Raw genomic sequence first — 115,343 nt, forward strand, 5'->3', positions numbered from 1 at the left:
AAGGAATGTCTTTCATGAATTTGGCTACTACTCTGATGCCTGTAAAGTTGCTCGAAAGGCTCAAAGCAAAATATGGCGAAAATCACGGCTTAGTTAAACTAGTGATTAACGAACAAAAAAGATTCAGTCAAGATGAAGAGTAGCTAGCTTTTATCTTACATCTAAAGTCACTAGTATTGGTGACTCCACGGAGAATACTAGGGTATATTGCGCCTTAGCAAAGTAAACTTTGCCGGGCAATAGCGAACTCTCGTCGGAGCTCGGAGTTTCTGCGAAACCAACCAAGCAAAAAGCCCACCTTAGGTGAGCTTCTTCCTTGGTGACTCCACGGAGAATCGAACTCCGATTGCAAGATTGAGAATCTTGTGTCCTAACCGTTAGACGATGGAGCCATATTTGGCTTAGACTTAAAATGTACGCTAGTTTAATAAACCGTGCAAGATATCTAACGGTTAAGATGTCCTACCCATGGTCAGATTGACAAATTGTTGTCAATCAGCCGTCGGCACACCTCGTATCGGGCAATAATTTGCACCGGTACTCCGGTCTTGCAAAAAGCCACTGGCTTTTCTCACATCAGACGATGGAGCCATATTTGGTTGCGGCCTATTATAACTTAATGTCTGGCAAAAAACACCTAACGCCTTCGATATATCTGCAAATGGATTAGTACCCTGCACTACCCAACTTGCTAAAAAGCTCATGTCGCATACTTGGATCGGGGTCTTTAGATTTATGTCTTTCAGATATACAAATTTACCAAGCATAATATTTTTGTTAGGTCTTGACATGGCTTGTCAACAATGCTACCTTGTAAAGCAAGGTAGTAATTTATGAAAGATACTGAAACTAATCTTCAAAAATATATTCAACAGAATTCGCTCTCGATGCGTAAAGGCTTGATTGAATATTGTGTGATGCAAATTTGTAGTGGTAAGCCCGTTTATGTTGGTGAGATTGTCACAAAACTAAAAGATACGGATCTGATTGTGGTTGAGGGTACGCTGTATCCCCTACTCTCTCGCCTAGCCAGCGAAAAATTGGTCAGTTACGAATGGAAAGAGTCGAAAACAGGACCACCCCGCAAATATTATAAGTTGACTGTTGATGGCCATGGCGTGCTCGAAGCTTACAACAGCCAATGGAAAGAGCTAAAAAAAGCCGTCGATGGAATAATTAAAGGAGTTAAGAAATGAAAAAGGCGCAAATAATTGAGTTAGCTAAACAGTCGTTTTATATCAATGAAAGCGCCTATAAAAAGCTAGATACATATCTGGCTAGTCTGAGCAAACACTATCAGGACAAAGAGGTTATCAAAGACATTGAGCTGAGCTTAGCCGATAAGTTTAAAGCGCGCCTCAAAGATGCAAATTCGGTGCTTGACGAAACTGACGTGAGCGCTGTGATCACCGAGCTAGGCACTGTCGAAGATATTACGGGCGAAGTCGAGACCGAGGCAAAACCGACTGGCTCTAAAAAACAGTTCTACAGGTCAAAACAAAATGCGATTGTCGGTGGAGTTGCCAGTGGGTTGGCGGGTTATTTTGGGATTGATCCGTTGTATGTCCGAATCGGCTTGGTGATATCGGTTCTAGTTTCATTCGGGACTACCTTAGTGCTCTACTTGGTATTATGGATGGTATTGCCAGAGGCCGAGACCGGTGCCGACGAGCGTTTAATGCTTGGTAAAACAGCTACACTAAAAGATATCGAGCAGACGCTAAAAACGAAAGTAAAAGAGGTTAAACAATCAGGAGCGAACGGATTTTTACGAACAACTTTCGAAACTACGTTTAAAGTTTTCGGAATTATCTACAAGCTAGTACTTAAGCTTGTAGGAGCTGGGGTATTTTTGGCTTCTCTCGCAGCAATCGCCGGCCTAACTGCCGGTATGGCTAGTCTGGTGGCTGGAGATGTTAATGTCTATTATGCCGGCGCTTTGGTGGACTTCCCGTCTAGATTTGTAGATTATGGCTTGCTGGTATCGGTCTGGCTGCTAGCCGCAGTTGTAATCTGCTTAATGGCTTACATGGGCATGTCATTGCTTCGTTCGAAACAAGTGCTTCGTGGCGGTATGGCGGCAATTTTGGTTGGGTTGTTCGTAATTGGCCTGTCGGCAGCGATTGCGTTTGGTAGCAACACCTATGATCGCTACCAGCGAGCCGTTGACACTTCGCCAACTATGCGCGAGGTGGCTTTAGATGAATTTGAGCATGTGTCAATCGCCAATCAAGTTGATGCTACCTTTATCGAGTCTGATGAGTATAAGGTTGTACTGACGGCCAACAACTTCGTACTCGATAACCTAGATCTCAACATTCGGAATGGGTATTTATATCTGCATAATAATTCGAATAATTACTTGTGCTTGCTAGATTGTAACGATCAGCTACAGGCAACTGTTTATGTTCCCAAACTAGAGACACTGACGTTATCTGATCAGTCGTCGGCGTTGTTTAAGTCATATCTAACCGTTAAGAATCTCGTGATATCCGATCAGTCGCGAGTTGATGCTGCATTGGCCGATATCGACCAGATAGTTATCCAGGATCAATCTGTTCTGAATGCTACAGTCAAAGCTAGCGGCGTCAGTTTAACTCTAACCGACCAAAGCAAAGCTATCTTGAAGTGTGCCGATCTGCAGTGGCTCAAGCTTGTCGAGCGCGATCAAGCAAATGTTAATGCTGGTGAATGTCTGGCCGAAGAAATCCATCTAGATTTAGATAATCAATCGCACGCTGTCCTGAGTCCAACAGATAAACTTGAGGTTATAAACACCGACAAAGATTCTACGTATAGCTTTGTACGTTAACCCTACAGTAGTTTACGCCAGAAGAACACGCTACTTCCCCAGCGGCTCGGGATACTAGCTAAATTGTGTTCGAACACCGGTCCTGGTCCAAAGCGTGAGCGCACCCGACTCTCACCCAAGACAAAACCGAACTGGAGCGTTGCTTCGTGGCCATAAATTGGGTGTTCGCCGGTGTAAGCGACGATATCACCAGGAACAACTTTTGCAGGATCAACCAAGGTGAAACCCTTAGAGCGCAAGAAGTCGCGGGTATCGTTGTAAAGGTATTGACTGGCAGGGTAAGCTTGTCTGGGCACACACCAAGGTTCGCCTAAAATCCGCCCGAACACATATTCGCCGCAACGATCGAATAGATTATTGTCGTCGAGGCTGTGTGGCTCAAATATGGCGTATCCGGGTAACTCTACCAGACCCTCGAAAGCTTGGTCGGCGCGACGCATATCTGACATTAGTCTATGCGCTAGGGCTTCTTCCTGATGAACTTGGTCGAGCACTGCTTGGGCTGCTTGGCGTTCAGGGCTATCTGGTAACGCAAGTTGCAGGGCATTGTGGTTATCGAAACCGATCACGGTCGATTGCCTACATGGACAGTTTGAGGTGTAAGGTCTTCTGTTCTAGAGGCTCGAATAGCTTTGGCTAGAGCCTTTGCGGTACTTAGATTGAGTCTAACAGCTTGCCATTGGCCGCGCTCATAGTTGGTTAGGCCTGCAACAATGCCTTCCGCTTGGCCATTAGCCTGGCTACCGACAAAATAGTCGATGCAATCAGCTAGGTTTGGGCACTTGCCACATACCAATCGGCCAAGACCTTTGGCTTTACCATCGGATCGGGTTGTTTCTAGCATAATCTGACCACTGTTGTGACTGCGGCATGTACTCCGACTTCTTGCGAGCGGTGTAATTTGTTCGGACATAAAAGTACAATAAGCTCTAGACGCCTACGAAGCAAGCACAGGCTTAATCGATCTTGATTTTGTCGATTATTTCGACTAACTGTTTGGGGGTAATCTCGGCTTTAATAATGTAACCATCGGCTTGTTGCTCGACTCGCTCGCGGTTGGCGTCGTCTTGGTCGAGGTTAGTCGTAATAATTATCTTGCTGTGGAGTGCCGGGCTGTGAGCTTTAATCTTATCGAGTACTTCAAAGCCGGTGATACCCGGAATCATTAAATCTAACAGAATAATATCGTAGTGATCGGTCAAAGCAGCGTTTAGACCATCGTCGCCACTCATCATAAGAGTCACATCATATCCAGCTCGACGTAGTGCTCGAGCATACAACTCGCTTATAAAATATTCATCCTCGATACAGAGAATGGTTTTTGATCCAGCCATGTGCCTCCCTTACAATTTCATTATCCTCCGAACCTAGCTTATCGGCAACCGAAGTAAATGTCGGTACATTAAACCCGAAGGTACTACCCACCCCTTCTTTACTTTTAGCCCAGATTTCTCCGCCTTGGGCGTTAACCAAAGATTTGCTGATATACAAGCCCAAGCCTGTGCCAATTGCCCCGGTTTTACTACGATACGATCTATAGAACTTCTTAAACAAGTACTTCATTACGTTTTCTGGAATACCTACACCTTGGTCAGTAACGGTAGTCTGGACCCAGTTTTCGTCGAGCACACTCACCTCGATGTTTATCGGTTTGTCGTCGTGAGTATATTTGATCGCGTTGTCGATTAAGTTGTTCAAGACTTCATACATGCTAACCTTATCGACTGCCACAAGCGGCAAATTATCGGGTAGGCTGTAGTTAATTTTGATACCTCTAACTCGTGCGCGCAACTCTAGTTCGGTAACGGTCTTGCGGATAATTTCTGCCCAGTCTTCCTTATGCATTTTGAGGTGGAGTTGGTTTTCTTCGACTCTGGCAACATTAAGGATATTGTTCACGAAATCTGCAAGTTGTTGTGCTTGGGCGTTCATGTTGGTTAGAAACTCTTGTTGCTCAGGGTTCAAGACCGCACCTAATTCATCATCGAATACTTCTAAATAACCACGCATGGCTGTAAGCGGAGTTCGAAGTTCGTGGACTGCCATGGCCACAAAACTGACATCGTTATACTCTTGCATGTAGCGATCTGTATGATCAATTACAACCAATAGAATTTCATAGCCGTTGGGGTTGTCTTTGCTATAGTGAGCAACCATATCGAACTGCCGGTTGCTGTCGTCACTGAGGGTGTGTTTGACGTGGTCCCAACTCTGACTAGCTGTGGCCTTATTGACTTTACAATAGTTAATCCAATCGTCTAAGGTTTGCTCACTGCCGGAAAAAGATAGATTAAAGATTGTATCAATATGGTTACCGATAACTTGCGTTTGATCAAAGTTAAAATAGGCACCAGCGGCTGCGTTGGCATAGACTATCTTGTCTTCGGCCGAAATAGCTACCGCCGGAACAGCGAGCTGGGCTAAACTGGGGATTGATCCCGATGCCGGTGTATCGTGATTCTGTTGACTGCTCGCCATGGCATAGACTTGGTGCGCGAGATCACCTAAAAACTCGAATTCTTTACGCAAGCCATTTGTATCTGGAGGGTTAATCTGACTAGTCTGACCACTTGCCGAAAGGATTGCTCTTGCTAAGAAATCTAGGCCAAAAATTGCCCGTTTCATTAGCCAGCTGGCGATAAAGATCGCCAAAGCGATTGTTACCAATAAAGACAGTTCGAGACTCCATAACTCCGACCAGTTAAAGACTAAGATCATCAAGTAGAAGCATCCAAGCCCGACGATCAAAACCAGACATAAACTGATAACTGTCCTTAGCCAGAGTTTTGACTGAATTTTGCGGATGTATTCAATCATTGCCATGCCACTTTACTAACGGCAGTTATCCAAGTTTGACCGCGATTAAAGACAATCTCTGCCCCGTTACTGTCATTAAATAGGATTTGCTCAGACTCACTAGATTTTGACCAGCGTCCCTCAATAACTTGACCATCTTGGAAAACCCAAACCTTACCGCTATCGACAGTAGTGTAATCAGTTCTTGGCCCATCTTTGGCGTTATAATATTGCTTGTCAACCTGCATGGCGATAACTACCTTGGGGTTTATTTGATCGCCCGTGCGCTCATCACTATGAGGCGTGTTACCGTAAAAGCGTAAGTAGCTGTTAGTTTTTTTGTCGTAAGTGTAGCTCGGGTTATAAGATGGTGAGGAGATTGTCATATCTATACTGCTAGCAGTTGACGTTTCGACAGGTTCTTCGTCTTTGCGAGGCCAAGGCTCAAAGTCGCTGGTTGCCTTGCCCTCGAGTTTGTCTAGGCGCGTAAAGTCTGTGTAAACATTGTGCGGAGCTATACGACTAGAGATACGGGAAAACGAGCTGCCATAAACATATTGGTCTAGATTACGCCCAGACTGGATATACTTAGATATGGCAGCCTTACCAGCGATATCTCCACCGACGTGCACGTAGAAGGCATCAAATGGGGCTAACCACTCAACATAGTATGGCCGAGCACTACGAACTGGCCCAATATAGTCTGGTTGGCCTTCCTGATAAAGTGCCAGCAATCGTGTTATTCCGCCCTCTGCGTCGGCTTCGAAGACTACACCGGCTTCGAGCAATCCACTCTGGGGTCGAACGCCAACTGAGTTCTCGATCATAATACCGGTAATCGGGCGCTTAGTGTCTGACTCGTTTTCGACGAGCATGCCGGTAAGTGGCGATTCGTAAAAAATTGGTTCTGGCTCGGGTTCGGCCTTGCTGACAACTTCTTGTTTAGCTTGAACTGGCTCTGGTGACTTTTTATGCAAAAACACGTAGTAACCACCCAAGCCAACCGCCAGAATTAAGCCTAATCCACCTGGCAAGAGATACTTTTTTGGGATATTAATAAACGTCGTTAATAAACGCTTAAATTTTCGAGGTTGCTTTTGGGTGCTCTGCTCAAGACTAAAAGCTTCAAGATCGTCATTGATAGACGTAGGCGGCCGATTATCCATTACCAGTATATTTTAAAACGCTTAAGCTTTGGTATCAAGTTTTTAGACGCTCTAGGACTTCGGCTTTGCCAAGAGTGTTGAGAGTTTCAAAAAGCCCTGGGCTAAATCTACTACCGGTTATCATTAGCCGTATCAGCATAAAATATTTGCCAACCTTAAGGTCGTTTTCTTTTGCATAGCCATAAAGACGATGTTCGAGATCAGTTTCCGTGAAATCGGATGCTTGCAGCAAATCGATTGTGGCGACTAGCAGATTGGCTTGCTCTTCGGGCGTAAATTTGGTTTCTTGCTCAATTTCCTGAACATCGACAGCCATAGCCCTGGCAAAGAAAAAGCGACTGTACTCGGCTAAATCAGCAAATTTCTTTAGTCTTTCGTAGACCAGATCGAGGACTCTTTGCTTATAGGCCTTGTCTGACTGGACGGCTTCTTTAGGCCACCAGCTTTCAGCCAACTCTAGTCTTTTTGACGGATCCATATTACGTATGTGCATGCCGTTCATCCAGTCTAGTCGAACTGGGTCAAATTTGGCGCCAGATTTCTGGATACGGCTAAGCTCGAAAACGCTCACAAGTTGATCGGGGCTAAATATTTCTTGGTCTGTGCCTGGGTTCCAGCCGAGCAAAGCCAAATAATTCATGACTGCCTCTGGCAGATAGCCTTCAGTGGCGTAGACGGCGGCGTCTTTCGCCCCATCACGCTTACTGAGTTTCTTTTTACCATCAGGCCCTAGGATTGGTGGCACATGAGCAAATTCTGGTCGTTGCCAACCAAAAGCGTCGTATAAGAATAAGTGCTTTGGTGTGCTGCTAAGCCACTCATCGGCGCGTATCACATGGGTAATTTCCATGAGGTGATCGTCGACAACATTGGCAAACTGGTATGTCGGGAAACCATCGCTTTTGATAGCTACAAAGTCGCCTATATCTTTGCCCCGCCAACTTTGCAGGCCTTTTACGTGATCGGTCCAGGTTATCACTGTCTGGTCGGGAATCGCTATCCGAATTACTGCTTTGCCTGTCTCACCTTCTAGCGTTGCCATGTTTTTTCGGAAAACAAACGGTTGTTTATTTGCCTGTGCTTGGGCACGCAAACTTTCTAGCTGTTCTGGGCTTGTCCAGTCGTAGTAGGCTACGCCGCTATCTAGAAGGGCTTGGATGTAGCGTGTATAGTCGTCGTTACGCTCACTTTGGATGCAAGACCCAAATTCTGGGCTCGGTTTATCTGGGCCGTAGTCCCAATCCATGCCTAACCAACCCATGCTAGATAAAATCTGCTCAGCTGCCCCTTCGACGATCCGAGCTTGGTCGGTGTCTTCGAGACGTACAATAAACTCACCATTATTTTTGCGAGCCCATAAATAGCTAAAAAGGGCAGTTCGGAGACTACCAATATGCAGCATACCAGTCGGGCTGGGCGCAAACCTTGTTCGAATTCTCTGATTCATTGCTGTCATTATACCAAGGAGTAGTTAGAAACTGTTCATAATATCTCGAGTCTCGAGTGCGGTTGCGAGAGTGCAGGCTTGCTGTTCTTGACCTAGGCATGGGATAACTATTCGACAAACACTACCACCTAGTCCGAAATATAGGGCAACAAGATCGGTACGATTAGCACTGCGGTCGATGAGACGATCGTAGATATCTGAAGGTACTTGATCGGCGGCGGTCATAGCCACGGGAATAATTTGTTGACCATGAGTTAGTGCGTCGTGAAAAGTTCCTTCGACACCGAGATGGGGGTGTATGAGTTTGAAATTTATGCGAAAACGCTCATCACCAAGCATATCAGGGATGGTCGTGTCAGTATTAGTGGCTATTAAGAAGGCGGCCCGAGCAATTTTTGCGACCGGCTCCTGGCTATTTGGTAACTCAAAGTCGATGCCCTCAAAAGTCTTGGCTGCAATAATTATGTTTTTCATAAGTTAATCATCAATCAGAATATCAGCTAAAGCCTAGCTATCAAACTATAAGCTTTTAGCGATTTCGACAATCTGATCACTACTCAGACCAGATTCGCCTTCGAGTTGATAGCGGATACCCTGACTTACCCAAATTGCACTATTACCATTATAGATATAGATGGTCTTCCCATTGACCTCGACAGTTTGATATGGGATATCTTTATTCGAGAAGTATCCACTTGCCAGACTGGCCGAATCTAAACTTGTTGGCTGCTGAACAATCTGTAGGTTGCGAGAGTCTGTATTTGAAGCCATCGAGATCGACACCTTGCCGGTTTCGTAGCGAATCGGACCATCAATACTAAACCCAGCAGGCGTGTCGGGCATATGTGCTGAAAAACCGGCTTGCCTGCTTGCGATACTCAGTGAAATCCGGGGCAGATTTAAATAGCCGATTACTCCGAGTCCGATCGCTAAAGCAGTTAGAGCGACAGCTAACTTTGGTGACTTCTTGGATTTCTTTGCAGTTTGCAGATTATTTGGCGTAGTTTCCAGTGCTCGATCAATTATGCTAGCTGGTAAACGAACGGCTTCGTCTGGGACGTAGATTGGCGGCTCATGCACCAAAGAATCTTCTGGGGCTGGTCTTGGTTGCATGGCTGTTGGAGTCGCCCCAACCTTCTTGCTGGCCTGAAACTTGCCTATATATTCACTCTGTTGTGTGCTGGCAGCTCTTTCGAGTCTGGCCTTGCCCGGGTTAAAAGTAGGTTTAACGATTCGACTTTCGGACTGAGGACGTGGCTGGATGAGTGGTTTTGCCACGGCTTTTCGATGCAGAGTCTGCGAACGCATATTCGTATGTTTTTTTGTTCTGGCTGTTCGTTCAATGCGGACATTTTTTGGATGTCGCTGAGGCTCGCTACTTTGATGATGAACAGCCGGCGCAAGTCCATCAACACGCTTTGTTTGCGACCCAAGATCTGCCCCTAAGAGAGGGTATATCTTGCCGTTAATTACCACTTGCCCAGAGCTCATCGCTACCCCTTAATATCTGTATTTTCTATGTTAGAATATTGTATAGCAATCTACAGTTTAAGCAAACTAAATTGCTGTTGTTTTTTATGGAATTTTTAGATCCAAACTATCGCAAACGCCACGACCGAATGCTAATCGTTGGTTACCTACTCCTAGGTTTCCTATTAGCCGGTTTAACGATTATCCTCGTTCTGGTTACTAGTGGGTATGACATTAGCCGTCGTGGTGAGGTAATCGTCAATTCGATTGCGTTTGTAAACTCAACTCCAAGCAATAGCCAGATATATTTAGACAAAACTCTACTCGGTAACAAAACGGACGCTCGACTAGTGGTTGAGTCGGGCGAATATCTGCTCGAGTTAAAGCAGGCAGGTTATTTCCCTTGGAGTAAAAACGTCTGGCTAAAACCGCAAAAGGTTGGTTTTTATCAATACCCTTTCCTTTTTCCCGAAAAACTCGATTTTGGACAGATAGCAATCTATAAATCTCGACAGCTAAGTAGTCAAAGTCCTGATAAAAAATGGCTGATTACCTACGATCCAAGTTCTGCTCAAGCCAATCTATTTGATATTAGCCAACCAGACAATGCACCACTAGATCTAAGCCTAGAAGCCAGTAATCAGTCAACACCGGCTTCCGAGGAAACAAACCAACCTAGCCAGTACCGTATAGTAAGCTGGGCAGACGACAATCGGACTATGTTGGTTAAGAAAACATTAACCGATAAAACGACTAGTTATTCACTCGTCGACTCACGTGGTGAAAAACCTTCGATACCAATTAGCGTAGGCGAAGATCGACCGGTAAAAAGATTAAGTTTGGTAAACGATAAAACCGATAATCTATTAATTCTGTACGCTAATGGCGAGCTGATTAAGCAGAACATCGATACTGGCGATGAAGTTGTGATAGCGCTTGAGGTGCTTGCCTACAATAGTTTTGGTAAAGACGTGGTTGTATATATTGCGGCTAATCATGCCAGTAATAAAGCCGATGTAATTATTAACGAGAATTTCGAAGAGTACAAACTAACCGAGCTTAATTACTCCGATACAGCCAGTTACTCGCTTGCTTTGAGCCGATTTAATGGCAAAAATATTTACGCGGTTGGCTCTAATCTAGACGAACGATTTTACGTTTACAAAAATCCGCTCGAAGATCTTAAGAGTGGTCGCCCGCTAATCTTGCTAAGTTCACCGGTTGTCAATCAGCTTAAAGAACTAAAATTTAGCCAGAACTCTAGGTTTGTCGCCGCTTTGACGCCAGAAGATATCGTAGTCTACGATGCCGAACAAGCCGCTCCGTATCGGTTTCAGGTAGACAACTTAGCCGATGACTACCATCTGTCGTGGATGGATGGGCATCGGTTGATGGCCAACATCAACCATGGTCTCAATATTTTTGAATTTGATGGAAAAAACATGGTTACATACCAAGATGTTGACCCTACCAATATCTATTTCAACAAAGACTACGATACTATCTACATAACCGACAATCAGACTGGGAAGACAATCCTCGAAAGCGCAAGTCTAAGGGTTAATTAGTCGCCGCTTACCCAGCCCCAGAATCGCTCCCACATAGTTTTTGGATTACTTGGAACGATTAGATTTTCTGGTGTTTCGGTTTGTTTATTGGTTAGGGTATTCTTTTTTGGACTTGGGCTAATTTGCTCACCAATAATCACCATCCGATTGATATTGAAGCCTGGTGGATCACAGGTAATTAATGTCGCCGAGTTGGGCCGGCTGGCCGGACCGAGCACGGTAACGTCTGTTGGTTTGACAACCTTCTTCTCGTACACCTTGTATACATATTGTTTCGAGTTGTAATTAAGCATGAAAGTATCACCCGGCTCGAGCTGACCAATCTGCATGAAGGCAAACTTATATTTTCCGCTGCTGAATAAGTTATTGCTGCTGTGGCCAACGATCGCTACATTACTGTTAAAACCCTTGCCTGTTTCCCCCGGTTTCTGGCTGGTTGGGTAATAGACTACGCCGTTTTCTAAGGCTTTTTGAACCCGAGATTCAAAGTCGGCTTCGGTTTCGCCGGTTTCGATAAAAGGTACGTTATAAACGACCGGTGCTTCTACGTTGAGCTTCGGAATTATCACTTTCGGATCACTACTGACTGCTGCTCCAGGCACGGTTATGATTGGTGTAGAGGCCGAAATCTGGTTGGGTTTAACGAACGGTATGATGTAGCGCTCATTAAAAAACGTAAACATCAACAAAAACAACACAACTAAGCCGGCACCCAGGCCGAACATCAGCGATTTAATGTGTTGTTTTAAGGTGAGCTTGCGTTTGTTTCGAGTTTTAAGCTTATCCCAAGACGTAGCCTCATTTTGAACAAAATTATCGGCTTGGGAGCTCGGTTTAGGGCTCTGCCGTTTTTTTCGACCACGTTTAACTTCTGGCAAGTTGATCGCTGGTGTCTCTGAGGCTAAACTGGCGAGACGTTGATTGTGCCGATTTTGATTACTGTAAAATTCTTGCCAGACTTCGTGTTTTTGATGGTCGGGTAATCCTTGGTAGTATTCATGCCATTTTACCTGGATATCCTCCATACTTAGGCCACTATTATGAAGTTCTAGTAAATACTGTTGGTGTTGACTGTGCGTACCTGGTTCCTCGGCTTCACTTATCTCGCTATTCGCATTTGGTTCTTTTGAGTAAATATTGCTGATTTTTCCGCGGATTAATTCGGCGGCTTCGTTTCGACCGACTTCTTTGTTGCTCCCAGCCAACATAATCGTAGCACCGTTATCGTCGGGCTTTCCGGGTAATGGCAGAGCTGGAGTTGGACTACTCATATTTGTCAATATATTAACATAAACATAATCTGTTTACGATTGCCAGAACAGCTTAAAATGTGTATATTTCTATGGCGTTGAGAATTTGTTGAGCCGCAGTAGTGGAATTGCACAGAGTTTGAAAATTAACAAAATATCTAGTTTATTTGGAGCCGTGGTGGCGGAATTGGTATACGCGCACGACTCAAAATCGTGTTCCTTTCAGGATTGAGGGTTCAAGTCCCTCCCGCGGCACCAAATGCACTAGATCTAGAGCAACCCACAAAGCTACCTTGGTTAATAATATCTAGAACGGGTGTTAAATTTTTTAGAAATGGACTTACCAGTTTATATAATTGATTATATAAACTGAGACCTTAGTACCAATATAAATTTATCTCCAAGCTCTATTGCGTTTCTAGCAAAAATACAGAGCTGGTTATTGCTTTGAATGGTTCGTCAGGGTGCTGCAGCAAGAATGTAGATGTTCTGGCGGCTTGTTCGGCTTGCCAGAGTGTTTCGTTCTGAATATCGGGCCGACTTGTGGCGCTGATTTCATCGGCACATTTAACCCATAGATGACCACTATGCAAGACAACCATAGCGCACTCAAACTCTAGCTTATGGAATAGTTCGGCAAATGCATCGAGTGGCAAGGAACTCTTATAGGCAACGATCGAGTTGGTTGCGCTAACTAGTTTTTGGAATTGCCCGGGATTGAGCACTACACATGTTTGGTGGTTATTTAAAAGCTCTAGGTTGTTTAACATTGCATCTACCCCATCTCCAGATAAGGTAATTTGACCATGTTGTTGTACAAATATTTCATCTATCAGTTGAGTCGTTTGGCTGCTTCTGCCAAAATCACCGATTAACAACAACCCACCTGTATCATTGCTAGCTACAATAATCTCATTCAAACCAACTTTACTCAGACTGCCACTCGATGTGCTTGGTAAGAAAGTTATCCCGGGTTGATTACCAAGGTCGTGTTTTAATATATCAGGTACACAGAGTTGGATTTGTCCGACACCGGCGGCTTGAGCTGCCGTGTAGGCTTGCATCGGTGCCTTTAAGCTATCGCGATTACCGCCGACAATCAGGAGTTTGCCAGCCAAATCGGTCCGTTCTGGCCGGCTCCAAAAAATGTCGTCGAAAAGCGGTTTGGTTGTTTGCCTCTGGTAGCTCATAAAAATAGTATATACCTCTAGTCAAACTTATTATCGGGGGTAGTAGCATTAGCGGGCATAAAAAAACGAGAAAACCCCGAGCCCTGCGAGAGGGCGCGGGGCTCTCGATCGCAGAAGCTCGGGGTTCAGGTGGTGGCCAACGATTCTGGAAACGTCTTGAGGCCACCGAGCGCAATTACGCTGCACGACCGGCGTCGGTAAACACCGGCGGACTCGCTACTTCCGGCCATGATGAAAACCATGAATTCGGGCACGTCATCGATTGCCACTCCCGTCTGTTCGAGGCAGGACGCGACCAACCCTTCCATCATCGGCAACGTGCTGAGCGCCCAGCGCTGATCACGCAACTCCTTGCCGAAGTCGAACCGAACGCACAAGGGTGTGTGTTCGGGGTCCGGCAACTGCCACTCGAGCAGGGCGATACTGACTTGTTCACCCGGCGACACGTGCGTGCTGTTCGCCAACATGCCCGGGAGCTTCTCGAAAAGCTTTGCGAGCACGCCTTCATCCATCACGGCCGGCGTCATCGAAATGTACACTTCCATGTTGTCCTCTTTCGGGTCGCAGGCATTTGCCCACACCTCCCACCATGAGAGATAACCATATTATACAATAATTGCTACAGTTATTGCAACTTGTTATTTCACTGTTTCGATCTTTAAAAATTGTTTGTGGTTATAAGTAGATGATTTCGAGGTAACGCATAGGCTGGGCTATTTTAGTTTAAAGACTCCAGCTTCGGGTGTCAGCTCGTAAATAACATCTTTGCGTTCGATAACAATTTTCCAGCCGCGTTTACGGGCTTCGTCGTATAGTTCTTGGCTGGGGTTAAAACAGATTGGCTGCTCGACCATTTCGAGCATCTTAATATCACTCTTTGTATCGCCGACTGCAAGCGACTTTTCGGTACTTAGACCATGCTTGTCGATTAACTTAGTTAAGTAAATATGCTTGTTATGAACAATGTCGGTGGCGCTGCCTGTAAAGTAAAAACCGTCTTTATGAAAATCGGTGCCGATCCAATCGTCAAATCCATATTCTTTACAGAAGCGGCCGAGTAACTTCTCTTCGCTACCGGAAACAGCTAAGATTAAATATCCATTAGTTTTGAGCTGCTTGATTAGGTTTTTGGTGTACAGATAGCTACGCTCGCCAAATTTGCGCATTACTTCGTCGATTATCGCTTCGTAAGCGCTCACCTTGGTGTTGGCGAGTTCTCGAAACAAAACTTCGATGGCCGTCGCCTCGTATTCGGCAAACGCCTGAGTGTGTTTACGTTTAAGCCAGGCCTCGAGCAGTCGATGGATTTCATCAGTATCGGCTTTAGGTATCATGCTCCGGCGCATCATTTCGTGGACGGTGGCCAAAAAAAGGCTTGTCCGCGCCAATGTCCCATCGATATCAAAAACCGCAAAAGGTTTAGTCATAAGACCTAGTATAAAACAATATTCTTTATCAACCACAAAACTTTAGATACTAAAATGCTCTGGTTAATCCCGGGGTCTTGCGACCCCGGGGTATGACTGCACTAGGCGGTCTTTTGCTCGACGTGCCAGATGCCCGGGCCACCTTGAGGAACGATTTCGACCAGCATTGTGTGCTGACGGACCGAAGCGTAGGGGTCGACGTTGGCCATGACAACGCAGCTCCTTTCGATGACAGCTGCCTTTCCGACGACAACGCTTTCGGCAAGATAGACAACCTCGCCGATCTCAACATCGTCGTCCACTTTGACCCAGCGTCCAATCCGAGCATCTGCACGAATCACAACGGCGCAACCGACAGCTGCTTCATCACCAATGACTGTCGACACATCAATCTTGGTCTTTTTGCCAATCTCGACTTCGCGACCAAGCTTGGTGTCTGAGCCAATTTGGGCGAAGTCGCCTATCACGCAATTAGGTTCGATTTCGACATATCGATCAATCTCGACATTTGAGCCGATGAAGGAATCTTGGCCAATCTCAGCTGATTCACCAATCTCGGTGTTGTTCCCAATCACGCCATTTTCTCCAATGCCAGCATGATTCCCAACATTGGTATGGTGGTCGATCTTGACAAGACTCCCAATCTCGACATCATGCTCGAGAACACAGAACATCCCAATTTGGGCAGTACGCCCGATTCCGACTCGTTCGCCAATCTCGACATAACCGCCAATCGAGGCACTTTCGCCAATAGTGGTACGGTTGCCAATTGTGGCTCCACTGCCGATCAAAACTTGCGCTTCCAGCCGGACGCCTACACCAATCTGAACTCCTTCTTCGATGTATGTCGACTTCGGCACCTGAACCTTGGTCCCGTCGGGGTTGACATGCCACTTGTTGCCTGCTTTCAGCCGCACTCGCGGCTTATTGGCATTGTCCACCATTACGATCACCTTCCCTTCTCTAGAAACGTGGTGATTAGTCAGATAATACAATAAAATAGGCTATAACTCAATACTGACTGGACAGTGGTCACTACCCAAGACGTCTGGGTGGATTTGGGCATCAACCAGTTTTGGCATCAGTTGGTTACTAACAAGCCAATAATCAATCCGCCAACCAACATTATTAGCACGAGCGTTGCCCCAAGCAGTCCACCAAGTATATGCTTCGGTAGTATCGGGATAAAGAGTTCGAAAACTATCGCACAGACCGATTTCGAGTAACTTGGTAAAATCCTGGCGTTCTTCGTCGGTAAAGCCATGCTTGCCGACATTCTGTTTCGGCCTGGCAAGATCGATCTCGTTATGGGCTACATTAAAGTCGCCGCTAACCAGAACTGGTTTTTTGGCTTCCAAACTAGCCATATACTCTGTAAAGGCTGGACCCCAGGCGTCGGCGCGTAGCTTTAATCTGGTTAGGTCGTCTTTGCTGTTGGGGGTATAGACAGTGGCCACGTAATAGTCGTCGAACTCTGCCACCAATACTCTGCCCTCTTGGTTGGTGTTGCCATACTTGTCGGCCAAAGCGTACTTACTGGCGATGTCTTCTGGTATATTGTCGAAAGTTCTGAGGGGTGAAATTTTAGAAAAGATGGCTGTTCCAAAATGTCCTCGGCGTTCTGCGCTATTGTATATTTCTTGATAGCCTTCAATATCGACTGGCGACTGATCTGGTTGAGCCTTGGTCTCTTGTAAGCATAAAATGTCGGGCTGGTGGGTCTCGGCAAACTCCTGGAACTTACCTTTGTTCCAGACCGCACGTATCCCGTTTACATTCCACGAATATAACTTCATAACCTACATATTATCACTTACCAGTAGACTGTTGTTAAAAATATTAACGCTCATGCTATAATGTTGCCCAAGATGGATGGAGATATCAAGCGGGGTGTCAAGCCTATTCAGCGGCCAAAACAGCGCTCAGAGACGCTTGTTCGTAGAGCCGCTCAGGTGCAGAAGACCCGTCAAGCCATCGATGCCCTTCCCGCCCCAAAAAAGATTGCATCCAATAAGACTACGCGTGGTTTTCGAAACAAGATCAACCCATTCGAGCCGCCGGCAGGATTCCGTAAACCCAGAAGACACCACATGTGGCGGGCTATCAGTGGGCTAGCGGCCCTGTTTACCTTCGGTGCGTTAACCTTTATGCTTGGCTATACCTTTGACCACGACCATAATTCGATGATAGATGCCGACAACACCGAGACTACAAGTCAGAGTGGTTTACCCGAGTGTGAGGTCGTCTGGGACAAAACAAGCGCGAGCAACAGCCCTAACTTTGAGCTAACTTTCGACCGCGAGTTGCCAGTTAGCTTTAGCGTGCAATTTACTGTCGAAGATGTTGATACAGGTATCCGCTCAATAATTAGGCCGATCAACGGCAAATATACTTTAACTGCAACACATCCAAGTGCTTACATGATAACGGTCAAACAAGAAAGCGATGTTGCTACCAGGGCGGTGCTTTGCTCGTACGGACCAGTGCTACTGGGGTTTGGCAGCGCTTCTAGCCAGAAACCCTAAAAGGCGCGCTTAATACTTTTGGCAGCTTCTCGGTTTTGCTGGCGAGCCTTGATGATTGCGCGTTTATCGTATTGTTTTTTACCTTTAGCAACGGCGATCTGAATCTTAATGTATCGCCCGGGTATGAGTTTTGTCGGCACGATTGACAGATTGTTTTGTTTGGCGGCAATCAGTTCTTCAAGCTGGTTGCGTTTTAAAAGAAGTTTTCGTGGAGCTGAACGCTGATTTTCTGGTAAATATTTTGCATTACTTGGCATCGGACTAAGCTGGAGATTGTTTAACCAAGCTTCGCCGTCTCTAATTGTCACAAACGAGCCACGCATACTTAGCCTACCCGCCCGGATACTAGCTACTTCAGCGCCCAACAAAACAATGCCTGCTTCGTAGGTTTGTTGGAGTTCGTAATCAAAACGGGCTTTAGTATTTACAAGTTTACTGTGTTTGGCGGCCATGGGTGATATTTTACATGTTTTATTGAGCGTCCTGAAGTTTGTTGACACCTCTTTCAAAAATCGCAATTTTGTCGGCATCGGTTTCGTGGCTCTTTAAACTAAAAATTAGTAATGTATTCTTGTCGTAAAGCACTGTGTAAACAGTCTCTTTACCAGTCTCTTCGGCCTGTTGATTATAATTTTCGATATCGACTACTAGTTTATAGGCAGGTAAATTATCGATAGTCTGTCGTTCGGACGTACGTACTGTATATATCTCGCGCGTGGAGTCGTTGCTGGTCGAGTCTTGGCTATATGTTTTAACAAGCTCGTCGAGACGGTCGTAGAACATTGTTTCGTCAATGTCTTGATTGGTCTTTTCTACCAAGTATTCAATTTTAGCCGCGTATTGTCCGACATCTGCTCCAGTTTCACTAAAAGTCGTTTTGTTGCTAGAGACTTGATCGACCTGCCAGTTCTCTGGGTAGCCAAAGCTGACAGCTGGGTCGCTAGCTTGGAAGGTCTGCAAACCTCCTAGATTACTCAGCAGCCGAAATGCCAAATAGCCAACCAGACATATAACAACAAAGATTCCGGCAAACAGTCCAAAGATTTTTTTACGGTTCGACTGTTTGGGCGCCGACTGGATAGCTTGTGGCAAATTAGACTCTGGCCCCGGCAAGGCCCCAGTATTCATAGTATTGGTATCTGTCTGTCGGATAAAATCTTGGGGGTTTAGCGGTGCCGGCTGAGGCTTGATTTCTGGCTCGGCTTCTGGGATTAAGGGTGGCGCAGGGCTAACCGCCGGTTGGCTTAAATCTACGATCCCAGTCGTGGTAGCTGGGTTCTCTGGCTGGGCTGTCATTTGAGCTGGTGTAGAGCCATCGTTGATTACTGCCGCTAATGGTGGCGGACTAGATAGGGTTGTCTGGCCAGCCGGTAACGGCATGCCGACATCAACGTGTAGCTCGTCAGCTGACTGGCTGGGAGTATCGTTATTAGGTTGAATTTCGGGTGGATTCTGAGAATTTGAATCTAACTGATTGTCTTCCATATCTCTCCTTACTTATATTTAGGCAGCTCTTGCTGAATGGTTGTCCAGACAGACGAATCGTTCCAGTATGTTTTGCGCCAATAAAACCATTCTGCTCCCCATAAATCTATTGTACGCATTCCGGTTGCGTATGCATAAGATAATCTTTTTGAAAGCCGGTTTGCGTCCATCGATTGCTGTTGTTCTTGGTCGTTTAGGTCGGCTGTACTCACCGGCCCCCATGGCTCAACTTGAAGCTCGTGAATAAACGTGTCAACTCCCGTGGTTATTTTTGTGAGCCCGGCGATCCCTGCGTAAAACCAGACAGGATACGGATATTCGTAATAACCAACCGGATTATGAACACGCTTGTAAATAGAAAATGCTGTTCTGTCTGCTCGGGGTTGGCCAATTGGCCATGATGGTAAGAAATTGTTGCTCCGGGTGATAACTATTGGCTTGCTCGTCAAAGATTTTACGAGGCTATACTCGTTTTCTAGGCGCTCGCGATCATGATCTGGGCATTCGCCAAAGAAGCCAGTAAAAAACTCATTCTCGAGTTGATACTCAACTACATTTGGGCTGGAATCGTAACGTTCAACAGTTGCTTGAAGATAGTTTTGCAGTTCTTTACGCCAGTCGTCAGCTGGTAATTGTTTGGCCCAGTCGGGCATATGACATTCTGGCCACCTTGGCTGGCGCAGACCGATTGCTAGGGATACTTGTTTATCGTACTTTTCGGCAATTGCAATCTGTTCGTCGAGCTCCTGCCAGTTATATTGACCCCTGGTTGCTTCGTGTACATCCCAGTAGCTCATTAAACGGAGTCGGCTGATTGGCAGTTCACTGGCTACCGCCTCTAAGCCGGCTTGCGGATCAACTCCCAGTTCGCGAGCAAATTTATACGACCAACTCACACCCCATGTTAGAGGCGTGGTGCTTGCCTGTCGGCGATACCAAACACCAGCAAAATAGACCAAACTACACAGCAATAAGAATGTTATCAGCAAGCTGTTCATAACATACGCCAGTCGACTTTTTGGTCGAATCTTTTGCCAGATTGCTACCGCCCAAGCACGAAACTTCTCAAAATACATTAGTTTACCCATCGAATTCGCATATAATACTGAACTAGAGTTTATCATGAAAGATGCCAATCTTAGTCTCGTAATCCCCTGTTATAACGAGCAAGCCTACTTACCAGCTTGCCTGTCGGCGATTATCCCCCAACTGTTGCCGGGCGACGAACTAATTGTGGTTGACAATAACTCGACAGACAAAACCTCCCAGCTAGCCACTAAATATGGTGCCAAAGTAATTCAAGAGCAGCGTCAGGGTCAAGTGTTTGCCCAAGATACGGGCTTTAAAACTGCTATAAATCAATTTCTAGTAAGGCTTGATGCCGACACGATTCTACCAGGTGACTGGCTAGCAAGGGTTCGCCAGCACTTTGCACAGGGTGCACTGGCAGTAAGCGGGCCAGCAAGACCGCGCGATGTTCAATTTCAGCGCTTATCACAGTTTATGGTACATCTGTCTTTCTATAGTTTTAGGCTGATTATTGGTGGTTTTCCGATGTTTGGCTCGGCTTATGCAATCCGCAAAACTACCTGGCAGACTTGTCAGCCAGGTTTGCATCGTCTGCCAAACATTTGGGAGGACATGGAACTCGGGATAGTTTTGCATAAACTAGGGCTGCAAGTTGTATACGACAAGCAGTTAGTTGCCAGTGTATCGGCTCGTAATGTGGTTGGGGTATCATACTGGCGGGCGGTCGGCTACCAACTGTATGCGCCGCGAACCCTAGCTGTAAATCGGATGTACTTTCGGGCTTGTATGAGTTTTATTGAACGTCTGCTAGTAGTTATTGTTGCTACCCCGATCATCTTGATCGAGCATCTACTAAACAAGACCAAACCTAGTCACAAGCAGACCAAAGGCCGACTCTAGCCGCTTCGGCGCTTGCAGATGCATCCCTAAACTCTTGACTCCGACCATGCGGAAATACCAGGTACGCTTTGCTATAACCTTGGCGGATTAGCTCTAGATTGACATCTAGATCGTCGCTGGCTCGAACCACATAACGCAATAGTCGGCCATAAATGTCTCGGTTGCTACTACTGGCGTCAGCTAGCAAGCGGACTCTTTGCCCAGTCAGTAAGCTAGTTGTAAAGTCACTGGCTTCCGGGCCGTAGCATTGGACGGGAGTATTAGGTTTGTGGGTTTCGGGCGTATCGACACCAATAAATCGAACTTTCTCGGGGGTACCATCCATTAATACCTCGATAGTATCGCCGTCGTAGATGTTCAGCACAAGGTATGTATCGCTGCTGGCAATGTCTTGACCTAGCGTCGCGCGGGAGACATGATCGACAACATAAGTCAGGCAGATAACCAGCAAAGCCAAGAGTAATTTATAGATTAGCTTTTTTAGCTGCTTGGTTGTTTTCACCAAAGCATATTATCAACAACCGCGAGCTAAAGCACGCGGCTTGTTGGAAATTAGCCCTTGCATACTGTAGTCTGCAATGTCGCCGCTTGGCGACAAATGCCAACGACTTAGCGGTCGTTGGCGAGCGCGAATTATAAACGAAAAGACCGCCCAATAAAGGACGGTCGAATGTTGTTCGTAGGGAGCGAGGCTCAACCGTACGAACTGCTCTAACTCGAGCAAACGGAGATCTAATTTAGATCAATCAACGTTCGCGAGGAGCGTTGCTAGCAACATTTTCGGGTTTCCCCCGAGGGCGGCTGGCTGGTCCGCCGGAGCAGACCAGCCAGCCGCAGGCACCACCTCGCAGGAGAGAGGTAGGTGTTAAAACGACGCGTGATTGGCCCCCCAGGCCCACACCAAACATCGTTAGTTGTGCCGCCCGACACACTCAATTGGCTACCGCTATGGGTCGCCCGATACGGGTGGCAATTTGCCGGCACTTCTTGCGAAGTCCGGAGAGTTTGGGGAGCAAGTCGCCGGGCGGCATACTCCCCTCTAGAAAAATCTCTTGAGGGCTGTCGGTAAGTTTGTCCAGGCCGGCGATTATGCCAACCAACTGCGAATGGCGCAGGGTTCCTCCGATGCATTCTCCGTGAGCTTTTTTCCAGAAGGTCGTCGTAGCGCTTCCGCCGTTCAGTCTGCAGGACGTCTGCTAGGTTCCGAGCTGGGCTCGAATCCTAGGTCTTAGACCCCGCAACCAGTGAACCTTGGTTTGCCTATTAGTCGACGACCCAGATCTGTCGGTTCTCGTGAAAGAACCGACGCGGGTCATTTCTCCCCGTGAATCGATCGGCGCGACCCAGTGGCATTGGGTGCGGTTGACAGCCGCATGCCACTGGGTCGACTTCAGATGTACGCCATCTGTCTCCATGCCGAGTTGCCTCGGTACAACTCTTGCGAGCTGCAGCGTCAGAGCCGTACGCCCTGTGCTTACGTTTTGGGTGTCAATCCAACTATAAGCGATTCGACTGGTTCGGAGTGCGCGTTCCCTTGGCTTAACCTAGCCAGTCGAATTGTCACGTCGGTGCCGCAGGATCGTATGTGCTGCGGGCCGTGCGTCGACGTATCGGTACCAAGTTGCCTTGGCTACCGATCGTGGCCAACATTGCTGCTGGCCTTCTCGAGTTGCTACGTGTTGCCACGCAACCTCTCTATTGTGTGGAGCTTAGCCCCAGCGACCTTGCCCCCGAGCAGCCAACACGGCGTACTCGAGGGTTTGGGGAAGGTTCCCCGCGTCCGGCAGGATGCCGGTGAGCGGTTTGAGACGGGAATGTTTTGGTACCTTCCTTGCAGGCGGAGCTGGCGAGGGTCCAACGCCCTCCGCTCCTTGGTGATGCGGGTGAACGCATCGTTCACCTCCTTGCCTTTCGATCGTCGTCGGCTAGGAGGTGATGGTGGTGCCGCCGGCGGCGGCGTTCATCAGGGCCGGCTCGGTGTGCGTGGTGTCCGCACCACCGATGTCGACGTCGGTGCGACATGCGACGATGTTCTGGCCCTGGAGGGCGGCCGTCTGGCCGCTCTTGGTTCGCATCTGGTGTTTCCTCTCTCCCCCGGAGGGGGTTGGCGGAAGCCGGTGCTTCACCCATTGGGATGACCCGCAGGGTTCGACTTGGACTTACCTTTGCAGGTGTCCCCAAGTCTACCTCGACGTTTCTTACCTGAAGTGTACGCGTCGGGGTTGGGTTGCCTTTACGGCGGATACTACACACCAAGATGTGTACTATTCGCCGCAAAGACTTATTAGCCAAACGGCTAAAGATGTTGCTAGCTTGTTAAACAACATAAGTGTGGTCTGCTTAGTCTGCGTGATTAAATTTGAATTGTCTCGCAAGTTAAGTGATGTACTTCACACTTAAGTGGGTTAGAATTTACACAATCTTCAAATATTTGTCAACATTATTTTCATAAAATCAACATATGGTGTCATAAAACTGCTTGAAACGCTAGATGTGTTGATTTTTACAATCTTTTATTGACGCAAGAACTTTCAACAAAATTTAGCTTAGTTTAAACTGTCTCCAATTTGGAGGGTAGCAATGGCCGCACAAGAGGCTGATAATCAGGGTGTTCTTGATATTGAAGAGCGTTTAAGTCGCGAAGCTGCGCTCGAGCGGTTTATGACGCCTCAACCGCTCAGAAATCAGAATCGCCAAGTAAGATTAGTCAATGAACGCTTGATTAGCCTTGGCTCGGCAGGTTTAACTCTAGTCTACCGAGCTTCCTCGCCTTTTATGAACCGGCAGCTTCGCGAAGAGTACAGTGCAACTCATGCATTGCGGATAGGTAGAGAGATTGCCGAATTTGGACAACTTCAAGAGTGCGGGATCGCTGTGTTTACTGATCGCACTACGCTTGCGAGATACATCAGTGATTCGAACGAATTTTACGAAACAACAACCCATCAAAGAGATATTGCCGAGCACGCTCGCCTTGGTGGCTGGTTTGTGACTATCTATGGACATAACCGCCAGCTCGGGGTAGCTGGGGTGAACTTGGCAAACAATGGACACCCAGACAGAGGTATTGCCCTGCGTGGCCGAATACATCGCGATCCGTCTTTTCGTGATTTCTTGCGAATGCAAGCCATCGAGAATACTGGCCAAATGCCGCCTGCCTGGAATCGAGCTCGTTCGATGGCTAGAATGTATGAACTATCTGTTCGAGATCAGCAAACCTTATCACTCAAAGAGATTGCCGAGTTCTATGGGGTCGATGAGGATCAAGTCTGGCGTTCGTTTAACTATATGGAGCTACCAAGTGAGTTTCGAGAGCTCGTTGAGGCAAGTGGCACGTTAAGCTACTCGAGTGCCATTGAGTTTCGTAGACTGCTCGGGATATACGCCGAGCAAGACATTTTCGAGCTAGCTAAGCTTTCGATTAAAGATGGTTGGTCAACTAAGCGGACTGCCGAAGAAGTTGCCAAGCGAGTTAAAATCCGCAGCTTACCAGCCGAAATTCAGGTACTAGTAAATGGAGAAAATATTTCGGCTAAACAAACGGAACTTGTTTATGACATGCATCTGGCTGGCGCTAGTGAGTACGAGCTTAGAGAGTTTGTTATCTGGATTACAACTGCCGATCCAGCTCCCAGAATCGACGATATACGCGCAAAAGTTGCCGAACGTCGCCGAGGCTCACGCAGTGGTCAGCAGGATATATTCAGTGGTGGCTACGACGATGAAGAAATTGCCGAAAGAGAGCGTCGCAACATTGCACTCGCTAGCACACGGATGCACGTCGGTAGTACGGTTAGAAGAATTAATGATGGCTTAGGCACCTTGCGTAGTTTATTAGACAACGGTTTCTTGGCTGGTGTTGTTGGTAATAAGCCAATCGATTCCGCTAAAGAAGGCTTGAACGGTACGTTGCAACGAAACCTTGCCGCCCTACTCGAAGAAATCTCTTCGTCAGACCAGGCGGGAGATAACCTTAGACAAGCTCTGAAGCTCTTACAATCCGCAGAAGCCGGACTAGATCCTTCTCTCAAGTCAGAAATTAGCCGCATTATTATTGGTTTTGAGGAACTTTTGATGGCCGAAGCCGATACTAGCGATCAAGACCAGCGCGAAAGATTAGCGGCCGCCAGAGCAAGAATACAAGCGTCTATCCCCGAACGAACTATCGAGCAATCACTATTTTAAAGAATAAGGCTGTCTTGCGAATAAATGAGCTAGTCAGATATCTTTTAAGCGACCAGTAATTTACTAAGGTATTAGTAGTCGATACCCTTATTGGCTAAAAATTTGTCGTCGAAGTGGTGTTTGAGCTTGGTCATATTGGTGGCAATATCAACCTTGCTCAGAAGTTTTTCTGGAAAGTTACGACCAGTTAGGCACAAACTAACTGCTTTGCCGCGCTTCTCGATTAAATTTTGTAAATCTATTTCTTCTAGCAGACCATCGTGGACCGCATTGTTGATTTCGTCGCAAACTACTAAATCGAATTTGCCCGAGCAAGCAGCTTCTAGGGCAAATTCGTATGTATCGCGGGCAGCTTGCTTGTGTTCGGCCACCGAAACATTTTTGGCCGACATATCGCCAGCATTGTAAAAGCCTTTACCGCCTGTTTTGAAGACCAGCTTATCTTTAAAAACCGGAGTAATTTTCTCTAGAAAATCGTGCTCGCCTACCCGCCAGTGCTTAATAAATTGGACATAGGCGACTCGCCAATCACGGCCCAAGGCACGGGCGACTAAACCCAGGCTAGCGCTTGTTTTGCCCTTGCCTTCACCGGTGTAAACGACCACAACCGATTGTTTGGTCTGAAAATCTTCAAAACTCATTGTGTATACTATAACCCATGCAAATCGTGAATAAAATCGGTGTCATAGGTATGGGCAGCATGGGTAAGCTAATTGCCCGCTATGCATCGCGTTGGGGGCAAGTAGAATATTTTGACAACCAGGTGATCGAATCAGACCACGCTAGCCCGGTCGAGCTTCGACAAGTCTGTCTAGCAGATATAGTTTTTTTGGTAGTACCACTTGGAGCATATACCAAGCTATTGCCACAAATTGCCAAGCATTTAAATCCTGAAGCAATTTTTGTTGATGTGGCTTCGGTAAAGCTTGAACCCGAGAGATTGATCAAACAGCATCTAGGTAGACATCAACATATCTTGTTGTCGCATCCGTTATTTGGCCCCGAATCGGCCAGTGCTAGTTTAGAGAACCATAAATTTATCGTGACTTTAGCAACCGGCAGAGCCCAACAGCTTGTTGATTTTCTAGACAAGAACCTCAACTTAGATGTTATTCGAAAAACTGCTCTAGAACATGACCAAGCGATGGCTCAGGTACAGGGCTTGACTTTCTTTTTGTCACGAGCACTCGATGTTTATGGCTTGAATGGCCAGTCGACTGGCCTGGAAACACCTAGTTTCTCTTGGGTTAAGGGTTTAGCCGAGCTAGACAAACATCATAGCCAGGAACTACTCGAGACCATACAGGTTTACAATCCAGAAGCGGTTAAGGCTCGCCAACAACTCTTAGATATATTGATTAAACTCAATCAAGACTACGCCAATCAACATGGCTCAGACCGCCTCAGCTAAGGGCGGTTCCGGCGTTTCACTCAGTCGGAGATTTTCTTGATCGATAATTTGCTGGGCTACAACGAGAGTTCGGCGCAGTCGATAGGCGACGCGCTGTGTATCTTTGAGTTCACTTGGTTTACCGAATGCTTGAATTAGCTTGTCGGCGGCGATAGCTTCTTCGACACCGGCAATATCGTCGTAAAACTCTGTATTGCCAGCCATTGCGATTGAAGCTTCGCTAAAACCTGTAATACCTTCATTGTGTTCCAGCCTACCTGCCACGCCGACTAACTCTTCTAGCCCCATTGCTCCAAGTACCAGAGTTGCTTTTAGCCAACCAGACTCAATGTTCCGAAGATTGTCGGAAATATGTTGAAAACTAATCTCTTGGACCTCGAGTACCTTCATATCTAAAATTATCCAAGATTTTAATATTTAGTACAGTGATGTATATCAACTACGCTACATGTAGCGTACACGCTAGATATAGTGCCGTTTAGGCTAAGTTGTGTTCGCGAATCATAATATCGATCTGCGGTCGATCGAAACCATGAACAATGTCTTTACCATCGAACTGAATTACGGGTACACCGCGTAGGCCCTGATTCTCTAACCACATTGCTGCCGACTGATCTTCTTCGATGTTAATTTCTTCGTAAGCAATACCCTTGCTCTCGAAATATGCTTTGGCCATTTTACAAAAGCCACACCAGTTGGTGCTGAATATTTTAACTTTCGGCTTGCTAGCGTTTACGTTTGGTTTGGTTTGGTCGTCTGACATTATGCTTTGCTCCTTTTACTTCTTTGGTTTCGACTGCACTCAGGCCGAGCATTACCGTCCAGAGGGTGATTGCAAACCCGACGCTCAAGACCATTGCCCCGAAGCCAGGTGATTTATCGAACAAAAATATGCCATAAATAAAGTTTAATAATGCGAACCCAAAAAGTTTATTTGCTTTACTTAGTTTTTTGATAAATTTGGGGGCAATTACAAGCGCTACCACAGCAATCAGCACCCACACAAATAAAGCATTCCATGAGCTACTTAACCAGTGGTCAATCGAGTCTGATGTGGACGCATGAACGGCGTCTGAGTGCGCCAAATAAGCTTTATACATAAGTACATTATATTACAATATCTCCGACCATTGAAGTCGTGTATAGTTAGCCTATGGTTATAAACAAAAATCGTTTAATTTACTCAATCATTCTAGTAGTCGCGACAGCTTTCTGGCTGATTGGGATGAGATTACTACTGGTCGAGCCAGAATCGGTTCATTATCATGCAAATTTTGCGATTTATGTAGATGGCGTACGCGACCCGCTAGAGAGATTTAGTTTTTACGAAGAAATATCGGCTTGCAGCCCGGATAATTCTAATAATCCCCGTTCTCGAGTGCATCTGCACGACAATAATCCCTATACCGTGCACGTCCATGATTCGGCAGTTACCTGGGGACACCTTTTTGCCAATCTGGGCTATGCCCTCAGCGATACCAGCCTAACAACTGATGCAGGCTTGCTGGTACCAAAAAAGTCTAAGCAATTACGCTTTGTGCTTAACGGTAAGCCAACTTTTTCGGTTGCCAATACAGTTATCAACGATGAGGATGTTTTACTGGTTGACTTTAGTGATAGTAACGAAGCCACGGTGTTGCAACGCTACAGTGAAATACCAAGAGACGCCCATGAATTTGATATCAAGCAAGATCCAGCGGCTTGCGCCGGCAGCCAAGCTGAAACATTTATGCAGCGTTTAGAGCGGACAATCGGCTGGTAGTTATCCACAACCAATTTGAATATTTGGCTGGTTCATCTTATAGTAAGTCCTAGAACTTATAGGAGGGTTCAAGATGACAAATAAGCAAATCTCTGCATATGTTGTAGAGCTATTTGGCACATTTGTGCTAACTATGGTGGTGTTCATGGTTGGTGGGGTTTACGGTGTACTTGGCGCACTGTTGATCGGCCTAGTAATGGCTGTCTTGGTGGGGGCTTTTTTAGAAATGTCGGGGGCACATTTTAACCCGGCAATAACAGCTGGGATGTTGGCGCTTCGCAAGATCAAACTTGGCGATGCATTGGGCTATGTTGTGGCTCAAGGCCTTGGTGCTGTCGCTGCCTGGCAGCTAGTTGAGTATTTTTCTGGCACAGATGTAACCGCGGTTTCGGCCGATTACAGTGGCCGGTTACTAATCGCCGAATTGATCGGTACAGCAGTCTTTGCGATGGCCGTGGCATCTGTTAGCAAGCTGAAGCAGGCTGGCTGGCAAGTGCCCGTAACAATTGGACTTGGCTACATGATGGGTCTGATTGTCGCTTCGGTTTATTCGTTGGCCGATGGTGGTAGTGCAGCTCTTTCGGGGACAATTAACCCGGCAGTTGCCTTGGGTATGCGGACTTTTAGCATCGAAACAATGGTTGGTCCAATTGTGGGCGCCGTAGTTGGTATGGCGCTTTATGTGTGGCTAGCCGACATGCAAACAAAAAAATAATATATTTGTAAATACAAAAGCTCCCGTTTAAGCCAAGACGGGAGCTTTTTTGTGTATACTTTGGTCTACGATGACAAAGCGTAACCTGATAATCCTTGGACTGGCCATATCCTTGCTGATAGGTTCGATATGGGGGGCGTTTCATCTTGCCGGGTGGATACTGGCTAGACGTTCAGATCCTTTGCCGGCCGAAACCGTTACAGTGAATCCCTATGCAAAGATATCGGCCGAAGGCTATCCTTTGCCTAGCGAAGCCAAAGAGAGCTTGTATATCGAGCTAACTGATAGCTCGACTAACGCCGCATATTCGAAGGCGCGGATTTTGTACGACTATCAAACCGGAAATTACGAGATCGTAGCCAGTGATGTTTTTGGCGTCTTAGATATTATTCATCACGATAAGCAGTTTTTCGAAAACGATCCCGACACCAACGAATGGTACGAAATCGGTGCCGCCGAGGCACAAAAATTATTTGATGTTTCGGCAGTTTACTTTACGCAAGACATGGTTGATGCATTTTTAAAGACTGCTATTTATATGGGAGATTTCGAGTGCGACAAATATCGCTGCGCCTCTTGGCAAGGAATCTATGGCTACAACAGCGGAGTCGAAACACTGACCATACGAGTGAATAACACCACTCGAAAAATCTATGATATTAACGGTGTTGGCGAGGATATTACTTATACAGTCAAGTATCGTTATCAGCCGGTCGATATAAAGCCTCCAGACTCGTATATAAAAATTGACTAATATTTTGCCATAAGCATTATTTTGAGTTAGTCTTTTACCAGATAATCAGGAGATAATTATGAACCCGGATCAAGGTCCAGATAATCAGTCTAGTGGGTTAGGCCAACAACCAGCTCCGACAGCTATGCCGTCGCCAAATGTAGCCCAAACGACCCAGCCCAGCCAGTCCGCAACGGCCCCGAGTCCACAGCCGATGTCACCAGCCAATATGCCCCAACCTCCAACAGTTAATACTGGAGTTTCAATGGGAAGCAAGCTAAATAGAAAAGCGAAAATATATTTAATCTTTGCAGGTGTGATTGGCTTCATAGCTGCAGTTGGTGGCCTGAGCATCTTGATCCAAGGAATGGGTAACTTGGGCAAGCTCGAGAATCAAACGTTTGCTAGTGGTAAAGACTATGAATATAGCATGGATGTCTTTTCGAAAGCCGACCATCAAGAGGAATCTTCATTCCAGGAGTCATCGACTGTTCACGCCGATCTCCTGGCAACAACAAATACCAACGACGAAATAACTTCGGCTGTTATGGTGGTTGTCGAAGATGTTGAAAGTGTCATTAATACCGTCAAAGCTCAGGGTGTCGATATCACCGTCGACGACATATTCGATCTATATCTAAAGGGCGACACCAACACGACGATCGAGCTCGAAAAAGTACTTACTCAGGCGCTTTCGCTCAGCAATGTCAACATCAAGTCCGATTTTAAAGAAGTTAAAAATACCGATTTCTCTCGAGCAATTTCGTCTGAAGTAACGGGTAAATCTTCAACAGATGTTGGTTTAACCGGTAGGATTTATGTGTTCTATTCTGATAATGGCTACGCCTACACGGTCACAATGTTGGCTGTCGATAAAACCTGGACAAAGAATCTCGATTCATGGGATCAAATCGCCGCAAGCTTCGCAGTTAATTAGTAATAAACATACGTTTTCTCGGGATGTTTAGGAAGGTACAAGATACGCTAGGCGGTATCTATGGCCATAAACCAAACAATTAACATCCCGAAAATATGTTTGGTCTGTTTCCTTTAGGTTTGAATGTTTACGTTACCGATCCACGACATCTTTTGTCTTTGCTGGTATGGGTACGCTAGCACTAGGCTAGAACTCAAACATTTTGATCAGGCAAATAGCTGCTTATAGCTCGAGAACTGCCAACTCCCGCTATCCGGTTTAGTGGCTCCCCCAGGTTTCCCCAGGGGCTGCTTGAACCGTCAGGCTAAGAATCAACATTCTTACGAGATACGTTACCCTCCGCAGTACTCATTGAAATTTCAACCAATACTGGGCAACATCACAAATAAAAGCTTTATCACTCTATGCTCCCAGGTTTTGGTTATTGCCAGAAAGCATTCCTACTCTCGTAGATTATCTGCGGCTTTAGTCCTGCGTAGCAACTTATTAAGCTACTATAAACAGCTGTTTGCCTATCAAATATTTACTAATAAGAAAACGTTAGTATTTAGATACTAGCACAGTTATAACGAAATGTCAAGTTCATTTTGCAAATACTACATGTACATATATAATATTACACAATGAAAAACTACGAATTACCAGTTGGTATGGATAATCCGCGAGCTCGTCGGTTTGCACGTAGCTTGCGTAAGGTGACTAAAGGAAAATCGTTCGAAGATGTAGACAAAAACATTCATTATCACCAGGCAGACAGTGCTCAGCTTCGAGATACTCGGCGAAAAATACGCGAGAATGCGGCGCGGTCGTTTTTGGTTGACAATTACCATAGACACCCAGATGCGTTCACTTTAACTCATGGGCTCTTGCTCGGGTTAGAGGCTTCGCATCGCATACTACCTATGCTACTCCATCGAGATTATCTAAGAACAGTTAATCTCAGCCTATCGGGGGAACGTGGCTTACTTGTATTTAACGAACCGTCACAAAACATCGAAGCTTATGCAATGAACTTACCTAGGTTTGATTGGGTACCAGTCCCTAGGAATATTAGTGAGTTACGCTTACGCATGCTCTGGGGTGGCATTGGTGTAATGGCATTACTTTATGCAAACTACGTTGATTATTACAAAACATACGGAGTTCGCGAAGTCGTCCGGACCTCACCTGCCTATCCGCATCCGATTGCCGATATGAAACGACGATTTAGCCAATTTGCTGGCTCAAATGGCTTAGGGATTGATCGGCTAGACTCACGATCTCCAGATATGGCGATAGGTACTGCGAACATTCCAGCAACAACAGGTGATCTGCCGGAAGATATGCAGTTGCCTCCCCCAGAATCTCGCGATGAGCTTTAAGTCCGCTGATAGCAATCATTTAGCACAACAGCTTTTTTTACTACACTCAAACTGTATATTCACATTTATCCACAGGCAGTATTGACATATTTTTGTCTGTAGACTAATCTATGGCCTTGTGTCTTTTCGTGTGAGGGAGAGGTACAACTCGTAGCAGTTGGTAAGTGCACATCTCGAGCTGCATGCCGAACTAAAACGAGCAAACTGCGAGAATAACAACTAAAAAGTTATACATTCTCTTAAGTTTTGAGTATGTAAAAGGAGACAATTTATTTTTATGCGTAAAGCCGTAATTACGGGTCTTTTAGCATGCGCCCTTGCCTTCTATCTTAATGGACAGCAGGTTAAGGCAGCCCCAATCGATTTACTAACTAAACCTGTCGTTGGCGATACAGGCATCGAACTGGCGCTATCAACCACGACCACAGGTGTATTGTTACCAGATACCAATAAGCAGGCCGACCCAACAGATCAGCCGGCGCCAATCGTACATACAGTCCAAGCTGGCGAAAGCCTTTCTAAAATAGCCGCTGAATATCAGACTACTTGGGTGTTGCTTTACTACAAGAATACCCAAATCGATAATCCAGATGTAATAAATGTTGGCCAAGAAATCATGATTCCAGCACCAGACGAGGAGCTCGCTCCTCGGGAAATGCCAGCGGTTGCTGTAGAGGAGTCTACCGCCAATACTGCGGAGCGCAGTTACTACGCGAGTGGTGATAGCAGCGGTAACTTGTATGTTCCCGGACAATGTACTTGGTATGCTAAGAGTCGTCGTCCAGATTTACCCAACAACCTTGGCAACGCCTCGACATGGGTATCACGAGCAGCTGCTCAAGGAATTCCAACTGGCTCAAAGCCACAAGTCGGTGCAATAGGCGCTAGTGGCAACCATGTTGTTTACGTCGAAAGTGTCAATGCCGACGGAACGGTAACAGTTACTGATATGAACTGGAGCGGTCCATACCAGATTACCCGACGAACAGTTGTTGCAAGTTCGCTGTACTACATATATTAATAAGCAAAAAGCATGCAACTATGTAAACGTGCATGCTTTTTGTGTTTTTTAGTTCTGGTTACTTTTTGCTGTTTTTGTACATATCGTCGACAATTTTGCCGGCGACATCGCGTCCGCCTAAACCAAAAGCTAGCCCAAGAGCTAGCATAATCCCAGCCATAATAACGGTAAGATTATTGTTGATTATAGTTAAATCTAAGCCGAGCTGAGCGATTGCTAGAGTCAAACCAAATACCAAGATCACAGCCTTTGCTGCAGATGCCAATGTACTGTAGTTGGCGACCTTAGCTTTTTGGGCAGATTCGGTAACAATATCTTTAACCACGTTACCAGCAATAATTGACAATCCAGCAACTACTGCAAACGCAAAGATGTTTGGCAAGAAACCGATTAAGGAGTCGAACGTATCTGTTAGGGCGGTCAAATTAAGCACATCGACTGCAGCCCCAACAAAGATTAGTAAAATCGACCAACGCACAAAAAAAGCGGCTATCCCGCTTAAACTTATTATGCTTACCCCTAGTTTTTTCATGGCCATTTTTGTTAGTTTGTGTGTTTCTACGTAATTTACTAGTTTGTCGATGACCGTGCTGACTGCTTTGGCGACTACCAGCCCCACCAGTAACAGTAGCAGGGCTACTAATAATTTCGGCAGAAAATCAATCGCTTGATCCGCCAAGTCGTAAAACGACTCTCGTATCGTACTCACGAAATTCACATCGTTCATACTCACCTCCTTTTTGTAATATCAATAATAGCATATAAACTTTTATGCTTAGCAACTACCAATTGTTATAGATTCTATAACTGTGCAAAAATGGCTTACAGACTTTGGTGGTTACAGTGGTCGGTGCTATACTAAATTTAATAATTAAGAAGGTGGGAATCATTGAGCACTATTAATCAAGAAACTCTAAATCGTCTAGATGGCTATTGGCGAGCAGCAAATTATCTAGCAGTCGGCCAGATATATTTACGCGACAATCCCCTACTTCGCCAGCCATTGCTAGCGGAGCATGTCAAGCAAGTATTGCTCGGGCATTGGGGTACAACCCCAGGCCAAAACTTTATCTACACGCACCTTAACCGGATAATCAATGATCGCGATCTCGATATCTTGTATATTTCGGGGCCTGGTCATGGTGGACCTGCGCTTGTAGGCAATACGTACCTAGAGGGTACTTTTAGCGAGAACTACCCAGAAGTTAGCCAAGATGAGGCTGGTATGCGACAGTTATTTAAGATGTTTTCGTTTCCAGGCGGGCTACCAAGCCATGTGTCGCCGCATATTCCTGGGTCGATGCACGAAGGTGGCGAGCTAGGTTATTCGCTAAGTCACGCTTATGGGGCTGTTCTTGATAATCCAGACCTGGTAGTTGCCTGTGTTGTTGGTGACGGCGAAGCCGAGACAGGCCCGCTAGCTACATCTTGGCACTCAAACAAATTTATCAACCCAGTTACCGACGGAGCCGTTCTACCGATTTTGCATCTGAATGGCTACAAGATTAGCAACCCTACCCTACTAGCTAGAATCGAACACGATGAACTCGAGGAACTTTTGCGAGGCTATGGCTATACGCCACTGTTCGTGGAAGGCGATGATCCGATGGCGATGCATCAACTAATGGCTAGCCAGCTCGATCGAGCTTTCGATATGATTGCCGAGGCTCAGAATAACGCTCGTGAACATAACGACACGACTCGTCCGCGTTGGCCAATGATTGTACTTAATTCACCAAAAGGTTGGACTGGCCCAAAGATAGTCGATGGCCAACATATCGAGGGGAACTTCTTGTCGCACCAAGTGCCAATCTTGGTCGATCAAGATCACCCTCATAATCTCAAACTACTGGAAGACTGGCTGCGGAGTTATCGCCCAGAGGAACTGTTTGATGCAGATGGTAAGTTGATTGCCGACTTGCAGTCTATGGCTCCTGTTGGCGTAAAGCGGATGGGTGCCAACAAGCATAGCAACGGCGGCAGCCTACTGCGGGAATTGCATATGCCAGATTTTAGAAATTATGCCGTCAGCGTAGAATCTCCTGGGTCTACAATCACTAGCAACACACATATTACCGGCAACTTCTTGCGTGATATTATCGATCTAAACCGCGCTCAGCGTAATTTTCGGCTATTTGGCCCCGACGAGACGATATCTAATAAGCTTAACCCCGTGTTTGAGGTGACTAATCGTCAATGGGATGCGCGTATCTACCCGACCGACGACTTTTTATCGAATGATGGCTTTGTACTCGACTCGATGTTAAGTGAGCATCAGGTCCAGGGTTGGCTAGAAGGTTATCTACTCACAGGCCGACACGGCTTACTCCATAGCTACGAAGCGTTCATACGAATTGTCGACTCGATGGTTAATCAACATGCTAAGTGGATGAAAATGTCATCCGAAATATCTTGGCGCGATCCAATCGCTTCGCTTAACTATCTGCTAACATCGCATGTTTGGCGCCAAGATCATAATGGTTTTACTCATCAGGATCCTGGGTTTATAGATCACATTGTTAACAAAAAGGCCTCGATGGCTCGAGTTTACTTGCCGCCAGACGCGAACTGCCTACTGTCGGTTACCGATCATTGTTTACGCAGCCGTAACTACATAAATCTGATTATTTGCGATAAGCATGATAGTCGTCAATGGCTGTCAATCGAAAGTGCCATTACCCATTGTACTGCAGGAGTTGGTAAATGGGATTGGGCTTCCAATGATCTTACGGGTGAGCCAGACATTGTTTTAGTGAGTGCAGGTGACATACCAGCGCTAGAAACTTTAGCAGCTGTATCGATTTTGCGTGAGCGCCTACCTCAGCTAAAAGTTCGCTATATAAATGTGGTCGACCTTATGCGGCTCCAAGACGACAAAGACCACCCACATGGGCTTAGTCAGATGGAATATGATGAGCTGTTCACAAAAGATAGGCCAATCATATTCGCTTTCCACGGCTACCCTTGGCTTATTCACCGGCTAACCTACAAACGCACTAACCAGAACCTACATGTACGTGGCTATGTAGAAGAAGGCACGATTACAACCGCTTTTGACATGACAGTTTTAAATCGAATGGATCGCTTTAATCTGGTGATAGATATATTGCAGCGAGCACCCGATCAGGGCGAAGCCGGTCTCATCCTAAAAGCCGACATGGAAAAGAAACTGGTCGAACACCGTAACTATATTTATGAATACGGGATCGACATGCCCGAAGTCGAAAACTGGCAATGGACAAGTTAATTTTAGCCATAAACCCTGGCTCAACGTCTTACAAATATAGCTTTGGTTTGCCCGATCAAAACCTACTGCAATTACATTACGAAAGCCTTACCGACGGTAGCTATGTATGTACGACAAGAACACCGAGTGGGCAGACAGAACAATCAATCGATGCCGAAATATTTTCGAATAGCTTGAAGGATTGCCTAGACAGAGCCAAGCAGGCAGAAATTCCTCTTGATAACTTGGTAGTTGGTCTGAGATTGGTTGCCCCGGGGAGTTACTTTGCTCAGAATAAACTTATCGACTCAGAGTTTGAGCTGCAGCTCAAACAAAAAACAGATATGGCGCCACTACACATAACGGCGGCTCGGCATATGATAACTGACCTACGCCAGATACTTCCTGATACACCAATATACGCGGTTAGTGACAGTGCCATACACGCTAACTTACCGGCTGTTGCCCGTAGTTACGCCATCAACGCCCAAGATGCTGCCAATCAAGACATTTTTCGGTTTGGGTATCATGGTATTTCGGTTGGTTCGGCCTTACGTAAGCTGCAGGCGATCACCACAACTGCGCCTGAAAAAGTGATAGTTTGTCACCTTGGTGGAGGTTCGAGTGTTACGGCTATTAGGAATAATCAGAGCATTGATACGAGCATGGGTTTCTCGCCTCTTGAAGGCTTACCGATGACCACTCGAAGCGGTACGATTGATATCGGAGCGGCGCTTTACCTAGCTAAACGTAAGTATCTGACAGACGAACAGTTACTCGAATACCTCAATAAGCAGTCTGGCTTACTTGGCATAAGCGGAACTAGTGATGATATTAGAACTTTAATCGATCAAGCAGCTGCTGGTCAACAATCGGCTCAAGCTGCGCTTGACTATTTTGTTTATCATATAAAACACTACATAGGAGCTTATGTTGGACTTCTGAATGGATTAGACACGTTGGTGTTTACAGGTACGGTTGGTTATCGATCGGCGGTTATCCGCAACATGGTATGTAACCAACTCGATTATCTGGGCATTTCTCTCGACGAGCAAAAGAACAATAGTTTGAGCTCCGATGGCTACATCAACACACATGGCAAGTTAGGCGTAGCGGTGATTAAGACCGACGAGCAATCAGAAATAATTCTTAAGGTTCATGAACTTTTGTCTAGAATGGGAGCAAATTAGACACGCAGATCAATCTGCCATTGTGTTATTGCTTGGAGTTGTTTATGCTTAAAAAACAAAGGGAGAGTAATTATGAAAGAAACGTTTAGAAAGTTTTCGGCCCGTATTGCCGCAGCAGTTGGCTCACCTTTAGCGTTTTTGACTGCCCTAATTGTAGTGGTTATCTGGGCTTCGACTGGCTCGTTCTTTAATTATTCTGACACCTGGCAACTTGTGATTAATACCGGCACAACGATAATCACCTTCTTAATGGTTTTCGTGATTCAGAATACCCAAAATCGAGAAGGTAAAGCTATGCAACTCAAACTGGACGAACTGATTCGATCGCAGAAAGGTGCGCGCCATGCCTTTGTTGAGCTAGAAGACCTAAAAGACGAAGAACTAGCAGCTCTGGGTGAGGAGTTCAAACACATTCACACCCGTTATTCATCTAAGCTAACCAGCTTGTTGCAAGAGCAAATACAGGCCGAGAAAGAGCGTCGACATCACCGTTCTTTATTAGATAATTTTGGCGACGCAATCAACCGCGCAACTCACCCAGGTAAAAAAGATTAACTATTTGACTAGTTCGGCGCCGAGGTTTTGAATATCGCTTAGCCCACCTAAGTCGGTAATGTTAGTAAAGCCGGCTTGCTTTAATAGCGATGCAGCTTGAGCCGAACGATTGCCGCTCCGACAATACACATATATCTTCGTATTCTTGTCGATGTTTGGTAGCTGCCCAGCTTGCATTAATTGTAGGTCAAAATTGACCGCATCTGCAGCGTGGCCTTCAGCAAACTCCGCGGCAGTTCGGACATCATATAAGACAGCTTGATCCATTTTTACCTCCTCGGAAATTTGACTGTAGCTAAGTTTATCGACTGAGTCTGTTTGGGGATTCTCGGTCTCTTTTGTGCTAGAGTTGTAAATTACCGAGGCCACCACTAACAGAATTAAACCACCAAAAATATACATGATTACTTTCATGAGTCTAGTTTAACACGCGCTTAATGTTGGTGGTAGTGACTGAAATCAAGATTTTGCTACATGACATGTCCAAGACTCGAAATGCGTTGCCCAACGATTTGCTGATATAATTGCAAATTATGGCAAACTATCGAGGGCATGCTGCTGGTGGAGTTATGGCCGGTGGTCTAGTTTTGGCTGGGCACTATTTATCGACTTTTAAGGCAGTACCTGACGGTGGTGTTATAGTTGACGATTGGCAACTAATAATCGGTGTAATTGTGTTGGCAGTATTGTTTGGTCTTTGGCCCGATGTAGATACCAATTCGAAAGCCCAAGATTTGTTTGTTGGTATAGCCTTTATTGTTGATTTATTGTTGATTGCCAGTGCTCAGTATGTCGCTGCTTCACTACTGGGGCTGCTTGCGATGACACCGATTATCGGTCACCATCGTGGCTGGACTCACTCTAAGTTAGCTGTATTCATCGTACCGTTACCAATTATGATAATCCCCTATTTGGCTACCAATCAGGTTGGCGATACAGCAATACTGCTTTATATTGCTTCTGTTGCTGGCTACATGAGCCACTTACTCTTAGACGGCTTAATATTTAAATGGTTCCGAATAAAGGGTGGCTGGTAGAAATCCTAAGCTCGCTAGCGAGATTATTTAAGAAAAATTTACATGTTTTCGAAAAATGTTGTATAATTGACCTCTGTATTTATGGAAAGCACAATTCGAAACATTGCGATTATCGCACACGTCGACCATGGTAAGACTACACTTGTCGATGGCTTGTTAAAGCAATCGAATACTTTTCGCGACAATCAAGCCGAAATGAGCCAAGAGCTGATTATGGACAGTGGCGACCAAGAAAAAGAGCGCGGGATTACAATCACGGCCAAAATAACTGCTGTCGATTGGCAAGGACATCGAATTAACATCATTGACACTCCAGGGCACGCTGATTTTTCTGGCGAGGTTGAGCGGACGCTTCGGATGGCCGATGGTGTAATTTTGGTCGTCGACGCTCAGGAAGGTCCGATGCCTCAGACAAAATTTGTGCTTAGCAAAGCACTACAGCTCGAACTCAAGCCAATCGTTGTTATCAATAAAATCGATAAACCCGCCCGTCGCATAAAAGAAGTCGAAGACGAGCTTGCCGATCTATTCTTAGAGTTAGCGGTGCACGAAGATCAACTCCACTACCCTGTTTTTTATGCAGTTGGCCGGACAGCCAAAGCCTGGTTGCAAGTTCCAACAGACCCCGAATCAGAAGCCGATCTAGGTGTGATATTTCATGCGATAGTCGATCATGTGCCAGCTCCGCAAGTGTCTGCTCAAGGCTCGTTACAACTCTTGGTATCGTCACTCCGCTCAGACAATTATAATGGTAAGTATGCTGTTGGCCGTGTTGAACGTGGTCAAGTTAAGCGAGGCCAAACTGTTAGTTTGTGTCATGACGACAAAGTTACACCTGCAAAAATTGATCGAGTCTTCCGTTCGGTGGGGATTACTAATATCGAAATCGAGTCTGCCGAAGCTGGTGATATTGTGGCAGTAACTGGTGTGGCTGCCGCGAAAATTGGCGATACAATTGCCGATGCGGCTAACCCAGAAGCACTGCCACCAATTGAGGTCGAGTCGCCAACTCTGCAAGTTTACCTCGGGCCAAACACGAGTCCGCTCAAAGGTAAAGAAGGTCAGTTCACGACTAGTCGGCAAATTGGGGATCGTTTGCAAGCCGAGCTCGAGACCAATGTCGGCCTGAGGGTCGAAGATAATGGCATCGGCTTTCTAGTGGCTGGCCGTGGTGAGCTGCATTTAAGTGTGCTCATCGAAACCATGCGCCGCGAAGGCTACGAGTTTGAAGTTGGACGGCCTCAAGTTGTGACACATGTCGAAAACGGTGTCGAGGTTGAACCGATCGAAGAAGTGATTATCGAGGTTCCACTCGAGCATGTTGGAGCTGTCCAAATGGAACTTGGCAAACGCAAAGCACAGTTGATCGATCAGTTTAATAATCAAAGTGGTGTTAGTAAGTTGGTCTATAAACTACCGACGCGAAATTTACTTGGTGCGCGCAATATCTTGCTTACGGCCACCAAAGGCACGCTAATTATGAATAGCCTTCTAGATGGTTTTGCGCCCCTTGGCGCCGCGATTAATCAAATTCGGAATGGTGTTTTGGTGGCCTGGGAGGCCGGTACTAGCACTCCTTACGCCCTGCAAAATGCCGAAGACCGCGGCGAGCTGTTTGTCGGTCCGGCTGAGATTATCTACGCTGGCCAGATTGTTGGCCTCCATGTCCGCAGTGGAGATTTAGAGGTTAATGTATGTAAAGAAAAACACCTAACTAATATGCGGAGCAAGAGTTCCGACGGTGTAGTTCAGCTCACACCCCATACAAAGATGAGCCTCGAGGAATCACTCGATTTTATCGAAAACGACGAATTACTCGAAGTTACTCCAAAAAGTTTGCGCTTGCGCAAACGCGAGCTCGATCACAATGCTCGCAAGCGCGCCGCTAAACATGCTTCATAACAGGGGCGATATTATCACTATAACGATTTAGGTATTCACAAAGCGGTTGTTTGTAATGTATTCGGCTACTTCTTCGATGCTTTGGAGCATAACAAATCTGCCTGCGGCTCCGGATAAGCTCTCTATATCTAGTGCGCGTCGATCGGTTCTTTCTGGTATATAGCCCAGTGCAGATTTCATGGTTTCTTCGAACTTCATTGGGTCGGCGGTAGCTAAGCAAACCATCTTAACGCCATCGTTCTGTTCAGACAGGCATCTAGCTACAGTTACAGCGTCGGCAGTGTGTGGGTCGATCAAAAAGCCGCCTGTCTCGGCATGAACTGCACGAATTGTCGCGAGTCGGTCATCGGAGGTCGACATGGCAGCCCTAAAACCAAGTCTTAGTAAAGCATCGGCAGCAATGCCATGCTCAGTAAACTCGAGCCTATTACCCGGCCTAACTTGGTCCATGTAAGTTTTTGTACTAGCAGGGTTTCTGTCGAATAAGTCATAGACTAGACGTTCAAAATTCGACGACACCACGATATCCATCGACGGACTAGTGGTTTGCAACGATTCTTTAGGAATATCGTAGACACCGTTGTGCACGAGGTCTACTAAGACGTTGTTCTCGTTGGTAGCGATTACTAAGTTGCGGATTGGAATACCAATTTGCCGTGCGTAATAACCAGCGAGCACGTTACCAAAATTACCCGTAGGTACAACAAAGTCGACTGGGTCGCCGAGCCGACCACCATCGCGCACTGCCTGGAAATAGCCAGATGCATAGTAAGTAATTTGAGCTAAAATTCTAGCCCAGTTAATTGAATTTAGCGCCCCAAGATCTTCGAAACCTTCACGCTGTTTGAGTTGTTTAACAATTTCTTGGCAACCATCAAAATCGAAAGGCAGTTGAATATGGTGTACGTTGGAGTTTGGGTAACTCTGGATTCGCATCTGGGCTTGCTGAAAGCGTGAGCCTCTATCTCGAGGACTCAACATAAAAAGTGATAAGTATTCTCGACTTGCTAGGACAGCATCGCCCGCGGCCGAACCGGTATCACCAGAAGTTGCCCCCAAGATATCGAGTTTCTGGCCACGCAGTGCGAGAACTTTTGCCATCTGGCGGCAAACCACCTGCAAAGCTTGATCTTTAAATGCAAAAGTTGGTCCATCGGATAAGTCTTGGACGTAGATATCATCGGCTATCTTTGTAACCGGTGTGATGGTTTCGGTAGTGCCATTTGGGAAGTTTGCTTGTGAATAAGCCTCTCGGACAATCGCAACCTGCTCGGCCAGGCTGAGGCTAGAGCCAATAAACCTCGAAGTGATGTTCAAAAATAGTTCGTGATATGGCATGGTTGAGTATGCCTGTAGATCGTGAATTACCGGCACCTCAGTTGGCAAATACAGACCTTTGTCTGGAGCAAGACCTTGAAGTAATACATCGGCAAAAGACCACTTTTCTTCTTCGATATCGCGTGTACTCACATATTCCATGCCCTATACCCTACTCCTCTTCTATTCGAACACCAAGTTTAAGCACGAATAAGTTCCTTTATGTGTAGTTGATACTGTAAAGATGCATTAGTTTGTATGTTAAATATTTGATAAACAAACTTCATTTGATATCTTTAATTATCTATGGCATCGGAAAATTTTGTGCAGCGTCGACTAGCTTACGATAAGTGTCTAGCCGATTTAGAGTTCGTATTTTCTCATCCAGATTTTAGTGCCCCAGAACACCCCTATGTGCAGGCGTTGCGACTTATGGCCGAATATGCAGTTTTTGGTGTGATAGATCCGCACAACAGAATGCTCCATGTTCGAGGTCCGATTTATTATGATTCTGTTGTAGTTGCGCCAGTTATGAAAGGCGATCATAAAGGTGGCCCACTAACACTTCCTTGGCGACTGACACGTGCCGATTACGCCGACGAAGAAGATGAGTTCGAGTTTGATGCTTTCGAGCATGGAGCATCGGGTGTATGCCAGGCATTCGAAAATGTTTTGTTGCCGATAATTAGTGTAGCTCCGCATATGGTCAATAGGCACCCGATAGTTGTCGGTTGTACAGTTGCCCATGAGCTCGATCACGCCTACTGGTGGTTAAGACGTAAGAGTCGTTTTAAGCAATACGATCCCTATTCCGAGGAAAGTATTGCAGCCCAAGAGGTTTCCGCCAATCGGCTCGAGCAACAAATTCTTTTTGCACATTTACCAGTTTTATACGATGAAGAATACGGCCGTGTCTCTTTGCTCTATGCGGATAGAGACTTCGAGCGACCCTATAATCCGCGTCTACTAGACAAACTCAAGAAAACAGTTCGCGTAGTGGCATTTATTAATTTTATGTTCGACGAGTTAAAAGCAGATATTGGGGTTATGCCTACTGCAGATCTAATTACTGCCCTAAAGGCACAAGGTTTGATGTAAGGCCTTAGCCATTCAAGATTTCTTGGCGGCGGTATTCAACCATTTTTTGGATAAGTTTTAGGGGTAGATCTTGGTCGTGTGGAAATTGGATACTGCCTTTGCCTTGCTTGTATTGGGAAGTGCTCGCTACAAATTGGTGGTGTGAGTTTGGCGTGGCGTATACACCAATGTGCTTTGGGTAGGCCGCAAAGTAAACCAGTGGCTTACCGGCTAGCTTATAGGCAGGCATGCCATAGCTCATCGACTCGATTGCCTCAGGTGAAACTTGCCGAACTAACGTGCGTAGAGCGGCTAATCTAGCCAGTGCTTCACCCGAAAAGTTGGCAAAGTAAGCATCGACAGCTGTTTTTGACATACATAAATTCTATCAACTCCCAGAGCTCTAAGACAATTAAGTTTTTAACTTATGCTTGCAATACTACATGTAACTAGTATTAAATAACCATACATTTAATAAGGGTTTTGTATGTTTATAGACAGTATAAAGCGAGGTGGAGTATGGGTACCTCCTGAAGAGCTAGACACCCCTTTCTCGATTCCTGATCCTGAAACATTCAGAGATGATCTTACGAGTAAAGATAGATATAGGTTATGTGTGGCTGCCAACGAAGTAGTCAAGGCAGCTTTCACTCACTCACTCTTAGGGGGCGTGACTCCGGAAATACTTGCCGACCCAAGGGCGGTTGCTGTGTATCGATCTCTAAGCGATGATCTCCAGCCAAAAGAACAAGTTATTCCAACAAAATTACCGATTGCGGCTGAAGTTGACGGGTTAGTAATCTATGGGGCCGATTACCTACGCCAAATTGAGGGTTATGCTGGTATTAAAATAGAGTTTACAGATGCAGAAGGAGGCCAAAGAACTGCGCGTGTCCATACAGATTGGGCTATTGTCGACAACGAGCCGATGAGCCATGGAGAATATGATCGTTTGCTTGGGCAAATAGTCACTGAAGTCATTGATGATATAGATGACATTAGCTACGAACTGCTTGATTCGGCTGCAAGATTCGCAGCTCTCGGACGTTCAGCCATACAGTCCCGCAACGTTGGAATTGTCTTAGATGATGGTTACAGCACAGAAGTTATGGTAGATTCTTTTTTTGACCCTAATGCCCCCAAAAGTGAACTGCCAGATAAGTTTATGCACGTTATAGTTGTCACTAGGCGCGGCCTAGAAGACTCTCGCGAGTTTTATCGGAATTTGCAGATAGATGCCCAGCCCGTTCCGAGCGATGATAGTACGATTACGGAGATTCTTTATGTATTGCCTGGCTCGATGGTAGCACTCCGAGCTCCGTTAGCTGGCAGAAAAAGTGATTTTGAGTTTGTTGGTAACGATGATCCTGAACTAGTACGGATAGCCAGATTAATCGATGACCTCAGACAAACTCAAATGATAACCAATCTGCAAGCAATTAACCCGAGACCATTAGTCATCGACAGGCGTGGATCGGGAATTGGCATAGACTATAAATTATCGGCTAGTCTAAAGATGCTCGAGAGTCTTGCTGGTAGCGGTGTAAAGATGGTGTCTTTAAGCCCAGAAAAATATGCAAAAATACTCGGATAGATAATCTCCTTATCCAAAATAACTAGTAGTCTCGCCAGCATAACAAACTAGCGGTTCAGGTATTTTTTGCGTAAGCTTTGGTCTAGTCTTTCGATGGCGTAACGTAAAGCTGTACGTGGCATATCATGAGCATGGTTGTCCAAAAATGCAGTTAGGGTTGCTTGGCCATCGCGCTTGCCAACTTCTCGGAGCGTCCACCCGACGGCTTTATGAATGAGGTCGTGCTTGTCGTGCAAAAGAATCTCGGCTATCCGTAGACTATGGGCGACGTTACCCTGCCGAATAAATGCAAAAGTCGAGATAATCGCTGTGCGTCGTTCCCAAATATTTGGCGACTCGGCTAAATTGTAAAGAATCTCGACTGGTTTATCTAGCAAGTATGCGCCGACTATATGTGGGCAAGTAACATCTACAAAATCCCAGTTATTAATTTGGCCATGCTTGAGCGCTTGTAAGTATAATTCAAAGAGTTTTGTTTGGGTTGGCTGGTCGGCTTTTTTGAACACATCGACCATGATAATTAATGCTGCCATTCGGTGCTCGTGGATTGGGCTGGCCAGAAGCTTGGCAATTTCTTGATACTCTAGTTTGCGATATATTCGACACGCTAGACGGATTTGGGGCATGGTTACGCCAATAAACTGGTCGCCTTCACCGTATCCGCCTGGGTCTGCTTTAAAAAATCGATGCGCTCCAGCTGCCCGTTTGGCATCTCCGAGCGTTTCTAGTTCTTGTATCACTCTATCGGCTAGCATACCAACATTATAGCTCTAGGTATTTATTCATCAATCCATCATATTTTTCTAGACTCGGTTACCGATGCACCTAAGCATTTATATTAGACATATGTAGCTTAAATATGGTATAGTATATTCTAATGAGTAGCCCTAAAAAACCTGTCGCAGAAACAGATCGTCGTTTCGATGGATTAGATTTAGCTATGGAGGCTGCGCGCTCGGTTGTCGAAGACTGGCCAACGCAAGCACCAGTGATAGATGGTCTTGTGGGTCAAACACTTGTTCCGGAGTACACAGATATAATTAAAATTCACGAACGTGGCCAAGATGTAGAGTGGCGTGTCTCTAAAGGTTGTTTTGTCGATGGTGATGGCCATCATCTGCACATAGCCACGAGACTACCAGATCCTAAAATGAAACGTGCCGACGACCTGGCTTACATAGTCACTGGTGTAAATCTCATCATTGGCAAGAATGTAAAACATATAACTGCTAGCATCGAAAGTGGTTTTGTTATAAATAACGACGACGAGCTAACTGCCAAACTCCCTACCAACCCACTCGGCTTTACTGCACTTTTTAGAAAAATTTATGAAGAATCAAAACGGACCGGCGAAGAACAACTTGCCAACCAGAAAGCAGACAAGAAACGAGCACGAGAAAAGCGAGGCAAAAACTTCCGCAGGGTAATAGCAATTTTAGGGTTTAGCGCAGTCGGTGTGTTTGGCGTGCCGCCTGCAGTCGATAAAATCACCGAATATCTGAAAGATAAAGCCGAAAAAGAACAACAAGCCCAGTTGCAAGACGAGCAGGCACGAGCCCAAGCCGAGCTGCAAGCTGAGCAAGAACGACAATCTGCAGTAGATGCTTTCGATGCCGAGTTCCCAGCAATCGAACACGGAGCGGTTGTCGAGACTGACATTATGGTGATGGTTCCAGCTACGCGAGAATTTACAACTATAAGCGAGATTCCAGGGCTAGATGTAAGCTCATCGCCACAAGATATTGCCAAGGTGCGCTCTTTGCCTGCCCCCGATGTTGGTGGATCGGTTAGCTACAGCATACCAGTGCCCGAGGGAGCGTCGTTTACGATAGCTCACACTGGTGATGCTAATTTATTGGTCACCGCATACATAGACAGCGCAACTCAAATGCTAATAGTTACATCAATCGAGATTGATCAATCGGATGAGGTCGTAAGCGTAGCCAATGTTGGAGAAATAGTCATCATTCTCAACAAATAACCGTAAAACATCTCTCATGTCAGGCATTGTTAAAAGCGTTTGTTAACAAAAAAATATCTTTGTCTATAGCTAACCGCAATAAACTCACGGAAATACTACTGGCCAACTGCAAACTTGCATGCATCTAGCAATAAAAACATATCAGACACAAACAGACTATCTGGCAAGAGTAGGCCCCCTAAGTCTTGATCTTCTTCGGGGTCTTCGCTTAAGTATAGCCAATCGATGATTTCTAGCTCGACTTCGCCGATTGCGTTGATAGTTAGCTCGCCGATGCCACGCGACACATCGACTTTCCGATCATCCACGTCTATGCGATAAGATGTCATATGGCCGGCAGTACGCATCAGAATTAGACTTTCATCATCCGACTCGCTGGTAGGCATTCTATCGTCTGGCTCGAAGATTACCAGCTCGATTGTGCTATAAACTGCACCACTCGAGCGGACTACGCTTCGCCCGAGTTTGATGTACCGGAATTTGTTGTCGCAGATTTCCAAGACATCCCTGATCCGCTCTGTAGTTGCTATCGGACCAAACTTATCTTCTGTTAAAGCAATTGCTCGATCAATAAAATCAGACATTTCTGCCTCGGTTACTTCTCGGTCAATTGTATGGGGTAAATCAGACACCAGATTAGTTCTTTACCAAAGTATGGTTTTTCATGGTTATTCAGATTTTATCATATAATTAATATTATAATTTTGACAAAACCTACATTTAAAATTATTTTATGTTCAGAATAACTCTAAGACAGGATTATTATGGAAAAACGTAATGTTAGCAGATATTTATTGTCGATGATTCCATTTTTATTTATGGTAGCGGCATGCGGTGACGATGAACGAAGTGTTGATACTGCGGAACAAATAACCCAAAACGATGGTGAAACGCCACAAGTAAAGGCTACTTACTATCCTAACGGAATTCGAGTTTTAAGTTTTTTTAATGACCAGGAAAACTACGCAGATATTATTGAATTTTGCGACGGTAATGATTTAGTCGAGCAAACTGCGCTTTCGACATATGGTAGTGGTGCCGCAGGCAATGCAATCGCCAGAACCATTGATCACCCTGCCTGCCTTGACGGCATGCTTACACCAAGCGACTTTGAAGTTTAGTAGATATAACTCTACATCTCAAACAAAATTTTTATATTTTGAATCATAGCTGTATGCTTCTATTACGCACGCCCCCTGAGAGTTAGGAGAACAAGCGTGATCGCACTTAACCACAACTATTCCTTGACGGTCTTGGTCGGCAATTTAGTTCTATTGAGCATTGTCTTGGCTATGCTGGTTAGGCAGTTCAATCCAAGCAGCAGCACCCACAAACCGTATCCAGCAGGTAGCCGGGTTCGGGCAGTGTTGGCGCTGGTTGTCTTGTTGCTTCTGATCATTACATGATCATCATTCTGGCAGAAATTGTTGTGGTCCTCTGGTCCTCGACCTGGTAGTAGCCGCCCGCAAGGCAGAGCTCTCGAATGGTCGAGGGCTTTGTCTATAAAGAGACTATCCATGCATTGACTATATATTGTGTTTATGGTAATATCTTAATTAATCATATAAAAAGGAGTTATTACACCGATGATTTACCAGATCAACAGCTAATTCACACCAACAGTGTAGCTTTGCTATTGATCTATATCATCTAACCCCTTTTTCTTTAACCGAGCACGGTGTGAGTCGCTGACAAACATACAAGTGCTCGGTTTTTGCGTTGGAGGCAGTATGCTCGAACTTGCACATATCTATAAAACACTCGGAGACAAACTAATTCTTCAAGATATTAACCTCGGTATCGACCATGAGGTTGTTGCTCTAATTGGCAAAAATGGCGCCGGTAAATCTACATTATTGCAGATTATACTTGGCCAGATTGAGGCCGACGAAGGCACCGTAAAGTATCGTGGTGCAGTCGGCTATGTCCCCCAGCATCCACAGCTTGCCAATACTGTAGGAGGCTGTTTTGGCTCGGTCGAGTCTTGGCAAGCCGATATTGCTATGGCAGAAGTTGGCCTAGAAAAGTCGTTAACTTTCCCCACGTCTAAGCTAAGCGGTGGTCAAAAAACCAAGCTTGCGCTAGCTATGGTTTTGGCCCAAGCACCACGACCAAGTATTTTGTTGTTAGACGAACCAACCAACAATCTAGATGCAACCGCTTTACGATGGCTAGAAGACTATATAAAACATTTCAAAGGCCTGGTAATACTAGTGAGTCACGACCGGTCGTTTATCAACCGCACATGCACCAAAGTATTACTACTTGAGGCAACAAAGCTAACTATATATAAGGGCAATTACGATGATTACAAATCTCAAAAAGAGCTAGAGCTACAACATCAATTGCTCGAGTATCAATCAAACCTCGACGAAAAGAAAAGGCTCAATAGCTTACTCCAAGCCAAAAGTCAGCAGATGCAAGCAACCAGTAATCAGTGCTATAACAAGCTCATGGGCATACCCAAAATAAGTTTTAATACCAACAAGAATGCTTCGCAAACTAACACAGGCCGGCAAATCAAAGCCATAAATTCACGTATCGAGCAGCTTGCAAGTCTAGAAAAACCAGACATAGCCAAAGATTATCTGCTCGAACTAAATGGCGCCGTGCGCGGTGGTAAGTTGGTGGTTAAGCTCGACAATATTAACGTAGATTTCCTACCCAAAGTTAACAACTTTTGTCTCGAGATTCGTGGTCAGCAGCGAGTTGTAGTAGTTGGTCCAAATGGTTGTGGCAAGACAACTCTGCTGCGAATAGCCCATCGAAGCATCACTCCTAGCAGTGGTGTGGTTGTTGTCGGCGCAGGCATATCGATTGGTTATATCTCACAAGAAGTTAGCGGACTCGATTTTAGCTTATCGTCGTTCGAAAACTTGCTTCAGTCAAACTCAGACAGAACGGTTATCCATCGCCAGGCGCGTGCACTCGGTCTAGAAGCAGCTGCTCTTGGTCTAAAACCAAACGAGTTATCGCGTGGCCAGCAGAGTAAGCTTAGTTTTGCCAAACTGCTACTCGGCAACCACGATCTACTAATTCTAGACGAGCCAACTAACCACTTAGACATCGCTACTCGGGATAGCATCGAACATGCACTCGAGCTATATCGTGGGGCTATGCTAGTCGCCTCTCACGACGAATACTTCTTAGAGTCTATTGGTATTACTCAGACAATCAGCTTGATGTCTTAAGCTAAATTACCGGTGTGTCTGCCGTCGCACCGTTTGTAGATTCAAAATCGTATTTCTGACTTATTCTAACAACAAAGTTGGTTAATTCTTGTTTTAGTGTAGGCTCCGAAATAGGTGGTCTAAGCGATTCTGATACCGCTTTTGCAAGATGATAAGCTAGACGTAGTTGACTGCCTGGGGTGCGTCTTTGGTGAGTATCTCCACGAAATTCTAGGTCAATCATAGTTTAATCATACCATAAACTACTATAACAGTAGTTAGCATCTGAAAATATACACAAACCAGAGCTAGCAAAACAAGCAAAGTTAGTATATAATAAGTATATATGGATATTTATACTTCCCCATCTGTCAAACGTGACAGATTTGTCGATCCGCGTGCACTCGAGGCTATTGTAGACCCCGAAGTCGTGGCTCAATTTGGCAACGAAGCCTTAAAGGCATTTTTAAGCCAAAGTGCTGTTCATGGGCGGACTGTCGTAGACCTCGAGCATAATATCTTTACAGGAGTTACACCAGTAGACGAGTTTGGCGGCGAATATCCCGACCTAACCATTAAGGGTGCTTGTTCTTCTTCGCCTCTTATTAGTGTTTCGCGCAACGAACCAAACGGCGTAAGAGTGCACGGCATGCTAGATGCTAGTGTATTCCCGCGTGTAATCAAAGTTAGCAAAGCTTTGCGTGGATCTGGAGTTCTGACTGAGTGGCCAATTTTGGCTGCCCGTCCAAAGCGGATTAAACACGAGCTGTACCATAAAGATATGGGCCTGCAAGCATTCAGGGAGTGCATACATGATTACTTAGCTTGTTGTGCTCGGGTGAATGGAGCAATCGCATCAGAGTTACCAATGCCCGTTGGTGTAGTTGGTGATATTGGCCAAAAGCTAACCGAAATGCAGTTTGGTGTTATGTACCGTGGGATGATTACAAATCGACGCCTTTCAGAACTCCAGCTGTTTAGGTACGAGCGTGGCGAACTAGATGTATTGGTAGAAGACATCTTAAAACAACTCGACAAGCGTGCCGAAAACGACCCAGAGCTTGCAGAAGTTATGTCTAGGGCAAAAGGACACTACGGTACCGAGAATTATTTACTTAGTACTCTGCCAAAAATACTTGGACTTAATCTTGGCAGGCTGAGGCGACTAGGTGGTGCGCATAAGTATCTCAATAAAGGCAACCTAACCTTAGCTGGCGAAATCGTCGATTTAGACTCGTTGCTACTGCCAAGCGTCTTCCCAGAAGACAGCGACGATGTAAAGCCGGAACTATTTTCCAACGATTTCAGAATGCTTTTGAACGGACTAACTGAATCTATCTTTATGTTTCTAAACGGGCCAAATAATTACAAAGATGCTCCCGTATATGTCCGTGCAGCAATCGAAGCTGCATGTCGTTATTTTACGTCAGCCTATATCGATGCAATTGCCGGCGTTGATCTTAACCCAGTAGAGACTGCGATATTTAAGTACTATCTAACACATTTCTCCACTCATGAAATAGATGATCTTTCTGTAGTACGCAAAAGAAAGCCCTTAGCGTTAAACTCAGAGCAGATCCCGGTAGTTATTGAATATGCAAGAAGAGCTTTCGAAATATGTGAAACTGGTAGCTATAGCAGCGAAGAAGAATACTACGAACAAATCGGGCACGTGATTAGAAAAGTCTATAAATTTTCTTGTCTATTAGTTAACGTATTTTTTGAACAAAATGGGTACGATCCGGCCAGGTCAAAACAAGTCGCTGAACACATTGCTGAGCACGATGCCGAATATTGCATAAGCTTGCATTTTGCAGATAACATACCGACTTGGGCAGGCGATAATTCTAAAGCCGATATAGTTGGGCCCTAGACCCATCCATAAATACTTTGTATCTTGATTGTTTGTCTATTTGCCCGTAGTTATTGCCTTCCGGGTCGGTTATCACGAGCTTTATACCTAGAACTCCAAATAGAGTTTCTAGGTGGCCATAACCCGAAGCAAATAGGTCATTCTCAACTTTATGAGGAGGGCGCTCGATATGAACAACAAGCAACTCCCTCTGGCTCGAGTCTAAGCGGCCAATATTACCTAGCAAGTACTCATCGGCACCATGTTGTCCAAAAGAATCTCTAAATGATACCATCGCAGCTTCGCCAGTTTTTTCTATTTGTTGGACTGCTTCAAATAAGTATAGGTTGTCAAATACCCTTACGTTTAGCCCATTCGCAAAACCCGAGGCTCGACCAATAAAGCTTGGTTTTTGGTCTGCTTCTGGGAATCCGTCGAAGCCGCGTTGTTCTAACCAATTAGTTGGCAGAGCCCTGGCTTGGACTATGGCGATTACGTCACGGTCTTCTAGATAGTCTTCGACGGTTTCAATTTGGACTGGGCAACCCATAATCTTTTCACAAAGCACTGCCACTTGTGCTGCTTGGTGAGAGGCCAAAACAGGTATCTTGCGTATGTCTGGTGGGATATGAAAGCGCAAAGCAGCAGGATCGTGCGAATATTGGCTTGACCCAAACTCCGACACCATACCTTTTCGATTGAGGTCGATTAACGTAGTCTTCGTAACCCGAATGTTTTGAGCATCTGAAGAGTCGATTTCGTCTATCCTCGCCTGCGCGAGTGCTGGGTTGTGTAGTTTAACTGTGTCGATTGTCATGCGTTTTGTATAATCGGGAGGCATAACAAGATGCTGGAGTACTAAGCCCATGCGTTCTTGGGCCTGGTTAGTTTCGGTTAAAAAGGCGCTTGCACGATCAGATATTGCCGAGCTATAAACCAACTCTATCGCAGCAATGATTGCATCTCGGTTAGTGCTGCCGAGGATTGTGCTTTCAAAGATCCCAGGCGCCATATGCTCACCGTCTTCGGTGTTTATTCCGCTGCTCCGCAAGATATAACCATCTCCACTCGGGTTATTTGCAATCCAGTTCTCGATAGCTTCAACCAGTTCTGCAGGAACAACTCCAGTCTGTAGCCATGTATCATAGTGCTCGGCGCCAAAACCAGTAAAAATTGGCACAAAACACTCAGCTACGTCGAGCTCGGGTAGATGTTGGTGGAAATAATCAAGCCCATCACGCAGAATCAACAAGTTGGCGTATTTTCTACCTGCAAACCTGGCGGCTGTTTCGTATTGTTCTGATCTAGACTGGCGAAGCTCCGACCATTCACTTAAGGTCCGAGATTTTCTTTTATAATCTGCAATGGTTCGATCAAATTCGGCTTCTTCAACAAACTTTACGTTAATAAACGAGCGCCTGAGTTCTCTTGGGCTGGATTGCCTGAGCTGACTAACTCGGAGTAAGCATGCCTCAGCCTGCTCAATTATCGAGTCATCTAGGTATTCACCTTGCCCAAGTGCTTTTAAAACCCCTTCAACATAATAGTCGAGGTCATCTGCCTCCAGGCTTGCAGCAACATAATCTGGTAACTGGGCTAACTCGATTTCCCATAGTGCGTAGTCAATATAGCTGAATCCCCCACGCTCGTGAGTGATCCTTTGTTCGTAAGCGTGTGTTGTTCTCCAAATGGCACCCATAAATCTATCAAGATTATTCAACAAGCCATTGGCGTGCCTATCGTGCATGTCCGGAAAATCGATACAACCACGAAGGCTTTCAAGTAGTTGTTTGGCGTCAACCTCATATTCTCCGCCATCTACCAGAGCAAATTTGCTAGCCAGTTCTTGAGCAAGTTGTCTGGCTGCTGTATATAGTTCGTCGCCAGATAATCTGTTCAAGTTTTCAAAACTTTGGCTCAAAGTTTCGGCGTTTATGTCCATAGCCTCAACTGGCATTTTTGGGTACCCATGGCTGTATCCATAAGCCTGTCTGGGGTCGTCCGCAGATAGACGAGCCTGAGACTCGCTTAACGACCTAGATAAACCACTACGTATATGTGACATTTAGAATATATTACAATAAACGAGCATAAAAGGCAAAAGACCGGGTTGTTGGGTTCTGTTAGGGCTTGCCAGATTGCTTTTTGGCAAGCTGCTTATTGAGGTAAAGTCGGCGAGAGGCGCGGCGTTTTTTGCTTTGTTTGGTGCGAGCAATCATTCGGTCAATCAGTTCGACAATTTCGTCGATCTCTACACCGTGGTAAAAGCACTTTAGCTCGGGGTCGGCGTCTTTGTATAGCCAGCGCTTATAGTATGCTAGGGCATATTCGTGGGTTATCGCTTGGCCCTTGCCTTCGCATCTTAGCTTGGGCAACACAAAAGCCTCGACCTCACTTCCGTAGAGTCTCATGGCTTTATAATAGTGCCATTTTTCCATGCGGTTGGTGGGCTTGCCTTGGTGATCTTGCCAGACATGCATAATAAATCTTAGGTCTTCTTGCTTGCGTGTTTGTATATCGTACAAGTGCCGATATTGCCAGTAGTAGTAGTGGGGCTTGTGCAGTTTAGTCAAAATCCACCTTACGTAACGTAAAAAATCTATGTAAGTGGCAGAAACTTCGGCCGGGATGTATTCATACGCCATGGTATCGCCAACATGAAAAGCCATGTGCAACTGATCGGTATTAGTCTTTTTCTTACGAAACACCACTACACCATTATACTTTAATGGTCTAAATGTTATTCTACCCAGTCGGTGATCACTAGGTGGCTACCCTTGAGTTCGACAACAACTTTTTGGTGCTCTTTCCAGCCCAGCTTTTTTACAAAAGCTTTCGGCAACGTCAGCATATAGCTCTCGCCATCTTTACCAGTTTTTTGCAGTTTGCGAATGTTTACTTCACTAGATTTCTTATCGCCCATCTTGCCCCTCCTTAACGTTCAGATTATATAATCGATTATATAATCTGAACTACATTCAATAAACTATTTAGCCATAAAAAATATACGTACCATTCATATTAATTATAAATACTGTTATGCTGCCTTCATGAGTTTTGTAGTTAATCAGATTATTTCTTACCGTGATCTGTGCAATGAAGAAGAGCAAGAACAGCTTCAGAGAGGTATGAATTTTGAATTGCGACCAGGCTATTCTGTAGTGTTAATGTCGGTCAAGCCGAATGCGCCGTATGCAGACAGAATATCTGGCGATGGTCTTACTATCTACTATGAGGGCCATGATGTGCCGGGTGATAAGTTAAAAGAGTACGATCAGCCTTCAGCTAACCCTAGCGGCACACTCACTCAAAATGGTATGTTTTGCCACGCAATAGACCGGGCAAAGAAAACCGGTGACTACCCTCTCGTAAAAGTGTATGAAAAGTTACAAATGGGCATATGGACTTACCGTGGTTTGTTTGAGATACGTGATTATTCTTTCATCGAACGTGGACGCAGAAAAGTATTTGAATTTGTATTCACCGTCACCGAGCAAAAACTCGAAGAGGCAGAAAAACATCGTGCCAAAAAAGTCATCGACCTCGAACAAACGCGTCAAATTCCTGGCAAGATCAAGCTAGCTGTATTTAAGCGTGACAAAGGAATGTGTACACAGTGTGGCGCCAAAGATAATCTGCATTTTGACCACATACTGCCCTACTCAAAAGGTGGCACTAGCCTGAAAGAAGAAAACATCCAGCTCCTCTGCGCCCGCCACAACCTCCAAAAATCCGCAAAAGTCGACACCTACTAATTTTTATCAAGCTCGTTGAATTTTTGCTGCATTGTAGGATTACCTCGTGTAAGCTTTTTGATTGTAAGGTCTTGTGCTTTATCGTTGGCAAGACGCAAGTTATTCTCACTAGATAACAACGCAGCTTTAGTTTTCTCCAGTTGCTTGATAGTTTTATCGATACCATCAATTGCCTCAGTAAATCTTCGTCCGGCTAGTTCGTAGTTTTTACCAAAGGCAAGTTTGAATGCTTCCATATTTTCTTCAAAGTTAGTGATGTCGATATTTTGTTCCTGAATTGCAAGTAACTGTCGTTTTGCATCGACCGATTTGATGTTTGCGCTTTTAAGCATCGACACCAGTGGGAGGAAAAATTGTGGTCGAATAACATACATCTTTTCATATTTATACGACAGATCTACAATTCCCCTGTTGTATAGATCATTATCTGCTTCAAGCAAAGTAACAAGTACCGCGTACTCTAAGCCTTTTTTCTTGCGATCTTTGTCTAGCTTTTCTAGATGGCTATCTACTGTTCGTTTGTTTGCAGATACATCTTGTTCGTCTTTCATTTCAAACATTATTGAAATAATCTCGGTTCCATTGGGTGAATCGTAGTCGCGGTAAATATAGTCCCCTTTGGTCCCTTTGGTCTCATCTTCTTCTTTGATGGCTTCGTTATCTTTTTCGAAGTAAGCATATGGAAATTGACCGGCACGGACGGCGTTGAACTCATTTTGGCAATGTTGCTCTAGTGTTTCACCAACAAGCTTTACTGATAACTTTGCTTTCATATCTTTCAGCCGCTCGATAGTATCCTCACGATCCTTCAGCTGCGTTTCATATTTGTCTTTAAGTGATGATTCTAGTAGCTTCTGTTCAGTGTCCTTGCTTTCGAGCTTATTTGTGAGTTCATCTCGTTCTTTTTCTAGTTTATTGACCGCTTCAGTCAGTGCTAATTTGTTCTTAGTTTCGGACGATTCTATTAATGCCTTAAGGTCAGCAATCTCAGCGTCTTTTTCTACTTTGAGTTTTAGTAGCGATGCAGCCTTTTCTGCACGCAGTTCAGCAATCTCAGTTTCTTTTTTGGCAATATCTTGCTGCAGTGATATTTTTGTTTGCGATTCGACTAGCTTAACTTGATCTTCTTTTTCACGAAGTTGAGATTTTAGCTCGTCTCGCTCCTTCTCTATCTTATTTAGCGCTTCTGTGACAGCTAGTTGTTTTTCGGTATCTTTCGCTTCGAGTTTATGTTGTAAATCTGCTATTTCTGCATCTTTTTTAGCAGCTTCAGCTTGTAAGATGTTTTTTGTAGATTCTTCGGCAAGTTTTACCGCGCTGTCTTTTTCGGATTCGATCGTTTCTAGTTTTTGTAACAGTTTAGAAATCTCGGTGTTTTTGTCGGCTAGATCTTCCTGGAGCTGATTTTTAACTTTCTCTTCTGCTAATTCGATTGCGCTTTGCTTGTCCTTTTCTGCTGCAGCTAGGCGATCATGTAATTCTTTATCAAACTCGGTGTTGCGAACCTGCTTTAAGATATCAGCATAGCCTGCTTCATCGATTTTGAAAGCTTTTTTGCAGTGCGGACAAATTATTTCATTCATCTGAACCTCCAAAGTACTCATCAACCTGATCCATTATCAATACAAAGTTCTTGAATTCCTCTGACGCTTCTTTCTTATTGCCGTGCTCGTCAAAGCATCCCGTCTTGAATTGTATTTTGTTTTTGCACTTTTTTACATCTATTGCGCACATTTCACAATTCCCGCACGGACGGTATTTGTCTCGGATATCATTTGCCTTTAACTGCAAGAGCTTAAATGAGCTAAAATCTTCAGAATCTTTTTCCATACATTTTGATTCTGCCTCACCGTAATCGTAAATTGCTGCTACTTTTTCAAGGCCAGTATCTTGCGCCATTTGTAGATATGGTCTGAAATTTACATAACCCTGAACTCCATACCCAAATACATCGTAAGGTAGTAGTTTGTCACATTCATTGGCCCATTTTCTTACTAAGCCCACGTCTTCTTGACCTTCTAGCATAAGTACGCTGTTGGAGAATAAAATTTCTTTCGTAGCTTCATCAAGTATAAAAGGTTTTTGCCATTCCTTCTCTGAATTATCGATTAACTCGCTATATTTAGAAGTTGAGTCGAGCCAGTGTAATTTTGTTCCCTCTTTTTTACTAAATGTTGCTCTCCCAATCTTTGCTCCATTTACTAAATCAGTCCAGTTTGCAAAGTAAGGTGAATGGGTGACTAATATTATTTGTTCTCTTTGGGTAATTACACGCAGAGCATTTAAAAGCTTTTTTTGTCCCTGGGCGCTTAAGGAGAGTTCTGGCTCATCTATCGTAAGGTAAAATGGCTTTTTGTGTTCTGATTTTTCGAAAGATGCCGCATAAGCCTGTATCAATGCTATTATCACGGCGCGCTGTAAACCGGATCCTTTTGTATTGATTTCTGAATCGTGGCTCCCGTCTTTGACGATTGTCTTAACATTTTTTGTGAGTGCATTCAGGTCTGGTCTTTCAGGTACAAAATTTATTCCAACTTCACCATAAAATTCTTTAATATAACCCGATACTTTCTCGGATACATCCTTGCTCTTCTTCTCAAATATAGAGTTATCTTCGAAAAGATCTTTAAACGCATCCTTTAGGTCGTCATATCGCTTTTCTTCTTCTATTTCTTTAAAAATTTTTCCGAGCAAGTCACCTAAAATAGATGTGGTGCCATATTTTGTTGCTTCATCTGTTGTGTATTCAGGGTCTATAGTTCTCATTTTCATCCACGATCCGAAAGGCGCATCAATGCCTGAACTATTCTTATAGGTTCCATCAGATTGTTTTAGAAATATTTTACTAATGCTCTCTTCATCAGACCTCTTAGCATGCATAGACCCATCTAGCACTGCACTTTTGTACGCAGCCTGTTTGTTTTCTGTTACATAGGTCTCGATCGATTTTTCAAAATCAGAAGAAATAAATTCGACTTCAATTGATGTAGTGTCATCCGTCCCATGAGTTTTGTCATCCCCTGAAAATTTATTGAATAGTGCATCTATAGCACGACATGCATTAGATTTACCCACATTATTCGGTCCGACCACTATTGTGAGCCCACTGCCATGTTGTCCATTGGGAACTGCTAGGTCGAATTCTTCATTCTTTATAGAACGATAGTTACTAATTTTTACTTTTTTTATGTATACACTCATTTAGGAATTGCCCTTTTTGTTAAGATAATTCTTCAAAGAAGGACTAGTAGTGTATACATAACAACCCTTCATCCCTCTAGTCATAAGAACTTTATAGATGTTGCGAACGAGGCGATTTAGTTCTTTTGGATCGTCCTTTAGGCCTTTTTTGCCTTCACCATCTTTGTAATTTTCGTGACTAGTTACGAACGTCATAGTTTCTGGATCGTACTGCAAATCATTGCCAATAATTACACCTACATAGTCGAATTCTAGACCTTGAGAGGTGTGTATACACCCTACCTGATGAATGCCTTCGTCATCTTCTGCCCAGGTGGTGCCAACTTTCCTTGAGTTCCAAGGCATGCTGAAATCAAATTCAGGTATTGATACGTCTTCTACTTCGGCGTCGGGGTTGCCTTCTCTAGCGCTCGTCCATTTCCAGGCATAGCCTGCTAGCACTCGTGCTTTGAAGCCTGCATCATGCTTGGCCTTTATTGCCCTCCGCATCTCATTTGGGTCATCAAAAACTTTGAACTCAAAATCACCATCTTCCCAGCCGTCGTAGTTAGCCGTTTCTTTGAGCTGAAAAACATGGTTGAGCCAGTTGATATAGCCTTCTGCTCCTGAGCAGCGGAACTGTGCCGTTAATTCTATCTCATGTATTTCTGCGTCATATTCATCGGCAAGTCTTTTCAGCTCTTTTACTGAGCCAATATCATCTGGTCGGATGGCTTGATCGTCGTCAATGAAAAAGATCGATGTCTTGCCAGCCCGAATAACGTCTTCAACCTGGTTTATGCCCCTGTACATAAACGCACCTTTTCTTTTCAGTCGATGTGCCTCGTCAATAATAAGTGCATCAAACGTGTTCGGGTCGGCATCAACAAATCCAGCTGAGCCTTTAAATAGATTCTTTACCCTTACTTTTGAATGCTCTTTTGCTAATCTTTTGACCATCACATCACGAAACGAAGCGTTTGGTGCTACAAATACCGCGTTGAGCTGGTCTATGAGCAATTGACCGAGTAAATTCACGGATATAACTGACTTACCAGTACCTGGTCCGCCTTTTATAATTACCACTGACTTAGTTGACGTATTTCTTGCTACTGAACGAGCTTTTTCAAAAGCAACTTTTTGCTCGTCTAGTAGAACAAATTCTTGGTTTCCTTCAAATAACCCAGAGACGTGATCAATTAATTTTTTGCTTGGCTTAACTTTGCCAGACTCTATTTGATATAAAATTTCTGTGCCTTTGCCGTATTTTACAAATTTGGCTAAAAAGCTTTCTAATTTCTCCTGGTCGTCTCTGAAGTATATGGGTGATTGTTCGATTACATCTAAGTATATTTCCGCAAGAAGTGGCTCTGGATCTTTTTGCTCGTAGTTATGTAAATAAGCGCAAGAGTACGCTGAGATAGTTCCTTGAGAAATATTTTCGTTAAAATCAAACATAAACTGCCTATAAGATGTTGCCTGGTAGCTCGGATGGGTTGTTTCTCGCGTATTGCCACCAACGAACGTGCTTACGACACCTTCACCGTATGCAACCTCAGCTTTTTGCCATTGTTTAAGTTCTACAATTATGAAGTTGTTATTACCGTGTTCATCCTGGCCGGCGACGATAAAATCTATACGATTTGATGTAAGAGGAATCACGTATTCGATCAACACGCCGCAGTCATCAGCAATGCCTGAGCGCCTGACGACTCGCTCCATTTGTGGCAAAGAGTTGATGTATGCACTTCGTTCTGCTGGTGGTATGTTTCTGCCAAGTTTTGTTCGAAATGTACTTTCAATTGACTGAAGAATTTTACCCGAATCTACAGTTTCACAAAATTCTTTAACTGTAGATTGGTAAAGTATCATTCTTCAGCTAGCTCCGTGTATTTTTTATGGTTGCCTTTGGCTTTTTCGACGGAATATTTGGCTTCGTTTTTTTGCATCTTGGCTTCGAACACCTCGACGATGTCGATGTTTAGGTCGTGGGCCATGAGTAGTATCCAATACAAGGTGTCGGCCAGCTCTTCGCCTATGTCGGCTTTGTTATCACGCACGTGTTTTTCAATTTCTTCTGGGCTCTTCCACTGAAAGTGCTCTAGCACCTCCGCGGCTTCGAGCACTAGTGACATCGCCAGATCTTTGGGGTTATGAAATTGTTTCCAGTCGCGAGCGTCCCTGAAAGCAATCACTCTATCTTGTAGCTTTTTTAAATCACTCACAATAACTCTATTCTACCCTGTTTGGGGGATTTTTCCATCTTAGGGGCCCGGGATATCTCCATCGTAAACTAACATCTTTGGGAAAAGGGTAACTAAAAGAGATAAGACCGAGGACCAGTCGAAGAACAAACTGTTCAAGACCGCATCTGCGTTCCGCAGTGCTTATCTAATTTTAGTTAATTTTAACCCAAGGACCTGTTAGTTTATGGGAGCGGGTTTTTTGGTTACATTTTGACCTGTAGCAAAAAGTAACAAGAAGTCTGGCGAGCATCGCCTAAAACCTACCCCTGTACAGGTTTTCTACTCTGTTTTGATCTGTTTTCCATTTAGGTAGTTTATATATTCGATTATATAAACTAGGCCAGTAGGTCGTGGATGAATTTTTGGCTGCCGGTGGCTGATTGGTCGTAGCCCGAGATATCTGGCAGGTCTAAATTGACTATCTTTTGCCAGACGGCCTGGATGAGCTGCTTGATTTGAGCTTCTTCTTTTGGGTCGAAGGCTAGTTCGAGAGCTTGTAAGATATTGCCATCGGCATTGCCTGCTGGCTCGACAAATTCGAGCCGAGCCGACTCGACCCTATAGCCACGCCAACTTGCACTACCTTCGATAAGCAACTTGTACATGTACAGCTGCTGCTTGTAGGTTATAGATTTGATATCAGTCCCCCACTTTTTGAGCGGTTTGCCGGTTTTAAAATCGGCAATTCTAACCGTTTTGTTGGCTTCGTCGACTTCTAGTCGGTCGATCTTGCCGCTTAAATGGGCTTCGCCCAGGTGCACGCCTTCGGCATAAAAGTTAACCTCGGCTTTGGCCGACTTTTTGAACATGTCATGCCTGGCGCTTAGATACTTTTTGAGTGCGGCTTGGCCTTTGCCAAGAGCCCGCTGCTTGTCGGCTTGGCTTAGGTAGCGGCGATTGAGCTCGCGCTGGTAGTGATCGGCGACTTGTTGCTGACTTGGAGATTGCTTGGCCGCGACTTGGTTGGCATACCACTCGAGGGTGTTATGGATAGCTGTACCAAACTCGCCACTGGCGCTTGGCGCCTGCGGAAAGCGCAGTAAAGTTTGCACCAAAAAGGCCTCTGGGCCGGAATACTCGAGATTGATAAACGAGTTGAGATGGGTTGGGCTCATTTGGTATTTTTTGAGCCGATCTGCCAGCAAGCTTTTAAAATCGGCTGGCAAGTGTACTTGGCCGGCTTGCCAGAGAGTTTCGATGTCGACAGCGAGCTGGTCGGCCGATACTTCTGTAGTTTGGATCTGCTGCGCACTGGCCGGCAAATAACTAGATACACCATCGGCTTCGGCCAAATACTTGAGTGGGCTGGTGGCTTTGCCGTTATCTTTGGTAGCGTGCGAAGTAATGTAAAGGCCTTGTTTGGCGCGAGTGATAGCCACAAAGAACAACCGGCGGCGCTCGTCGTCGGACGAGCCGCTGTAGCGAATTTGTTTAAGGTTGGGCGGTAAGGCTAGTTTATTGTTGCTTTGGCTGGCACTGCCCCAGACATCGTCGTGAGCCTGCAATATAAAGACATGTTCGAACTCTAAGCCTTTGGCGCTGTAAACAGTCATTAACTGCACCGAGTTGGCGGCTTGGGCGATCGGGTGGGTGTTGGTTAGGCTGGCCTCGGCGGCTTCGTACATATCAAAAAAGTCTAGAAAATCTTGCAGATTGAGTAGCTTGTCGGTGCTGACCTGGTGCTCACGCAGTTTGGCCCGAATAACGCTAAGGTGCGCGATGGATTCGTAATATTTAAGGGCGTCGAGACTGCGCTCCTGGCTGGAAAAATAATAAGCTTTGAGTGGTGCAAAGTGTTCTTGACCATCGATAACCACTGGGCTTGTGCCGGCTAGCTGGTCTAGAGTTAGCTCGAGTGGTGCGCTAACAGCGTAGGTGCTAAGCACCTGATAGAACATGATTGCCGACTCTAGCACAGGATTTTCGGCGGCGATTTCGGGCCAAGATCTAACCTCTTTGCGCTTGGCATACTGCCAATTGACTTGCCAAATGTCGCGGGCTGGAATCTGCCAATAAGGCAAGCTAAGCACTAGCGGCATATAGTGATTTACTAGGGTTGCATCTTGATTGATAAGCGCCTGAACCAGCTGGGCTGCCAAACGCAGACCACTGACAATCTCGGTTTGCAAGATGTTTTCGCGTTTGTCGTAGGTAATCGGCACCTCGCGCTGTTTTAAGAATGGCACCATGCCTTCGAGAATCTTGTGCTTTGGGGCAAGTACGGCGATTTGGTCGGGCCGAGTACCTTGCTTGATTAACGAATCGATCTGGTTTGCAACCCATGCGTATTCGCTGGCCGAGGCGGCAAACTCGTGGCGGCCAACTTGGGCAGTTTTTGGCAAGCCCTCTGCCCTAGCCTCGAGAACCTTGGAGATGTCTGCAAACTGACGATGCAAACGATCTTCGATCTGTTCGGATATGTTATGAGCCACATGCAAAATATCGGCATGTGAGCGATAATTTTCGGTGAGGTTGATTACCTTTACGTCTACAAAAGTTTCGAAAAAATCTTTCATGTTGCCAACATGGGCACCCTGGAATGCAAAAATAGCTTGGTCGTCGTCGCCGACAGCCATGATGTTTGGCCGGCCTTCGTGCACTGGGTGATCGGCGATGCGCTTGACTAGGTCGAATTGCGACGGGTTGGTGTCTTGGAACTCGTCGAGCAAGATAAATTGGTAGCGTTCCTGCAAGTTGTAGCGGAGCTCGGGGTTAGATTTGAGCCCTTCGATGGCGCGCAGGATCATATCGTCGAAGTCGTAGCTAGCCGATTGTTTGAGTGCCTCTTGGTAGTCTTGGTAGATATTGGCTAGCTCGAGCATTTTTTGACTACGCAAGCGTTCGGTTAGACAGAAGTCATCTTGGTCGTCTTTGTGGAGCCAGTCGTTTTTCCAACTTGTAAGTGGCTTGCTAGAATTTGCGGCTTCGGCCTGTTGATAGGCTTGGTCGAGTTCGCTGGCGGCTAGCTCGACCAAACTGCCGCTAAGCTCCGACAAACCATCGCGGAGTTCGGCATATTGCCCGAATAGCTCGGCCTTTTTGCGTGACATGCCGCCTTTGGCATTGACTGCACTATCGATGATGTCTTGGGCTGCCTCGATCTGGGTGAGATTACTATTGGCTAGTGCACGCAGATCGTCTGGTGTGATCATATATTGTTTGAGGTCGCTGATGGTATCGACAAGGCTTTTGACATAGTAGCGGGCACCAAGCAGCAAGCTATCGAAAGGCAGCTTGGCCACGATTTTTTCGACGATTTGAATCTGGCTGAGCTCGTCGATTGGCCGCTCCATGCGAATGTCGTCGCTACGCTCAACAGCAATTGACTGAAAATGTTCGGCGTAGTTTTTGATAATGTCGCTACCAAAACTGTGATAAGTACTAATGGTGACGTTGTAAGCGGCGTCGCCTATTAGGCTGCGCAACCGCTGGCGCATATTGCTTGCACCGGATTCGGTAAAAGTAAGGCACAAGATGTTGCGGGCGTCGGTATCTGTTTGCTGCAAGATGTTGGCCACCCGAGCGCTGAGTAGCTGGGTTTTGCCAGTCCCTGGTCCGGCCAAAACCAATAGCGGGCCGTAAATATAATCGACCGCTTCGGCTTGAGCTTGGTTTAACTTAACCTCTGACACGACATAATTATACATGTAATAGCTTTCGATTCTGATTAGTGGTTGCAGATATTCGATAAAACACGCTAAGCTACCATAATGATAGACGCTGCCCTAGCCCATTTTGCCAAAGTCGATCCGCGCATGCACGAACTGGTGTTGATACACCGAGACACTACGCGAGAGCCAGAAGTGATTGCGCCAGATCTGTATTTTGAACGATTGTGCCGAACAATTGTTGGGCAGCAGTTGTCGGTTAAGGCAGCCGCAACCATTTGGCAGCGGACTTTGGCTAGCCTTGGTACAGATACGTCTAAACCTTTAGCTACAGAAGACTTTTCTCGAGTAGATGACGACAGTTTACGCGCAGCTGGGCTTAGCTATCAGAAAATTGGCTATATTCGTGCTTTGATTGAAAGCTTAGATAATCGAGCTGTAGACCTAACTAGTCTTGGCAAAATGGACGACAATCTAGTGATCGCCGAGCTAACCAAGCTCAAGGGTATTGGCACTTGGAGTGCCGAGATGTTTCTGATTTTTGCCATGGGTCGGCCAGATGTATTTAGCGCTGGCGATTTGGGATTGATGACAGCTGCTGCTCAGCTCTACCAGCTAGACCGCAAGGCAGATGCAGACAAGATAGTTGCCAATTTAGAGCGGCTCAGCCCCTACCGGACAGTTGCCAGCCTAACGCTTTGGCACAGCCTAGACAATCAACCTAAATAATTGAGCGCGATAATCTGAATAGTGTTCGTCTAACAGATATTTATATCGACTACAACGTGTTATTATTGTTTAGTATATTATGAGTCGAAAAATCAACGAAAAGCTTGCCGATAAGTTACGACAGAGAATTGTCGAGCTAGAAATAGAACTCAAAAAGTCTTATCTCGAGAACTCAAGACTTCGAGAGAACAATGCCGAATTATCGATAAAAGCGTACAGTGACCCATTAACTGGTGCCTGGAATCGTGAAGGCTGGGCTAGGCACCTAAGTTTGATGTTCGAGATGTCCAGAGAGCTTGGGGTTGGTGGCCAAATATTCGCTGTAATGATCGATCTAGACCATTTTAAAAAAATTAATGATACATATGGCCATCACACAGGTGATCATGTGTTAATAAAGGTAGTAGAAATCATAAAAGCGAACATGCGAGATTATGATGTAGTTGGACGGTTCGGCGGTGAAGAGTTTATAGTGGCTATGCTTGGTGCGAGTGCAGACGATGTAGCAAACAAAGCCGAAGCAGTGCGTCAAATTATCGAATCAACTAAAATTCAGCATAATAATAAAACTATAAAAGTAACCGTAAGTATTGGCGTAGGGACAGCGATCGAGGACAGTTTTGCAGACCCTGCGATTATTGCCGCTGATATAGCCCTTTATCAAGCTAAGCAATCGGGGCGCAATCAGGTTAGTGTGTATCCGGACGCTGCATGACTCATCGATATGGCATCGAGTTCGAAGTGCCTCCAGCACTGATTGCTCAGCAACCTGTTAGCCCACGCGATTCTGCCAAGTTGTTGGTTTATAGGCGTGCCGATAAAACGATAACCGACGATTACTTCTATAATTTAGATAAATATTTAGTTCCCGAAACAACTTTGGTGGTTAATAACTCTAAAGTGGAACAGTGTCGCTGGCTATTCCCCAAACAGTCTGCGCTAGTCAGCTTGCCTACGAGCAGAGCTAGTAGCACTGCTGACTTCTCGGGTATTTCCGCCTCAGGACCTTGCGAGTCACGCGGCGCCGTACCAAATGTACGGCTTACTAATAATTCGCGGTCCTTTGACGGAACTGCATCGAGCCCAAACAGTTCGGAAATAAATGATGTCGAAATATTCGTGCTCGAAAAACTCGACAACCGCCGAATTGTGGCGATGGTCAAGCCTGGGCGTAAGTTTAAACTTGGTAAAAAACTTGTTTTGGCCGACGGTATCGAGGCTACCGTTACAGCCATAAATGACGATGGCCACCGAACGCTGGAGTTTAATCTAGATCACGACAGCCCCATGCTAAAACAATACGAACATGTGCCTCTACCACCCTATATTGCCCAGAATGATTCACTTGAAGCCGAGTATCAAACGGTCTACGCTAAGCAGCTAGGTAGTAAGGCCGCACCGACTGCCGGTCTACATTTTACAGATAAACTTCTTGCCAAAATTCGCAACAGCCACGCCTATGCAGAAGTAGACCTGAAGGTGGGTTTGGGCACCTTTGCCCCATTGACAGAAGTTCAGTATAAAGCTGGGGCTTTACACGCGGAATCTTTTGAAGTTTCTGCCGAAAACAGCCACATAATTACCGGCGCAAAGCATATTACTGCGGTTGGTACGACAAGCTTGCGCACCCTAGAGTCCTTGCCCAATCGCCAGCCGGTCTCGGGCCAAGGCTTTAGCGGTAAGACAAATATATTCATTAAACCAGGTTACGAATTTATGAATGTTGATTCGCTTATTACCAACTTTCATTTGCCGGGTACCTCCCTGCTATTACTTGTCGAAGCATTTGTTGGCTCGGCAAACGAGCTCCTGCGGATATACCAACATGCCCTAAAGAAACAATATCGATTCTATTCTTTTGGTGACGCGATGCTGATTATTTAGAGCCAGCGTTGCTTTTTGAAGAACATCACGATGAGCACAATCATTAGGAGTGTACTGATCGAGATTAGCCAGAACGCGTTGGCATGTCCAGATAATGGTAAGTGCACATTCATGCCATAAATACCACTGATGATTGTCGGCACCATAAGAAAAATTGTGATACTTGTGAGGCGTTTGAAGATTTTGTTTAAGTTGTTTGTGGCAATCGTGGTATATGCTTCGCGAATATTTTGCATAGTTTTTAGGCGACTTTTTGAAAGCTCTATTAACTCGTTGGTTGATAACTCGAGATCTTCGAGTAAATCGTGGTCTTCTTCGCTGAGGTTGAATAAGCGACCTGTCGCCATGGCTTTTAAGACGAGTCCGTAGGGCATTAAAGCTGCCAAGAATTCGTTCAGGTCTTCTTCTGTATCGATAAAACCCAAGACGTCGTCATTACTGATAATTTTTTTCTCTAGCCGGTTTCTGGTTGCAAATATCTGGCGAGTTACACCATTGATATAGTTGCGATAGCCGCGGTTAATGCGTGTCAGTAATTGTAGGACAAATAAAGATTTATTAGCCGTATATGTGTCGTCGCTTTTGAGCATCTCCTCGACTGCATTAACTGCTTTTCGCGCAACTGTAACTAGGTTATCTTTACTGACAATTATCAGTAATGGCTCGGTACTAGTGAGGTTGCCGCTTGGTTCGCAGTACCTAACGTACAGGTAGGTGGCACCATCGTAATGTTCAATACGTGGTGATTCATACAAGTCGATACCATCTATCAGCGCATCTTCGTCTAGCTTAAGCTGTTTGGCATAACTTTCGACTTCGTCGATTGATTGGCTAACGATTCTAACCCAACTTCCCTTTTTTACCTTAGGTAGTTTTGTGGCTGGCGAACCTGGTCGTTTGTCGTAAGCAATTAGCATGGCTAAATTATACAGAGCTAGGGTTTGACTGACTAATTTATATAAATCGTTTCGGAACTACCAGAACTAGATAGACTACTTGGAGTTAGCCGCCATACACCTACACCTAGAAACGAAGTATCCCAGCTGTATTGGTATTCGCCGGTTTCGTCGACTTTTATTGCGGAAAATGTCTTTTTGGCATTTGTATTGAGGTTGCGGGCAGTCACACTAACCTGATCGCCTGGATTTGCAGTGATTATAAAATGGGTGGTCTGGCTGCTGGCTAGAGGGCTGGCTGGATTCTCGCCTGCGACGCTGCTAATCTGTAGAGCTCGGCTACTACGCCCCAAAGTGTCGGCGAGATCGGTATTTAGCAACTCTAATGCAGCTAAGATATCGATTTGTCCGTAGCCATAGTCGGGGCTAAAGTTGCCGGCTCGGCTAGCTGTCGAAGTCAACAAATAGCGGATGTCTTCTAGGTTTAAATTCGGTTGATAGCCTTTCAGTAAGCTTATCGCTCCTGCAGCCACTGGACTAGAAAAAGAAGTGCCACTTATCGCCCCCGAGTACAGACTGGTTTGGTTGGCTAAACTCCAGCTGGTGCTAGTAGTTATGCCCGATCCTGGCGCAACTAAATCTAGCTCTGGCCCGTAACTACTAAAAGATGCTCTAACTCCCGCAGAGTTAACTGCCCCGACGGCGATTAGATTGTCGTACTTTGCCGGGTATGTTAGATAACCCGGTGCTTCTAGTTGATTGCAAAAATCATAGGCTAGCGAAGCACAGTTACCAGAAGCGGCGACAACGACAACGTTTTGGCTGGCTGCGAAGTCGATGGCAGCTTCGAGGGCCGGGTCATCGGCGCTGCCACCAAGACTAAGATTAATTACGTCGGCACCGTTATCGACAGCATACTCGATCGCAGCAACAATGTCAGAGGTGTAGCCTGTGCCGTTATCGGACAATGCTTGGAGTGGCATAATTTTTGCTTGCCAATCAACCCCTGGCAAACCCAGTCCATTATCGGCAGTCGCGGCAATTAAGCCTGCCACGTTTGTGGCGTGGGTCACGCCGCTGCCGGTGGGGTTGAGGTCGCCCGCTTGAGGGTCGTTATCGATGTCATAAAAATCCCAGCCACGCCAATCATCGACATAGCCATTGTCGTCGTCATCGCAGTTATTTGTCTGTTTGTTCACCGGACTGCCAGTCCAGCATGTATCGCCTGCCTTTGTGGTGCCTTGCTCTGCCTGATTGATATACCAACTAGCATTTAAATCTTGATGGGCTAAGGCAAAACCGCTATCAACAACTGCAACCACAATCTGGCTATTGCCAGTAGTTATATCCCAGGCACTCGGGGCGTTGATATTGGTTAGATGCCAGAGTGGATAGTAGGTGTCGTTGGGTGTTAAGAACGCGATATATTGATGTTGCTCGAACTCCACTTGAGCCAAAATATCACTGCTATGGGTTGGCTTAAAAGGTTGCGCGTTCGAAGTTTTGGCAAGGCTTTGTACACTTGCAACTGGTGTGTCTGTAGCTGGATCGATAATTGTAGTAAAACCAAGTTTTTTTACCAATTCGGCCTGGCTTAGCTTAGGGGTTGTCGAGCTAGCTTTTTGACTAGAGTGTTGCTGCGCGTAAAGTAACCAAGACAGTAGCCCAATTACTGTCAGCGAAATAATTTGCAAGAAATGCGGAACACGCCGCCACATTAAAACAGCTCCTCGCTGTAGTAGACCAGACGTAATTGGAGTGTGACAGGTGTTTTTAAGCGGCGAGTTGCAAGTGATTTAATATCTTGAGCCAAGTCTGTGGTAACCGATTGACTGTCGGGCAATTTAATCTCGAGTAATAAATACGTATTACCACTGCGTTTTGTAACCTCAACACTGTTAACTACTGCGCCCGACACGTTGGCTTTAATCAAAGTTTGGAGTTCACTTTTCAATACGTCGACGGTTGATTGCTGATCTGTCTTGATTTGGATTAATGGCAGGTAGCTAATGTCGAGCTTAATAGATTTTTGTAGTTCTGCGCTCAGTACATCGTTCAACTGGTTGATGGCGCTTTCGTCTGGCAAACTATCGGCCGGGCCACTTAATTGAGCGCTAATTGTCCATGTCTCGGCATGTTGACTAACATCAAGTTCGATAATATTAAGGTCCGAAGAAAGCTCGTTGAGATGTTTGCTAAAGCTGTCGCGGATTGATCTGATTGTGTCTTGAGCTTTGATGTCCTCGAGGTTAGAAAGCAGTGAGATTGGCTGGATATGTAATCTTAAATCCACCAAACGGTTGATAGAGTTACTCAATTCTGAAGTGAGTTTATCTTTATCGTCGTAGGTTAAATTGACCGAAGGTGGCAAAAATACATCGGCATCGACCACTAAGACGTCCTGGCCCGAGCGAGACTCTAAACTTGTACTAATATTCTTGACCGAACCGTTTGGACTTATGGCGTTGATGTAGTCTTTTAGTTCGGTCTGCACGACTACATATGATGAGCTTTCGAGTGAGTAGGTTTTTAGGAGTTGATACAGCGGAATTGCCGTAATCGACAGAGACAGCAACATGATAATAAAAGCCTTTGGTGCCATTTGGAGTTTGCGTCGCCAAGAATAGTGCACAAGTATCATGGTGATCCCGGCTACTAAAGTTATCGACAAGGCGTTGGTTAATAATAACAATGAGCTACCTTTGACGATAGCAGTTTCGCCAAGAGCTAAGCTAATGCCGATAACGCACATCGGCGGAGTTAGCGAAAGTGCCACAGCCACACCGGCAACTGTGTCGCTAATATTCTTGCGGACAATTGCCATCGCCCCAATCGCACCAGCCATTATGGCCACAGCCGCATCGAGCAGCGTTGGCGTAGAACGAGTTATAATCTCCGAATTGATAACTTTTAACGGCGAAAAAATCGTTAGAATATATGCCAACAAAACACCATAAGCAACAGAAGCGATAATTATGTATAGATTATTTCTGATTCGTTTATGGTTACCGAGCGAAGCACCATCGGCGAGCCCAAACATTGGCCATGTCAGTGGCGAAATAATCATACTTCCAATAACAATTGCCGATGCGTTCATTAGTAAGCCTAGCGTAGCGATAACCGTCGATGCGGTTAATAGTAGATAATAAGATACGCTAAAACGTGAGTAAGAACGCATCTTCTCTTCTAGTAGTTCATCACTAATTAAGCTATCTTTGGCAAATAGCCAGTTTATTTGTCTTTCGAGCAGATTAAACTTCTTGGCCACTTTGCTTACTTTCCAGTTCGCCGCTTGATGTATGAATCACTCAACATTCCTAAGGCCGATATCGCGATAGCTACTCCGAATAAGATGAAGATTGCCGTAAACAGTCTTGTCGTATCGTTTGTTGGGTGGATATCACCGTAACCAACCGTTGTAAGCGTCACAACACTAAAGTAAAAGCACTCAATCCACGTCCACGATTCTAGCCAGTGATAGCTCAAGGTACCTATCAAAAGTAGGCCAACTAATGAGCCAATCGTAACTCTAGCGCGGACACTCCCAAACATAAGCATATTCTACCTTAAAGCAGCTATTCTTAAAAGTTTCGCACTCCAGTAAATTCTTGTCATTTTACTGAGACCGAAATGTGTATGGCTTTCTTTAATATCACCTATTCTGGCCTGACTAAAAGAAGGATTAATATGCAAAATATACCAGAAGTAGTATCACAAGGTTTTTACGAAGACGGAATTTCTAAGGTCGAAGCGCTTTCGGGCGGAATAGTTAATTTATCGCTACTGGTGACAGATAAGCTCGGACAAAGAAGCGTTCTACAGCGGCTTAGCCCAATATTTGATGAGCGGGTTGTCGGCGACACAGCAGTGGTTACGAATTATCTGAAACAGCGTGGTTGGGAGGTGCCGGTACCTTTACTGGCTTATGGCTCACAGTGCGTTGTGCAAGACGAAAGCGATAACTTATGGCGAAGTTCTAGTTACATTAGTTGTGATCGTTCAACTCCCAAGGGTGAGCCAGAGGTGGCGATTGCTTTGGCTAGTCTTTTAGGCAAATTTCACGCCGATCTGGCTGAGTTAGACTCTACGCCCTCTTTCCATATTCCGAATTTTCATGATATCGACTACCACATCGGGCGATTATCGCTTACAGTCGAGAATCCAGAGATTGACTGGCACACACGCGAACTGGCCGAATGGGCAATTAGGGCTAGTAACGAGCTGGGTCGAGTCGAAGGCGAAGCTCAAGTGATTCATGGCGATCCCAAAACTCAAAACGCATTATATCGAGCTGGCCAGCCATTCACATTTATCGACTTTGATACATTGATGATTGGGTCGCCAATGGTTGATCTGGGAGATTTGCTGCGCTCATTGATTGGAAGTCGTCGAAGCGACTCTAAACCTATGAGCAACGCAGAAATAATCGAGGTCATTACGGCATACTTTATATCGGCTGGCCGCCCAATCGACATCGAAAAGGCCTTGAAAGCAGCCAGGATTATTAGCTTAGAGCTGTGTGCACGTTTTATTAACGATATTGTCGATGATATATATTTTGAGTGGGACAGCACCAGATTTAAGTCGCGCGCTGAGCACAACGCCCACCGAGCTAGGAAGCAGCTAAAAACCTACAAATCCATAAGCAAACTTGCTGGCGAGGTTTGAAGATATGGACTTTTGGATAGTTCATACAGTGGTTAAGCGCCTTAAATTGGTACGACCAACTATATCGATATATGCCTGAACTAAAGCCGCCTCGGCCTCTTTAAGTTGCAACTTGTAGAGATGCTCTGCTTCGTGGTTTCTGGCTGGCAGACGGTTGATAGCTGCCCTAGCCCGTTGGCCGTGGGTGCGATTTAAACCAGGGTCGATTTGCTCAATGTGCAGTGGATTGCAACAACGAGGGTAGTTGCATAGATGATTACGCTCTAGCTCGGGAATCAGCGTGTGCCCAGTTAACTCCCAGATTAGAATATGGGCTAGCACACTCCCCCTTCGGTAGCCCTGAGTGATTTCGCCAGTATTCAGATTTATGGATCTTGACTTTTCCCTGGCGTACATAACGCCATAGCCATTTTTAGTATTCGCTAAACCTTGGGTGTTGGTCTCGTAAACCGCTGCTTGCCAGCAACCCGTTATCGGGTGAACTTTTATTTGCGACATAGGAGTTGAGCTTAACAGCGAATCTTCGTAATCGACAAACGGGTAATTAAGATATTGAAAATCTATAAAGTAGCGTAAAGAATCAATTACTGGCGGTAATGTATCTCCCCAGATTGTTTCGATGCTACCATCTGGCTGAAGTAGATACCAATCGGGATTGAGCTCAACAGGCTTTTGGGTGTACATCTTCTTACCGAAGTCAAAATTATAGTGCCGGGCATTATAGCAACGATCGTTACCACAAATCCGTACAGAATCGACTTCACCAACAGGAGTCATGCATGGCAGACCAGTTTCAAGCTCGGCAGTCAAAAGTGCATATTCGACTGGCTGTTGCTGGCCTCTTAAACCGTTTTCGATACATCCATCATTGTTTAAACTTGAGCGACCCAATACCAAAAACAGTTTGTTTAATCTGGCTTCGATATCTGGTGTATGGTTTTTGCCAAGCATAAAAGCTAAGCGTTGTATGTCTTTTTCAAGCTCTGTTTCGGCTACAAATGCGGGTAATAACCAGAGTGGACTAGCTTCGCTGACAACAAAAGAGCCTAGTACTGGTGCGACTTTCTCGACTATTAAACGTGAACCACTCGATTCGACTGATTTAGCATGATACAAACCCTTTCGCGTATGAGCTGGCAATAGACCCGGTAACATCCCTAGAGAATATCAGAAAGGTCTGCGCATAACACAAGCTTGTTAGACTATAGAACTTGCCAAAGGTTTTCGAATAATAATCGTTGCATATTGGCGACTCCCTCGTCTTCGGTAATAGTACCGTAACTGTGTTTAGTTGCGGTTAGGCCAATTATTGCTACCTTTGAGCCATAAATAATCGTGTAACTGCTTGGGCTCGAAGCTTTTGCTGGTAACCACTTTCGGTTGGCGATAACTGGGGTATCGCCACCTTCGCCAACCGCAATTACGTCTACATGGATACCCTTTTCGATTCGCTGCTTGGTAAAACTAGGAAACTTTTTATATAGATATTCGCGCATCGGCTTAGAAGATATTACTTGGTAGTTTTTATTGGATAACTTTTCGACGGTTGTAAGCACATCGCGCAGGATTACTGCTAATCCATCGGCACCTTCGTAAAAACGGACATTACTGGCGACAATTTTACTTGTGCGTTGCTTTAGTTTTGGCAGTAGAGCTATGGTATCTTTGGCTAGCCCGTTTAGTTCGTTACGTTTATGTTGGATGATCTCGATAATTTTTTCTGGCTCTTCGGCAAAGTAACGCTTTTGTTTGCCTTTCTGGGTAAAACTTATCAGACCTTCTTTCTCGAGAAGCTTGATTGATTCGTAGACCGAACCTCGGTTAATCTTGGTGAGTTCGGCGATTTGTCGAATCGAGCTTGGTCCTGCCGCAAGTAATCCTTCGTAGACACTTGTGTCTCGCCGGCTTAAGTTTATATCGCTTAAATCTAAAATATTTTTCATGGTAGTGAATATACTGACAATTATACCACAACACTAAAAAATATTGTCAAAATATATCAGCCACCTAGAAAGTAAAGCGAACATATAAGAGTATCCGACATAAGCAGTATTGTATTGCAAAAGCATGCATGTTATAATATAGTGTTGTTTCTGATGAATCCGATAAGTAATAGAGTAATTCGATTTTCATTGTAGACAATCGATGCACAAACTTACTAAAAGAAGGATTCATTTTTTTATGTCTAAAAAAATTGTTTATAGTTCAAGGCGCAATAGCGCGCGTGGCCGAAATAATCGGTCTAACGGCTATCGCCAGCCTCAACAACGAAGCCGACAACCTAAGAAGGCTTACATTCACCCATCCAAATTTATTGCCAAAGCCAAACCTCAGGCACATTTAGAGTACAACCCAAAGCATAACTTTGCCGACTTACCTATCAAGGAGCTTGTTAAGCAGAATCTTGAGGCTATGGGCTTTATCAAACCTAGCATTATTCAAGATCAGACTATTCCGGCCGCCTTGCAAGGTAAAGACGTAATCGGCATTGCCGACACCGGTACTGGTAAAACAGCTGCCTTTGCTGTGCCAATGCTCGAACGTTTACTTTCTAATAAAATGAGTAAAGCGATCATTTTGGCTCCTACTAGAGAGCTAGCCCAGCAGATTGAACACGAGTGCTACAAGATATCAAAGGGTAGTAATCTTAAATCTGCAGTTTTGATAGGTGGAGCATCGATGGGACTGCAACTTCGCCAGCTCAAACAAAACCCAAGAATTATTATTGGTACACCAGGCAGAACCAAGGATCACCTCGAACGCGGTACTCTAGATTTGTCTGACTTCGATATTACTGTTCTCGACGAGGTCGACCGTATGTTAGATATGGGTTTTGTGCACGATATCAGCCAGATCCTGAAGTTAACCAGCCCAAATCGGCAGAGTTTTTACTTCTCGGCAACTCTAGACGAGCGGGTGCGTTCGATTATTGAGAGTTTCTCGAAAGATCCAGTTTATGTATCTGTAAAATCAGGCGATACTAGCAGTAATGTCGAGCAAGACATTGTCAGCTATAGCTCTGACATGGAAAAGCTGGAGAAGTTGCACAACCTACTCTTACTAGAATCTGTAACTAAAACCGTCGTATTCGACGATACTAAACGGAGTGTCGATAGACTGTCTAGAGCACTAGAAGAACGCGGGATTGCTTCGAGTGCGATTCATGGTGGCAAGACCCAGTCTCAGCGCCAGCGGATCTTAAGAAGCTTTAAAAACAACGAAATCACCGTTCTGGTTGCGACCGATGTAGCTGCCCGTGGCTTAGACGTAGCCGACGTCTCGCACGTGATTAACTATTCAACCCCGCAGAGCTACGAAGACTACGTTCATCGGATTGGTCGTACCGGCCGAGCCAATAAAATTGGCTACGCACTGACTTTTATCGAAGCCTAGATGACAAGATTCTGAACCCAGCGTCGGGGCTAGATTTTGTCTAGAACAGACTAAATCCCCCTGAAGCCACAAAAGTCTCGGGGGATCAGGCTAGTGACTGTATTTAATTGCTTTGAATATATAACAGCCGCATAGCTACTAGATACTTAATTACATCTGTACAAGCAGCTAATATCCCATTCCTTCAAGTTGTTCTGGGCTCATACCGTTAGCCATAAAGTGAACGTAACCAAAATGGCCAAGTAACTCCAAGCTGGAGTCGTCGGTAATTACATGACCTGCTGATCTGCAATAAGCCGAAGCCATTGCAGTGCGCTCTCCATCATCAACGGCCCATTTAGTAATAATTCGTCCACATATTCTGAGAATCGCACCTTGACTTCCTTCTGTATCCAGAATACCAAGTCTGTCGGTGTATCGACGCTTTAAATACGGATCGATGTCAACAAGAACAGCTTTTGATGTCGTGGGATCAACTGCAAATGCATCAGTTAGGAATACTTGAGAGGCTGGCATGTAATCGGGATGTGATGTAAGTAATCTACCCATGCTGCCGGCAAGTTCGACTTTTGCTGCGAAAGGCAATGTCATTATATCCGTATCTATACCCAGGCTGCCCAAGTACTTAGCCACAATGACTCGCTGCTTACCAGATCGTAGTGTTGACTCAATTAATGCACAATCAACAATCTCTAACCCAGCTGCTTCAAACATATACGCGAATGCTTCGAAAGCTTCTTCAAATTTAACACCAACCTGTTCAATTTCTTTTACAGCATCGGGCATATATATTCGGCGCACAAATTCGACACCTTCATCTCTGACTAATTCGACCAGCTTTCCACCCCTATTACTAAATACTTCGACTGTCTCGGCATCCATTGCTCGTTCAAGTGTAAAATCTGCGAATTCTTCAGTACCGACTGCCATAGTTACCTCAAATTAAATTTGATACATTATCACTATTGTTTATGGCAATAGCAAGCACAAGCAAATTACAAATAAGTTTGTAGTAAAAGAAGATGCTAACGATTTTTTACTCGGGGACAGTATGAACGCACAATGGCATTCTAGCTAAAGCTATGATGCCATCTACTAACTTTTGTACAAATTATAAATTTGACAAAAGTCGAGCTGCCTAGGGGCTCGAATCCTCTCGCTGGGCGAGAAAACAAAAAGACCTAGGATAAACCTAGATCTTCTTGTTTCTGGCTCGGGGACAGGGATTCGAACCCCGGCTACTGGGACCAAAACCCAGCGTCCTACCACTAGACGATCCCCGACCGTCTGACTAATGTCGAATAGCGCCTGCGATTATACCATCTGTTGAACCGAATAGAAATAGTGGCTTAAGCTGCAAAGCCATGGTATTCGTGAAGATAGATCGAAGCAATCGTAATTCTTAGTACTATGTACTCACCTTTGTTGAGCTGAGCCACTGGTGGGATAACGCCTTCTGGCAATAGTTTTTCATTGCCAATAAATTCGCTTAGTTTTTGTTGAGCTAATGAATAGTCTGTTTCTCGATCGGCATGCCCGCGTATGTGCATTGTCGATAAGCTACTCTTTTCTGAAATCGTTATACTTACTTTGTTGTTGTTGGCCGTATTTTTCGCAGTCGGGGTTGAGTCTCTGGTTATCACATGCAAAATACTCGGGTCACCTGAATCGCAGAAGTAGAATACGGTAGCCCCATAAGGATAGCCGTCGCTCCCGAAAGATGAAATAACCGCCAAATTATTTCTATGAATAAAATTTAACTCGGGGTCGTTTGGGACTGCTGCCTCAATACTATCGGGATTACTTGGCTTAGCGACTGTTGTAGTTTTATTGTTTGTACCGCCGCGAGCTGCCAAAACTTGCCTTTCGAGTGAATTTACAAAGATTCTGGCGCATTTCTGGTTTACGTAACTAAAGTCGAATGTCTTTGGGCCAGCGAAGACTGTAACCTTGGCGTAGAGTAGACCAAAGTCGACGTGGATGTCTCCAATTAGGTGGTAAGGCATTTCGTCGGCTACGACATGAAACGGCTTGACATCTATAAACTGTAGTTTTAGATCCGTCACAAGTAACATTGCCGAGCTGCCATTATGTGTGCCGTATATTGCGCCTAAGATATGCTCGTTGTCGCCGATTATTTTTGGTAGATGATCAACCTCACTCTTTAGTCGACCGTACCTTGTTACGCCCGCCAAACGTAGTTCTGCTGATATTCTTTTGGTTTTGACTGGGTCGATTGATTTGTCGGCCATAGGATACCTCCTATTTATATTTAAATATATCCATTAAAGTATCTGCAGAAATATTATCGGGTTCTGAATCTATAAGCTCATCAAGTTCTTTCTTGATAGCAGACTGACTTAAATTCTTACCAATTACAACTAGTTGAGTTAAAGGGGTTTCGTGGCCTGCCCATTCATCCAGCTTGAGCTCGTAACGCGTGCCAACAGCCTGGAAAATATATTTTTGTCCAACGCCTTTCATTCCAAAGTAACATATACCTTTGGCTCTAAAAATATCATCACCTAACTTACCGGCCCATGCTTCGAATTTGTCGGGATTGAGCGGTTTAACAGTTGTAAAACTGACCGAGCTGAATGACTCATGTAAATGTTCGTGATCGTGGTCGTTCGAGCCATTGGTAAGTTTCAGTTGTCTTGTATTGTTGAGCGGCAAATCGCTATTTAACAGCAATCTAGGATCAACCTGTCCTTGCTCAGCCCGGACAACTTTTGCTTGCGGAGACGCAAAGTTGATTGTAGAAATTATCTCGTCTAATGCTTTTTGTGTTACAAGGTCGACTTTGTTAATGATTACGATATCTGCCAGATTTAGGTTTGCTAGTGCGCTTGTGTGGACTTTATTGTTTTTGGCAAAGTTTGCTGCATCGACAACAGTAATAACGCTATCAAAGTGCGCATAACGGTTGCGCATCAACCGTAGCATGTTTGCTAAATCTTTTGGCTCGGCTAGGCCGGAGGCCTCGATTACGATATAGTCGAGAGTACTCCCCTTGTAGGCCAGTTGGCTGATTGCATCATCCAATTCGCCGTCATCTACGCTACAACATATGCAACCGTTAGTTAGCTCGAGCTGAGTATCTGTTTGGGCACTGACTAATAGTGAGTCTATGTTTATGTCGCCGAAATCATTAACAATCACTCCGATTTTTAAGCCATGATTTTGCTTGAGTAGGTAGTTTAGGACCGATGTTTTACCTGCACCCAAAAACCCAGTCAATAAGACGATCGGAATCGAATGGGTGCGATTTATCATAAACCTATTGTACCCCTGTTTAGATAGGAACGAAAGTCGTCTTGGTGTATGATAATGTCAATGAATAAATCGAATAATAAGATTACAATCGAATTAGATATTCGTACGGTTGCTAAAGTCACTTTGCTCGTAATTGGTTTGTTATTGTTCCTAAAACTAATTGACTCTCTTCTACCCACGCTCACTCTAATTGGTGTGGCTGTATTCTTGTCGATCGCGCTGAATCCTGCTGTCCGAAAAATTGCCCATATGCTACCGAGCAAAAGCCGTAAAATCGCTACCGGTGTAGCCTTCTTCCTAGTAGTTGGATTTCTGAGTTTATTCTTTAGTATAACGATTCCACCAGTGGCCAAGCAAATTAGCTCGTTCGCAAGTGATTTGCCGCAGACAGTAGAGAATTTTAGGTCTCAAGATAATTTCTTGAGTAGGACTGTGGCTAGATACCAATTGGAAGACGATATCAGCCAGGCCGCAAAAGATATTGCTTCGCGAGTATCATCAAGCAACGATGTAGTCGGTGCTGTTAACAAACTGACCACAACCGTTGTTCGAACCGTAGCCGTTTTAATAATGACATTTATGATGCTAGTTGAAGGTCCTGAGTGGGTGCGCAAAGGCTGGGCTCTAACCGATAAAAAGAAACTTGGTCGCAGGCAGAAGTTGGTCAAATCTATGGAAGAAGTCGTTACTGGCTATGTTAACGGGCAACTACTAATCTCGGCCATCGCCGCGTCAATCGCTTTAATATTTATGTTGATAATTGGTACACCAGATGCTTTAGCCAAGGCTGGGATCGTAGCTGTTTTTGGGCTTATTCCACTAATTGGCTCGGCAATATCTGCAGCGATTATCGTCCTGTCGACTTTGCTTGTGAACGTTAAGATCGCGTTAATACTTGCTGTTTACTTTCTGGTGTATCAACAGATCGAGAATGCAACAATCCAACCCTATATTCAAGGCAGGCGTAGTTCACTAACAGCTTTAACAGTGTTCTTGGCAGCCTTAATCGGTGCTAGCCTCGCAGGTTTGTTTGGCGCATTAGTGGCTGTACCAGTAGCAGGTTGCAGCAAAGTGCTCTTGGACGATTATCTAGAACAACGCAAAACCAGTCGCGCCTGAGTTTTGTTGGACTAAATGTGAAATGCTGCAATAACTATGGCCATTTTTGGCAGACATCGTTTAAATAGTAGCCTTATTAAATACAGCTCACTGCTAGACGTGCTTAAACCAGAGCTGACCCTGGGGGGTATCTTTGATGCCGATACCCTCTTTCAACAAGTGATCACGTAGCTCGTCACTTTTTTGCCAGTCTTTGTTGTCGCGTGCTTTTCGACGTTGTTCGAGCATGAGTTTTTGAGCACTAGATATGTCTTCCGATGATAAATCTATGCCGAGCAAGTCGCTAATGCACGTTAGGCTGTCTTTTGCAGGTGCCCTACCGGCTTTTTCGACATCGTCAAAATAGACGTCGATGATAGCCAGGGCTTTTGGTGTGTCGAGGTCGTCGTCTAGGGCTGCCACAATATCTTCTGATATGTCTTTGTCGTATCCTGGTAATTGCCAAGATCTGTCGGCGACAGCTTGCCAGTTGTTTAGCCGATTTTGAGCAGCTTCTAAGATTGTCCAAGTAAAATTGCCCTCTGTCCGATAATGCTTGCTTAAGATGAGCAACTTGAAAGCTTGCAGACTAAAACTCTTATCTAATATGTCCTGCAAGCTGTAAACATTACCAAGCGACTTAGACATCTTAGAATCATTAACTCGTAAATGGTTGTTATGTAGCCAGATTTGAGCAAACTGCTTACCCGTTAACGATTCTGTCTGGGCAATCTCGTTGGTATGGTGAACCGGAATATGATCGACCCCACCAGCATGGATATCGATTTGATCGCCTAGGCCTTCGCGGGCAATTACCGAGCACTCTAAGTGCCAACCCGGGAAGCCTTTACCCCACGGGCTGTCCCACTCCATGTCGCGTTTTTGATCTTCTGGCGAAAACTTCCAGACTGCAAAATCAGTAATGTTCTTTTTGCCTTCGACCGATACCCTAGCACCTGCTTCTAGTCCCGCAATATCTAACTTGGCTAATTTGCCGTAGTCTTTAAGTTTGGCTGTGTCAAAGTACAAGCCATCGCCAGGAATTTCATAAGTAAAGCCGGCTTTTTCTAGTTGTTTTACAAATTCGATTTGCTGGTCGATTAGGTTAGTGGCACGAATAAGTTTTGGTTGTTTGAGTCCAAGCAGTTCATAACCTTCGTGGTCGGCAATTGCAATATATTTTTCGGCAACGTCCCAGGCGGTTAGACCCTCGCTGCGAGCGCCTTTTTCCATCTTATCTTCGCCGGCGTCATCGTCGCTAGTTAAGTGTCCAACATCCGTAATGTTTTGGACTCGATTGACCTGCAAGCCATGGTGCCCGAGTAGTCTAGTAAGCACATCCCAATAGATATAGCCAACCCAGTTACCAATGTGTGGTTGGCTATAAACGGTAAGACCACAGTTATAAAAACTCACTTGACCAGCTTTTAGCGGCTTGAGCTCGTCTTTTTGACGAGTAAGTGTGTTATATAGCTTAATCATTACAGTAATAATACCCTACCTTTAGACTCATCTCAATTAAGTCTACGGGTAGGGTGGCAGACGGAGTCCAGCGCACCCGTTTGGTTGGTCTCTTCGGTTGTCAGTCTGCTCCAAAGACGTTACGGCACCAGTAGCTACCTCTCAGTTTCATGAGCAGCGTTCTGCCGTATAAGACACCTTCGTATTTGAAACCCTTGGGTTTCTCCTTCCCTACGTGTGACGATGCCTCTAATATTGCACCACGTTCTGTGCTCTGGTAGTGCTTCGGGCCCTTGCGGTGGCGCCGGTAGCGATGCATTTCAGACTCCTGTCTGCCTCCGGAGCCTGCTAAAGTGCTCCAGACTAAAAGAGTATACCGCTAGAGGTAGTTGATTAAAAGCTCATGCGTTTTGCGGAGAACATCATTTTTAACCGTGTCGAAATCGAGTTCGGCGCCTTCGAATTTTATACCGCTGGCATAAGTATGACCACCGCCACCAAAAGCCTCGGCCAAGTCTTGGCCAACCGGCGCGCTGCGATCGCAACGGATGCGCACCGTAACTCTGACTAACCTGCCCTCCTGCATGTACTGCTTAAAACCTAGGGTTACTTTAACCCCCTCGACCATACGTAACTCGTCGAGAATAATCGTTGGGTTGAACTTCATACTGTGTTCTTTAATCTCGTCGTGCGGTATAACAATGCTCGCAATTGTACCTTCATTGCTAAACTCGACACGCTGTAATAACTCGCCTTTATAGGGGACAAGCGCGCGGTTATATTTGAGGCTTTCAAGTCGTTTCTGGTGTAATTCGGCAAGGTCGACACCGTAGTCTACGAGTTCTGCCAGATCGCGCAGGACTTGAGAGTTACCTTTCATGGCGTCAGTTGTAAGACCGAGCGTATCACTTAAGATACTACTTGCAAGATAACTACTACTGGCTTGATCGATCTTCCAGCCAATCTGTTTAGCCAGGCGATAGATTACCTGTCCGGTTGAAACAGCTGTTTGATCGATGACACTAGCTGCTGCGTAACTAATAGTACTTTCGGTGGCATGGTGATCAATAATTATTAGAGGACGTTTTTCTAGATTAATCTGCTCGCGGTTTCGAAGGTTCTGTAGCAACGAATCACTTGCATTGTCTACCATGATTGCCAGATCGTAGTCACTGGCAAAAACATTCAAGACTCGATCCCAACCATCAAGGTGCCTAAGGTGATTAGGCATATCAATCGAACAGTATAGATATACATCTTTGCCCAGCTCACCTAATATCTGCTCGAGTGCTAAGCTACTAGCCAAACTGTCGCCATCTGGGTTATCGGCTTGTAGTACCACGATTTTTTGGGCAGATTTGATAAGTTGGTCGATGACTTGGAGTTGTTTATCCATTGGCAAACTCCCGCCTATTTTCTAAGGCACGACTAAGTGTAATCTGATCGGCATATTCGATATCTGTGCCAATCGGTAATCCTTGAGCTAAACGTGTTAGCTTAATATCGAAACCTTCAAGGTTTTGCTTGATTAAATATGCAGTTGATTCGCCCTCGACACTTGCATTGGTAGCAAGAATGATTTCTTTTATTTTATCTGATTTAACGCGTTCGATTAGTTGACCGATTCTTAAATTTTCCGGCCCTATCCCATCTATTGGACTCAAGAGCCCACCCAGAACATGATATGTACCATTAAAGCTTCCGGTGGCTTCGAGTGAAATTACGTCTAAAGGTTCTGCAACTACTGCCACAACTGTTTTATCACGTTCAGGATCGGTATATAGTCTCGACAGAGTCTGATCTGCTGGTACTAGTGCAAAGGTTTTCTGGCAGTAACCTACCCCAGAATGGAGTTTTTCTAAGGCGCTGGCAAGTTGGATGGTTTTAGCTGGGTCGCTTTTAAGTAAATAGTACGCATAACGCTCGGCACTTCTTGAGCCAACTCCTGGCAAGACTCGAAGTGCCTCGATTAGATCTTCTAGACTTTTCGGCAAAAGTGCAGACAAAATTACTCCTATAAACCTAGGTTGCCGAGCATGCCCATAAATGGTGCCATTTTTTCTGCGGCTACTTTTTGACTTTGAGCAATAGCTTCTTGGAACGCTTCTTCAATCCAACTCTCGAGCTGACCGATGTCTTCTAGATCGACTTCGTCTGGATCAATATGAACTTTTTTAAGTTTCTGTTCGCCAGTCATTTCTACAACTACAGCTCCACCACCACCTTCTGCTTCTATAATCGTTTTCTTTAATTCTTTCTGTACTTTCTTGACTTGCATGAGCATTTTTGCCTGGTCTAGTTTACCCATTTTTCCTCCAAATATCTTGAATTAACTACTTTATATTAACAGAATAGATGTCCCTTGTCTGCGGAGAGTTAGACCAAGCAATGAAATATCGGCTTAGCTGATAGTATGAGCTTACACTTACCAATATGGCCACCACCATAACCGACAAAATCTTGGCAATTGGATTAACGGGGAATACTTTTCTCCATAAATTTAAAAACTCATATAATCCGCTAATGATGAAAAGTGCCACCAGTGGTAATAGGAGACTAAAGCCCGGGCTATTAATACCGCCACTAAGAGCCGTCATAAGCAAGATTATTAAAGTACTACCAAAAAGAATTAAGCTGCGCCGGTCACTACTTGTGCGTTCATGGTGATATACACCTAGAGTTACCATCACCACACCAAATATATCTAATAAAGGCAGGTTACCAACCCATTGGGCTGGATTCGCTGGTGCGTACCAGAAAATTGCAGCTAAACTCGAACGCAAATTAACTAGAAGTGTATGTAAATTTGGCAAATCATCTGGAATACCTAAGATTTTAGATGTTTGGCCATAATTCTTTAGACCACCAAAAACATACAGCAAGATGATACTTATTATGCCTATACCTATAAGTGCCCAGAGCCAGATCGGTACTACTTTCAATAAATTTCTTTCTTTGAATACGGCTAGCAGAAGACCAGCTAGAATTAATAATGGTATAAACGGCACAAACATGCCAAAGACTAATGCAACTCCCGTGAATATAGACGGTAGTATTTTTTTGGGTCGATATATTAACCAGAGCATACCAGTAAAAATACTCAGTAAGACCGCAATTCCCATTATCTGTGGCGTACCAACTCGACCTATCTGGAGAAGCCAGCTACAAGAAACAAAAACTGTTGCGCCCACGATCGCGAGTTCTGTCGAGAACCATCGATTAATGATAAGTAGGATGTTGAAGGTAGCCAAAAAAGCCAAACTGGCACTAATAATTCTTGCTGCTAATATGCCATCAGTGACGACGAATCTGAGCGCGTATACGAGTAAGTAGTACGGCCAATACAGAATGTTATCAAGTAAATTCGGGAAAGAATTTGTGGCGACCTCTACTAATCTTTCTTCTTGGCTATAGCCACCAACTAGCGTTCTTAATTGTACGAAAAGTAGAAGCAAACTAACTGCTAAAAACAATGAAACACTTAGCTCAAGTGGCCAATGTGTACGTACGAACTTAACAAATTTTTTCACCCTATTCACGCTTAAACTTATTATCGCATATTTGTAGGTCTATTTAAAAGGATCTTCTGGAGGAGCTTGGCGATGGCTAATTGAACGGTAGCGCTGTTTTGCTTTGTCGAAGAATAATTCTACTGTGTCTGTTGGACCGTTTCGATGTTTCCGAATCATTACATCCAATATTCCTGGCTTCTGCGTATTTTCTGGATTGTAGTATTCGTCGCGATACAGAAATGCTACCACGTCGGCATCTTGCTCGATTGAACCCGATTCACGCAAGTCCGAAAGCTGCGGATGTGGCGGTGTCCGGGACTCAACACTACGACTTAGCTGACTCAGAGCAATCACCGGTACATTTAGCTCTCTTGCAACTAGCTTTAGCCCACGACTAATTTCGGATATTTCTTGGACACGGTTAAAATCGTTGCCACGTCCACCACCACTCATTAACTGAAGATAGTCAACAATTATTAAACCAAGTTGGCGTTGATGCTGTTCTCGCTTTGCTTTTGTACGGAGTTCACTTATGGTTAGTCCTGGTGTGTCATCGATAAAAATTGGGGCTTCGCCAAGCGTACCCATGGCTCGACCAATACGCTCGAAGTCTTGATCGCTTAAGTTACCGGTACGAATGTTCCAAGCGTCAACTCCAGATTCAACCGATAGAAGTCGATCTACCAGCTGCTCTTTACTCATTTCTAGGTTAAACATCAAGACTGGCTGGCCAGCTTTGACGGCCACATTGTGGGCAAGTTGTAGGCTGAAAGCAGTCTTACCCATAGCTGGACGGGCAGCGATGACGATCAGATCACTTTTCTGTAAACCAGCCAAAACATTGTCTAGATCTTTGAAACCGGTTGAAACACCACGTAGTTTACCTTTGTCGCGATGGAGCTCGTCTAGACGCTCGAAACTGGCTGCTAAAATATTTTCTAAGCTCTCGACATCTTGCTGGATGTGTTGCTGGCTAACTTTAAATAACTCTGTTTCGGCGGCATCGATTACTTCGCTCACCTCTTTTGCCTCGTCGTAGCCTAGCGTTACAAGTTCTTCACTCACCTTGATTAACTTTCGGCGTGTAGACTTTGAGGCAACTATCTCAGCGTACTCTTCTGCGTGAGCAGCCGTTGGTACCATATTAGTAAGTTCCGCTAGATAGCTCGATCCACCAACTACATCTAAGAATCCATCTTCTTTTAGTTGGTTACTGACCGTAAGAACATCGATTGGTCGATGCCCTGAATAAAGTTTATTGACAGCTTCGTAGATCAACCCATGTCGTTGATCGTAAAAATCTTCCTTGACAACAATATCTGCAATTCGAACAATTGCATCTGCATCGACAAATAAGCTTCCGAGTAAACTACTTTCGGCGTCTAGGTTGTGTGGCGGTATTTTGGGATCCATAGAACTACTCATTGACTAACTCCGCGCCTTTAAAAATTTTCATAACATTCTCTGGTACTTTGGGTTCTTCGGCAGGTGTTTTGGCTTCTTCTGGGGCACTGAATTCAGTGCTAGGCGGTTCTACGTTACGATCATGGACTATATGTAAGTCTCCGAAACTAATTCCTAGATCATGAATTAAGTTTTCTAAAAAGCTTTTGTTGTTTGCATCCTCGATCCGTTTAACATGAAACGGAAACGCAAAGCTTAAGGTTAGCTCGCCTGCCTCGACTTTAGTTTTGGCCATTCTTAAAATACCATACAGTGTGTTGCGCTTAAGCTTAACTTGGTCTAATATTTTCTGCCAATCAGTAACTTCTATAACTTTATTGACTAAACTTGTATCAGGCTCGACCGTTATCTCAGATTTTTTGTCGGATTTTTCAATAATGGGTTTCTTGGTCTTTTTTTGTCCGGCTTTGTCTGACGTTTGAGGTGCTTGTGTGTAGGTATCATCTGACTTCGGTTGTGAGAGTAATATTATTTCTAACTCTGCTTCTGGATGACGTGAGTTTGGCAAGTCCAGTAACTGTTTGAGCAGTTTCAGATCGTTTTCTGTGTCTGGGCTTTTGTTTAAATTCGCACGTAGTTGTTTGGCTATCTGCAAGCCTAAGACAGTCGGATCGTTGCCTCGATTAATAGCATCACGGTAATTGTTGATTATTGTTAATATGTCGCCCTGACGCATAACTTCGATCAGTGAAGATACGGTATGGGCACTGGCAACGCCTAGAACTGATCTGGTATCAGTTTCAGTAACCTTGTCAGACAAGCTAGCTAGCTGATCGAGTAAACTCAGAGCATCCCGAAAACTACCTCCGGAGTGTTCGGCAATTAACTCTAACGACTTATCGTCAATCTGGATATTCTCGAGTTTGGCAATCTTACGAAGCTGAATGATGGCAGTCTCTGGACTAATTGGGCGAAAGGCATAGCGTTGACAGCGGCTAATTATGGTTTCTGGTACCTTGTGTAGTTCGGTGGTAGCCAGAATGAAAACTGCATGAGCAGGTGGTTCCTCGAGTGTTTTTAGTAAGGCATTGAATGCCTCGCGCGTTAGCATATGTACTTCGTCTATGATATAGACTTTGTATTTTAACAAAGAAGGAACTATGTTGATCTTGTCGCGTAGTTCACGTATCTCGTCGATACGCCGGTTGCTGGCTGCATCGATTTCGATAATATCTACATAAGTTTTCGATTCGTCGTATTCAATATTATTGATCTCGTGAGCCAAGATACGAGCAATACTCGTCTTACCAACTCCCCGCGGTCCGGTAAATAAGTAGGCGTGCGATATCTGATTTTTTTTCAAGGCAGCTTCGAGCACCTCAGTAATGTGCTGCTGGCCGATTACTTCGCTCAACGTTTTTGAACGATATTTTCTGTATAGTACCTGTCCCATAAATCAACACTAGTATACCCGAACATCAATCAGTCGTCTGATGTAATTTCTATACTCTCCACATTATAGATTGCGGAGATGTGGACTAGATGTGGAACATATCTGCTTTTCCAACAATAATCTGTTCGAGCTTATATTTTTTATGGTTTAGAGAAAATTCTTCATCATGTCTACGACCTTGAGCTGCTAAATACATAGGTGCTTGAGGTCCAATATGAATCATGTCGGTTAATTCGATATTAATGTTTCCCAAATATACCTTAATTTGCGTATGATTATTGACCCTTAGAACTCCGATGTGGCCTGCCGATAATACACGGCCGTTTGTTTTCGGGTACGCATGTAATTTGCGTGCAGTCAATGACAAGAGCCAACTTCGACGATCCCACAGTCCGCCGACTTCATTCATAACCACATCTGCAGGTCCGTTATCGTGCCATGTTTCAGATGATTGATCATAAATTTGGCCGAGCTCAAGGCCAAGTTCTTTAATTCGTCGTTCGACGTTAAACAGTTGTTTTTCAGCCCATGCTTTTTCATGGGCATATAAATATTCCATCATAGTTTCCTTCCTATGTGTTAATTGCTTTAATAGACTCTTTTTTGGAGAGTATATAAATCAGACTTGACGTGTATAGAGGTAGCTCAACTTAGAGTGCGGCTTCGATGGCTGCCCATTCGGCATCGGTATCTTCTTCGGGTATATTTACACTTATTTGGTCGCCTGGTTTAGCCTTAAAGTAGGTAACGCTAGCTAAGAGAACGCGATATTTTTTACCAGAAGTCGTTTCCACGAAATAATGACCGTCTTGCTGAACAAGGGTTCCAACAACCTGTAAACGTGGTATTGGCCCGATCTGCTTATACATAAATGCGCCGTCATCGGCTATGGTCAGTTTTAGTATGTCGCCCTGGACGAGCTTTGATTTACTGGCATAATTGGCTGGGACTGGGTATGTTTTACCATCACTACCAACCATATTTTGGCCGTCAAATACACCTTCTATTACTTTACCGATATTTTCGTCAACCGCAGATACGCTTACTCGTGCATCATCGCCGACTAAGCTTACTAATAATTCTTTGGCGGCAGCTAAAGATGTCTCTGCTTCGACTATCAGTGCTCGCAATCTTTTCACTTGTTTATCTGGTATATCAGACATTTTATTTTTCTCGCATTTCTCTGTGCCCTCAAAGCCTCACACTTTTGTTTTTAGGTACAGTTCATGCATACGCTAACAGAAATATTTTTATAAATCAACTTTTTGTTCGAAAACTGTGGATAAACAAATCAGACCCCTATAAGGGATCTGAAATATTGTTGGCTATAGCTTCGCTTTTTAGGCTAGTTCGACTGTAGCGCCAGCTTCTTCAAGCTTAGCTTTAAGCTCCTCGGCTTCTTCTTTTGCTACTTTTTCTTTAACAGCTTTTGGAGCTTCGTCTACGATGGCTTTAGCTTCGCCTAGCCCTAAACCAGTGATGTCTTTAACTGCTTTGATGACGGCAACTTTTTGTGCGCCAGCATCTTTCAGAATTACATCAAACTCGCTCTTACCAGCTTCTTCTGCGCCGGCTTCACCTGCAGCTGCAGGGGCGGTCATAACTGCAGCTGCTGCTGCAGGTTCGATACCATACTCTTCTTTTAAGATTGTGCTGAGTTCGTTCACCTCAAGCACACTTAAGCCAACTAATTGTTCGGCAAACTTTTTTAAATCAACTTTTTCTGCCATTTTTTGAATCCTTTCTTAACTTGCTTTGGCGGCAACTGCATCTAGCAGGCCGAGTAAATTGCCTTTGAGGGCCGAAACCACGTTAGTGGCAGGGCTTTTAAGAGTGTTTATAACACCGGCAATCAACTGTTCTTTACTTGGTAATTCAGCTAGAGTTTTCACTTCTTCAGCACTTAAAAAAGCACCTTCTGCAGAAATTGCACCCACAAACTCCAATGGAGCTTTAGAGTTTTTCACAAAAGATTTAATCGTTTGTGCTCCAGCAACTTCATCATCTGCATTAAAAACGTACAGTAGCATGCTTGTCAGGGCGCTCGTATCAGCGTCTTTTAAGCTAGGATTAGCTTCGATAGCTTTTCTGACTAAGCGATTCTTAACAACCTTAACTACACTGTGATTGGTTTCTGCATCACGACGAAGTTCTTGAATTTGTTTAACGGTGATACCTTCGTATTTGGCTATCACAGTCATTTTTGAGTTTGCTAGCAGTTCTGTTAGCTCACTAACAATCTGTTGTTTTTTATCTCTCGAAAGAGCCATAATGTCTCCTTTATAGATATATTAAGAATCACGCTCGACTTTCACTTATAAAATAAGTGGCCTGATTCCAACGTGCTTTACACCAAAAAACTAAGTGGTGCTTAGGCGACAAATTAAGTGTTACCACAGTCGCTGTCTTTAGCTACGTGACCGAATTATAACAGAAATTCTATATCTAAACAAGCAGCTAATTGCTAGTGTTTTGTGTCTTGAAGTTTTGCTAGCTTGCTCTGAGTGTATTTCTCGGCTGCAAGTCGAGTCAGTTCTGGATCTTCGTCTTTATTAACAAAAATCATCGCGCCTGCAGTTAGTGGATGGACGTCAGAAATTAATTGGTGCATCTTTTGGGCGATCCGCCGATAGTTTCTATGGCCTTGCGGCGAAGAACGTAGCTCGATAAAATGAAAAGCTTCCCGGGCATTTACAGTAAGCTTCCAACGCATTCTATGACCTAGTAGTGTTACATATTGAGCCACAACGCTTCCATATTCTTCGAAAAGTTTTGAATAGATCATTGCAGAATCGTCGAAACAGCTCTCATAAATATCCGACAATCCAGCTTTTTCAACCAACTCCGGTATATCGAAACCATATTTTGGAGTGAGTTCTTGCCATTCGAGGTCGCTCACAATCCGGTGTCGTTGTAGATCTCTGAATGCTCCGTAATCGCTAACTATGTCGAAACTATAGCTAATTCTTTCAAATGCCCGGCCAGGTTTCATACGTCGATTCAAGCGCTCACCGATGTAGTCCTCGAAAATACGAGTTTTCTCGTCGTAACTCCTTTGGCTAATCTCTGATACAATCGCACTTTCTGACAGGTCGCTAAAGCTATACAGCATGTGAGGCACGATCTCGAGCTCATTATGTGGCCAGTAGCTTGTGAGTTGGATATCTTCTGGGAGTTCTGTTGGTAGTGGTAGCTCTTGTGCGTGTTGACGCATTTTAAGCGAGTTAGTGTATTGGTAATTACTCCTGGAGGCACCTTTGCCAGGTTGGTCGGTGCGTTCAAAAAATGCTGGTGCAAGCTTACGAACTTCTTCGAGTATTTTTTGACCTGTATGTCGGGCTTCGGCGGTAGGGTCGGCTAGTAAGCGCATTATCATATTGTCGTAACTTTGGGCGCTCGCATAGATACCTACAGTACTAGTTGTGGCGACCGGCAGTAAGCCTCGGGCTGCATCGCATGCTTGAGCGCGACAGGCCGATTTCCAAGCTGCATCTTGCTCTTTCTTAGGTACTTGTGAATTATTCTGGACATATTCGTATAATTCCCGAACTATCTGACTATAGCGATCAAATATACTATCGAGAGTCGTAATATAAAGTTCTCTAAAACCATCGGTTATCTCTTGAGGCGTAAAATATTTATACTTTCCATCTGCATCTTTTTGATCGTAAAAGATATACCGGGTTGATTGCTCTAAGTAAGCCGCTAATCTGCCCCATTCAATTTTTTTAGTTAGCAAATTACTGGCGCGTTCTACGACTACATGTAGACCATTCAACTGCTGGACTGAGTCGTCGCCGTAAGCTGTAATAACTCGCCTCAGTAAATCACTATCACTACCTTTTTGGTCTAGAAATTCATCTACTAATATTGTTCTCATATCATCACCACGTCGGCTTAACCGTGCCATTGCTGCAGCGGCGGTTGTGGGACTAAGGTTTTCTGTTATTGCGTAAATGTTCGATTTTGTATCTGTAACGACATCTGATAGGTTATGTTTGTGATCTGTTTTAGGATTGGAAATTGTGCCTATAGAAATTTCCGACTCGTTTCTTAACGTAGCAGCGACCGGTACAGATTGTTTTACTTGCTTATCGCCTACAAGATTAATTGCATACTGAACATGTGTTACGATCTCTTGGTGCACATCGTGCGTAGGGCGGGAAGCGTCGATTACCGGTATGTTGCGATTTTTTGCCTCTTGGAGATAACCGCTACGAGCATTTTCTAAAAGAGATGATGACAAGTTGTCGAATCGCTCACCTTTATCAGCACTTTGCTTACGTTGTACCAACATCTCTACGGGTGCGTCTAAAATTAGCAGTACGTCTGGGTTAATTACTTCTGTTGCAAAAGAATTGATTAAGTCGATCTGCGAGTAATCTAGAGGTTTATCAGCGTCTAGATAATATTGATTAATTAAAGTCGATATATAGTTTCTGTCAACTATACAGACAATTCCATTGTCGACATACATTTTGATTTTATCTAAGCTCTGACTGCGAGCCGCGTTGTATAAAAGAACCTCAGTACGCTTACTTAGGTCGTACTCCGGGTTTTGAGTTAAGCGTCGCAGCTGACGAGCTACTGCATCTGTCTGGCTATCGGGTTCACGCATTATCTTGACACTCATACCACTTGCAGTTAGGGCTTGAGCCAACATGCTTGCCTGGGTAGTTTTGCCGACTCCCTGTCCACCTTCGATAACTATGTAGAGTCCACGCTCAGTCATACATGCACCCTTCAATAGGCAATGGTAAACGTCTAGTGTCTAGATAAGATCTTGGCAGCATCATATCTGGTGTCCATGTCTTAATTAGATTCTCTAGATCAGTACCTTGTTGGTACTTTCCGGATGCAACAGCTTTGCGCCCAAGACCATAGTCGCCATCAACTTTGCCGGTGTGGTGAAATACTGCTTGGGCAATTCGTTCGCCTACAGGAATCAAAACAGTCTCGTGCTCGTTTAGGTTATATATTTCTAGAGTTAAACGATTTATGTAACCTGGATCTACCCAGCCGGCATCGAAACAAACAGCCACTCCGTTGCGTGCCCAAGAACTACGGGCGTGTAAAGTAAATGCTCCTGGGGGCTTAATACCAAAAAACTCATGTGTATGGGCAAGGATTCTTTCATTTGGACCTACGGCGATAACTGGATGATCGTCTGGAATGTTTAACAATGGCTTAAACCCATGTAGCTCGATCCATTTCTTATGCGGCATCGCCTTGTATGGGCCATCAAAATATCGTTCAACGTCTTCACGATCAAATGGGTTATATATAGTTCGTCGATTTTGTTGCTCGGCTCTAAAATAGTAGTAGCCCAAGGTAACATCAAGGCTAGCATGGGATACGTTATCGGGGTTAAATGGCTCACAAACAATATGCCCGTTTAGATGAGCGGTGAAGATCTGTGTATTGCTATACACCCCACCCGCAGTGTGCGCTTGCGGTTCCTCCATAGTGCTTAAACTATAGCTTTTTCAAATCAAACTGTCTGTTGTAATTATTTATGAATTAGTCTCAGTCAAAAAAACGAGCCCATTTATGGGCTCGAATAGGTTGCTTAGCAGTCTCTAGATATGACTACATTTCAAACTTGATAGAAGGTCCCATGGTAGTTGTGGTAAAACAACTAAGTACGTAAACACCTTTTACGCTACTTGGTTTGTTGTTTTGGACGCTTTCAATTACTGCTTTGGCATTAACATTTAGCTTGGCTGCACCAAAACTCACTTTACCTATGCCTATGTGCACAATTCCGCTTTCATCTACTCGGTATTCTACCTTACCACCTTTTGATTCTTTGACTGCTTTAGCAACATCTGTAGTTACGGTACCGCTTTTAGGATTTGGCATTAGACCTTTTGGTCCGAGTAATCTTGCGTACTTACTTAATTTGACCATCATTGGCGGAGTTGCAACAAGCACATCAAAATTAATTTCTTCTTTATCTAGCTGCTGTAAGAATTCGTCGCTTCCAGCAATATCAGCACCAGCTGTTAATGCTTTTTTTACATCCGCTTCATCTGCAAAAACTGCTACTCGAAGTGTTTTGCCAGTTCCTTCTGGTAAAACAATTGAGTCACGGATGTTTTGGTCGGCATGCTTAGGATCGACATTTAAACGAATGTGTAGTTCGACGCTTGCATCAAACTTTACGGTCGAAGTTTTGCAAGCTAATTCTAGAGCTTGGGCTAAATTATATGTTTGATTATTATCGATTAGTTTTACTAGCTCTCGATATTTTTTACCACGTCGCTCTAAACGAGTTCGCGTCTTTGGAGCCGGATTTTTCTTAATTGGATCAGGTAATTCGGCAGACTCGGCTTTTCGAGCTTCTTTTGCAACCTTTTCTTCTGCTTCGGCTAGAGCCTTAGCGCTGCGTTTACCTGCCTTAGCTACTACAGCTTCGTGCTCATCGGTTGGCAGAGCTTCTTTATCGTGTTTGTTGGGCTCGGCTTGAGCTATGAGTTCTCGTAGTTCAGCCATAGTATTAGAGGTATTGACATGTACAATACCTAATTCTTTTGCTTTGATAATTAGATCGGCTTTGGTTTCAGCCATAGTTTCTCCTTCGTGGTTCAAACGTGCGTATTCTTAAGCACTCCCACAAAATTTATTTAACAGATGTATTGTACTAAATTTATTGTTTTTCTTCAACTGGCTGTTGGTCATTGTCATCACTGGTCGAATCATCAGAAACAAGTTGCAGGCCGGAACTACCCATAATGCTCGCCAAAACCTGGTTTTCGTTGCGCAGCTCATGAATAAGTTCAGCCTCTTCGAGTATTAACTTATGCCAAAACTCAACTAACTCGTCGTGGGTCATCTCACGCATTTTTTCGAATATACTTAAAATGCGTTGTTTGCGTTCATCGAGATTTTCTTGATCGTCTAGTGCGTATTCAAAGCTATCGATTGGATGTGGTTTTCTGATACTCACCTCCCTACCAGTGTTATTCGACTTCGACGCCCATACTGCGAGCGGTGCCGGCAACCATATTTTTAACAGAATCTATACGATTTGTATTCATATCAACGGCTTTCTTTTCGGCAATTTCCTGAAGTTGTGATTGGCTTAACTTTTTGGCAAGTTTGGTTTTATTTGGTTCACCGCTTCCTTTGTCTACTCCCAGGGCTTTGCGAATTAAATCATCAGTTGGCATGCCAACAATACGCCATTTCATAGTTCGATCTTCGAAAATAGTAATGTGTACAGTTAATTCTTCACCCTGACGGTCTTTGGTGGCGTCGTTAAACGGATTAATGAAATCCATCATGTTTACACCGTGCTGTCCAAGCGTACTACCTACAGGTGGGGCTGCACTTGCTTGTCCAGCTCGAATTTTCATTTTTAAATTAGCTTTTATAGGATTGGCATCTGCCATGTATTTTCTCCAAGATTTATTGATAAAACTGCAGTTGAAGCATTCCTGCGTTCATCTTGTGCGTAACCGCAAGATTATACTAAAAGATAAGAAATTTGTCCAATCTTAGTCTTAATTGTTTAATCTGTCACAGATATCCCGGCTTCTAAGGCCAGAACCGGAGATATCATTGTTAGTTGAGACGCTGATATGATTACCTGTTTAAGTGACGATATACCCCAAATATCACTTAAGGTCGAATCTCGAAAATCGATCTTGTCTTTAACTACCATTGCACGCATATCGAGTTTACTCAACTCGCAATCGGCGAATCTTAATAGCTTAAGTACGCTTGCTTCGCAAAATAATGTGTCGTTGATTATACAGTTGTTGAAAGTGACTGATTTAAAAGTACCTTGCAAAAATGATGCTGTATCGATTTTGCATCCGTAGAATTCTACCTGTTTAAGGTTAACCTTGGCTAAATTCGTTCCAGTAAAATTACAATCACTAAATTTCACTCTCACATAAGAGGATTCGGTTAAATCTACTCCGACAAAGCTACATTTTTTGTAATGAATGTTGGCTTCGATGAATTTGTGTGTTGACTTAAGGCTGTAATCTTTGGCTATGACATCTACGAGTTGATTATCCATACTCGCAGTATACACGACAACCTAGCCTCGAATAGTCTGCAGAACAGCTTTAACTATGGGCGTTTAACCTGTAGGCTATCGAGCTCTACGGGAGTTTCACGACCAAACATGTTGACCAAGACCTTAATCTTGCCTTTTTGCGCATCGACTTCGCTAACAGCACCTTCTTGATCACGGAAAGGTCCATCAATAATCTGGACAACGTCGCCTGGCTTGTAGTCAATTTTGTGTTTAGGTTGATCAACACCCATGCGTTTCATGATTTTTTCTATTTCGTCTTTACCGATTGGGGTTGGTTCTGTGCCACTGCCAACAAAGCCTGTCACGTTTGGTGTGTTGCGTACGATAAACCAGGCTTCCTCGCTCATTTTCATCTGCACAAGTACATAACCTTGAAAAATTCGTTTTTCGACAACTCGGCGCTTACCATTTTTAATTTCGATTTGTTTTTCTTTTGGCACTAAAACATCGATTATCTTATCCTTCATATCAAGGCTCTCGGCGCGTTGCCTAATAGCCTCGGCCACTTTCTCTTCGTAGGCACTATAGGTATGAATTGCATACCATTGTTTTGTCGAATCATAACGTTTCTTAGTCATTTAGAATATTCCTTTCAAGAATTCTTTAATATTTTGAGATTCATTGAGAATAAGTTCTTGGAAAAGTTTGTCTAGTAGCCAGTCAAGTCCAGAAATAAAGATAGCAAATATACTAGCAAATAGAATTACAGCTAGAGTTAAGCGCAATGCTTCAGGTAATTTTGGCCATGTAACATTTCTAAGTTCGGTCCAAGAATTACGAAAATATGCCGGCACGAAATGTCTTGATTTCGTTATAAAAGACCAGCGACTCTGCTCGCTATGCGTATGAGTTTGTACCGATTGCCCGAGAAACTCAGCAACTTTTGATTTACTGTCGGCAAGCTTATTTGAGCCAGGCATTTTCCGCTTGCGTGGGGCTGTCTTTGCGTTTTGTTTGGCGGCGCGCTCACGGACTGTCTCTGGTTTGCTTTTGATTTTTTTTATCCGAGTGGTTTTCTTATCGGCCATATCACCTCTTTTTACAAATAAAAAGGATGCTAATGCATCCGTCAAGGTGCCATTATACACTTCTATGTATCCGGAATCAAGGTATACTAAAGCCTATGCTTATACTTAATATATTGCTAGGATGCATTGTTTTAGAAATTCTTGCTGTCTGGCAAGTAAAAAATAATATCAGTAGACGTGTAATCGGTAGCTTCGCGCTCGTGATGAATTTAGCGTTACTTTACTTTTGCTTTAAAGTTTTTGGGGATAGGTTTATTGCAACAGATACTCGAGCGATTTATATGATTGTAATTGCTTTAATAACGCTATATTCGATTGTTAATCTGATCAAGTTAATATATGGGCGTGTTGTATATCGCCGTTTATTTCGGTCGACTTTAAGAACCGTGAGTATTTTGTCGATATTGATGGCGATAATCGGTGTTATGGACATGCTTGATATCCAGATTAACTTAGAGGTTTTTCTTGTGTTTATCCTCGGTATTAATTTGAGCTTAGCGTATTTTTCTTTGCGATCTTGGAAAACGTTTAGAGCACCTAAGGCAAAGCACTCTCTAGTAGATGCTCAATTACCTTCTGTAAGTGTTTTAGTTCCAGCAAGAGATGAAACTGAGGAGCTGTTAGAATGCCTAGATAGCCTTGTGGCCAGTAATTACCCGAAACTTGAGATTATTGTTTTGGACGATTGTTCCGGAAATAAGCGAACAGCAGATATTATCAAGCAGTTCGCCAATAAAGGGGTTCGTTTCATCGCCGGCAAACAACCCGACGATGAGTGGCTTGGAAAAAATTTCGCATATGAATCTCTGCGCCAACAGGCCGATGGAGAATATTTGGTTTTCCTTGGAGCCGACATCAGAGTTGGTCAACATACAATCAAGAATGTTATTGAGCACATGTCAGGCACAAATATAAAAATGGTTTCAGTATTACCAATGCGAGCTGAGGGTACTCGACAAAGTCTAACAGCACCACTTCGCTATTTCTGGGAGTTCAGTTTACCGAGGAGATTAACTAAAAAGCCACCAGTTCTAAGTTCTTTCTGGGTCGTTTCAGCCGATGCATTAAATAAATTTGGTGGATTCAAAGGTGTTAGTAGATCAATCATACCGGAACGACACATAGCACGTGCATCTGGTACAGGCTACCGTTTCTGGCTTGCGAATAAACTTAACATCCAGGTATACAGTGCCAAATCCTATCAAGCCCAGAGAGAGACTGCCATTGTACAGCGCTATCCGCAGTGTAAGCGTCGCTTAGAGCGCGTGGCGGTATTTAGTATTATGTTGGCAGTTATTGGCTTAGGGCCATTATCACTGTTGTTTTATTCTCCGATACTTTCTGGCGCGAGTATCTTGCTTTTATCTTTGTCTGTATACATATCTGAACAAACTGTTACGGGTACTCAATTTATTAGAGCATGTATGAGTCTACCGTTACTTATTAACGAAATAGTATTGATTAATATATCTATGATTAAATACGAATTTGGTAAAGTGTTCTGGAAAGGCCGGAACGTCTGTCTACCAGTTATGCGGGTATATAAGGCGCTTCCTAAGATTTAGTTGGCGTAATATTTCGCTACAGTTGTTTGTTTACTCTCATTGTCCAAGCAGGTGTCTTCCTCGTACAGGACTAGTGCACTATTCGATGGGTAGTCTGTGCATTTTTTTATGCTCTGTCCTGTGTAAATTATTTGCCATTGGTCTTGAGCATTAATTCGGTAAAAATCAATACCTCCACCGCTAGGTAGATAAATATATACACCGTTGGATTCATCGTAGCTTCCTAAACTCGTTTTGACTCGCTGGGCACCGTCGATGTCTACGACTTTATCTGGCGCTGCTATCATCGGTTGGTAATCTATCTCTGATGCTGAGTTATGGTCATCACGGTATGCAGCATATAGTTCACCTATTAGGCTTGTATCGACTTTATCTGCAGCTGCTTTTTCAATACACGTAACGCTGAGTTGATCAACTCCCAGAGCGACTATACATTCTTGGGTATCGTTTTCGTATACCCCCGATGCGTAGCGTAGATCATCCTTAGAATAATCTAACTCGTAATTAGATTTTGGACTAAGTTTATAGCCATTATCAACTAGGATGGCAAGAATCCCGTCGCCTAAATCGACCAATTCTGCGTTTTTTGGAACTGTAGCTGAAACACCAGGGTAAACAATACTGAAATTTGCAGGCACATCGATTAACTCATTAATTTTACTACTGATTACCGTTGCTATTGGTTCGTCTGCATGTTTTGAATCAGCAGCCAGATCGAGCAAGTCAGTTTCGAATGTAGAATAATTTATTTGAGTTTGATCAGTTTGCGCATCGTTTTTGTCAGAATTTTGCTGGGTTTCTACAGACTTCTGTGATGTATCTGTTTGTAAAGCGTTCTCGTCTTTAGACTTTTGTTTTTGCCAATACAGCAGAGATCCAAACACTATAGCGCAAACAGCAAATAGACACCCAACAATCAGATATAGTTTAGTGTGGCTTGTTTTAATCGGTAAGGGTTTTAAGTCTTGCAAATCAATCGCTTCAGTGGGAGTAGGCTGTTGAACTTTTTCGGAGCTATGATTTGGATTATCGTTATTTGTTGATTGACTAGAATCCACGTTCTCACCTCGTTCTATCGATTACGTTTATGCTAAATATATTACTGTTGTTTTATATTTGGGACAAATATTTTGAATGTGCTGCCTTCGTTCAATTTACTTTCTAGATCTATACTTGCATTTAGTATTCGAGTTAATTTCATTGTGACATATAGTCCCAAACCTGTGCCGTTACTTTGGCGGGTTCGATAGTCTTCGCTTCGAAAGAACTTGTCAAAAACTCGTTCTTGATCGGCTTTGCTAATGCCTATGCCCGTATCAGAAACTTCGAACTGAACACCGCCATTGGCAGATTTTGCAGCAATTAAGATGTAGCCACTTTGCGTGTATTTAATCGAGTTAGTAATAAAATTCTGAAGTATCTCTCTAACATAAAGTTTGCTGCTGTGAAGGAGCTCTAGATTTGGATCGATATCAGTTTTTACTTGAAGATTTTTTGCGCTAGCAGATGCCGTGTATTCTTTGGCGAGTAAGGTAATCATTTCGTTGACGTTGATGTCTTCTGGTTCAATTTTTAAGACCCCTCTCTCTGCTCTAGACAAAGTAGACAAGTCGTTAATCATGCTAGCTAACAAGATTATTTGATCGTAGGACTGCTTAATAGCTTCGTTGATAGGTTGAGGCAAATCGTGTTTTTGACTCAAAAAAACTACATTACTCAAGTTACCCTCAGCGATGGCGATTGGTGTACGCAGCTCATGACTAACAACACTTATAAACTCATCGCGCTCTTCCTCGAGTGATTTTTCTCGAGTTATGTCGCGTAGCAATAACACATAGCCTCGGCCACCCACGGAGCCATAACCTAAATGGACAGGGGCGATGCTCAGGTATAGGTTTATGTAGCTACCGTCGGAATATTGAAGCCTTAGGTCGCGGTTAGTTACTTGGGTTGTAGTCGATTGAACCATCTGGGTAATGTCTACTGCTTGGCCGTTTTTATCGATCGGCTTTAAGATCTGTTTTAATGCCGATTTGGCCTTAATGTTATTGACATCAAGAACATCTAAAGCTGCACCGTTGAACATTACAACTTTGGCGTGTTCGTCGACAGCTAAAACGCCATCAGCCATGCTATTAATTAGGCTAACAAGTCGGAGATGTTCAATGTCTTTTCTCTGTAAAAAATTATTTTTAGGTTTTATCGACATAAGCAGTATTGTATATCACTGGCGCGTAAGCACGAAGTTGTTTACGCAAGCTTTTATAATTTGAATTAAAAACACTAACTGTTTCCCAGAATTTGTGAGAATGGTTTAGCTCTACTGTGTGGCAAAGCTCGTGTACGATCACATAATCAATTAGTTCCCATGGTAGCTGTACCAGAAGAACGTTCAAAGTAATTCGTTTTTGATGATCACAGCTTCCCCATCTGCTCTTAAGGCGACGGAATTTCAAATCTGTGTATGTAAGGTTTAATTGATTACTTATCGTGTTCACTCTTTCGGTTAAGAGTGTTTCGGCATCGTTTTTCAAGACACGTAGTATCACTTTTTCAACAAACGCATCCGAACCACTTACAATAATTTCTTTATCGTTCAAGCGAGATTTATTGTATGTACTTGTACTCCGTCGCAACACTCTACTTTTACCAATTGTCATGCCGTCGTTAATTTGATGAGTAACGGGCCGATTATCTTTAATCCATTGAATCTTGGAATTTAGAAATTGATTGGCCAACTTTATCGGAGTGTAATATGGCATGCTAACCAGCACTCGATCGTGCAGTACTCTAATCTTGATATTCTTTTGACCACGCCGTTTTACATAGTCAACTCTGCCTAAGATGTTATGTGAAACAGATTTTGTAGCCATTAGCCAATGCGAACATTGCGACGCTGAAGGTTTGTCTGAGTTTGAGCAATTAGGTTAAACATTCCCGGATTTGGCAAATGCTTTGAGAGGCTGCGGTCTTCGATCAACTGAAGTTCGAAAAGCCGTCTTATGATCGAAGCTAGTTGACCAGTAAAGCTATGTTTTCCACTAACAACAACTGCTTCTTCGTTCGTAGGAGTTTGAATATGTGTACTAATTTCTTTAAATGTATCTTTATCGAGGCGGACTGCGAATTTATTATCGGAGTTTTTTTCGGATCGACTAGATACTCTTGAAAAAGCTGTCTGAGGGTCGATTTGTTGCCAGATCAACATGGTCTCTGCCTTGAGTTTTGAAGCGATATTTTTGATTTCACGACGATCGGCCAATTTGTTTAACGATACATCGTAGACCACCGACAAGCCTGCATTTAGAAATCGCTCAGTCATCATAAGCATCATATGTTTTACGACGCCTTCTTCTTCTGGGCTGAAAGTTGGTTTTTCGAAAAGTTCAAACCTGATCTCTTCGGCGCTAATATGGACTGCTTCAAGCTTATCCGCAAGTTGACGTGATAAGAAAGTTTTACCAGATCCTGGCAATCCGACAAAAGTAAACAAGACTGGTCGAGATAACTTGTTTTTCACCCTTGTATTTATATCAATAACCGATCATTTATTCAACCACGATAACTCTATTCAGAATCTGCGATAGTCTCGAACTTGGTCCTTCGCCCTGATAGGTTTTTGTAATTACCCATATGCCATAACCGAATAAAATCAAGCTTTCTCCTACAAGTGCTAGACCTAATATATTGTTAATTTCAGTCGAAAGCGCGGTAATAACGCCACCAACTAATATGCATGCCAATGAAAAAAATCTAATAACTTGCCATTTGCGTATATTTCTCGATTTCTTAGTTTTACGAAGTAAAGTGTCAGCAAACACAGTTAAGGCCATACTCAGGCCAACTAGACTAAAACCATACATATGCAGATGATATGCTCGACCATTACCCCATGCTAGGGGCAATAAGGCCACGACATACAAGCCTAAGATTGTTAGACTTATTAAAGATACGATTACACCGGGTTTTTTAAATGTTCTGGCTAGATAATTTCGCCAACGCCACAATCCGTAAGCTCCTAAAAATATTGATCCAGCAAAGTATGGGGCTGTGCGAGTATCTCTACTAAAATCGCTAAAAGCAGAATTTAGTTTTAAAAAACTTGGCTCGATTAAGAAGCATGCAGTAAAGCCGATCACTATACCCAGTAAGCCTGTTATCCCCCAGAAACGACCATGAAGTTTTTTGGCAGCCCTTAACAATAATATTTTGTCGATTACGATTACAATTCTTTTGCTATGGAGAGTAAGGCGAAATTTTTTTGCCATTTTGTAACAAGATTATTTATTTCTAAATTTGTTGACTGCGATAATGGCATATACGAAGGTGGCAATACCTATGCCAAAAATAGCGAGTATAAAACCATTAGATAATTCCGTTAAACCATTCGTAGATCTAAAAGTAATGTATAAGAAAGTAGTCATTACACCGATAAACGCTGGTAGTTTGGAACGCTTTAGCCTGAGGCCTTGTTGAGCTATCTGGACCCTATCGGTACCTGTGCTGGCAAACTGCGTGACTCGCTGATCTCGATATGAATCTATATTATCTTCGAGATGTTTAGCTAGCCCGTATAGCTTAGCGTAAAGTTGCCAGAATTCATTTGGCTTAACTGTACCGCCACTATATATAAAGATCTGTCCATCTATGATTTCAATATCAAAGCCATCGAGTTCGCGTATCAAATAATCCATGATTTCGGGAGTAATGAAGCTTAGAGTATCAACATTATAGTTCTCCGGACTATACAAGCTGAAATGGTCATCGAAATTAGCTTCGAGAGAGACTTTTTGTGACGAGTCGAACGCAGCAGGTAAATTAGTGAATTTCCATACATTATTTTTTTTCGCGTCGAATAAAAGGTGTGGTAAAGGACGGCTTAACTGCCAACTAGCAACACGCCAATAATGCCGAGTCCGGTTTTTCCCACTACCGGTTGAGTAGGCATAATCATATATTGCAAAAGTGCCGTTTCCGATAATATTCGTGTAGGCTCTGGTATCGCCAGAATTAAAGATTACACCCTTCTGATTAATCGGTAAGTTACTTACGTCTGAACTAGTGTTAATCGTTTTGCTCGACCACTGTCTCTGGAACATTTTCAACTTTGTGGATAAGCCATTAATCGGTGCAACGTATTGAGATACGAACGTAAGCTGATTTTTACTAGCGATATCTTGGAATATATATGAATTTCGCTTGCTCTTTATTACCGACCATCTAATTACGCGAATTATGCCTGCAATGGCTAACTCGGATATCAATAAGCTTATCAACCATTGTGTAGGATTACTTACTGCCGGTAATGTTGCCAGTAGTACAAGAATCGCTAAGACAATATGAAAAGTTTTGTAGTTTGCGTGTTTACTGGCTAAATAATACTTTTTTAAATCCTCATAGGTTGGGTTAGCTAGGTTGTGGTCGGTTTGCATGTTTAAAGTATAAGCACATATAGCCAATAAACAAACTATTCTAGACTAAAGCAATCATGTATACTTTGTTTGCATTTTTTAGGGGAGTAGCTCAATTGGTAGAGTAGCGGTCTCCAACCCGTACCTTGCAAGGCACGGGGCAGGTTCGTTAAAATTACATCGTGCATTACGTTTATGTCCTTAGCTCTGTGGGTAAACCTGGGTGGCATTACTATGGGAGTACTTCAGACTTACAACGTAGATACGCGGAACATATTAAGGGTATGGTTAAATCAACAAGTGCCTACAAGCCACTAAAACTTGTATATTACGAAGCATATTTAACAAAACAAATGGCTGCAGAAAGAGAGAAACAATTGAAGAAAAGTCGTTCTGCAACCAAAGCCTTGTTAAGTAGAATAAGGCCAGATTTAGGGGAGTAGCTCAATTGGTAGAGTAGCGGTCTCCAAAACCGTTGGTTGCAGGTTCGAGTCCTGTCTCCCCTGCCATGAAAAGTGCTCGGTCATTCGATCGGGCTCTTTTCATTTCATGATTAGCTTCATCGGCATAGTCTTTAATTTTAGATCTTGATCTTCTGATAGCTCGTTCTAAGTTTGATTCTTTATATACGGAATCGCTGCTTAGTTGTTTAGCATGTTTACCGATTGGCTCTAAGCCGTCTCTCAGCTTTGCGTAAGGTTCGTGGGGTATATAAACCTTAACGTAGTCATCATATACAGTTGCTTTTGAGCCGATGAGCTCCATAGCCTCATGTTGGCTTATTGGGTTAAATAATAGTTTTAGATCATCTTTTTTCATGAAATGACCCTCTTTATGTCCTGTTTATCAAGTAGAACAGGACAAAGCCGAACTCCGCGCGGCGAGCGCGATGGAGATACGGCTTTGAACACGGTCAATAAACTCAACCAATATAAAAATAGGTAAAGAAACATAAGAAATAATCCTCATTTAGATAATGAAGAGAACCTTTACTTTGTGTCTTAATTTATTATGGTTCCTGTGTGTAAATAATTAAGGCACCAAAGCATAACAACTAGCCATCGTTGTCACCACTTTTTAGCTTTTATCAAACTTTATCAGCAAAAAGCTTAAGAAAATAAAGTATACGGTATTAACCGCATACCCTCCCATATCGGCTTATAGGATTATATCATTAAGTTCTTTTATGTTATGTTTACAATAAGTAATATAAATAGTTAAACCATTTTACTGGTACTTTAGTATATTATTTGTTATAGATTTCAATAAATGGTAAATGCAAAATGTCAAAAGTGAGTAAAAAATATATATTGAAAAATGCAAGTGAAGCAGCACTTGCAGTATACATTGGTGTTCTTATACTTAACATCTTGATTGTTTTTTCTAGGGTACATAAAGAACCTAGATTTGAACCAAACTCAGACTATTACTCATCTGTTGCGTCAATTATACCTCTGTTCTTGATAGCAATTTATCTGCCTAGAGGTTCATACTATTTACAATCTCGAAAAGTAATCGATATAATATCGGAACTAATTACTAGGATTTTACCAGCAATTTTAGCTACAGGCGGATCTTTATATGCGCTAGCTAATAAAACTGATAGTAATCTAATATTTTCATTTACAGTTATTGGGCTAACTCAATTGTCGACAACATTTATACTTCAAATAGTTTTTGAAGGAATATTAACAAAGGATACCGAGAACCATTAATGCATGATCTGCTAAGCTCTCTATATGATGTAGTTTAAAGTTAACAGATATGTTAATAAATCCCATAATAATAGGGCGGAATTGATTTACAAATTAGTGAATTAACACTTAACACTCTAAAATCAACTGCAAAATACGAATGTTATAATTATACCATGTACAACATTATTAAATTTACAATGCTGCTCAAAAGTGTATTAGATGCACAGAGGGCATGTGTCTGATTATTGAAGGAAGGGACACAAATTGGCGAGTTGGGGGCGATCTTCGGATTGTTGATTGAAATGAAAGGCCTACAAATTACTGAAGCCAAACATAGACGTTATCTTGTCTGAGTGAGTTTCATGATTCAATTTATATTGAAATTGCGATAATTTTAGACAGTTAGACGACTGGCCAATTATTTACGATATTTTCAATATAATCGAGAATTTTTTCGTTGCTAGGTAGGTTATTATTGGCGTAGTAATGGCTAGTCGTAAAAAACATTGGTACAGCCCTAATAATCTCGAGTCTATCTGCAATGATATGAAGCCTATCTACCGCTTCAACACTACAAATTGGCGTCGCTAAGATTAATTTCTTGATTTTTATATCATGCAAATAGTCGGCAGCTGCTTGGAACAAATTACCGTGCTTTACGCCATCCGAGACTACAATTACAGTTTTATTTCTAAAAAATTTTTTATCGAGCAAATTGTTCTTACCGCCCAACACATGCATATCGTGAAGCGCAGCCAATTTGCTTAGCTCTATCGTGCCTTGATATTCGATCATTAGGTCTTCGAGAGCTCCAATCGAGATACTTTTATTTATTGTAAACTTTCCCGAGTCAGCAATTGTGCCGATAGTTGTTAGTCCATCAGGCAAACCAATCGCTTTTGTCATAATCAGTGTAATCAAACAGTGTAGCTTTGAGGCTATTTGGGCCGCCACAATTACTGATCCTTCACTGACAGCAAGTACGGTAACGTCTGTGTTTGAGATGTCGCTCAAGCGCTCGGCTAGCGACTTACCTGCTTCAACTCTAGATGCAAAATATGGATTATTTGCCATAGTTTACGAGTATACAGCAGTTAGTTGTGTATAACTTACAAAAATTCCCTCTTAAAGAGTTTTTTTAAGCTTATGTTTTAGCTATACTCATAGATGTAAAAAGGAAAAAAATGAAAATACTAATGCTTGGGTGGGAGCTACCACCCTATCATAGCGGTGGACTAGGCATCGCTTGCTACCAGTTGTGCAAGGGGCTTGCTAAAGCTGGCGTTGGTATTGAGTTTATTGTTCCTTACGAAGCCGAGCACAACATAGACTTCATGAAAGTTACATCTGCGACTAAAGTTGCTGTCGAAGAATTTGCACTAGCCCTTGGTGCATATACTACGGAGCGCTCTGCACAAATATCTCTTATGCCGATGAGTTTTCAGAATCTATTCGAACAGACGCAAAATTACGCTCGAAGTATTGATCACGTAGTTAAAATGGCTGAGTTCGATGTAATCCATGCTCATGATTGGCTGACTGTTAGCGCAGCACTTCGCGCCAAGGCTATTAGTGGCAAACCCTTGATTATGCATTATCACGCTACCGAGTTTGATCGTACTGCTGGTAGTAGAGGCAACGAAATGGTCCATGAAATTGAGCAAATGGGGCTCAGCATGGCAGACTTAGTAATTACTGTTAGTGAGTACACAAGACAGCTTGTCATTAATAATTACGGTGTTGACCCCGATAGAGTTAGAGTCGTTCACAATCGAATCGATGCCGATATGTACGATCTCGCTGATCGCAAAAACAGTTACCCTGCTTTTGAGCAACTTAAAAAAAGTGGCTTCAAGGTGGTTTCTCATATCGGTAGAATTACGATTCAGAAAGGTTTATGGAACCTTCTGCATGCTTTTGAGCAAGTTGTCGATAAACGTCCAAAAACACTCCTGTTAATGGCCGGTAACGGAGAACAGATTCGAGAGTTACAGGTGTTGGCGGCCGATTTAGGGATAGCGCAAAATGTTTTTTTTACCAATAAGTTTGTTGGAGGAACAGATTGGTCGAGTGCGTTTAAACAAACTGATTTATTTTTATTACCAAGCGTAAGCGAGCCCTTTGGCTTAACACCTCTAGAAGCAGCTTTATTTGGAGTACCGAGTTTAGCCACACGCCAATGCGGGGTTACTGAAATATTCAAGAATTGCCTCAAAGTAGATTATTGGGACGAAAAAGAAATGGCTAACCAAATAGTTTCGGCACTTAATTCCGATAGTTTGCTCGAAGTTTTAACTGCCAATGCCATGCTAGAAGTTAAACAACTTACATGGCACGCAGCAAGTGAACATTTTATTGATAGCTATGAGGCGGTTCTAGCATGAGCAATATAGTCTTGTACTTGCATGCTCATCAGCCTTACAGAGTTAGACATTACACTATTTTTGACGCTGGTAAATCGAGTGACTATTTTACCGCCCCTGTCGGATCCAGAGAGTCTAATCGCGATATTATTAACAAAGTCTCCGAAAAGTCATATCTACCAACCAATAAGGTCTTACTACACCTTCTGACCACTGTCCCAGAATTTAAACTAAGCCTTTCTATAACTGGCACGTTGCTAGAACAGCTTAGAGACCATCGACCAGATGTACTAGCCTCTTTTAAGGCTCTAGTTGATACTGGTAAAGTAGAAATAGTCGGTGAAACGTATTATCACTCTTTGGCATTTTTCCATGATCGTCAAGAATTCGAACGCCAAGTAGAGGCTCATTCTCAAATATGTGAAGAATTACTAAATTATAAGCCACATTCTTTTCGTAATACTGAGTTAGCCTATAATAACGAGCTAGGTAGCTGGTGCGATAGCAAGGGGTACGAAGCTGTAATAACCGAGGGCTGGGATCCAGTCTTAGGCTGGCGAAGCCCGAACCACATGTACCGTCCGCTAAATGCGACCAAGACAAAGCTATTGGTAAAAAATTATCACTTAAGCGATGATATTGCCTTTAGATTTGGTAATCAAACATGGTCTGAGTGGCCGATGAGCGCTGATAAGTTTACTTACTGGATTCACGAAGGTTCACCAGATGCAGATATCATTAACTTGTTTATGGATTTCGAAACGTTTGGTGAGCATCAGTGGCAAGAGAGTGGCATCTTTGATTTCTTAACACATCTTCCGTCTAAGTGGGGTCTAAAAGAAGGCTCTGGTTTTATGACAATCAGCGAAGCAGCCAGAACTTATGAGGCAAAAGACGAGCTTGATATTCACAATACAATCACTTGGGCAGATACCGAACGAGATCTTACGGCTTGGCTAGGCAATACTATGCAGACTCAAGCTTTTGACGCAGTCTACGCTCTTGCTGAATCAGTATTAGCCTCGAACGATCAATCGATCATAGATGATTGGCGTAAACTTCAAACTAGCGATCACTTTTACTATATGTGCACAAAATACTTTAATGATGGAGATGTACACGCCTACTTTAGTCCTTACGAATCGCCATACGTTGGCCAAATGAACTACATGAACGTGCTCCTGGATGTAAAAAATAGACTCTCGCAAAAGGGTTTATTATAGTTCATGGCCAGACCAGTTTGTTTATCAAATGGGTCATTGTTCATAGGCTTAAATAAATTTGGCTTAGTTGATGATATCTATTTTCCGTATGTTGGCCTAGAAAACCTTAAGACCTCTAGACTAATCCCTCATAAAATTGGTGTATTTGTTGATGATAAATTCAGCTGGCTAGATGATGGTACCTGGGAAGTGTCTTTGAAATATGAATACGGAACTATGGTTTCTGAAATCGTATTTTCTAACGAGAAGCTAAATCTCGAAATACAAGCCAACGACGCTGTAGACTACGACGAAAATGCCTTCATGCGAAGCATAAAAGTAATCAATAAACTAAACCGTCGTCGTACAGTTAAGGTATTCTTGCATCAAGTATTCCAAATTAGTCGAAATGGCCGGGCCGATACAGCATTTTATGTACCTGATGGTAACTATATATTTGACTATAAAGGCCATACAGCAATTATTGTTTATAGCCATAACGATGGTTTGGCATTCAACGAATTTGCTGTTGGTAATTATGCGATAGAAGGTAAAAGTGGAACTTTTAAAGATGCAGAAGATGGCGAGCTTTCTGGTAACTTAGTTGAGCACGGTGGGATTGATTCGGTAATAGCACACAGTTTAGACCTTGGTCCTCAGGAATGGCAAAAAATTGAGTATTGGCTAGCTTTTGGTGACACTCAGCAAGATGCGTACCGCGTGCACCAGCGCATATTGGACGATTCGCTCGAGGGTAGGCTTAATGCAACTCGAACAAATTGGCACCAGTGGTTAACTAAGGCTAGCGATAATTTACCTGTAAAACTTAGTCAGACAGAAAAAGAAAATGCCTTGAGTTCTTTACTGACCATTAAAGCCCATATAGATAAAAACGGTGGGATAATTGCCAGCGGAGATAGTAGTCTCTACAACTATGGTCGTGACTATTACGCATATTGTTGGCCTAGAGATGGAGCGTATTCTTTGTGGCCTTTGATTAAGTTAGGTTATTTCGAAGAAGCGCGTAAGTTTTTTGATTTCTTTGCCCAAGTCATGCATCCAGACGGTTATTTACAACATAAATATCAAACCGACGGTGCTTTCGGAAGTACTTGGCATCCACAGGTTCAGGAACATCATAAAGAGCTCGCTATTCAAGAAGATGAAACAGCCATAATACTATTAATGATTGCCGAATATGATATGTACAGCCAAGACGCAGACTATTTTATGCAGACGTTCAATCGATTCGTCAGGCCGTGTGCAGAATTTTTAGCAAATTATATCGATAGCGTCACGCATCTTCCCCACCCCAGCTATGATTTATGGGAGCAAAAATTCCTTTCAACAACCTATACTTCTTATCTCGTGTCTGCTGCCTTGCGTCGTATTGCTGAAGTAACAGAAAGATATTACCAAGATGAGGCGACATCACGTTGGCTAGAAGCATCGGCTATTATCGAGAAGAATTTGGACAAATATTATGATCGTGACTTAGGCTATTACATAAAAGGCTTTAAAATACAGGAGAACGGAGAATATCTCTACGATAAAACACTTGATGCCAGTAGCATATATCCATTATTCACATTTTCTAAACAGTTGGAAAATCAATCACATTTAACAAAGTCTGCCGACGCTATAGAGCGCCAGTTAATGAACGGTTCGCTTACTGGTGTTGCAAGGTATACTGATGATGATTATTTACGTAACAACCCAAAAGACTCCGGAAATCCATGGTTCATTTGCACATTTTGGTATGTGCAATACCTTGCCAAAACTGGACATATAGAGAGAGCCGAGAAATTACTGGAGTGGACTAGTCAACGTTTCGGTGCGAATGGGATGATTAGTGAACAAATCGACCCGAAAACATCCAAACAACTAGGCGTTGGTCCACTAATATGGAGCCACGCTGAGTATATAAACTGTTTGATCTTACTACGTAATTGAGGCTATTTTTTACGAGGTTTTACTTCGTTTCGACCAAGATTTTTCTTTGTTTCTTTATACTCGACTACTTTACGGGCTACAGGGTCGTACTTATTCAATACCAGAGGTTCTGGTGTATTTAGAGTGTTCTTTTTAGCATAGCGTCGATGGCCAGTGACCTGACTTACAAGACCGACCAAAACTCTTTTTGACTTAGATTTTGCCATAACAGGGGTGTATTGTAACAGATGAAGTAGATTTGGGCAATAAGATTTATGGACTAATAATTGTCATCGATAAAGCAGTCCGCCGCAAAACTATTTTTTTTGGAGTGTGAGATACAAAATTATCTATAAAACTGAAAATCTGGCCACTTACCCAGCCAGATTCAGGTTATGATCGTTTTTCAGTATGACATGGAGCCGTTGACGAGATTTGAACTCGTGACCCCTTCCTTACCATGGAAGTGCTCTACCACTGAGCTACAACGGCAAATTTAACTCGAATATTGTATCATATAATCATGATTGTATTAGATATCGAGACGAGTGGTTTAGACCCGCAAAAACACGGAATACTTAGTATTGGAGCTATCGATTTAAGATTTCCAAGTCGACGTTTCTATGAAGAAGCCAGGCTTCACGATAACGAAGCATATGATCCAGAGGCCGGCAAGATAAATGGTATTTCAGAAGTAATGGCACGCGATAGATATAAGCAATCACGTCAAAGTTTATTACGAAATTTTGCTGAGTGGTACGAGTCTCGGCCAGTAAAAGTAATCGCTGGCCTACATATTCAAGCCTTTGACGTCCCCTTTTTAAGTGTCAAAGCCGAACAGTCTAGAGTTGCCTTAGTATTACGCAAGCGAAGTATTGATTTGCACAGTTTAGCTTATGCAAAAATGCTCTCGCTAGGAAAGGTTATACCTTTAACAAATGGCTGGAGCGTTATGGATACGGATTTCATTCACCCATTTTGTGGTTTACCTAAAGAACCTCGTCCACATAATGCCTTGCACGGAGCGATGTGGGAAGCAGAAAGTATGCACAGACTAATCTACGGTAAGCCGTTACTAAAAGAATTTAGCCAGTACACTATACCAGTGTATTTAATAGAATAACCACCTATTGAGGTGGTTATATCTTGGTGCAGGGTGTAGGATTCGAACCTACGAAGGCATAAGCCAACAGATTTACAGTCTGTCGTGTTTGACCGCTTCACTAACCCTGCATGTAAAAAAATGATATTAAAAGATTGCGTATCGGCATGATACTGGAGCCGGTGGAGGGATTCGAACCCACGACCCTCTGTTTACAAAACAGATGCTCTAACCCCTGAGCTACACCGGCTTGATAGTCTAATAAAGACCGCTAAATAGTAGCAAAAAATCACCCACTAGACAACGGCTTTACTTGGTCTTTTTATCCGCTTATGCTGTCCTGGTGGCAAGACATGTGATTTTAATTTTGACTCAATATTTTTTTGATCTTCATCTCTTCCTAGCGTCTGATATGCTTTCGCTAGTAGACTTAAGCTTTCTGGATTTGGTTCGAGCTCAACAGCTTTTTCTAACTCAATTGTCATTTCTGTTGGTTTGCCAAGTCTTTCAAGCACTTTGGCCAAAGCAATGTGACGAGTAGCCAGACTATCTTCTAGCTCTATGGCTTGTTCAAAAGCAATTCGAGCTTTTTCATATTGCTCTGTTTCAAAATATATTAAACCCAGATTGTGTAATCCGCTCGCAGTCCGCTCTATTGTTGTGGCGATTTCAAAACAATCAATCGCATCATCAAATTCTTTTTGCTTAGCATATAGTATGCCTAATCGGTTGTAAGCTGCTGCATTTTTTTCATCTATTTTTAAAATAGTTAACAAGGCTTTTTCGGCCCTCAAAAATTTACTTTCGCGCATACCTTCTTGGGCTACATCCCATAATCTTGCCATCCTGCTTCCAATTTTGTGGGGAACATCATCATGCCCGCTATCTGGTCGATACACAGAACGTAAGGCCATGGCTGCGACTAGTAGTAAAATTAATAACTCGTACATTAGTTGTATTATACCAATTTAGATATTTAATGACATGCTCAGAGCTGCAAGTTTTGGGTTTAATCCTGACTCGACTTGCTTATCTAAGGTATTTAAAACGCGTGTTCTGGCTTGCCATTTCGAAAGTTCAGTCTTTTTATCGTTAGCTGCATATATCCGCATATAAGCGTTGCAAATTCTAAGCATGCCTTCGAGAAGAGCTTGAATTCCTTCTCGGTCTATCTTCATTGTCTCTGCAATTCGAGTTTCAATATTTTTACTCATAAAGTCTTTGGCTTGATTTATTTGTACTACGATTGGTGAATCAGTGTTTTCTAAAATATTACGCATTGTTCCAGGCCAACCATCAGCCATATGTAGACTTTGATTAAAATCTGAGTCCGAGTAGCTTGCAAAGACAGTTCTTAAATCATCAATCGCAGGGCGTTTTAACTTTACAATAAAACATCTCGAGGCAATTGTTGGCAAAATTCTAGACATATCAGACGTCGCCAATATAAAGTGAGTTGATTTTGGTGGTTCCTCGATTGTTTTTAGTAGTGTATTTTGGGCTTCGATGTTTAGTTTGTGAGCATCATCGATAACAACTAATCTAGGTTTTTGTGTGTTGGCACGGGTCACTGATAGTTGTTTAAGTAATTGTCTAGACGCCTCTACTGTGAACTCGCTCATCCTAATAATTTCGCCAGGACGTTCTTTGCCGGCATATATACTGTGTACTACGTAATCTATAGCCATGCTTAGGCCGCTTCCTTTAACGCCAACAATTAGTAAATTGCCGTTGGGTTTGCCTGCAAAACTAGACAGTAGCTCATGAACCGTATCGTGCAAGGCGTAAGATTTCACGTTAAGTAGTCCTTAAATTCTTTAGGTAGTGCTGCTGTAAAAGTTTTTTTGTGGCTGTCAGTCGGGTAGTTTATTGTTAGTTCAGCCGCATGTAACATTAATCTTGGTGCCTCTAAACTACTATCGTATAGGTTGTCGCCTGCTATCGGGACTCCAAGACTTGCCATATGAACACGGAGTTGATGGGTTCTCCCGGTTTTCGGCTTAAGGCTTAAAAGCAACAGACTGCCCGTATCCTCAAGTATCTCGAACTCAGTCTGAGCTTCCTTGCCGTTTGGATCGACCTTAAACTGCGATGGTTTACGCAAGTTTCTACCTATGGGTTTATCTATGAAGCCTTTTTTGGGAAGGTCTACATGAGGCACGATTGCAAAATATGTTTTTTCGACTAAGCGCTTTTCGAATTGTTGCTGTAGATATGCGGCTGTTGTTGAGTCTTTTGCACAAACTAGTAAACCACTAGTAGCCCGATCTAATCGATGAACTATACCTGCCCGCATATCGGTGATTCCGGCTTTATGTAGTTTGGTACGTATACTAGAA

General features: G+C 43.9%; 118 protein-coding genes and 7 tRNA genes (2 of these 125 only partly in view). 41 read left to right on the forward strand and 84 right to left on the reverse strand.

Annotation, left to right across the window (positions count from 1 at the left end):
• A protein-coding gene (locus tag H6798_02645; GenBank protein ID MCB9821412.1) for a hypothetical protein crosses the window boundary here: on the forward strand, positions 1-143 show its end. The gene continues 2,557 nt to the left of window position 1, outside the view; the window shows 143 of its 2,700 coding nt (coding positions 2,558-2,700); the start codon falls outside the window, past its left edge; the stop codon is at positions 141-143.
• 174 nt (positions 144-317) lie between these two features.
• On the opposite strand, the gene H6798_02650 is transcribed toward H6798_02645, so the two are convergent.
• Positions 318-392, reverse strand: a tRNA-Glu gene (locus tag H6798_02650).
• Between the two features lie 495 nt (positions 393-887).
• Here H6798_02650 and H6798_02655 point away from each other — a divergent pair.
• Positions 888-1,196 (forward strand): PadR family transcriptional regulator, encoded by a 309-nt coding sequence (locus tag H6798_02655; protein ID MCB9821413.1) that lies wholly within the window; start codon positions 888-890, stop codon positions 1,194-1,196.
• A complete protein-coding gene (locus tag H6798_02660; GenBank protein MCB9821414.1) occupies positions 1,193-2,812 on the forward strand; it encodes a PspC domain-containing protein in 1,620 nt (539 codons plus the stop codon). Before H6798_02655 ends, H6798_02660 begins: the two co-directional genes overlap by 4 nt.
• A gap of 2 nt (positions 2,813-2,814) precedes the next feature.
• Here H6798_02660 and H6798_02665 read toward each other — a convergent pair whose 3' ends face one another.
• Genes H6798_02665 through H6798_02700 form a run of 8 tightly spaced genes read right to left on the reverse strand, consistent with a single transcriptional unit; the run spans position 2,815 to position 9,712 of the window.
• The gene (locus H6798_02665) at positions 2,815-3,381 is read right to left on the reverse strand and encodes a hypothetical protein (protein ID MCB9821415.1); all 567 of its coding nucleotides are present in this window, start codon (positions 3,379-3,381) and stop codon (positions 2,815-2,817) included.
• Positions 3,378-3,725, reverse strand: a complete 348-nt coding sequence (locus H6798_02670) for a WhiB family transcriptional regulator (protein MCB9821416.1) — start codon at positions 3,723-3,725, stop codon at positions 3,378-3,380. The genes H6798_02665 and H6798_02670 overlap by 4 nt, the downstream gene beginning before the upstream one ends.
• A gap of 43 nt (positions 3,726-3,768) precedes the next feature.
• Entirely contained in the window at positions 3,769-4,146 is a 378-nt protein-coding gene (locus H6798_02675; GenBank protein MCB9821417.1) for a response regulator, read from the reverse strand.
• Positions 4,109-5,629, reverse strand: coding sequence for a PAS domain-containing sensor histidine kinase (locus tag H6798_02680; protein MCB9821418.1), 1,521 nt, complete (start codon positions 5,627-5,629; stop codon positions 4,109-4,111). Before H6798_02680 ends, H6798_02675 begins: the two co-directional genes overlap by 38 nt.
• A complete protein-coding gene (locus H6798_02685; GenBank protein ID MCB9821419.1) occupies positions 5,626-6,774 on the reverse strand; it encodes a DUF3048 domain-containing protein in 1,149 nt (382 codons plus the stop codon). The genes H6798_02680 and H6798_02685 overlap by 4 nt, the downstream gene beginning before the upstream one ends.
• A gap of 34 nt (positions 6,775-6,808) precedes the next feature.
• Positions 6,809-8,221: a glutamate--tRNA ligase gene (locus H6798_02690; protein MCB9821420.1), complete on the reverse strand. Its 1,413-nt coding sequence runs from the start codon at positions 8,219-8,221 to the stop codon at positions 6,809-6,811.
• A gap of 24 nt (positions 8,222-8,245) precedes the next feature.
• Complete coding sequence (locus H6798_02695) at positions 8,246-8,695, reverse strand: hypothetical protein (protein ID MCB9821421.1); 450 nt, start codon at positions 8,693-8,695, stop codon at positions 8,246-8,248.
• Between the two features lie 45 nt (positions 8,696-8,740).
• Complete coding sequence (locus H6798_02700) at positions 8,741-9,712, reverse strand: DUF4367 domain-containing protein (protein ID MCB9821422.1); 972 nt, start codon at positions 9,710-9,712, stop codon at positions 8,741-8,743.
• Positions 9,713-9,798: 86 nt separating this feature from the next.
• On the opposite strand from H6798_02700, the gene H6798_02705 reads away from it, so the two are divergent.
• A complete protein-coding gene (locus H6798_02705; GenBank protein MCB9821423.1) occupies positions 9,799-11,259 on the forward strand; it encodes a PEGA domain-containing protein in 1,461 nt (486 codons plus the stop codon).
• Here H6798_02705 and H6798_02710 read toward each other — a convergent pair.
• Positions 11,256-12,530, reverse strand: coding sequence for a sortase (locus tag H6798_02710; protein MCB9821424.1), 1,275 nt, complete (start codon positions 12,528-12,530; stop codon positions 11,256-11,258). The genes H6798_02705 and H6798_02710 overlap by 4 nt on opposite strands.
• 151 nt (positions 12,531-12,681) lie before the next feature.
• On the opposite strand from H6798_02710, the gene H6798_02715 reads away from it, so the two are divergent.
• A tRNA-Leu gene (locus H6798_02715) sits at positions 12,682-12,767 on the forward strand.
• Positions 12,768-12,916: 149 nt separating this feature from the next.
• Here the strand turns inward: H6798_02715 and H6798_02720 are convergent.
• The 5 genes from H6798_02720 to xth form a co-directional block, all read right to left on the reverse strand.
• Positions 12,917-13,699: a hypothetical protein gene (locus H6798_02720; GenBank protein ID MCB9821425.1), complete on the reverse strand. Its 783-nt coding sequence runs from the start codon at positions 13,697-13,699 to the stop codon at positions 12,917-12,919.
• A 125-nt stretch (positions 13,700-13,824) separates the two neighbouring features.
• Positions 13,825-14,244: a hypothetical protein gene (locus H6798_02725; protein ID MCB9821426.1), complete on the reverse strand. Its 420-nt coding sequence runs from the start codon at positions 14,242-14,244 to the stop codon at positions 13,825-13,827.
• 168 nt (positions 14,245-14,412) lie between these two features.
• Positions 14,413-15,126, reverse strand: coding sequence for an HAD family phosphatase (locus tag H6798_02730; protein ID MCB9821427.1), 714 nt, complete (start codon positions 15,124-15,126; stop codon positions 14,413-14,415).
• A gap of 101 nt (positions 15,127-15,227) precedes the next feature.
• A complete protein-coding gene (locus tag H6798_02735) occupies positions 15,228-16,070 on the reverse strand; it encodes a hypothetical protein (GenBank protein ID MCB9821428.1) in 843 nt (280 codons plus the stop codon).
• A 60-nt stretch (positions 16,071-16,130) separates the two neighbouring features.
• Complete coding sequence (xth, locus tag H6798_02740) at positions 16,131-16,922, reverse strand: exodeoxyribonuclease III (GenBank protein ID MCB9821429.1); 792 nt, start codon at positions 16,920-16,922, stop codon at positions 16,131-16,133.
• 72 nt (positions 16,923-16,994) lie between these two features.
• Here xth and H6798_02745 point away from each other — a divergent pair, with 72 nt between their 5' ends.
• Positions 16,995-17,651 carry a hypothetical protein gene (locus tag H6798_02745; protein MCB9821430.1) on the forward strand — a complete coding sequence of 219 codons (657 nt, stop codon included), beginning with the start codon at positions 16,995-16,997 and terminating at the stop codon, positions 17,649-17,651.
• Here the strand turns inward: H6798_02745 and smpB are convergent.
• Genes smpB through H6798_02760 form a run of 3 tightly spaced genes read right to left on the reverse strand, consistent with a single transcriptional unit; the run spans position 17,648 to position 20,224 of the window.
• The gene (smpB, locus tag H6798_02750; protein ID MCB9821431.1) at positions 17,648-18,103 is read right to left on the reverse strand and encodes an SsrA-binding protein SmpB; all 456 of its coding nucleotides are present in this window, start codon (positions 18,101-18,103) and stop codon (positions 17,648-17,650) included. The genes H6798_02745 and smpB overlap by 4 nt on opposite strands.
• A gap of 19 nt (positions 18,104-18,122) precedes the next feature.
• On the reverse strand, positions 18,123-19,136 hold the full coding sequence (locus H6798_02755; protein MCB9821432.1) for a hypothetical protein: 1,014 nt from the start codon (positions 19,134-19,136) through the stop codon (positions 18,123-18,125).
• A gap of 8 nt (positions 19,137-19,144) precedes the next feature.
• Positions 19,145-20,224, reverse strand: a complete 1,080-nt coding sequence (locus H6798_02760; GenBank protein MCB9821433.1) for a hypothetical protein — start codon at positions 20,222-20,224, stop codon at positions 19,145-19,147.
• Between the two features lie 34 nt (positions 20,225-20,258).
• On the opposite strand from H6798_02760, the gene H6798_02765 reads away from it, so the two are divergent.
• Positions 20,259-21,065 carry a glycosyltransferase family 2 protein gene (locus H6798_02765; protein MCB9821434.1) on the forward strand — a complete coding sequence of 269 codons (807 nt, stop codon included), beginning with the start codon at positions 20,259-20,261 and terminating at the stop codon, positions 21,063-21,065.
• Here the strand turns inward: H6798_02765 and H6798_02770 are convergent.
• Both H6798_02770 and H6798_02775 read right to left on the reverse strand, forming a co-directional pair.
• The gene (locus H6798_02770) at positions 21,034-21,567 is read right to left on the reverse strand and encodes a thermonuclease family protein (protein MCB9821435.1); all 534 of its coding nucleotides are present in this window, start codon (positions 21,565-21,567) and stop codon (positions 21,034-21,036) included. The genes H6798_02765 and H6798_02770 overlap by 32 nt on opposite strands.
• Before the next feature lie 1,423 nt (positions 21,568-22,990).
• Complete coding sequence (locus H6798_02775) at positions 22,991-23,140, reverse strand: hypothetical protein (protein ID MCB9821436.1); 150 nt, start codon at positions 23,138-23,140, stop codon at positions 22,991-22,993.
• 505 nt (positions 23,141-23,645) lie between these two features.
• Between H6798_02775 and H6798_02780 the strand changes: the two genes are divergently transcribed.
• A complete protein-coding gene (locus tag H6798_02780) occupies positions 23,646-25,250 on the forward strand; it encodes a hypothetical protein (GenBank protein MCB9821437.1) in 1,605 nt (534 codons plus the stop codon).
• A gap of 71 nt (positions 25,251-25,321) precedes the next feature.
• On the opposite strand, the gene H6798_02785 is transcribed toward H6798_02780, so the two are convergent.
• Entirely contained in the window at positions 25,322-25,891 is a 570-nt protein-coding gene (locus H6798_02785) for a cob(I)yrinic acid a,c-diamide adenosyltransferase (GenBank protein ID MCB9821438.1), read from the reverse strand.
• Between the two features lie 17 nt (positions 25,892-25,908).
• Here H6798_02785 and H6798_02790 point away from each other — a divergent pair, with 17 nt between their 5' ends.
• On the forward strand, positions 25,909-26,661 hold the full coding sequence (locus H6798_02790) for a prephenate dehydrogenase (GenBank protein ID MCB9821439.1): 753 nt from the start codon (positions 25,909-25,911) through the stop codon (positions 26,659-26,661).
• Here H6798_02790 and H6798_02795 read toward each other — a convergent pair.
• The 3 genes from H6798_02795 to H6798_02805 form a co-directional block, all read right to left on the reverse strand.
• Positions 26,644-27,051, reverse strand: a complete 408-nt coding sequence (locus tag H6798_02795) for a hypothetical protein (protein ID MCB9821440.1) — start codon at positions 27,049-27,051, stop codon at positions 26,644-26,646. The two genes, H6798_02790 and H6798_02795, sit on opposite strands and share 18 nt — an antisense overlap.
• An 88-nt stretch (positions 27,052-27,139) precedes the next feature.
• Positions 27,140-27,424 (reverse strand): glutaredoxin family protein, encoded by a 285-nt coding sequence (locus tag H6798_02800; protein ID MCB9821441.1) that lies wholly within the window; start codon positions 27,422-27,424, stop codon positions 27,140-27,142.
• Positions 27,387-27,761, reverse strand: a complete 375-nt coding sequence (locus H6798_02805; protein ID MCB9821442.1) for a hypothetical protein — start codon at positions 27,759-27,761, stop codon at positions 27,387-27,389. Before H6798_02805 ends, H6798_02800 begins: the two co-directional genes overlap by 38 nt.
• Positions 27,762-27,814: 53 nt before the next feature.
• Here H6798_02805 and H6798_02810 point away from each other — a divergent pair, with 53 nt between their 5' ends.
• The 6 genes from H6798_02810 (at position 27,815) to H6798_02835 (ending at position 33,190) form a co-directional block, all read left to right on the forward strand.
• The gene (locus H6798_02810) at positions 27,815-28,423 is read left to right on the forward strand and encodes a hypothetical protein (protein ID MCB9821443.1); all 609 of its coding nucleotides are present in this window, start codon (positions 27,815-27,817) and stop codon (positions 28,421-28,423) included.
• Between the two features lie 73 nt (positions 28,424-28,496).
• Positions 28,497-29,138, forward strand: coding sequence for an aquaporin (locus tag H6798_02815; protein MCB9821444.1), 642 nt, complete (start codon positions 28,497-28,499; stop codon positions 29,136-29,138).
• A gap of 70 nt (positions 29,139-29,208) precedes the next feature.
• Positions 29,209-29,892, forward strand: coding sequence for a hypothetical protein (locus tag H6798_02820; GenBank protein ID MCB9821445.1), 684 nt, complete (start codon positions 29,209-29,211; stop codon positions 29,890-29,892).
• Between the two features lie 58 nt (positions 29,893-29,950).
• Positions 29,951-30,808, forward strand: a complete 858-nt coding sequence (locus H6798_02825; GenBank protein MCB9821446.1) for a hypothetical protein — start codon at positions 29,951-29,953, stop codon at positions 30,806-30,808.
• Between the two features lie 623 nt (positions 30,809-31,431).
• Positions 31,432-32,169, forward strand: a complete 738-nt coding sequence (locus H6798_02830; GenBank protein MCB9821447.1) for a hypothetical protein — start codon at positions 31,432-31,434, stop codon at positions 32,167-32,169.
• A gap of 277 nt (positions 32,170-32,446) precedes the next feature.
• On the forward strand, positions 32,447-33,190 hold the full coding sequence (locus tag H6798_02835) for a LysM peptidoglycan-binding domain-containing protein (protein MCB9821448.1): 744 nt from the start codon (positions 32,447-32,449) through the stop codon (positions 33,188-33,190).
• A 58-nt stretch (positions 33,191-33,248) separates the two neighbouring features.
• Here H6798_02835 and H6798_02840 read toward each other — a convergent pair whose 3' ends face one another.
• Positions 33,249-33,917 carry a hypothetical protein gene (locus H6798_02840; GenBank protein MCB9821449.1) on the reverse strand — a complete coding sequence of 223 codons (669 nt, stop codon included), beginning with the start codon at positions 33,915-33,917 and terminating at the stop codon, positions 33,249-33,251.
• Between the two features lie 162 nt (positions 33,918-34,079).
• Here H6798_02840 and H6798_02845 point away from each other — a divergent pair, with 162 nt between their 5' ends.
• The 3 genes from H6798_02845 (at position 34,080) to H6798_02855 (ending at position 38,161) form a co-directional block, all read left to right on the forward strand.
• Complete coding sequence (locus H6798_02845) at positions 34,080-36,437, forward strand: phosphoketolase family protein (GenBank protein ID MCB9821450.1); 2,358 nt, start codon at positions 34,080-34,082, stop codon at positions 36,435-36,437.
• Complete coding sequence (locus H6798_02850) at positions 36,425-37,606, forward strand: hypothetical protein (GenBank protein MCB9821451.1); 1,182 nt, start codon at positions 36,425-36,427, stop codon at positions 37,604-37,606. Before H6798_02845 ends, H6798_02850 begins: the two co-directional genes overlap by 13 nt.
• Before the next feature lie 72 nt (positions 37,607-37,678).
• On the forward strand, positions 37,679-38,161 hold the full coding sequence (locus tag H6798_02855) for a low affinity iron permease family protein (protein ID MCB9821452.1): 483 nt from the start codon (positions 37,679-37,681) through the stop codon (positions 38,159-38,161).
• Here the strand turns inward: H6798_02855 and H6798_02860 are convergent, their stop codons facing one another.
• The gene (locus H6798_02860) at positions 38,162-38,575 is read right to left on the reverse strand and encodes a rhodanese-like domain-containing protein (GenBank protein ID MCB9821453.1); all 414 of its coding nucleotides are present in this window, start codon (positions 38,573-38,575) and stop codon (positions 38,162-38,164) included.
• Between the two features lie 119 nt (positions 38,576-38,694).
• Between H6798_02860 and H6798_02865 the strand changes: the two genes are divergently transcribed.
• Both H6798_02865 and typA read left to right on the forward strand, forming a co-directional pair.
• Entirely contained in the window at positions 38,695-39,198 is a 504-nt protein-coding gene (locus tag H6798_02865; protein ID MCB9821454.1) for a metal-dependent hydrolase, read from the forward strand.
• Between the two features lie 81 nt (positions 39,199-39,279).
• Positions 39,280-41,100, forward strand: coding sequence for a translational GTPase TypA (gene typA / locus H6798_02870; protein ID MCB9821455.1), 1,821 nt, complete (start codon positions 39,280-39,282; stop codon positions 41,098-41,100).
• 27 nt (positions 41,101-41,127) lie between these two features.
• On the opposite strand, the gene thrC is transcribed toward typA, so the two are convergent.
• Positions 41,128-42,579: a threonine synthase gene (gene thrC / locus H6798_02875; GenBank protein ID MCB9821456.1), complete on the reverse strand. Its 1,452-nt coding sequence runs from the start codon at positions 42,577-42,579 to the stop codon at positions 41,128-41,130.
• Positions 42,580-42,723: 144 nt separating this feature from the next.
• Between thrC and H6798_02880 the strand changes: the two genes are divergently transcribed.
• On the forward strand, positions 42,724-43,515 hold the full coding sequence (locus H6798_02880) for a hypothetical protein (protein ID MCB9821457.1): 792 nt from the start codon (positions 42,724-42,726) through the stop codon (positions 43,513-43,515).
• 4 nt (positions 43,516-43,519) lie between these two features.
• Here the strand turns inward: H6798_02880 and H6798_02885 are convergent, their stop codons facing one another.
• Positions 43,520-43,870 (reverse strand): DUF1801 domain-containing protein, encoded by a 351-nt coding sequence (locus H6798_02885; protein MCB9821458.1) that lies wholly within the window; start codon positions 43,868-43,870, stop codon positions 43,520-43,522.
• A 111-nt stretch (positions 43,871-43,981) separates the two neighbouring features.
• On the opposite strand from H6798_02885, the gene H6798_02890 reads away from it, so the two are divergent.
• The gene (locus H6798_02890; protein MCB9821459.1) at positions 43,982-45,088 is read left to right on the forward strand and encodes a hypothetical protein; all 1,107 of its coding nucleotides are present in this window, start codon (positions 43,982-43,984) and stop codon (positions 45,086-45,088) included.
• Between the two features lie 47 nt (positions 45,089-45,135).
• On the opposite strand, the gene H6798_02895 is transcribed toward H6798_02890, so the two are convergent.
• Positions 45,136-45,843: a DNA alkylation repair protein gene (locus tag H6798_02895; GenBank protein MCB9821460.1), complete on the reverse strand. Its 708-nt coding sequence runs from the start codon at positions 45,841-45,843 to the stop codon at positions 45,136-45,138.
• 122 nt (positions 45,844-45,965) lie between these two features.
• Here H6798_02895 and H6798_02900 point away from each other — a divergent pair, with 122 nt between their 5' ends.
• On the forward strand, positions 45,966-47,069 hold the full coding sequence (locus H6798_02900; protein MCB9821461.1) for a hypothetical protein: 1,104 nt from the start codon (positions 45,966-45,968) through the stop codon (positions 47,067-47,069).
• 95 nt (positions 47,070-47,164) lie between these two features.
• Here H6798_02900 and H6798_02905 read toward each other — a convergent pair whose 3' ends face one another.
• Positions 47,165-47,701: a hypothetical protein gene (locus tag H6798_02905; protein ID MCB9821462.1), complete on the reverse strand. Its 537-nt coding sequence runs from the start codon at positions 47,699-47,701 to the stop codon at positions 47,165-47,167.
• Positions 47,702-47,833: 132 nt separating this feature from the next.
• Between H6798_02905 and H6798_02910 the strand changes: the two genes are divergently transcribed.
• Positions 47,834-48,190, forward strand: coding sequence for a hypothetical protein (locus tag H6798_02910; GenBank protein MCB9821463.1), 357 nt, complete (start codon positions 47,834-47,836; stop codon positions 48,188-48,190).
• Positions 48,191-48,306: 116 nt separating this feature from the next.
• On the opposite strand, the gene H6798_02915 is transcribed toward H6798_02910, so the two are convergent.
• Positions 48,307-48,588: a hypothetical protein gene (locus H6798_02915; protein MCB9821464.1), complete on the reverse strand. Its 282-nt coding sequence runs from the start codon at positions 48,586-48,588 to the stop codon at positions 48,307-48,309.
• A 211-nt stretch (positions 48,589-48,799) separates the two neighbouring features.
• Here H6798_02915 and H6798_02920 point away from each other — a divergent pair, with 211 nt between their 5' ends.
• Positions 48,800-50,260: an ABC-F family ATP-binding cassette domain-containing protein gene (locus H6798_02920; GenBank protein MCB9821465.1), complete on the forward strand. Its 1,461-nt coding sequence runs from the start codon at positions 48,800-48,802 to the stop codon at positions 50,258-50,260.
• A 1-nt stretch (position 50,261) separates the two neighbouring features.
• On the opposite strand, the gene H6798_02925 is transcribed toward H6798_02920, so the two are convergent.
• Positions 50,262-50,483 (reverse strand): hypothetical protein, encoded by a 222-nt coding sequence (locus tag H6798_02925; protein ID MCB9821466.1) that lies wholly within the window; start codon positions 50,481-50,483, stop codon positions 50,262-50,264.
• A gap of 102 nt (positions 50,484-50,585) precedes the next feature.
• Between H6798_02925 and H6798_02930 the strand changes: the two genes are divergently transcribed.
• Positions 50,586-52,112, forward strand: a complete 1,527-nt coding sequence (locus tag H6798_02930; GenBank protein MCB9821467.1) for a hypothetical protein — start codon at positions 50,586-50,588, stop codon at positions 52,110-52,112.
• On the opposite strand, the gene H6798_02935 is transcribed toward H6798_02930, so the two are convergent.
• The 3 genes from H6798_02935 to H6798_02945 are packed head-to-tail and all read right to left on the reverse strand — an operon-like array spanning position 52,087 to position 55,014.
• The gene (locus H6798_02935; protein ID MCB9821468.1) at positions 52,087-54,156 is read right to left on the reverse strand and encodes a hypothetical protein; all 2,070 of its coding nucleotides are present in this window, start codon (positions 54,154-54,156) and stop codon (positions 52,087-52,089) included. The two genes, H6798_02930 and H6798_02935, sit on opposite strands and share 26 nt — an antisense overlap.
• Before the next feature lie 58 nt (positions 54,157-54,214).
• Positions 54,215-54,799, reverse strand: a complete 585-nt coding sequence (locus tag H6798_02940; protein ID MCB9821469.1) for a hypothetical protein — start codon at positions 54,797-54,799, stop codon at positions 54,215-54,217.
• Positions 54,800-54,831: 32 nt separating this feature from the next.
• Complete coding sequence (locus H6798_02945; protein ID MCB9821470.1) at positions 54,832-55,014, reverse strand: AbrB/MazE/SpoVT family DNA-binding domain-containing protein; 183 nt, start codon at positions 55,012-55,014, stop codon at positions 54,832-54,834.
• Positions 55,015-55,219: 205 nt separating this feature from the next.
• On the opposite strand from H6798_02945, the gene H6798_02950 reads away from it, so the two are divergent.
• Positions 55,220-55,846, forward strand: a complete 627-nt coding sequence (locus H6798_02950) for an HNH endonuclease (GenBank protein MCB9821471.1) — start codon at positions 55,220-55,222, stop codon at positions 55,844-55,846.
• On the opposite strand, the gene H6798_02955 is transcribed toward H6798_02950, so the two are convergent.
• From H6798_02955 to H6798_02975, 5 genes are all read right to left on the reverse strand, one after another.
• Complete coding sequence (locus tag H6798_02955; protein MCB9821472.1) at positions 55,843-57,429, reverse strand: DUF2130 domain-containing protein; 1,587 nt, start codon at positions 57,427-57,429, stop codon at positions 55,843-55,845. The two genes, H6798_02950 and H6798_02955, sit on opposite strands and share 4 nt — an antisense overlap.
• A complete protein-coding gene (locus H6798_02960) occupies positions 57,422-59,047 on the reverse strand; it encodes an AAA family ATPase (GenBank protein ID MCB9821473.1) in 1,626 nt (541 codons plus the stop codon). The genes H6798_02955 and H6798_02960 overlap by 8 nt, the downstream gene beginning before the upstream one ends.
• Complete coding sequence (locus tag H6798_02965) at positions 59,048-60,898, reverse strand: DUF2075 domain-containing protein (protein ID MCB9821474.1); 1,851 nt, start codon at positions 60,896-60,898, stop codon at positions 59,048-59,050.
• Positions 60,895-61,161: a nucleotide pyrophosphohydrolase gene (locus H6798_02970; GenBank protein ID MCB9821475.1), complete on the reverse strand. Its 267-nt coding sequence runs from the start codon at positions 61,159-61,161 to the stop codon at positions 60,895-60,897. The genes H6798_02965 and H6798_02970 overlap by 4 nt, the downstream gene beginning before the upstream one ends.
• A 446-nt stretch (positions 61,162-61,607) precedes the next feature.
• The gene (locus tag H6798_02975; GenBank protein MCB9821476.1) at positions 61,608-64,904 is read right to left on the reverse strand and encodes an ATP-dependent helicase; all 3,297 of its coding nucleotides are present in this window, start codon (positions 64,902-64,904) and stop codon (positions 61,608-61,610) included.
• 78 nt (positions 64,905-64,982) lie between these two features.
• Between H6798_02975 and H6798_02980 the strand changes: the two genes are divergently transcribed.
• From H6798_02980 to H6798_02990, 3 genes are all read left to right on the forward strand, one after another.
• Positions 64,983-65,609, forward strand: coding sequence for a DNA-3-methyladenine glycosylase 2 family protein (locus H6798_02980; protein MCB9821477.1), 627 nt, complete (start codon positions 64,983-64,985; stop codon positions 65,607-65,609).
• A 79-nt stretch (positions 65,610-65,688) separates the two neighbouring features.
• Positions 65,689-66,324, forward strand: coding sequence for a GGDEF domain-containing protein (locus tag H6798_02985; protein MCB9821478.1), 636 nt, complete (start codon positions 65,689-65,691; stop codon positions 66,322-66,324).
• Complete coding sequence (locus tag H6798_02990) at positions 66,321-67,493, forward strand: S-adenosylmethionine:tRNA ribosyltransferase-isomerase (GenBank protein MCB9821479.1); 1,173 nt, start codon at positions 66,321-66,323, stop codon at positions 67,491-67,493. Before H6798_02985 ends, H6798_02990 begins: the two co-directional genes overlap by 4 nt.
• On the opposite strand, the gene H6798_02995 is transcribed toward H6798_02990, so the two are convergent.
• The 4 genes from H6798_02995 to H6798_03010 are packed head-to-tail and all read right to left on the reverse strand — an operon-like array spanning position 67,490 to position 71,941.
• Positions 67,490-68,410: a magnesium transporter CorA family protein gene (locus H6798_02995; GenBank protein MCB9821480.1), complete on the reverse strand. Its 921-nt coding sequence runs from the start codon at positions 68,408-68,410 to the stop codon at positions 67,490-67,492. The two genes, H6798_02990 and H6798_02995, sit on opposite strands and share 4 nt — an antisense overlap.
• Positions 68,411-68,442: 32 nt before the next feature.
• A complete protein-coding gene (locus H6798_03000) occupies positions 68,443-70,107 on the reverse strand; it encodes a S8 family serine peptidase (GenBank protein ID MCB9821481.1) in 1,665 nt (554 codons plus the stop codon).
• Positions 70,107-71,657, reverse strand: a complete 1,551-nt coding sequence (locus H6798_03005) for a DUF389 domain-containing protein (GenBank protein MCB9821482.1) — start codon at positions 71,655-71,657, stop codon at positions 70,107-70,109. Before H6798_03005 ends, H6798_03000 begins: the two co-directional genes overlap by 1 nt.
• Before the next feature lie 5 nt (positions 71,658-71,662).
• Positions 71,663-71,941, reverse strand: coding sequence for a two pore domain potassium channel family protein (locus H6798_03010; protein MCB9821483.1), 279 nt, complete (start codon positions 71,939-71,941; stop codon positions 71,663-71,665).
• A 135-nt stretch (positions 71,942-72,076) separates the two neighbouring features.
• Between H6798_03010 and H6798_03015 the strand changes: the two genes are divergently transcribed.
• Positions 72,077-73,057 carry an aminoglycoside phosphotransferase family protein gene (locus H6798_03015; protein MCB9821484.1) on the forward strand — a complete coding sequence of 327 codons (981 nt, stop codon included), beginning with the start codon at positions 72,077-72,079 and terminating at the stop codon, positions 73,055-73,057.
• 21 nt (positions 73,058-73,078) lie between these two features.
• Here the strand turns inward: H6798_03015 and H6798_03020 are convergent, their stop codons facing one another.
• Entirely contained in the window at positions 73,079-74,212 is a 1,134-nt protein-coding gene (locus tag H6798_03020; GenBank protein ID MCB9821485.1) for a hypothetical protein, read from the reverse strand.
• Between the two features lie 47 nt (positions 74,213-74,259).
• Entirely contained in the window at positions 74,260-75,000 is a 741-nt protein-coding gene (locus H6798_03025; GenBank protein ID MCB9821486.1) for an ArsR family transcriptional regulator, read from the reverse strand.
• Positions 75,001-75,238: 238 nt separating this feature from the next.
• Between H6798_03025 and H6798_03030 the strand changes: the two genes are divergently transcribed.
• Positions 75,239-76,450 carry a DEAD/DEAH box helicase gene (locus H6798_03030; protein ID MCB9821487.1) on the forward strand — a complete coding sequence of 404 codons (1,212 nt, stop codon included), beginning with the start codon at positions 75,239-75,241 and terminating at the stop codon, positions 76,448-76,450.
• 168 nt (positions 76,451-76,618) lie between these two features.
• On the opposite strand, the gene H6798_03035 is transcribed toward H6798_03030, so the two are convergent.
• The 4 genes from H6798_03035 to H6798_03050 form a co-directional block, all read right to left on the reverse strand.
• Complete coding sequence (locus tag H6798_03035; protein MCB9821488.1) at positions 76,619-77,380, reverse strand: hypothetical protein; 762 nt, start codon at positions 77,378-77,380, stop codon at positions 76,619-76,621.
• Between the two features lie 279 nt (positions 77,381-77,659).
• A tRNA-Gln gene (locus H6798_03040) sits at positions 77,660-77,733 on the reverse strand.
• A gap of 66 nt (positions 77,734-77,799) precedes the next feature.
• Positions 77,800-78,702 carry a PH domain-containing protein gene (locus H6798_03045; protein MCB9821489.1) on the reverse strand — a complete coding sequence of 301 codons (903 nt, stop codon included), beginning with the start codon at positions 78,700-78,702 and terminating at the stop codon, positions 77,800-77,802.
• Positions 78,703-78,712: 10 nt separating this feature from the next.
• Complete coding sequence (locus H6798_03050) at positions 78,713-79,726, reverse strand: GTP-binding protein (protein ID MCB9821490.1); 1,014 nt, start codon at positions 79,724-79,726, stop codon at positions 78,713-78,715.
• Positions 79,727-79,786: 60 nt separating this feature from the next.
• Here H6798_03050 and H6798_03055 point away from each other — a divergent pair, with 60 nt between their 5' ends.
• The gene (locus H6798_03055; GenBank protein ID MCB9821491.1) at positions 79,787-80,845 is read left to right on the forward strand and encodes an AI-2E family transporter; all 1,059 of its coding nucleotides are present in this window, start codon (positions 79,787-79,789) and stop codon (positions 80,843-80,845) included.
• A gap of 93 nt (positions 80,846-80,938) precedes the next feature.
• Here the strand turns inward: H6798_03055 and H6798_03060 are convergent, their stop codons facing one another.
• The 20 genes from H6798_03060 to secE form a co-directional block, all read right to left on the reverse strand.
• A complete protein-coding gene (locus H6798_03060; GenBank protein ID MCB9821492.1) occupies positions 80,939-82,306 on the reverse strand; it encodes a cysteine--tRNA ligase in 1,368 nt (455 codons plus the stop codon).
• Between the two features lie 100 nt (positions 82,307-82,406).
• Positions 82,407-82,604: a hypothetical protein gene (locus H6798_03065; GenBank protein ID MCB9821493.1), complete on the reverse strand. Its 198-nt coding sequence runs from the start codon at positions 82,602-82,604 to the stop codon at positions 82,407-82,409.
• A gap of 60 nt (positions 82,605-82,664) precedes the next feature.
• Positions 82,665-83,681: a DHH family phosphoesterase gene (locus H6798_03070; GenBank protein MCB9821494.1), complete on the reverse strand. Its 1,017-nt coding sequence runs from the start codon at positions 83,679-83,681 to the stop codon at positions 82,665-82,667.
• Positions 83,674-84,294, reverse strand: coding sequence for a recombination protein RecR (gene recR / locus H6798_03075; protein ID MCB9821495.1), 621 nt, complete (start codon positions 84,292-84,294; stop codon positions 83,674-83,676). The genes H6798_03070 and recR overlap by 8 nt, the downstream gene beginning before the upstream one ends.
• Positions 84,295-84,299: 5 nt before the next feature.
• Complete coding sequence (locus tag H6798_03080) at positions 84,300-84,593, reverse strand: YbaB/EbfC family nucleoid-associated protein (GenBank protein ID MCB9821496.1); 294 nt, start codon at positions 84,591-84,593, stop codon at positions 84,300-84,302.
• A gap of 25 nt (positions 84,594-84,618) precedes the next feature.
• The gene (locus tag H6798_03085) at positions 84,619-85,824 is read right to left on the reverse strand and encodes a hypothetical protein (protein ID MCB9821497.1); all 1,206 of its coding nucleotides are present in this window, start codon (positions 85,822-85,824) and stop codon (positions 84,619-84,621) included.
• A gap of 30 nt (positions 85,825-85,854) precedes the next feature.
• Positions 85,855-87,222, reverse strand: coding sequence for a replicative DNA helicase (gene dnaB, locus H6798_03090; protein MCB9821498.1), 1,368 nt, complete (start codon positions 87,220-87,222; stop codon positions 85,855-85,857).
• The gene (gene dnaX, locus H6798_03095) at positions 87,215-88,654 is read right to left on the reverse strand and encodes a DNA polymerase III subunit gamma/tau (GenBank protein MCB9821499.1); all 1,440 of its coding nucleotides are present in this window, start codon (positions 88,652-88,654) and stop codon (positions 87,215-87,217) included. The genes dnaB and dnaX overlap by 8 nt, the downstream gene beginning before the upstream one ends.
• 85 nt (positions 88,655-88,739) lie before the next feature.
• Complete coding sequence (locus H6798_03100) at positions 88,740-89,216, reverse strand: hypothetical protein (protein MCB9821500.1); 477 nt, start codon at positions 89,214-89,216, stop codon at positions 88,740-88,742.
• Between the two features lie 88 nt (positions 89,217-89,304).
• A complete protein-coding gene (locus tag H6798_03105; GenBank protein ID MCB9821501.1) occupies positions 89,305-89,817 on the reverse strand; it encodes a hypothetical protein in 513 nt (170 codons plus the stop codon).
• 177 nt (positions 89,818-89,994) lie between these two features.
• Positions 89,995-90,384, reverse strand: a complete 390-nt coding sequence (gene rplL / locus H6798_03110; protein MCB9821502.1) for a 50S ribosomal protein L7/L12 — start codon at positions 90,382-90,384, stop codon at positions 89,995-89,997.
• 15 nt (positions 90,385-90,399) lie between these two features.
• Positions 90,400-90,924, reverse strand: coding sequence for a 50S ribosomal protein L10 (locus H6798_03115; protein MCB9821503.1), 525 nt, complete (start codon positions 90,922-90,924; stop codon positions 90,400-90,402).
• Between the two features lie 194 nt (positions 90,925-91,118).
• Positions 91,119-93,386 (reverse strand): dTMP kinase, encoded by a 2,268-nt coding sequence (gene tmk / locus H6798_03120; protein ID MCB9821504.1) that lies wholly within the window; start codon positions 93,384-93,386, stop codon positions 91,119-91,121.
• Complete coding sequence (locus tag H6798_03125) at positions 93,379-94,119, reverse strand: deoxycytidine triphosphate deaminase (GenBank protein MCB9821505.1); 741 nt, start codon at positions 94,117-94,119, stop codon at positions 93,379-93,381. Before H6798_03125 ends, tmk begins: the two co-directional genes overlap by 8 nt.
• A gap of 124 nt (positions 94,120-94,243) precedes the next feature.
• Positions 94,244-95,224 (reverse strand): 50S ribosomal protein L1, encoded by a 981-nt coding sequence (gene rplA / locus H6798_03130; GenBank protein MCB9821506.1) that lies wholly within the window; start codon positions 95,222-95,224, stop codon positions 94,244-94,246.
• 79 nt (positions 95,225-95,303) lie between these two features.
• Positions 95,304-95,603 (reverse strand): hypothetical protein, encoded by a 300-nt coding sequence (locus H6798_03135; GenBank protein MCB9821507.1) that lies wholly within the window; start codon positions 95,601-95,603, stop codon positions 95,304-95,306.
• Positions 95,604-95,616: 13 nt separating this feature from the next.
• Entirely contained in the window at positions 95,617-96,048 is a 432-nt protein-coding gene (gene rplK / locus H6798_03140) for a 50S ribosomal protein L11 (GenBank protein MCB9821508.1), read from the reverse strand.
• 119 nt (positions 96,049-96,167) lie between these two features.
• Entirely contained in the window at positions 96,168-96,683 is a 516-nt protein-coding gene (locus tag H6798_03145) for a pentapeptide repeat-containing protein (protein ID MCB9821509.1), read from the reverse strand.
• A gap of 53 nt (positions 96,684-96,736) precedes the next feature.
• Positions 96,737-97,282, reverse strand: coding sequence for a transcription termination/antitermination protein NusG (nusG, locus tag H6798_03150; GenBank protein MCB9821510.1), 546 nt, complete (start codon positions 97,280-97,282; stop codon positions 96,737-96,739).
• Entirely contained in the window at positions 97,283-97,498 is a 216-nt protein-coding gene (gene secE, locus H6798_03155) for a preprotein translocase subunit SecE (GenBank protein ID MCB9821511.1), read from the reverse strand.
• Positions 97,499-97,827: 329 nt separating this feature from the next.
• Between secE and H6798_03160 the strand changes: the two genes are divergently transcribed.
• Positions 97,828-99,297, forward strand: coding sequence for a glycosyltransferase family 2 protein (locus H6798_03160; GenBank protein MCB9821512.1), 1,470 nt, complete (start codon positions 97,828-97,830; stop codon positions 99,295-99,297).
• Here the strand turns inward: H6798_03160 and H6798_03165 are convergent.
• From H6798_03165 to H6798_03190, 6 genes are read right to left on the reverse strand one after another with little or no spacing between them, the layout of a single operon-like run.
• Positions 99,294-100,355 carry a hypothetical protein gene (locus H6798_03165; protein MCB9821513.1) on the reverse strand — a complete coding sequence of 354 codons (1,062 nt, stop codon included), beginning with the start codon at positions 100,353-100,355 and terminating at the stop codon, positions 99,294-99,296. The two genes, H6798_03160 and H6798_03165, sit on opposite strands and share 4 nt — an antisense overlap.
• Before the next feature lie 41 nt (positions 100,356-100,396).
• Positions 100,397-101,506, reverse strand: coding sequence for a PAS domain S-box protein (locus H6798_03170; GenBank protein MCB9821514.1), 1,110 nt, complete (start codon positions 101,504-101,506; stop codon positions 100,397-100,399).
• Positions 101,490-102,170: a M48 family metallopeptidase gene (locus H6798_03175; protein MCB9821515.1), complete on the reverse strand. Its 681-nt coding sequence runs from the start codon at positions 102,168-102,170 to the stop codon at positions 101,490-101,492. Before H6798_03175 ends, H6798_03170 begins: the two co-directional genes overlap by 17 nt.
• Complete coding sequence (locus H6798_03180; GenBank protein ID MCB9821516.1) at positions 102,170-102,817, reverse strand: AAA family ATPase; 648 nt, start codon at positions 102,815-102,817, stop codon at positions 102,170-102,172. The genes H6798_03175 and H6798_03180 overlap by 1 nt, the downstream gene beginning before the upstream one ends.
• Before the next feature lie 28 nt (positions 102,818-102,845).
• Positions 102,846-103,565 carry a hypothetical protein gene (locus tag H6798_03185; protein ID MCB9821517.1) on the reverse strand — a complete coding sequence of 240 codons (720 nt, stop codon included), beginning with the start codon at positions 103,563-103,565 and terminating at the stop codon, positions 102,846-102,848.
• A 12-nt stretch (positions 103,566-103,577) separates the two neighbouring features.
• Positions 103,578-104,729 carry a hypothetical protein gene (locus tag H6798_03190; protein MCB9821518.1) on the reverse strand — a complete coding sequence of 384 codons (1,152 nt, stop codon included), beginning with the start codon at positions 104,727-104,729 and terminating at the stop codon, positions 103,578-103,580.
• A gap of 161 nt (positions 104,730-104,890) precedes the next feature.
• On the opposite strand from H6798_03190, the gene H6798_03195 reads away from it, so the two are divergent.
• The 3 genes from H6798_03195 to H6798_03205 all read left to right on the forward strand — a co-directional run bounded on the left by H6798_03195 (position 104,891) and on the right by H6798_03205 (position 106,423).
• On the forward strand, positions 104,891-105,151 hold the full coding sequence (locus tag H6798_03195; protein ID MCB9821519.1) for a GIY-YIG nuclease family protein: 261 nt from the start codon (positions 104,891-104,893) through the stop codon (positions 105,149-105,151).
• Positions 105,142-105,217, forward strand: a tRNA-Trp gene (locus H6798_03200). The genes H6798_03195 and H6798_03200 overlap by 10 nt, the downstream gene beginning before the upstream one ends.
• Positions 105,218-105,991: 774 nt before the next feature.
• Complete coding sequence (locus H6798_03205) at positions 105,992-106,423, forward strand: hypothetical protein (protein MCB9821520.1); 432 nt, start codon at positions 105,992-105,994, stop codon at positions 106,421-106,423.
• A gap of 384 nt (positions 106,424-106,807) precedes the next feature.
• On the opposite strand, the gene H6798_03210 is transcribed toward H6798_03205, so the two are convergent.
• Entirely contained in the window at positions 106,808-107,479 is a 672-nt protein-coding gene (locus H6798_03210; GenBank protein MCB9821521.1) for a hypothetical protein, read from the reverse strand.
• Positions 107,480-107,589: 110 nt separating this feature from the next.
• Between H6798_03210 and H6798_03215 the strand changes: the two genes are divergently transcribed.
• The 3 genes from H6798_03215 to H6798_03225 are packed head-to-tail and all read left to right on the forward strand — an operon-like array spanning position 107,590 to position 111,923.
• Complete coding sequence (locus H6798_03215; GenBank protein ID MCB9821522.1) at positions 107,590-108,789, forward strand: glycosyltransferase family 4 protein; 1,200 nt, start codon at positions 107,590-107,592, stop codon at positions 108,787-108,789.
• On the forward strand, positions 108,786-109,991 hold the full coding sequence (locus H6798_03220; GenBank protein ID MCB9821523.1) for an alpha-amylase: 1,206 nt from the start codon (positions 108,786-108,788) through the stop codon (positions 109,989-109,991). The genes H6798_03215 and H6798_03220 overlap by 4 nt, the downstream gene beginning before the upstream one ends.
• A 3-nt stretch (positions 109,992-109,994) precedes the next feature.
• The gene (locus H6798_03225; protein ID MCB9821524.1) at positions 109,995-111,923 is read left to right on the forward strand and encodes a glycoside hydrolase family 15 protein; all 1,929 of its coding nucleotides are present in this window, start codon (positions 109,995-109,997) and stop codon (positions 111,921-111,923) included.
• Positions 111,924-111,925: 2 nt separating this feature from the next.
• Here H6798_03225 and rpmG read toward each other — a convergent pair whose 3' ends face one another.
• Positions 111,926-112,129 (reverse strand): 50S ribosomal protein L33, encoded by a 204-nt coding sequence (rpmG, locus tag H6798_03230; protein ID MCB9821525.1) that lies wholly within the window; start codon positions 112,127-112,129, stop codon positions 111,926-111,928.
• Positions 112,130-112,319: 190 nt separating this feature from the next.
• Positions 112,320-112,394: transfer RNA gene (locus H6798_03235), tRNA-Thr, on the reverse strand.
• Positions 112,395-112,425: 31 nt separating this feature from the next.
• Between H6798_03235 and H6798_03240 the strand changes: the two genes are divergently transcribed.
• Positions 112,426-113,025 carry a hypothetical protein gene (locus tag H6798_03240; protein ID MCB9821526.1) on the forward strand — a complete coding sequence of 200 codons (600 nt, stop codon included), beginning with the start codon at positions 112,426-112,428 and terminating at the stop codon, positions 113,023-113,025.
• A gap of 24 nt (positions 113,026-113,049) precedes the next feature.
• Here the strand turns inward: H6798_03240 and H6798_03245 are convergent.
• The 5 genes from H6798_03245 to H6798_03265 form a co-directional block, all read right to left on the reverse strand.
• A tRNA-Tyr gene (locus H6798_03245) sits at positions 113,050-113,135 on the reverse strand.
• A gap of 43 nt (positions 113,136-113,178) precedes the next feature.
• Positions 113,179-113,254, reverse strand: a tRNA-Thr gene (locus tag H6798_03250).
• A gap of 46 nt (positions 113,255-113,300) precedes the next feature.
• A complete protein-coding gene (locus tag H6798_03255; protein ID MCB9821527.1) occupies positions 113,301-113,954 on the reverse strand; it encodes a tetratricopeptide repeat protein in 654 nt (217 codons plus the stop codon).
• A gap of 18 nt (positions 113,955-113,972) precedes the next feature.
• Positions 113,973-114,800 (reverse strand): AAA family ATPase, encoded by an 828-nt coding sequence (locus H6798_03260; protein MCB9821528.1) that lies wholly within the window; start codon positions 114,798-114,800, stop codon positions 113,973-113,975.
• A protein-coding gene (locus H6798_03265; GenBank protein ID MCB9821529.1) for an RluA family pseudouridine synthase crosses the window boundary here: on the reverse strand, positions 114,797-115,343 show its 3' portion. The gene runs 335 nt beyond the window's last position; the window shows 547 of its 882 coding nt (coding positions 336-882); its start codon lies beyond the right edge, outside the window; the stop codon is at positions 114,797-114,799. The genes H6798_03260 and H6798_03265 overlap by 4 nt, the downstream gene beginning before the upstream one ends.

Source organism: Candidatus Nomurabacteria bacterium (assembly GCA_020631905.1).
Lineage (GTDB): Bacteria > Patescibacteriota > Saccharimonadia > Saccharimonadales > VXPC01 > JACKGQ01.

Excerpts from the sequence above, each read along its gene's own strand:
- H6798_03215 (MCB9821522.1), top strand. The coding sequence starts at position 107,590 with ATGAAAATACTAATGCTTGGGTGGGAGCTACCACCCTATCATAGCGGT.
- H6798_03010 (MCB9821483.1), bottom strand. The coding sequence starts at position 71,941 with ATGTTTGGGAGTGTCCGCGCTAGAGTTACGATTGGCTCATTAGTTGGC.
- H6798_02950 (MCB9821471.1), top strand. The coding sequence starts at position 55,220 with ATGAATTTTGAATTGCGACCAGGCTATTCTGTAGTGTTAATGTCGGTC.
- H6798_02885 (MCB9821458.1), bottom strand. The coding sequence starts at position 43,870 with ATGTCAAAAACAGCTGTCGATGCTTACTTTGCCAACTTTTCGGGTGAA.
- H6798_02860 (MCB9821453.1), bottom strand. The coding sequence starts at position 38,575 with ATGAAAGTAATCATGTATATTTTTGGTGGTTTAATTCTGTTAGTGGTG.
- H6798_03015 (MCB9821484.1), top strand. The coding sequence starts at position 72,077 with ATGCAAAATATACCAGAAGTAGTATCACAAGGTTTTTACGAAGACGGA.
- rplA (MCB9821506.1), bottom strand. The coding sequence starts at position 95,224 with ATGGCTGAAACCAAAGCCGATCTAATTATCAAAGCAAAAGAATTAGGT.
- dnaB (MCB9821498.1), bottom strand. The coding sequence starts at position 87,222 with ATGAGTAGTTCTATGGATCCCAAAATACCGCCACACAACCTAGACGCC.
- H6798_02945 (MCB9821470.1), bottom strand. The coding sequence starts at position 55,014 with ATGGGCGATAAGAAATCTAGTGAAGTAAACATTCGCAAACTGCAAAAA.
- H6798_02965 (MCB9821474.1), bottom strand. The coding sequence starts at position 60,898 with ATGATACTTTACCAATCTACAGTTAAAGAATTTTGTGAAACTGTAGAT.
- H6798_02695 (MCB9821421.1), bottom strand. The coding sequence starts at position 8,695 with ATGAAAAACATAATTATTGCAGCCAAGACTTTTGAGGGCATCGACTTT.
- H6798_03175 (MCB9821515.1), bottom strand. The coding sequence starts at position 102,170 with ATGGCTACAAAATCTGTTTCACATAACATCTTAGGCAGAGTTGACTAT.
- H6798_02655 (MCB9821413.1), top strand. The coding sequence starts at position 888 with ATGCGTAAAGGCTTGATTGAATATTGTGTGATGCAAATTTGTAGTGGT.
- dnaX (MCB9821499.1), bottom strand. The coding sequence starts at position 88,654 with ATGGGACAGGTACTATACAGAAAATATCGTTCAAAAACGTTGAGCGAA.
- H6798_03045 (MCB9821489.1), bottom strand. The coding sequence starts at position 78,702 with ATGGCCGACAAATCAATCGACCCAGTCAAAACCAAAAGAATATCAGCA.
- H6798_02980 (MCB9821477.1), top strand. The coding sequence starts at position 64,983 with ATGATAGACGCTGCCCTAGCCCATTTTGCCAAAGTCGATCCGCGCATG.
- H6798_03145 (MCB9821509.1), bottom strand. The coding sequence starts at position 96,683 with ATGGATAATCAACTCGTAGATGTCATAGCCAAAGATTACAGCCTTAAG.
- H6798_03240 (MCB9821526.1), top strand. The coding sequence starts at position 112,426 with ATGATTGTATTAGATATCGAGACGAGTGGTTTAGACCCGCAAAAACAC.
- H6798_03060 (MCB9821492.1), bottom strand. The coding sequence starts at position 82,306 with ATGATTAAGCTATATAACACACTTACTCGTCAAAAAGACGAGCTCAAG.
- H6798_02755 (MCB9821432.1), bottom strand. The coding sequence starts at position 19,136 with ATGGAAGACAATCAGTTAGATTCAAATTCTCAGAATCCACCCGAAATT.
- H6798_02880 (MCB9821457.1), top strand. The coding sequence starts at position 42,724 with ATGGCATCGGAAAATTTTGTGCAGCGTCGACTAGCTTACGATAAGTGT.
- typA (MCB9821455.1), top strand. The coding sequence starts at position 39,280 with ATGGAAAGCACAATTCGAAACATTGCGATTATCGCACACGTCGACCAT.
- H6798_03105 (MCB9821501.1), bottom strand. The coding sequence starts at position 89,817 with ATGTCTGATATACCAGATAAACAAGTGAAAAGATTGCGAGCACTGATA.
- H6798_03185 (MCB9821517.1), bottom strand. The coding sequence starts at position 103,565 with ATGGCAAAAAAATTTCGCCTTACTCTCCATAGCAAAAGAATTGTAATC.
- H6798_03125 (MCB9821505.1), bottom strand. The coding sequence starts at position 94,119 with ATGGAGGAACCGCAAGCGCACACTGCGGGTGGGGTGTATAGCAATACA.
- H6798_03000 (MCB9821481.1), bottom strand. The coding sequence starts at position 70,107 with ATGTGGCGGCGTGTTCCGCATTTCTTGCAAATTATTTCGCTGACAGTA.
- H6798_02810 (MCB9821443.1), top strand. The coding sequence starts at position 27,815 with ATGGTTATAAACAAAAATCGTTTAATTTACTCAATCATTCTAGTAGTC.
- H6798_02925 (MCB9821466.1), bottom strand. The coding sequence starts at position 50,483 with ATGATTGACCTAGAATTTCGTGGAGATACTCACCAAAGACGCACCCCA.
- H6798_03100 (MCB9821500.1), bottom strand. The coding sequence starts at position 89,216 with ATGATGGAATATTTATATGCCCATGAAAAAGCATGGGCTGAAAAACAA.
- H6798_02960 (MCB9821473.1), bottom strand. The coding sequence starts at position 59,047 with ATGAGTGTATACATAAAAAAAGTAAAAATTAGTAACTATCGTTCTATA.
- H6798_02990 (MCB9821479.1), top strand. The coding sequence starts at position 66,321 with ATGACTCATCGATATGGCATCGAGTTCGAAGTGCCTCCAGCACTGATT.
- H6798_02850 (MCB9821451.1), top strand. The coding sequence starts at position 36,425 with ATGGACAAGTTAATTTTAGCCATAAACCCTGGCTCAACGTCTTACAAA.
- rplL (MCB9821502.1), bottom strand. The coding sequence starts at position 90,384 with ATGGCAGAAAAAGTTGATTTAAAAAAGTTTGCCGAACAATTAGTTGGC.
- H6798_03205 (MCB9821520.1), top strand. The coding sequence starts at position 105,992 with ATGTCAAAAGTGAGTAAAAAATATATATTGAAAAATGCAAGTGAAGCA.
- H6798_02895 (MCB9821460.1), bottom strand. The coding sequence starts at position 45,843 with ATGCTAGCCGATAGAGTGATACAAGAACTAGAAACGCTCGGAGATGCC.
- H6798_02745 (MCB9821430.1), top strand. The coding sequence starts at position 16,995 with ATGGATGGAGATATCAAGCGGGGTGTCAAGCCTATTCAGCGGCCAAAA.
- H6798_02795 (MCB9821440.1), bottom strand. The coding sequence starts at position 27,051 with ATGAAGGTACTCGAGGTCCAAGAGATTAGTTTTCAACATATTTCCGAC.
- H6798_02855 (MCB9821452.1), top strand. The coding sequence starts at position 37,679 with ATGAAAGAAACGTTTAGAAAGTTTTCGGCCCGTATTGCCGCAGCAGTT.
- H6798_02825 (MCB9821446.1), top strand. The coding sequence starts at position 29,951 with ATGAACCCGGATCAAGGTCCAGATAATCAGTCTAGTGGGTTAGGCCAA.
- H6798_02830 (MCB9821447.1), top strand. The coding sequence starts at position 31,432 with ATGAAAAACTACGAATTACCAGTTGGTATGGATAATCCGCGAGCTCGT.
- H6798_02735 (MCB9821428.1), bottom strand. The coding sequence starts at position 16,070 with ATGGTGGACAATGCCAATAAGCCGCGAGTGCGGCTGAAAGCAGGCAAC.
- tmk (MCB9821504.1), bottom strand. The coding sequence starts at position 93,386 with ATGACTGAGCGTGGACTCTACATAGTTATCGAAGGTGGACAGGGAGTC.
- H6798_02820 (MCB9821445.1), top strand. The coding sequence starts at position 29,209 with ATGACAAAGCGTAACCTGATAATCCTTGGACTGGCCATATCCTTGCTG.
- H6798_02800 (MCB9821441.1), bottom strand. The coding sequence starts at position 27,424 with ATGTCAGACGACCAAACCAAACCAAACGTAAACGCTAGCAAGCCGAAA.
- H6798_02760 (MCB9821433.1), bottom strand. The coding sequence starts at position 20,224 with ATGGGTAAACTAATGTATTTTGAGAAGTTTCGTGCTTGGGCGGTAGCA.
- rplK (MCB9821508.1), bottom strand. The coding sequence starts at position 96,048 with ATGGCAGATGCCAATCCTATAAAAGCTAATTTAAAAATGAAAATTCGA.
- H6798_02680 (MCB9821418.1), bottom strand. The coding sequence starts at position 5,629 with ATGATTGAATACATCCGCAAAATTCAGTCAAAACTCTGGCTAAGGACA.
- H6798_02775 (MCB9821436.1), bottom strand. The coding sequence starts at position 23,140 with ATGCGAACCAAGAGCGGCCAGACGGCCGCCCTCCAGGGCCAGAACATC.
- H6798_03160 (MCB9821512.1), top strand. The coding sequence starts at position 97,828 with ATGCTTATACTTAATATATTGCTAGGATGCATTGTTTTAGAAATTCTT.
- H6798_03080 (MCB9821496.1), bottom strand. The coding sequence starts at position 84,593 with ATGGGTAAACTAGACCAGGCAAAAATGCTCATGCAAGTCAAGAAAGTA.
- H6798_03030 (MCB9821487.1), top strand. The coding sequence starts at position 75,239 with ATGTCTAAAAAAATTGTTTATAGTTCAAGGCGCAATAGCGCGCGTGGC.
- H6798_03225 (MCB9821524.1), top strand. The coding sequence starts at position 109,995 with ATGGCCAGACCAGTTTGTTTATCAAATGGGTCATTGTTCATAGGCTTA.
- xth (MCB9821429.1), bottom strand. The coding sequence starts at position 16,922 with ATGAAGTTATATTCGTGGAATGTAAACGGGATACGTGCGGTCTGGAAC.
- H6798_02865 (MCB9821454.1), top strand. The coding sequence starts at position 38,695 with ATGGCAAACTATCGAGGGCATGCTGCTGGTGGAGTTATGGCCGGTGGT.
- H6798_02915 (MCB9821464.1), bottom strand. The coding sequence starts at position 48,588 with ATGGATAGTCTCTTTATAGACAAAGCCCTCGACCATTCGAGAGCTCTG.
- H6798_02985 (MCB9821478.1), top strand. The coding sequence starts at position 65,689 with ATGAGTCGAAAAATCAACGAAAAGCTTGCCGATAAGTTACGACAGAGA.
- H6798_02790 (MCB9821439.1), top strand. The coding sequence starts at position 25,909 with ATGCAAATCGTGAATAAAATCGGTGTCATAGGTATGGGCAGCATGGGT.
- H6798_02910 (MCB9821463.1), top strand. The coding sequence starts at position 47,834 with ATGGAAAAACGTAATGTTAGCAGATATTTATTGTCGATGATTCCATTT.
- H6798_02765 (MCB9821434.1), top strand. The coding sequence starts at position 20,259 with ATGAAAGATGCCAATCTTAGTCTCGTAATCCCCTGTTATAACGAGCAA.
- H6798_02840 (MCB9821449.1), bottom strand. The coding sequence starts at position 33,917 with ATGAACGATGTGAATTTCGTGAGTACGATACGAGAGTCGTTTTACGAC.
- H6798_03220 (MCB9821523.1), top strand. The coding sequence starts at position 108,786 with ATGAGCAATATAGTCTTGTACTTGCATGCTCATCAGCCTTACAGAGTT.
- H6798_03025 (MCB9821486.1), bottom strand. The coding sequence starts at position 75,000 with ATGAAAAATATTTTAGATTTAAGCGATATAAACTTAAGCCGGCGAGAC.
- H6798_03050 (MCB9821490.1), bottom strand. The coding sequence starts at position 79,726 with ATGATAAATCGCACCCATTCGATTCCGATCGTCTTATTGACTGGGTTT.
- H6798_03070 (MCB9821494.1), bottom strand. The coding sequence starts at position 83,681 with ATGGATAAACAACTCCAAGTCATCGACCAACTTATCAAATCTGCCCAA.
- H6798_02660 (MCB9821414.1), top strand. The coding sequence starts at position 1,193 with ATGAAAAAGGCGCAAATAATTGAGTTAGCTAAACAGTCGTTTTATATC.
- H6798_02900 (MCB9821461.1), top strand. The coding sequence starts at position 45,966 with ATGAGTAGCCCTAAAAAACCTGTCGCAGAAACAGATCGTCGTTTCGAT.
- H6798_02730 (MCB9821427.1), bottom strand. The coding sequence starts at position 15,126 with ATGACTAAACCTTTTGCGGTTTTTGATATCGATGGGACATTGGCGCGG.
- H6798_02995 (MCB9821480.1), bottom strand. The coding sequence starts at position 68,410 with ATGCTAATTGCTTACGACAAACGACCAGGTTCGCCAGCCACAAAACTA.
- H6798_03055 (MCB9821491.1), top strand. The coding sequence starts at position 79,787 with ATGAATAAATCGAATAATAAGATTACAATCGAATTAGATATTCGTACG.
- H6798_02675 (MCB9821417.1), bottom strand. The coding sequence starts at position 4,146 with ATGGCTGGATCAAAAACCATTCTCTGTATCGAGGATGAATATTTTATA.
- H6798_03115 (MCB9821503.1), bottom strand. The coding sequence starts at position 90,924 with ATGGCTCTTTCGAGAGATAAAAAACAACAGATTGTTAGTGAGCTAACA.
- H6798_02920 (MCB9821465.1), top strand. The coding sequence starts at position 48,800 with ATGCTCGAACTTGCACATATCTATAAAACACTCGGAGACAAACTAATT.
- H6798_02835 (MCB9821448.1), top strand. The coding sequence starts at position 32,447 with ATGCGTAAAGCCGTAATTACGGGTCTTTTAGCATGCGCCCTTGCCTTC.
- H6798_02690 (MCB9821420.1), bottom strand. The coding sequence starts at position 8,221 with ATGAATCAGAGAATTCGAACAAGGTTTGCGCCCAGCCCGACTGGTATG.
- H6798_02780 (MCB9821437.1), top strand. The coding sequence starts at position 23,646 with ATGGCCGCACAAGAGGCTGATAATCAGGGTGTTCTTGATATTGAAGAG.
- H6798_02815 (MCB9821444.1), top strand. The coding sequence starts at position 28,497 with ATGACAAATAAGCAAATCTCTGCATATGTTGTAGAGCTATTTGGCACA.
- H6798_03020 (MCB9821485.1), bottom strand. The coding sequence starts at position 74,212 with ATGTTACCGGGTCTATTGCCAGCTCATACGCGAAAGGGTTTGTATCAT.
- H6798_02970 (MCB9821475.1), bottom strand. The coding sequence starts at position 61,161 with ATGTCACTAGTGCTCGAAGCCGCGGAGGTGCTAGAGCACTTTCAGTGG.
- H6798_03170 (MCB9821514.1), bottom strand. The coding sequence starts at position 101,506 with ATGTCGATAAAACCTAAAAATAATTTTTTACAGAGAAAAGACATTGAA.
- H6798_02955 (MCB9821472.1), bottom strand. The coding sequence starts at position 57,429 with ATGAATGAAATAATTTGTCCGCACTGCAAAAAAGCTTTCAAAATCGAT.
- H6798_02785 (MCB9821438.1), bottom strand. The coding sequence starts at position 25,891 with ATGAGTTTTGAAGATTTTCAGACCAAACAATCGGTTGTGGTCGTTTAC.
- H6798_02930 (MCB9821467.1), top strand. The coding sequence starts at position 50,586 with ATGGATATTTATACTTCCCCATCTGTCAAACGTGACAGATTTGTCGAT.
- H6798_02670 (MCB9821416.1), bottom strand. The coding sequence starts at position 3,725 with ATGTCCGAACAAATTACACCGCTCGCAAGAAGTCGGAGTACATGCCGC.
- H6798_03065 (MCB9821493.1), bottom strand. The coding sequence starts at position 82,604 with ATGCATCGCTACCGGCGCCACCGCAAGGGCCCGAAGCACTACCAGAGC.
- H6798_02720 (MCB9821425.1), bottom strand. The coding sequence starts at position 13,699 with ATGAGCTACCAGAGGCAAACAACCAAACCGCTTTTCGACGACATTTTT.
- H6798_02700 (MCB9821422.1), bottom strand. The coding sequence starts at position 9,712 with ATGAGCTCTGGGCAAGTGGTAATTAACGGCAAGATATACCCTCTCTTA.
- H6798_02685 (MCB9821419.1), bottom strand. The coding sequence starts at position 6,774 with ATGGATAATCGGCCGCCTACGTCTATCAATGACGATCTTGAAGCTTTT.
- H6798_03255 (MCB9821527.1), bottom strand. The coding sequence starts at position 113,954 with ATGTACGAGTTATTAATTTTACTACTAGTCGCAGCCATGGCCTTACGT.
- H6798_02710 (MCB9821424.1), bottom strand. The coding sequence starts at position 12,530 with ATGAGTAGTCCAACTCCAGCTCTGCCATTACCCGGAAAGCCCGACGAT.
- H6798_02725 (MCB9821426.1), bottom strand. The coding sequence starts at position 14,244 with ATGGAAGTGTACATTTCGATGACGCCGGCCGTGATGGATGAAGGCGTG.
- rpmG (MCB9821525.1), bottom strand. The coding sequence starts at position 112,129 with ATGGCAAAATCTAAGTCAAAAAGAGTTTTGGTCGGTCTTGTAAGTCAG.
- thrC (MCB9821456.1), bottom strand. The coding sequence starts at position 42,579 with ATGGAATATGTGAGTACACGCGATATCGAAGAAGAAAAGTGGTCTTTT.
- H6798_03035 (MCB9821488.1), bottom strand. The coding sequence starts at position 77,380 with ATGGCAGTCGGTACTGAAGAATTCGCAGATTTTACACTTGAACGAGCA.
- smpB (MCB9821431.1), bottom strand. The coding sequence starts at position 18,103 with ATGGCCGCCAAACACAGTAAACTTGTAAATACTAAAGCCCGTTTTGAT.
- H6798_03190 (MCB9821518.1), bottom strand. The coding sequence starts at position 104,729 with ATGCAAACCGACCACAACCTAGCTAACCCAACCTATGAGGATTTAAAA.
- H6798_02805 (MCB9821442.1), bottom strand. The coding sequence starts at position 27,761 with ATGTATAAAGCTTATTTGGCGCACTCAGACGCCGTTCATGCGTCCACA.
- nusG (MCB9821510.1), bottom strand. The coding sequence starts at position 97,282 with ATGACTAAGAAACGTTATGATTCGACAAAACAATGGTATGCAATTCAT.
- H6798_02935 (MCB9821468.1), bottom strand. The coding sequence starts at position 54,156 with ATGTCACATATACGTAGTGGTTTATCTAGGTCGTTAAGCGAGTCTCAG.
- H6798_03210 (MCB9821521.1), bottom strand. The coding sequence starts at position 107,479 with ATGGCAAATAATCCATATTTTGCATCTAGAGTTGAAGCAGGTAAGTCG.
- H6798_02890 (MCB9821459.1), top strand. The coding sequence starts at position 43,982 with ATGTTTATAGACAGTATAAAGCGAGGTGGAGTATGGGTACCTCCTGAA.
- H6798_02705 (MCB9821423.1), top strand. The coding sequence starts at position 9,799 with ATGGAATTTTTAGATCCAAACTATCGCAAACGCCACGACCGAATGCTA.